We start from the raw sequence: 93,669 nt of genomic DNA, 5'->3' as shown, positions 1-93,669 counted from the left end.
GGTTCCGATTTCCTCGGTGCTTTCCAGGTTCCCGCTTTTGTTTCGCGGTTTCCTTTCCGGCGGTTCCGACTCTATCAGATCCTTTCGGCGCTGATTCCCCGTCAGAGGGGGTTTGCCTTCCCGGCCGTAGGGCCGTTCCGACGTCTCAAACCCTAGCCGATCCGCCCCGGCGAGCGCTAATCGAGCCGCCGAGCCCCAATCGAATTGAATTCGGGCGCGCCGAAATACAACCCCGCTGGGAGATCATGCTGTGGTTTGTGTGCCGCTACTGCGGCGGAGGTGGAGTCGAAGAACCGTTACGGCTCCCCGGCAACCCGAAGAACCTTACGGATGCTGGAGGGGGCTGTCAAGTAGCCCCTGTCAAGATCTTTTAGTCCAGGTCCGTGAGTCGTCCGCCGGCGTCCGGCTGAGCGTGCTCGACCCTGCGGAGCAGCCTGGTGAGGACGTCGCCGAGGGCCGTGCGGTCGTCGGCGGAGAGGTCCTGGAGCAGCTCCTCCTCGAAGACCGTCGCCAGGCGCATCGCCTCGAGCCACTTCTCCCTGCCCTCGGTCGTCAGCTCCACGATCACCCGGACCCGGTTGCTCTCGTCCCGCTTCCGGGTCGCCAGACCTTCCGCCACCATGCGGTCGATCCGGTGGGTCATCGCGGCCGGCGTCAGACCCAGGCGCTTGGCCAGGTCGCTGGGGCCCATGCGGTAGGGGGCGCCGGAGAGGACGAGGGCCTTGAGGACCTCCCAGTCGGCGTTGCTGATGCCGAGCGCCGCTGTCTGGCGGCCGTAGGCGACGTTCATGCGGCGGTTCAGGCGGGAGAGCGCCGAGACGATCTGCTCGACCTGAGGGTCGAGGTCCTGGAACTCGCGCTGGTAGGCGGCGATCTGCTCTTCGAGGGTCGGCTCGCCGCCGATGCCCGTACTGCCGGGGGTGTCACCCATGGGCGTCAGTATCGCACGCGGCTCGTTGGTGTTGAAGTCCTTCGGGGTGTACTGTTTAGCTTCGAAATTTACCTTCGAAGTCTTTGGTTGTAAGACCTGAGACTCATCAGCTTTCTGAGAGAGGTGAACGTGACCAGGGCCATGGGCGCAGCGATGCGCCGGATCCACGTGGGCAACGCACTCAGCGCGTTCGGGCTCGGCTTCACCGTCCCCTACCTGTACGTCTATGTGGCGCAGGTGCGGGGGCTCGGTGCCATGACGGCGGGGCTCGTCCTCGCCGTGTTCGCCGTCGCCGCGCTGATCGTGCTGCCGTTCGCCGGTCGGGCGATCGTGCGGCGCGGCCCGTTGCCGGTGCTGATCGCCGCCCTGATCACCGCCGCGCTCGGCGCGCTGAGCCTGGGGCTCGCCGGCGATGCCGGCGCCGTACTGGCCGCGGCCGCCGCGCTGGGGGCCGGGCAGGCCGTGATGCAGCCGGCGCTCGCCACGATGATCGTGGACTGCTCCACCTCGGAGACGCGGTCACGGGCCTTCGCGACGCAGTTCTTCCTCCAGAATCTGGGGCTCGGGGTCGGCGGGCTCATCGGCGGGCACCTCGTCGACACCACACGCGTGTCGTCGTTCACGCTGCTGTTCGCGATCGAGGCGGCGATGTTCCTGCTGCTGGTCGCGGTCCTGGCGGGCGTGCGGATGCCGCACTCACCGCGGGTGGAGGACGCTCCGCGAGGGGCGGCCAAGGGCGGCTGGAGGCAGTTGCTCGGCAACCGGGCCATGGTCCAGCTGTCCGTGCTGGGTTTCGTGCTGTTCTTCGCCTGCTACGGACAGTTCGAGTCGGGGCTCAGTGCGTACGGCGTGGAGGCCGCGGGCATCTCGACGTCCGCCCTCGGGACCGCTCTCGCCGCCAACACCGCCGTGATCGTCGTCGCGCAGTTCGCGGTGCTGAGGTTCGTCGAGCGGCAGAAGCGGTCGCGGGTGATCGCGGCCGTGGGGTTGATCTGGGCCGTGGCGTGGGCGGTGGCCGGATACGCGGGGCTCGGGAACGGCAGCCAGGAGATGGCGACGGCGGCCTTCGTGTCGACGTACGCCCTGTTCGGGCTGGGCGAGGCGATGCTGTCGCCGACGGTCGCGCCGCTGGTGGCCGATCTTGCGCCGGCCGGGCTCGCCGGGCAGTACAACTCGGCGTTCGCACTGGTCAAGCAGCTGGCGTTGGCGGTCGGGCCGGCCGTCGGCGGACCGATGGGGGCTTCGCTGCACGCGCCGTACGTCGTGACGTTCCTGGTGTTCTCGTTGGGGATCACGGTGCTCGCGCTGCGGCTGGGACGGCAGCTCACCGTCGTGCAGGATCAGCCGTGGGTGGCGCGCAAGCGGGTGGTGGCCCGGGGCGGGGCCGCTGTGGAGCCGGTGGCCGCGGAGGCGTGAGGTCGTGAGGTTCGGCTGGAGGCGGCCGTCGTCGGGAGGCGACGGCCGCCTCTTTCGTGCCGTCGGCGGGTGGGGCGTCAGCGGTGGGCCGTCACCAGGGTCGCGGTGAAGGGGAAGGCCGTGGTGTCGGCGGGGAGGGCGGCGCGGACGGTGTCGGCGGCTCGGGTGAGGGCCTCCTCGCCCCCGGTCTCGGTGAGCGTCCGCCCCCAGGGGATCGCGGAGAGGTGGCCGGGGACGTAGTCCTGGAGTGGGGGCAGGGTGATGGTGAAGGTGAGGTCGTGCCGGGTCGGCCGGCGGAGGCCCGCGCCGTCCATGGCCGTGGCGAGGCGGTCGGCGGCGTGGAAGGCTTCCTGGAAGTCCGCTGCCGTGTCCGGGCCGCAGTAGCGCCGCACCGCCCGGTGCTGGGCGGCGAAGTAGGGGGACGCTTCGAGGTCCGACCAGACGGTGGCGGCGAAGCGGCCGCCGGGGCGCAGGACGCGGGCCGCCTCCCGCAGGGCCGCGTCGAGGTCGGGGAAGAACTGGGCGCCCTGCTGGCAGAGGACGACGTCGAAGGTCGCGTCCGGGTAGGGGAGGTCGTCGGCGGGGGCGGCGGTGAACTCGATGTCCGGATAGAGGCGCGGGTGTCGGTCCACGGCGACCTCGAGCCTGGCCTCGTCGATGTCGGTGCCGGCGACACGGCCGGTGGGGCCGACCTGTGCCGCGGCGGCGCGGGCCGCGAAGCCGGTGCCGCACGCGAGGTCGAGGACGGTGGCGCCGGGGTAGAGGTCCCCGGCGTCCACGAGTGCGGTCACGAAGGGCGCCATGAGGGGCGCGACGTAGTGTTCGTAGCGCTCGGGGGCGCTTCCCTTGAGGTGAAAGCCCGTTGCGTCTGCCATGGGGAGCTACTAGCACCGGGCGGCGTGTTCGCCTAGGTGGCGCGCGTCAGGGAATGGGTGTTCGGGCTGCTTTCAGTCGGCGGACCTGGGCAGGAGGAACTCGCACCAGACAGCCTTTCCGCCGCCCGGGGTGCGTCTGCTGCCCCAGCTGGAGGCGATCGTGGCGACGATGGCGATGCCCCGGCCGGACTCGTCGGCGGGCTCCGCGCGGCGGCGCCGCGGCAGATGGTCGTCGCCGTCGGTGACCTCGATGATCAGGCGGCGGTCGGTGCGCCGCAGGCGCAGGCGCATGGGCGGGATGCCGTGCTGGAGGGAGTTGGCGACGAGTTCGCTGGCGGCGAGGACACCCAGGTCGTGCAGCTCGGTGGGGAAGCGCCAGCTGGTGAGGACGCCGGAGGCGAAGGCACGCGCGCGTGGGGCCGCCTCGACGCCGCCGAGCAGTTCGAGCGCGGCGTTGCGGAACAGCTCGCCGTCGGGACCGGTGCGGGCGGGGTGCTGGAGGACCAGGACGGCCACGTCGTCGTCGTGGTCGGCGGTGACGCCCGCCGAACGGACCAGGCGGTCGCAGACCACCTGGGGGGTGCCGGTGGCTCCGGCCAGGGCGCGCTCCAGGGCGGCGATGCCCTCGTCGAGGTCCTCGTTGCGCCGTTCGACCAGGCCGTCGGTGTAGAGGACGGCGGTGGCGCCGGGGCCGAGGGGGATCGAGCCGGAGGCGTGCATCCAGCCGCCGGTGCCGAGCGGGGGACCGGTGGGTTCGTCGGCGCGCAGGACGGTGCCGCTCTCGTCGCGGACCAGGATCGGCAGGTGGCCGGCGGAGGCGTACACCAGCCGTCCCTCGTTGGGGTCGTGGATGGCGTACACGCAGGTGGCGATCTGGTTGGCGTCGATCTCCATGGCGAGACCGTCGAGGAGCTGGAGGATCTCGTGCGGCGGGAGGTCGAGGCGGGCGTAGGCGCGGACCGCGGTGCGGAGCTGGCCCATGACGGCCGCCGCGCGGACGCCGCGGCCCATGACGTCGCCGATGACGAGGGCGGTGCGGCCACCGCCGAGGGTGATGACGTCGTACCAGTCGCCGCCGACGGCCGCCTCGGTGCCGCCGGGGTGGTAGGTGGCGGCGATGCGCAGGTCGTCGGGTTCCTCAAGCTCCTGGGGGAGCAGGGAGCGCTGGAGGGTGACGGCGGTCTCCCGCTGGCGGCGCTCGCTGGCTCTCAGGCGTTCGGCGGCTTCCGCGTGGTCGGTGACGTCGGTGGCGAACACCAGGACCGCGCCCTCGCCGTGGTTCTCCGGGACCGGGGTGCAGGTGAACGTGTAGGAGTGGCCGTCGGGTGCCTTGCGGGACTTCAGGGTGCGGGGCTTGCCGCTGCGCTGGGCCTGTTCGAGGAGCGGCATCAGGCCCAGTTCGCGCAGCTCGGGGAGGGCCTCGGCGGCCGGTAGGCCGATGGGCCGTGCGCCGAAGGCGGCCTTGTAGGCGTCGTTGACGTAGGCGAGGCGGTGGTCGGGGCCGTGCACGAGGGCCACGAGGGCCGGGACGCGGTCGAGGACCTCACGGGCCGGGAGTTCGTCGACCGCGGGCATCGGGGGCGGGTCGTCGTCGGTGGGTCGCTCGGCGCGCGCGGCGGGTACGGAGCCCTCGCTCCGCCGGTCCGTGGCGGTGACCGGGTGGTCGGCTCGCGCGGCGGCGCGGCGCTGCGTTCCGGGGAGCCGGGCGCTCCAGCGCGTGAAGTTCACGAATCCTTGCCTCGTGTAGTCGTCGACGGCCGGCTCCGGGCCCGGCCTGGTCTCCGGGGGCCGCGCGGCGGTGGCCGCACATTGTTGCAGCACCCGGGGGGTGGAGCACGGGGGAACAGCCTCGTGGGTTCGGCGGGGGCGGGTGGGGGCCCGCCGGGGGCTCGGGAGGGGCGATGAGCAGGGAGCAGTCTGGCAGTGCGGCCGCCGTCAAGGCCGGCATTCGTCAGACGTGGGGGCGGTCGGTGGAGTTCCTGACTCGCGTCAGGACGACCCCTTCGGGTCGCCGGAGGACTCGTCAGAAGGCTTTCCACCGGCAGCGAGTTCGAACTCCGCGCGGGGATGTTCGAGGGATCCCAGCGAGACGATCTCCCGTTTGAAGAGGCCCGACAGCGTCCATTCCGCGAGGACGCGCGCCTTGCGGTTGAAGGTGGGGACGCGGCTGAGGTGGTAGGCGCGGTGCATGAACCAGGCCGGATAGCCCTTCAGCTTGCGCCCGTAGACGTGCGCCACGCCCTTGTGCAGCCCGAGGGAGGCGACCGAGCCGACGTACTTGTGCTCGTACGCCTTCAGGGGCTCGCCGCGCAGGGAGCGCACGATGTTGTCGCCGAGGAGTTTGGCCTGCCGTACGGCGTGCTGGGCGTTCGGGGCGGTGTCCGTGCCGGGCCGGTCGGCGGTGACGTCGGGGACCGCGGCGGCGTCTCCGGCCGCCCACGCGTGCGTGACGCCCTCGATGGTCAGCTCGGGGGTGCACCTGAGGCGGCCGCGCTCGGTGAGGGGCAGGTCGCTGGCGGCGAGTACGGGGTGGGGTTTGACGCCTGCGGTCCACACGACCGTACGGGTCGGGAAGCGGGCGCCGTCGCTGAGTACGGCGACCCGGTCCGCGCACGACTCCAGGCGGGTGCCGAGGCGGACGTCGATGTTGCGGCGGCGCAGCTCGCTGACGGTGTAGCGGCCCATGTCCTCGCCGACCTCCGGGAGGATCCGGTCGGAGGCCTCGACGAGGATCCACTTGAGGTCCTCGGGGGTGACGTTGTGGTAGTAGCGCGTGGTGTAGCGGGCCATGTCCTCCAGCTCGCCGAGCGCCTCCACGCCGGCGAAGCCGCCGCCGACGAAGACGAAGGTGAGGGCCGCGTCGCGGATCGCGGGGTCGCGGGTGGAGGAGGCGATGTCCATCTGTTCGATGACGTGGTTGCGCAGGCCGATGGCCTCTTCCACGGTCTTGAAGCCGATGGCGTAGTCGGCGAGGCCCGGGATGGGCAGGGTGCGGGAGACCGAGCCGGGCGCGAGGACCAGTTCGTCGTAGGTCAGCCGCCGTGGGCCGGTGCCCTCCTCGTCGGTGGCGAGGGTGGTCAGGGTGGCGGTGCGCCGGGCGTGGTCGATGGCGGTGACCTCGCCGACGACGACCCGGCAGTGCGGCAGGACGCGGCGCAGCGGGACGACGACGTGCCGGGGGGAGACGGCGCCCGCGGCCGCCTCGGGCAGGAACGGCTGGTACGTCATGTACGGGTCGGGAGTGACGACCGTGATCTCGGCCTCGCCCCGGCCGAGTTCCTGTTTCAGCTGCCGCTGCAACCGCAGGGCCGTGTACATCCCGACGTAGCCACCACCGACAACGAGAATGCGCGCACGTTCCTTCACCATCCCATGACGCACCCGGCGCCGGAGTTTGTCCACAGCCCCGACAATTTGTGTGACCGCGGACCGGGCGGGAGGCGGGACGGCCCGAACGCCGTCGCGGACGGCAAATACGCAGGTCAGCGAGGGTGCGACGGGATACGGCACGGGGCATTATCGGGACGTATGCTGCCCGTACGCCGATCGGGGGGCGCCCCGTGCGGAACCTGCCCCTTCTGAATTGACTCCCACTCAACTATGTTCGTGTGTCGACGGGGTGCAGGGGGAAGCACTCGTCGGATCCGCGAGGTGCCGCTGTCCCAGGGCCTCACCGCGGGTCCGGTTCTGTTGTCCCCTGTTCCATGCGTCCCGCGCTTTCTACGGCGGGGAGAGTCTCCGGGGGGAGACGTCATTACCGGGGGAACATTCATGCATATTCAGGACATGCATTGGTCGTCCGCGTCCACACTCGGACCGGGCGGCATCGTAGGCGCGGCGGCGGGCAACGGACGCGGGAACACCTCGCGGACCACGCCGCTGCGCGTGGACGCACAGCGCAATCTGGAGCACGTACTGCGTGCGGCGCGCGAGGTCTTCGGCGAGCTGGGGTACGGCGCGCCGATGGAGGACGTGGCGCGGCGCGCCCGGGTAGGTGTCGGTACGGTCTACCGGCGCTTCCCTAGCAAGGACGTCCTGGTGCGGCGGATAGCCGAGGAGGAGACCTCCCGGCTGACCGACCAGGCACGGACGGCGCTGGGCCAGGAGGACGAGCCGTGGTCGGCGCTGTCGCGCTTCCTGCGCACGTCGGTGGCCTCCGGCGCCGGGCGGCTGCTGCCGCCGCAGGTGCTGCGGGTCGGCGTCGCCGAGGACGGTACGGAAGGTCCCGCCGTCGAGCAGGCACGTGTTCCGCAGCAGCGGAGCCAGTCCGGCGGCAACGAACTGCGACTGCTCGCCGACGAGGACGTGCAGGCCGTCGTGGACGACACCGGGGCGGCGGCCCTGCTCGAAGTCGTGGGTCAGCTCGTGGACCGGGCTCGGGCGGCGGGCGAGTTGCGGCCGGACGTCTCGGTCTCGGACGTCCTGCTGGTCATCGCCACCGCGGCGCCCTCCCTGCCGGACCCGGCCCATCAGGCGGCGGCTTCGTCCCGCCTGCTGGACATCCTGCTGGAGGGCTTGCGGTCCCGGCCGGCTTCTTAGCCGGGGCGGTAGGTGCCGGGGCGGGTTCGTGGCCTCGGGCGGGAGCGTGATCAGGCGGGGCGGGATCGTGGCCCCAAGCGGGAGCGTGATCAGGCGGGGCGGGATCGTGGCCCCACGTGTGTGTTCGGGCCGGGCCGGGTCCGGTCCGGTGGACCGGGTTCGGCCGGGCCGGGCCGGGCCGCATCGAGGTCGGGTCCGGGTCCGGTGCAGCCGGACTGCACGGGGTCCGGTCCGGACGCGTCGGCCTCGATCCGGACGCGTCGGCTCCGGTCGGGCTGGACCTGGCGGACTGGACTGACCGGGTCGGGCGGTTCCGCGGGTCGGCCGGTGCCGGTTCGCGAGGGCGGTCGTCGGCCGGTTCCGTGCTGAGGGCTCGCTCGGTTCGCCGGGCGGGCCCCAGCCATGTGAGGACGGGCGGACACCGAGGCGATGGTCGGACTGGCCGCGCAGTTCGGTGCTGAGCACTTCGGTGCTGAGCACTTCGGTCCGGCGGCAGGCCGCGTCGGGCCGAACCGAACCCGGTCGGGCGGGCCGGGCCGGGAGGCCGTCAGCAGGCTGGGGGTGGTTACTCGAAATGGTGAGGTGGGCGTTCCTTGGGCGGGCCGGAGCTTCCCCGCCGTCAACGGTGGGGACTTTCCGTGCATTTCGGCGTCAGACGTCAACCAGGGCCCGTGGCCGGACAGGTGAATCTTCCCCGTCCGAGTGAATATCAGTGCCGGGCGGGAGCAGGCCCCCTCGGATGAGGGGACGGCACCTCCGACGGGGTTCTGAACAAAAGCCGATATGGCACTCTGACCCGGTGGGCGGGACTGGTTCGGCAGGCGGCGGGGGCTTTCCGCGATGAGCGTTGACGGCAGGGGCGAGTCACCGGGCGACGGTGACGCGGAGGCCGGTGGCCGCGTCTCACCGCAGGTGCCCAGCCAGGGCGGTCGCGCGGGCCTCCCCCGCGGCGGCGAGTCCGCCCCGTTCGAGGGCGGCGTCCCCGTCCAGGGCAACGTCCCCGCGCAGCGCGAGTGGCGCGGCGACAGCGTCCTGCCGCCGCTGCGGGAGATGCCCCCTGCCGATACCGACCTGATCGGCCGGATGCGCTCCGGGGACGACACGGCGTACGAGGAGCTGTACCGGCGCCACGCCGACGCCGTCCGCCGGTACGCGCGCACCTGTTGCCGGGACGCCCACACCGCCGACGACCTCACGGCAGAGGTCTTCGCCCGCATGCTCCAGGCGGTACGCCACGGCTCCGGCCCCGAGCACGCCGTACGGGCCTATCTGCTCACCTCCGTACGCCGGGTCGCCGCGGGCTGGACGCGGTCCGCGAAGCGGGAGCAACTGGTCGACGACTTCGCGGTGTTCGCCGCGCACACGTACCGCTCCTCCGAGGTGTCCGACGGCGACACCCTCGACCTCGGCGCCGACGTACGTGCCCTGCACGAGGCAGAGCAGTCCATGGCCATGCGGGCCTTCCGCTCGCTGCCGGAGCGCTGGCAGGCCGTGCTGTGGCACACCGAGGTCGAGGACGAGTCGCCGAGCGAGGTCGCCACGCTGTTCGGCCTCGACGCCAACGGCACCCGCGTGCTCGCCAGCCGCGCCCGCGAGGGCCTCAAGCAGGCCTACCTCCAGGCACACGTCAGCGCGACCCTGACCAGCGACGAGGAGTGCTCCCGCTACGCCGACCAGCTCGGCACCTACGCCCGCCGCCGGCTGCGCACCCGCGCCGAGCGGGGCCTGCGCAAGCATCTGGAGGAGTGCGCCAAGTGTCGGCTGGCCGCCCTCCAGATCGAGGAGGTCGCCGGCGGCATTCCCGCCGTCGTGCCGATCGCGGTCATCGGCTGGTTCGGTGCCGCCGGGTACGCCAAGGCCGCCGCGCTCATCGCCGGTGGGGCCGGAACCGGGGCGGCGGGCGCCGCGGGCGCGGCCGCGGCGGCCGGTGGCGGTACGGGTGGGTCGAGCACCGGTGGCGCGGCCGCCTCGGAGGGCCTGGGCGCGCCGGTGAAGGCCGGTGTCGCGGCCGGTGTCGTCGCGGTGGCGGCCGCCGTGGTGGCCCTTGCCCTGGTCGGCGACGACAGCCCTGCCGGCCAGCCCGTGGCCAAGCCCTCGGCCTCCGCGCGGGTCGACCTGCCGGAGGAGCCGGCCCCCGCGCCCACTCCCACGCCGCAGGACCCCGATCCGCTGCCCCCGGCGGTCGTCCCGGTGGCGGCGTCCACCCCTGAGCCGCTGCTCCCCACCACCGCGAAGCCGGCCCCCACACCGATGCCCACCCCGATTCCCACGCTCACGCCGACGCCCACGCCCAGGCCGATCCCGCCTCCGACGCCCCCTCCCGCGCCCACTCCCCCGCCCGCCCCGGCGGTCTACGAGCTGAGTGAGCTGTCCTTCGACATCAACGGCGACGGCACCGGGCCGGAGATCCGCCTCGGCGAGAGCAGTTGGGTGTGGCAGCGGTACGGCCTGTCCGTCGCCGACCGGGAGTACGCGCGCGGAGCGACCGTGCACGGCGACTCCTCCGTCACCATCGACCTCAACCGGACCTGCACGGCCTACGACGCCGTGGCGGGCGTCGACGACCTGACGTCGAAACTCGGCAAGGTCGTCTTCTCCGTCCACGCCGACGGGGTCCGGCTCTGGTCGTCCGGGACGGTCAGGGGCGGCGAGCCGGCCGTGCCCGTCCATGTGAACCTCGCCGGCCGGGACACCGTCACGCTGGTGGTGGAGCCCCACAACCACCTCGACACGGTGGCGTTGGCGGACTGGGCCGAGTCGAGGTTCACCTGTTCGTAGCGGTCGAGGAGCGCGAAGTGCTCGACACCGGGGCCGGGGCCGGTGCTGGGGCCGGGGCCGGGTGGGCGTGCACGGCCTCGGTGAGTTCGCGCAGGGCACCGGTCACCGTCAGGGCGGCGCCCCGGGCGCGCTCGGCCTCCTGGCGTGCGGCGCCCAGGGCCTCGCGGGCGGCCGCCTCGGCCCGCTCGGCCCGTGCGCGCTGCGGGGAGGGCCGCGGATGGGAGCCGTACAGGGTGTCTGCGGCCGCCAGCAGTCGCGTCACGCGCGGGAAGTCCCCCAACCGGGCCAGCAGGACCGCCGCGCCGTCGACGATCGCCGAGGTGACGGCCTCGGCGCAGTGGTCGGCCAGGGCTCGGCGCAGGGTGTCGGCGAGCAGCGCCAGGGCGGGTTCCGGACCTGACTCACTGGCGGTGACCTCCGCCTCGAGCATGCCCACCGCCGCGACGAACTGGGGTGGCGGTGTGCCCTCGGCCGTGGCCACCTGGGCCGCGTCGCACAGCTCCCGCGCGCGGGCGGTGTCGCCCTCGTCCACGGCGACCTGGGCCCGCAGCAGGAGCACGAACGCCCGAGCGTCGGCCACGCCGTACCGCTCGGCCGCGGTGTTCGCCTCGTCGAGCGCTGCCAGGGCGGCGGCCCGGTCGCCCGAACGGTAGGCGATCTCCGCCAGGCGGGCGATCAGGAACGGCGACTCCGCGTAGGCGCCGACCTCGTAGGCGAGCCGCAGCGCCTCGCGGTACTCCCGCTCGGCATCCGCGAACCGGCCGCGGGCCATCGCCGCCTCACCGGCCGCGCTGCACACCTGGGCCCGCATCCACCGGTCGCCGACGCGTCGGCTGAGCACCCGCAGCTCGGCCAGGTCGTCGTCCACGCCCAGCAGCCCGCCTGGGGAGTCGACGACCGCGTGCGTACGGAACATCAGGACGCAGCCCAGTTCCCATTCCCCGCCGTAGGCGCGGCAGTTGGCCACGGCCGCTTCCAGAATCTCGCGCAGGTCCTCCGCGTCCCGCAGTTGGAACGCCGTCAGCGGCCAGATCAGACCGGGCATCCGGGCCGCCTCCGGCCCACCCGGTCCGTATCTGCCGCGCAGCCGTCGCAGGTACGCGTCCTGGCGGGGGTCCACCGCCACGCCCCTGGGCTCGGACTCGGACAGCAGGAACAGGTGCAGCATCCGGAGGTTCATCCGCTGGGCGTGCCGGGGGTGGGTCTTCTCGCCGTCGGGATCGTCGAGGAAGGCGTCCAGGGGGTCGACGGCGGCCATACGGGCCGCGAGGTCGGCGGGATCGGTGGGCAGGGCGGACGCGGCAGGGCCTGCGGGCGCGGCCACGCCGGCGGGCGCGAGTGGATCGACGGCGGGCGCGAGTGGATCGGCGGACGCGGTCGGACTGACAGGGGCGGTGGGGTCGATACAGGAGGTGGCGCCTACAGGGGTGGGGGACGTGCTGAGGCCTGACGTCGCGGGTACGCCCGGGAAGGGGGTGCCGCAGGCTCCGGGGATGGTGGTGCCGCAGGTGTTCGGGGTGCCGGGCCCTGTCGCACGGTCCGGGCGTGGGACGGGGTGTCCGTCCAGGACCGCGCCCAGCCGCAGTGCGCGGTCGGTCCAGGCGGCGCCTTCGTGGCGGTAGTTGCGCAGCCACCAGAACCAGCCCACGGCGAGGCAGAGGGAGGCGGCCTCCTCCTCGTCGCCCGCGCTGATGGCGCGCTGGATCCCCACTCGGATGTTGTCCAGTTCGGTCTCCAGGCGGGAGATCCAGGGGAGTTGCTCGGCGGAGCGCAGCAAGGGGTCCGCCCGCTCGACGAGGGCGCGCACCCAGGCACGGTGCCGTCGCTCGGCCGCCGCGCGTATCTCGGGGGTCGCCGCGGCGCGCTCGGTGGCGTACTCGTGGATGGTCTCCAGCATGCGGTAGCGCATGCCGTCGCCGCCGTCCCGCGCTCCCGGGGTCGCGACGACCAGGGATTTGTCGACGAGCGCTCCGACGAGGTCGGCGACGGGGCCGGTGCACACGGTCTCCGCCGCCTCCAGGTCCCAGCCACCCGCGAAGACGGACAGCTCGCGCAGCACCGTGCGCTCCGGCTCGTCGAGCAGGTCCCAGGACCAGTCGACGACGGCCCGCAGGGTCTGCTGACGGGGCAGAGCCGTGCGGCTGCCGGAGGTGAGGAGACGGAAGCGGTCGTCGAGGCGGTCCGCGATCTGGCGGGGGGTGAGCAGCCGGAGCCGGGCGGCGGCCAGCTCGATGGCGAGAGGCAGGCCGTCCAGCCGTCGGCAGATCTCCGCCACCGCTTCCTGGTCCCGCGGAGCGACGGCCGCGTCGGGGCGGACGGTGGCCGCGCGCTCGGTGAAGAGGCGGTGCGCCTGGTCGGGGAGGAGGGGCTCGACGGGGCGGACCGACTCGCCGGGGACGCCCAGGGGTTCACGGCTGGTGGCGAGGATCGTGAGCCCTGGGCAGCGGGTGAGCAGGGTCTCGGCGAGGTCGGCGGCGGCACCGATGACATGTTCGCAGTTGTCAAGGATCAGGAGCTGGCTGCGCGGAGCGCAGTACTCCACGAGCAGGGCGACCGGGTCGTCCTGCGGGGTCGCCAGGTCGGTGGTCATCAGCACGGTCTCGCGCAGACCGAGGGCACTGACCACCGCGCCGGGCACCGCCTCCGGCCGGTCGAGCGGCGCCAGCTCGACCAGCCACGCCTGCGGGAGCCCGGCGGCGGCTTCCTCGGCGAGACGGGTCTTTCCTGAGCCGCCCGGTCCGGTGAGGGTGACGAGGCGGGCCCTGTGCAATTCGGAACGGATGGCGGCGATCTCCGGTTCCCGGCCCACGAAAGAGGTAAGCCGCGGACGGAGGTTGCCGGTGCGTTCGGGGAGTCGGAGGGGGGCGAGGGACGCGTCCGCCTCGGCCGGTGGCACCGAGCCGTCGAGCAGTTCACCGTGCAGGGCGCGCAGGGCCGGGCCGGGGTCGGTGCCGAGGTTGTCGGCGAGGGTGCGGCGGGCTGTCTCGTACGCGGCGAGGGCGTCGGCCTGGCGGCCCGTGTCGCGCAGGGCGCGGATGAGGAGCGCGTGCAGCGGTTCGTCGTAGGGGTGCGCCGTGGTCAGTTCCGTCAGGCGGGGTACGGCCTCGTCCGCGCGGCCGAGCAGCAGGTCCGCCTCCGCGCGCGTGCGGGACGCCTCCAGGCGCAGGGCCTCCGGGCGGGCGGCCGCGGGGTGGTCGGGGAGGTCGGCGAGGGCCGGGCCGCGCCACAGGGCGAGTGCCTCGTCCAGGGTGCGGACGGCCGTGGCGGGAGCGCCCTTGCGCAGGGCCTCGGTTCCTTGCCGTACGAGGCGTTCGAAGACGAACAGGTCGACGTCGTCCTCCGTCGCCGCGAGGCGGTAGCCGCCCGGGACGGACGTGACGGCGCCCCTGCCCACGGTCCGGCGGAGGCGGCCGACGAGGGCCTGGAGGGCGGCGGGAGCGTCCTGGGGCGGCGCGTCCGCCCAGACCTCGTCGATGAGGGTTTCCGGGGTGGTGGGGCGGCCCGGGCGCAGGGCGAGGGCGGTGAGGAGGGCCCGGAGGCGGGGGCCGAGGGGTACGGCGGTGCCGTGGTCGTCCGCTGTCTGGGTGACGCCCAGGATTCTGTACCGCACCGGACCATTGTCGCCGGGGTTGTGGGACGGGGCACGGGGTTTCCGGCCGGGGGCGTGGCGGACCGTCGGCCGGACGTGCCGGAGGTCGGGCTGGGGAGCTGGGCTGACGGGCCGTGCAAGTGACGACGGGGTGGGTTCCCGGGCGGGCTGAACGGACCGTGGGCGAAGTGACGCGCGTCAGCACCGGGGACCGAACAGCCGGCCGCGCAACGTGACCCACGTCCGGCCGGGGATCGAACGGCCGTTCGCGCAAGGCGGCCCGCGTCAGGCCGGGGACCGAACGGCCAACCGCACAAGGAGAACCACGTCAGCATGCGTGCACGAACGGCCGCCCGCACAAGGTGACTCACGTCAGCACGCCTGCACCGAAAGGCCGTCCGCGCAGGGAGAACCGTGTCAGCACGCGTGCACCGAACCGCCGCCCGTGTGAAGCGGGGTCGGTGCCGAGTGGGTGTGACTCGCGGGGTCCGGCACCGGCGGGAGAACCTCCCTCGCTCTCGCCTCGCTCGCGCGCGGACCCCTGTCGCCCACCAGTACCGCCCCAGACGGCACGCATGCCCGCGACCCGCGACTTCTGGCCGCAGCCAGACCCCGAGTCGGGGCAGGCGGGCGGCTGGCAGCTCGGCAGCCCCGTGAAGCCGTTCACGAGCCGCAGGATCCAACCACCGGCACCCACACCCGCACCCGATCCGCCCCCGATCCGCCCCCGATCCGCCCCCACCCGCCATCACGTGACCGCAGACGAAACGGTCGAGGACACACGCCCGCCCACCCGCACACCAGCCCGGCACGGCGCGCATCCCCGCCCGCCCACCCGCACACCAGCCCGGCACGGCGGACAGCCCCGCCCGGCACGGCGCGCATCCCCGCCCGGCAAGGTGGACAGCCCCGCCCGGCACGGCGCGCATCCCCGCCCGGCACGGCGGACAGCCCCGCCCGGCACGGCGCGCGTCCCCGCCCGGCACCGGTCGCCGCCGCGGCCCAACGGCTGAGGTCACGCGCACGCCGCGCGTCCGCCGAGCGCCCTGGCGCAGGGTCGTGCTGGTCAGCGCGCGGCCAGGTCCGCGCCCTCGCCGCCGGAGGAGACCGCCCGTCTCTGGGGGGCGATTCCCGCCGGGACGGCTCGGGCGCGCGCCGGGGTGCCTGTCCAGCAGGTTCCTCTGCGGGAGAGGAGGCGGCGGAGCCAGAGTTCGAGGGAGACGAGGTCGGCGAGGCCGTCGAGCGGGAGGGGTTCGCCGGCGGCGGCCGCGCGGAGGGCCTTGCGGACGACGCGGGCTTCGATCAGGCCGGCGTCGGCGAGCAGCGGCGCGTCGAAGAGGGCGATGAGGGGATCCGCGGCCATGCGCAGGCCCGCGCGTGCCGCGGCGGTGGTGGTCGCCTGGGTGGGGGCGCCCCACCCGGCCGGGAGGTCGGCCACGCCGGAACTCTTGAGGACGGTCCGCAGGATGGCGGCGCGCGCCCCCGGTTGCACGCGCAGCGTCTCGGGGAGGGCGCGGCAGGCGCGTACGACCTGGTTGTCGAGGAAGGGAGCGTGCAGGCGTTGGGAGCGGATCTCGGCAGCCTGTTCCAGGACGCGCAGGTCGGATGCGTGGCGGGCGAGGGCTGCACGCGCGCGATAGTCGCCGGGCCGTTGGCCGGGGCCTCCTCCGGCGCGGTGCGCCGTGCTCTGGAGGCGAACCGATACTTCAGCCAGTGCCTCGCCGGTCAGCCACCGTGCCGCCGGGCCCGGCCCGCCCCACGCGAGGGCGGCCAGGGAGGCGCCCACCGCGCCTCCGGGGTCGTCGAAGCGGCGGTGCATCAGCCGTTCCGCGAGGCCCTCCACTCCCGCCCGGTACGGCGTACGGGCCAGCCGGCGGGCGGCGCCGTACACGCGCGCGGGGACGAGGACGGAGCCGTCCGCCCTGGTGAGGGCGGCGACGGGGCGCACCAGGTGGCGCCGTTTGCGGTCCATCAGCAGGTCCGCGAGGCGGGCCGGGTGGGCGTCGAGGACCTGACGGGCGCCGTAGCCCGTGAAGTGGTCGGCGCTGCCCGCGGCCAGGCGGGCGCGGTGGCGGGCGGCGGTCACCAGGCTGGGGCCGGGTTCGTCGGTGAGCGGGCCGTCCAGGTCGGCGTACGGCAGGGTCTCCTCGGCGCCGGTCACGACGACGTGGTGCAGGCGGGGGTTGGCGGCGAGGGTCCCGGCCCGTTCCAGTTCCGCCTCGCGTCCGCCCACGGCCAGGTCGTTGAAGGTGACGGCCAGGAGGCGCTCGCCCGCGCCCGTGCCGTGGCCCAGGAGCGTGCCCGGCATGCCGGGCAGGCCGGCGGCGAGGAGGGCGAGGGTGCCGGAGGCGGGGCCGCCGGACAGGTCGGCTCCGATGCCCGGCGCCGGCATCCCGCGCGCGGCGCGCCGCGCCGCGGGTCCCATGCCGGGTACGGGTCCGGGGTCGATGTCGGGGACGTGCCGCGGTGCGGACAGGCGGGTGCGCACCGCCTCGACGAGGGCGTCGCGGACGGCGTCGATCGCGCTGTCCGGGTCGGCCGGGACGGCCGCCACGGCGAGCGAGGAGACCTGCTCGTATCCGGCGATCTCGCGCGCCCCGGCGCGCAGGATGAGTGCGTGCCCGGGTGGAATGCGCCGTACGCCGTCGTACGGGGTGGAGTCGTGCACCGCGGCCGGTACGTCGGGGGCGGCGAGGAGGGCCGCGAGGTGGCCGAAGTCGAGGTTGGCCTCGACGAGGTCGGCCAGCGGCAGGGCGGCCGTCGCGTACGCCGTGCCGCCCGCCCAGGGGGTGTGGAACACCGGGCGCGCGCCCGCGAGGTCCCCGCAGACGGTGATGCGCCGGTCGACCTGGACGATCGCGGTGTAGCTGCCGGGCCAGGCCGTCAGATGCCGAAGTGCGCCTCCGCGCGCGGCGAACAGGCCCACGCGCAGTTGCTCGTCGGTCGCTCCGCAGGTGCCGAGGACGGCGATCCGGGTCCGGGCGTCGGCCCGCACCACCCGCACCTCGTCGGGCCGCCAGTCGCCGACCGCCCACAGCGGATCGGGGTCGCCCCACAGGAGTTGGGACCCCACCGGGTGCAGTGTCTCGCCGTCATGGCCGATCCGGCCGGCGTCCTCGCCGGCGTACGTGCCGGGGCCGCCGTGGGCCCTCGCTCCGGAGGTACCGGGGCCCGTGGCCGCGGCGGCGCTGCTCCATCCCACCAACCACCGCATCGACGCCTCCACCAGGCTGTGGACAACAGCTGCACCGTACGAACGGTTCACATGCTGCCACGAAGAACGCGCCGCAGAGGGAGGTGACGTCGCTCGGGATCCGGGAAGTGCGCCCGCGCGAGCGCCCCCGTGCCGATCAGGAGGGCTGGGTGAACTCCCGCGCGTGGGGCGGCGATCACCGCGTACACCCCCGCGTACGCGACGCGAATGCGCCCCCGATACGCTCCCCCAGAACGCCCTGAGTGCCCTGGATTTCCATGGTGGGAGGCGTATTCGCCGACGGAACGCAGGGGCGATTTTCAGCCAAATCCGGCGCGCCGCATTGTCCTTGGGACGCGCCCGCACACGCTCCGTCACAGTCGGCGCCCTCGGCCCTGCGCGTCGGTCCGGGAGGCGCGGAACGCCTCCCGGACCGCTCCGCCGCCCGCGGGGATTGTGGCGGCGGTGTCCCCCAGCCCACTGGATCCAGTACAGCGGGCCGACCCACGCACCGCCCATGGAAGCGCTCCCCCGGTGGCCGGAGTAGAGCGCACGGACGGGCGCACGGCCACACGTCGGGAGCACGCCGCAACCGTGCGTATGGGGACCCGTACTTCCGTACGGACCACAATCCCGCCAACCGGAAGAATGCCCCTTAACGCTTGGGATGCGGCGAACTACGCTGGGTTTACGAATGCCGCATGGTTATGCCAGCGCGGCAGCCGTCTGTGTCGAGGGGTGGCGCAATGTCCAGGGAGCAACGCGGGCCGAACGAGAAACTCGGCGCCGTTCTCGCCCTCGCGGGAATCAGCAACGCGGGACTCGCGCGTCGCGTCAACGATCTTGGCGCACAACGCGGGTTGACGCTTCGCTACGACAAGACGTCGGTGGCGCGCTGGGTGTCGAAGGGCATGGTGCCGCAGGGCGCCGCGCCGCACCTCATCGCGGCCGCCATCGGCCAGAAGCTCGGCCGGCCCGTGCCGTTGCACGAGATCGGACTGGCGGACGCGGACCCCGCGCCCGAAGTGGGCCTGGCCTTCCCCAGGGACGTCGGTCAGGCCGTGCGCTCGGCGACCGACCTGTACCGGCTCGACCTGGCGGGGCGCCGGGCCGGCTCGGGGGGCATCTGGCAGTCGCTGGCCGGTTCGTTCGCGGTGAGCGCGTACGCGACGCCCGCCTCACGGTGGCTCATAACCCCGGCCGACAGCTCGGTGGCGCGCGAGGTGAACTCCGCCGAGGCCTCCGGCGCCCCGCTCAAGGTCGGCCACAGCGACGTGCGCAAACTGCGGGAGGCCGCCGAGGACGCCAGGCGCTGGGACTCCAAGTACGGCGGGGGCGACTGGCGTTCGTCCATGGTGCCGGAGTGCCTGCGGGTGGAGGCGGCACCGCTGCTGCTCGGCGCGTACTCCGACGAGGTCGGCCGCGCCCTGTTCGGCGCTTCCGCCGAACTGACCCGCCTCGCGGGCTGGATGGCCTTCGACACCGGCCAGCAGGAGGCCGCCCAGCGCTACTACATCCAGGCGCTGCGCCTCGCGCGCGCGGCCGCCGACGTGCCCCTCGGGGGATACGTCCTGGCATCGATGTCCCTCCAGGCGACCTACCGCGGCTTCGGCGACGAGGGCGTGGACCTCGCCCAGGCCGCCCTGGAGCGCAACCGGGGCCTGGCCACGGCGCGCACGCTGAGCTTCTTCCGCCTCGTCGAGGCACGCGCCCATGCGCGCGCGGGGGACGCCCAGGCCGCCGGCGCGGCGCTGAAGGCCGCCGAGAGCTGGCTGGAGCGGGCCCGCGACGGCGACCACGACCCGTCCTGGCTCGGTTTCTACTCCTACGACCGTTTCGCCGCCGACGCCGCCGAGTGCTACCGCGACCTGAAGGCGCCACGCCAGGTGCGGCGTTTCACGGAGCAGGCGCTCTCGCAGCCGACGGAGGAGTTCGTACGCTCGCACGGCCTGCGGCTCGTCGTCTCGGCGGTCGCCGAGCTGGAGTCGGGCAATCTGGACGCGGCCTGCGCGCAGGGCGTGCGGGCGGTCGAGGTGGCCGGCCGTATCTCGTCCGCCCGCACCACCGAGTACGTCAAGGACCTCCTGCACCGCCTGGAGCCGTACGGCGACGAGCCGCGCGTGGTCGAGCTGCGCGAACGGGCCCGGCCGCTGCTGATGACGCCGGCCTGAGCCGGCCGCTCCGGTGGCGCCCCCCGGGTTTGAAGGCATTGTCAGTGGCGCAGTGCACTATCGAAGCCGGGAGGTGGTGACAGTGCGGGCGATCGGCTACGACTGCGACGTGCTGGTGATCGGAGGCGGGATCGTCGGCCTGTCGACGGCGCACGCGATCAGCCGTGCCGCGCCGGGCACGAGCGTGACGGTGCTGGAGAAGGAACCGGGCCCGGCCCGTCACCAGACGGGCCGCAACAGCGGCGTCATCCACAGCGGCGTCTACTACCGCCCCGGCTCCCTCAAGGCGCGCTACGCGGTCCGGGGCTCCGCCGAGATGATCAAGTTCTGCGCGGAGTACGGCATCCCGCACGCCGTCACCGGCAAGCTGATCGTCGCGACGGACCGGGCGGAGCTGCCCCGCCTGCACGCCCTCGCCCAGCGCGGCCGGGAGAACGGGATCGCGGTCCGCGAGCTGGGTCCCGCCCAGATCGCGGAGTACGAGCCGGAGGTGACCGGCCTGGCGGCGATCCACGTCGGCACCACCGGCACCTGCGACTTCACCGCGGTCGCCCGGCAGCTCGGTGAGGCCTCCGGCGCGGACATCCGCTACGGCACACGGGTCGTCCGGATCGACCGCCGCGCCGACCGCGGTGTGGCCGTCCGCACCGCGCGCGGGGACGTCGTCCGCGGCCGCGTCCTGGTGAACTGCGCCGGGCTACAGTGCGACGAGATCGCCCGCCTGACCGGCGACGAGCCCGACGTCCGCATCGTCCCCTTCCGCGGCGAGTACTACGAGCTGGCCCGCCAGGATCTGGTGCGAGGCCTGGTCTACCCGGTCCCCGACCCGGCCTTCCCCTTCCTCGGCGTGCACCTCACCCGCGGCCTGGACGGCAGCGTCCACGTCGGACCCAACGCGGTCCCGGCCCTCGCCCGGGAGGGGTACGGCTGGGGAGTCGTACGCCCGCGGGAGGCCGCGGCGACGGCGGCCTGGCCGGGCGCCTGGCGCCTGGCCCGCCGGCACTGGCGCCACGGCCTGGGGGAACTGCACCGGTCCGTGTCCAAGCGCGCCTTCGTGGAGGAGGTGCGCCGTCTGCTGCCCGCGGTCAACGCGCAGGACCTGGTCCGCGCGACCCCCGGCGTCCGCGCGCAGGCCGTCCGGCGGGACGGCTCCCTGGTGGACGACTTCCTCATACGACGGTCCCCGCGCGCGATCCACGTACTGAACGCCCCCTCCCCCGCGGCGACGGCGTCCCTGCCGATCGGCCGGGAGGTGGCCCGCAGGGCACTGGAGGCGCTGGAGCCGCTGTAGGCGGGCACCGGGGCCCGGCGCGCGTGGCGGGCCGATGCCCGTGGCGGGCCGTAGGCGGCCCGAGCAGGCGCATACCCGCGGCCCAGCGCAGGGGCGCCGCAGGCGGGCACCGGCGGCCCGAGCAGGCGCATAGCCGCGGCCCAGCGCAGGCGGCACGCGCGGCCGACGTGGACGGATGCCCGTCCGCGGCCCCGCAGCACGACGCGGGCGGGCGCCTGCGGACCGGCTCAGGCCGGCGTGCGCACTGCGACAGCCCGGCACGGACGGGTGTCCGCGGCCCGACCTAGACGGACGTCCGTCCGCCCGTCCGCGAACCGCAGCACGACGCGGGGCCGCCTGTTGACCGGCTCAGGCCGACGTCCACACTCCGACAACCCGGCGCAGACGGGTGTCCGCAACCCGATGGGTGTCCGGCCCGCCCCGGTCACCAGGTCACCTACGCACCCCGGTCACCCGCCCACCGCCGCCCGCGAGCAGGTCCGCCCCCGGCGTGCCCCGCCACCCGCAGGGTTTCGGCGTGCAGACCTTCCGACACTCACCGGACAGCGGCACATCGAAACAGCCGGACAGCCAGACAGCCGGACACCGGCACAACCGCGCAGCCGGACACCGGCACAACCGCGCACCGATGGGGCGGGACGCCGCGCGAGGTGGCCGTGGGTCCGGTGCGACGGGGGGCGGACGCGCCCTCACCCCCGTCGGCCCGACCCACCCCCCTCGTCGCCCGTAAAATCGATCCCACTGTGTCTGATTCGTTGAGCGCCCCAGAACCTCCCAGGCCCGCCCTCGGTGATCATCACCCCGGCGAGTCCGTCCGCCGTACCCGTGCCAAGGGGGAGCCGCGCTTCCCCGACGGTCCGAGCGCCGATCCCGCCGGGTCGCACTTCGAGCGGCGGATCAGGAGCTTCCAGCCGCGGCGCAGCCGGGTCACCGCGGGGCAGGCCGACGCCCTCCAGCGGCTGTGGGCGAAGTGGGGCCTGGACATCGACGGGCACAGCGTCGACCTCGCCGAACTCTTCGGCAACGACAACCCGGTCGTCCTGGAGATCGGCTTCGGCATGGGTGAGGCGACCGCGCAGATGGCGGCCGCCGACCCGGAGACGAACATCCTCGCCGTCGACGTCCACACCCCCGGCCAGGGCAACCTCCTCAACCTCGCGGACCGGGGCGGCCTGACGAACGTCCGCGTCGCCAACGGGGACGCGATCATCCTGCTCCGCGAGATGCTTCCGCCCGACTCCCTCGACGGCGTGCGCGTCTACTTCCCCGACCCCTGGCCCAAGAAGCGCCACCACAAGCGGCGTCTCCTCCAGCCGGAGTTCCTCGACCTCGCCGCGACGCGGCTGAGAACGGGCGCGATCGTGCACTGCGCGACCGACTGGGAGCCGTACGCGGAACAGATGCTCGAGGTGCTCACCGCGCACCCCGACTTCGTCAACACCCAGGCGGACGGCGGGTTCTCGCCGCGCCCCGGCTTCCGGCCGCTGACCCGTTTCGAGGGGCAGGGACTGGACAAGGGTCATGTCGTGAACGACCTGCTCTTCCGCCGCGTACGGCACGAGGGTCGCCGGGATCACTGACCAGCCGAAATCCCCACCACAGCCGTCCTCTCCGTCGTTAGGGTCGATGCCGTGGCCACCAGCTCCCCGTTCCCACCGCTTCCCCCTCACCCGCCGCACCCGGGCGGCCCGGCCGAGGGCGGTGTGCTGCGGCACGCGCACTGGTGGCAGCACAAGTGGGTCCGTTACGGCGCGCTGATCACGCTGCTCGCCCTGTCGGGGCTGGTGATCCTCGCCCTCGTCCGTGAGGAGACGGGCACCGAGGGGTTCCTGGTCGGACTGGGGCTCGCGATCCTTCCCGTGCCCCTGCTCATAGCCGCCTTCCGCTGGCTGGACCGGGTGGAACCGGGCCCCTGGCGGAACCTGGTCTTCTCCTTCTCGTGGGGCGCGTGCGCGGCGGCGCTGATAGCGATCGTCGCCAACAGCTTCGCGGTGCGCTGGATAGCGACGGCGACGGCCGACCCGGTCCACGCCGACACCCTGGGCGCGACGGTGATCGCGCCCGTCGTCGAGGAGTCCGCCAAGGCGGCGGCCGTCCTCCTCGTGTTCCTGTTCCGCAGGCGGGACTTCACCGGGATCGTCGACGGGGTGGTGATAGCCGGGATCACCGCCACCGGCTTCGCCTTCACCGAGAACATCCTCTACCTCGGCAACGCCTTCGGCACCGACCAGCTCGCCGGGGACGGCGGTATCGCCTCCGTCACCGTGGCGACGTTCTTCGTGCGCGTCGTCATGTCGCCCTTCGCGCACCCCCTGTTCACGGTCCTCACCGGCCTGGGCTTCGGCATCGCCGCGCTGTCCGGGGAGCGCCAGCGCGTGCGGCGCGTGGTGCTCCCGCTGTGCGGCCTGCTGCTCGCGATGCTCATGCACGCCCTGTGGAACGGCTCGGCGACCTTCGGCGAATGGGGTTTCTTCGCCGTGTACGGAGCGTTCATGGTGCCCGCGTTCGGGGTGCTGACCTGGCTGGTGGTGTGGACACGCCAGCGCGAACTGGGCACGGTGCGCGATGAGTTGCCCGCCTACACGGCCGCCGGCTGGCTCGGCCCCGCAGAGCCGTACGCCCTCGGCTCGATGCGGGCGCGCAGGCTGGCCCGGCAGTACGCCCGACGGCACCTGGGCAGGCCCGCGGGACGGCAGGTGGCGCAGTACGAGGCCTACGCCACGTCTCTCGCGTTCCTGCGGCACCGCGGGCGCGAGGGGCGGGGCGGCGCCGACTTCGTCGTACGGGAACGGGAGTTGCTGAACGAGCTGTGGCGGCGCCGGGAGGTGGCCCGGCCGGCCCTGGAGCACGCGTCCCGGCTGGCCGCGCCCGCCCCCCTGCCGGTCTACGGGGCGTACGGCCTGCAAGGGGCGTACGGGTATCCGATGGGGGCGGCGCACCCGGCGCAGGGGTACCACGGGTACTACGGGTACGCCGGATCCACCCCGCCGCACCCGTACTCGCCGTACACGCCGTACGCGCCACACACCCCGCACCAGTCCTGAGCGGGGTGCGGCCCGTCCGGCTCCCCGTCTCCTACGCGGAGGCCTCCGTGAGGCGGGCGATCTCCGCCTCCGTCAGTTCCAGGTCGGCCACCGCCAGCAGTGCCGGGAGTTGCTCCACCGTGCGGGCGGAGGCGATCGGCGCGGCGACGGTCGGCTGCGCGGCGAGCCACGCCAGGGCCACCGTGGCGACCTCGGCGTCATGGGCGCGGGCGACCTCGTCCAGGGCGGTGAGCACCTTCTGCCCCCGCTCGGTGCCCAGGTGCTTGGCGGCGCCCTGGGCGCGGGCGCTGTCCACCGTCGCACCGGGGCGGTACTTGCCGGTGAGGAAGCCGGACGCCAGCGCGTAGTACGGCACGGCGGCGAGGCCGGACGCGGCGACGAGGTCCTGGAGCGCGCCCTCGTAGGTGTCGCGGGAGACCAGGTTGTAGTGGGGCTGGAGTGCCACGTACCGGGCCAGGCCCTCGCGGTCGGAGAACTCGAGTGAGGCCCGCAGGCGTTCGGGGGAGATGTTGGAGGCGGCGATGTGCCGCACCTTGCCCGCCTTCACCAGTTCGTCGAGCGCGCCGACGATCTCCTCGACGGGCACCTCGGGCTTGTCGAAGTGGGTGTAGTAGAGGTCGATGCGGTCGGTGTCCAGGCGCCGCAGGGAGGCGTCGGCGGCGGCCTTGATGTTGGCGGCGCTCAGCCCTGGGTGGTCGGGGTGCTGGCTGACCTTGGTGGCGATCACGATGTCGTCGCGGTTGCCGCGGGCCTTCACCCAGTTGCCGATGATGGTCTCGGATTCACCGCCACTGTTGCCCTCGGCCCACGCCGAGTACGAGTCGGCGCTGTCCAGGAAGTTGCCGCCGCCTGCCGCGTAGGCGTCGAGGACGGCGAAGGAGGCCGCCTCGTCCGCGGTCCAGCCGAAGACGTTGCCGCCGAGGGCGAGCGGGAAGACCTCCAGGTCGGAGGAGCCGAGCTTGCGCAGAGAAGTCATGCCTTATGACAACACCCTGGCCGGAGGCGCGCATTCCGCGCCTCCGGTCAGGGTTCACGAACATCCGGGAAACATCCGGGCGTAGACCTCACCGACCCCCGTGACACTCCCCGGAAGACCTCAGGGGGTGAGCCCCTTGGACCGCAGCCAGGCGGCCGGGTCGATGCCGCTGCTGCTGCCGCCCGGGTGGACCTCCAGGTGGAGGTGGGCACCGGTGACGTTGCCGGTGGCGCCGACGCGGCCGATGATGTCGCCGGTGGCGACCTTCTGGCCGACGCTGACGCTGATGGAGGACTGGTGGGCGAACCACAGCTCGGTGCCGTCGTCCAGGGTGAGCACGGTCTTGTACCCGTACGACCCGTCGTAGCCGGCGGAGGTGATGGTGCCGTTGTGCACGGCCTTGATGAGCGTGCCGGTGGGGGCGGCGAAGTCAAGGCCGGTGTGGTACCCGGAGGACCAGTAGGCGCCGGCCTGGCCGAAGGTCGAGGTGATCGTGTACGAGGAGGTCGGCAGCGTGAACTGCTTGGCCAGCTCGGCGAGGCGCTCGGCCTCCGCCTTCTTGGCGGCTTCCTCGGCGGCCTTCTTCCTGGCGGCCTCGGCCTTGGCCGCGGCGGCCTTCTCGGCCTTGGCGGCGGCGTCGGCGGCGGCCTTGGCCGCGGCGGCCTCGGCGGCTTCCTGCGCCTTGGTCTCGACCTGTGTCTGCTGCGACTCGGCCTGCGCCATGATCCGGTTGCGGAGCGCCTCACCGGCGTCGGCACCGCTGTCCGCGCGGTCGTCGGCGACGGTCTCGGCGCCGAAGGTGCTGAGCGCGGGCGCCGTCTCCTCGGGGGTGTCGTCGTCCGAGATGAGGGAACCCACCGAGGGAAGGTCCGGCATGGAGATGGAGACCGGCGACTTGCCGGTGTTGGCGCTGGCCATGCCCGCGCCGCCGACGGCAGCGATGACACCGACGCCGAGAACGGTGGAGCTGCGGGCGAGTCCGCCGCGCTGCTTGGCGACGCGGTGCTTACCGCGCACCGGGCGAACGGAGTCCGCGGTGGGGTTCCATTCCTCCCAGGGGCCCTCGTCGGTGCGGTAGGTGCCGTAGCCGAAGGTCTGCTGGGCGGGCACGGTGGGGGCTTCTGGGGCAGGCCGGTTGGACGCCACGCGGGCGTGCTCCTTTCCTTCCGTCGCCTACCGGGTTAGCTGACGGGTTCGGAGCGGGAAGGTCTCCTACGCGCGTATACCGGCCGTGACTGTACGGCGGCTTACGCGAGATTCACCCCAAGTTGGTGGTTCCCCGGTTCCCTTGCGGGATTCGACGCGTGCGCGCGGAGCCGACTCTTGTGCCGGCTGGGACGACCGCGCTGCGTTATCGAACGTTAATAGACCTGGGCGCATGATTCCAAGCCGTTCTGCTTGATCAACAACATTTCTGGCCTGGACTTTCGGCCCAGGACCGCTGAAAAACGGGCGAGTTGACCGACCGCCGGAACACCTCAGGAGTCACCCGGGTTTTTGATGGTGACTCAGATGTGATCACAGGGCTCCCGAGCGATCACCCTGCGTGACGGCTCCTGCGGCGACGCCGCCCGCCGAACGCACCGAAGGCCGGAATCCCATGATCAGGATTCCGGCCTTCGGCCTTGAGTAGCGGGGACAGGATTTGAACCTGCGACCTCTGGGTTATGAGCCCAGCGAGCTACCGAGCTGCTCCACCCCGCGTCGGTGTGACACCAGTCTACGCCATGCGGGGGATGCCCAGAACCACGGTCGGACGCGGGGGCTCGATCAGGGGGTCCGTCGGAGCAGATGCCCGTTCGGCGCCTTCGCCTGGTCCCCGTACTCCGGAAGGACGACGACGTCCGCTCCGGCGGCGGTGAGCAGGCCGCTGCCGTCGGCATCGGTGACGAAGGTGTCCGGCTCCCGCCAGGCCGTCACGACCCGGCGCACGCCCGCGTCGAGGATGAGGCGGGCGCACGGGGCGGGCCGGGAGGAGCGCCGGGCGCAGGGCTCCAGGCTGCTGTAGACGGTGGCGCCGGCCAGCCGGGGGTCGGCGGCGTCGATCTTGGCGAGGGCCGCCTCCTCGGCGTGGACGACGGGATCGCCCGCCTCGCGGGAGTGGCCGCGCGCCAGCTCCGTGCCGTCGGCCGCCACCACGACCGCGCCGACACTGAAGGCGGTCCGCGACGGCGGACAGGCGGCGGCCAGCTCACAGGCGAGGGCCAGCCAGTGCCGGTCGGCGGCGGCGGGGAGCGGGCCGGTACCGGGTGCGGTGGGCTCGTACGACATCAGGACGACGTCCTCGATGCGCCGGGTCCCGACCAGCCGCAGGCGCCCGCCCTGATAACCGCCGGGGCCGAAGAGCCGGGGCGCGTCCGGGTCGCCCACGAACAACGGTGCCAGGACGAGCTGGAGTTCGTCGGCGAGGCCCTCCTGGAGGAGCTGGGTGTGGACGGTCCCGCCGCCCTCGACCATCAGGCGCCGTACGCCCCGTACGTCGTGGAGGTGTTCCAGGAGCCGGCGCCAGTCGAGGTGGGCGCCCAGCGGCACGACGTCGGTCGCGCGCCCGAGACCGAGGGCACGGGCGCGGTCCGCGCCCGTCCGCGTCGTGTAGAGGACCTTGTGGCCACCGGTGTGCCAGAACCGGGCCTCCGGGTCCAGCTCTCCGGAACCGCTGACCGTCACCTTGAGGGGGTACTCCGGCTTGCCCGCGGCGACCCGTGCGGCACGGCGGCCGGGCGAGTTGACCAACAGGCGCGGGTTGTCGGCGCGGATCGTGCCGGCCCCGACCAGGATGGCGTCGACGGAGGCCCGCACCTCGTCGACCCGGTCGAAGTCGGCCGGGCCGGACAGCAGCAGCCGGTCGGGACCGGTGTCGTCGAGGTAGCCGTCGAGGGAGACGGCGGCGGACAGCAGGACGTACGGGTACGGCATCGGCGCGGGTCTCTCCGGGATCGGGCGTCGCAAGGGTGGCGTGGACGTCGGACGGAACAGTGGACGACGGGCTTGGTTCAAGTTTGAAACAAAACTACACTGGGCGCATGACGACCCGCTGGCTCACCCCCGAGGAGCAGCGCGCCTGGCGCGCGTACATCGCCGGATACCTCCTCCTGGAGGACGCGATCGACCGGCAGCTCCAGCAGGACGCCGGCATGCCCCACGCCTACTACTCCATCCTCGCCAACCTCTCGGAGGCGCCGGAGCGGCGGCTGCGCATGACCGACCTCGCGGAGCGGCTGAAGGTCACCCGCAGCAGGCTGACGTACGCCGTGACGCGGCTGGAGAAGGACGGACTGGTACGGCGCGAGGAGTGCCAGTGGGACAAGCGCGGGAGCGTCGCGGTCCTGACGGACGAGGGCATGGCGGTCCTGGAGAGCGCGGCGCCCGGCCATGTCGACACCGTACGCGGCCTGCTGTTCGACCGCCTCACGCCCGAGCAGGTGGGACAGCTGGAGCAGATCTTCACGCAGGTCGCGCAGGGCCTCCAGGGAGAGGGCGGCGAGACGGCCCCCGAGGATCTGCCCTGGCGGCGACGCTCCTCGCCCTGCTCCGGGACGTCGTAGCCACGCCACCGTGAGCCACGGCACAACAATCCTATTGCTTCAAATTTAAAGCATGAGATAGGGTCACGATCAAGGATCTGCTTCAAATCTGAATCAGTGAGTACAGAAGCGAAGCACAGAAGCAGAAGCAGAAGCAGAAGCAGAAGCAGAAAAGCTCAGCAGAAGCCGCACATGTGCGCACCGACCACCGGACACGGAGACCCCGCATGCCCGACTCCCCCGCCGCCACCCAGCGTGCCCGCGTCCGGGTACCGCTGCGCTTCCACGACGGCTACACGGCGGACGCCGAACTCGTCACCTTCCACGGACTCGCCGACTGCCAGGAGCACGTCGCCGTCGTCCTCGGCGACCCCGGCCCCGTGCCCCTCGTCCGGCTGCACTCCGAGTGCCTGACCGGCGACGTCTTCGGCTCCGCCCGCTGCGACTGCGGTCCGCAGCTGCGCGAGGCGGTCGAACGCATCGCCGACCGGGGCGGGATCCTGCTCTACCTGCGCCAGGAGGGGCGCGGCATCGGCCTCTACAACAAGCTCGACGCGTACGCCCTCCAGGACCAGGGGCTCGACACCTACGAGGCGAACGCCGCCCTGGGACTCCCCGAGGACGCCCGGGACTACACCGCCGCGGCCCAGATGCTGCGCGCGCTGGGCGTCACGGAGCTGGACCTGCTGTCCAACAATCCCGACAAGGCGGAGCAGCTCCGGGGACTGGGCATCGACGTCCACGACCGCGTGCCCACCGGCGTCTTCACCACCCCGCACAACGTGCGCTACCTGCGGGCCAAGGTCCTCACGACCCAGCACACGCTGCCGCTGGCCGACCTCACGGAGCTGGCCGACCTGACGGCCGCCGCCGAACTCACCGAACTCGGCGTGAGCTGAGGCCCGCCGGCACCCCGCCCACCGGTCAGCGCTGCCCGAACGGGCCGTCCAGCGCCGCCCACTGGAGCAGCATGATGGTCTTCGCGTCGGCGATCCCGCCGCTGCGGACGAGCGCGAGCGCCTCGGTGAACGCCACCTCCACGACCGTGATGTCCTCCCCCTCGGCCGCGACGCCCGCCCTTTCCACGCCGGGCGCCGAGCCGTCGTAGGGAGCGGCGAAGAAGCTCAGGCGTTCGGTGACCGAGCCGGGACTCATGAAGGCGTCGAAGACGTGCTCGACCTCGTGCACGGTGCGGCCGGTCTCCTCCACGGCCTCGCGGCGGATCGCCTCCCGCGGGTCGTCGCCGTCCAGCAGCCCGGCCGCGGTCTCCAGCAGCATGCCGTCGGGGTGGCCGTTGACGTAGGCGGGCAGCCGGAACTGGCGGGTCAGCAGGACCGTACGCCGGTCGGGGTCGTAGAGCAGGATGGTCGCGCCGTCGCCGCGGTCGTAGGTCTCGCGCCGCTCGCGGCTCCAGTGGCCGTCGCCGTGCCGGTAGTCGAAGGTGGTGCGGCGCAGCACGGACCAGTCGCAGGCGAGCACCTCGACGTCGACCACGCGCACGCGCGCGTTGCCCGTCAGGTCGCGTCCCTGCCGGTCGAGTCCGGTACGGCCGCGGGGGTCGGGGACGTCGATGCCGGGACGGCCGGCCGCGGCCGTCACCGGGCACCGGCGGCGGTCGGTACGTCGGCGAGGTCCGTGTAGACGTCCTTGCCGCGCGCGTGGGCCCGGTCGACCATGCGATCCGCCCCCTGCGAGGGGCCGCCGACCCGCAGGACGGCGTCGCAGCGGTCGAGGAGGCGTTCGGCGACGGGGTGGAAGAGTTCCTCGAACAGCGGGTCGTCGGGTCCGGTGGCGCCCGCCGTCTCCAGCAGGGGCAGCGCCAGGGCCTCACCGGTGACCGGCAGATGCCCGGCGCGGAACAGGGCGAGGGCGGTCTCGTTCATGGCCCGTACGTTCGCGGCGAGCTTGGCGGGGTCGTCGCCGGTGCCCGAACGGTACGGTCCGGCGACAAGGATCATCAGGGGCGGGTGGTGCACGGGCCAACTCCTCGGCTCGGTGGGCGGACTGGCGTGGCGGGACCGGCGGTGGACCGGCGTCTCAGACCAGCAGCGTCTCGACGCCGGCCTCGCGCAGGGCCCGGAGGGTCTCCGGGCCCGCGGGGTGGGTGCCGGGGTCGGCCGCGGCGGTGTCGGTGACGAACGTGCGGACGGCGTCGAGCGGGGCGACCTGGTCGAAGGCGCGGACGCCCAGCTTCGTCGCGTCGGCCACCGCGACCGTGCGGTCCGCCTGGCCGAGTCCCGCCCGTTTCACGGCGGCGTCGTCGAGGGAGAACTCCGACCAGCCGTGCCCGGCGTGCACTCCGCCGATGGACATCACGAACAGGTCGAAGGCGAGGGACTCCAGGGTGCGCAGCGCCAGCGGCCCCACCAGGGAGCGTTCACCGGGCCGCGAGCGTCCACCGACGACCATCAGCTCGATGCCGGGCCGGTCGGCCAGCCGTACCGCCGCCTGGAGACTGAGCACCGCGACGGTCAACGGGCCGCGTGCGGCGAGGTGTTCGGCCACGTGCGCGGTGGTGGTGCCGGCGTCCAGCAGCACCCGGGAGCCCGGCTCCACGAGACCGGCGACGGCCGCGCCCAGCCGGTCCTTGGTCGCCCCCTGCCACGCCTCCCGCGCGTCGAAGCCGGCACCCTCCTCGCGGGCCCGCGCCGGTACGGCCCCACCGTGCACCCGGCGCACCAGGCCCTGCTTCTCCAGCGTGTCGAGGTCCCGGCGCACGGTCATCTCGGACACCCCGAGCCGCTGCGCGAGTTCGGCGACGGAGACCTGCCCCGCGGCTCCCTGGACGAGCCGCAGGGTCAGATCGAGACGGTTGGCGATGCCCATGAGGACAGTTCTATCACTTCGATGTGAGAACGCACATCGTTCTGTGCGCCTGGCCGCGATCTGCCGCAGCTCTCCCTCCCCTCTTCCCTCGGCCGTCCCGGCCGTCCCGCTGTCCCCCGGCTGCCCCAGGGAGGGCCCGACCGACGCCGCCACCCGGCGCCGTACAACCCCTGACCCCCGGAAAGAGTCAGCCTGGGCATGACACGCTCGCAACCGACGACGACCCGCCGCACCCGGCGCGCGCTCGTCCCCGTACTCGCCGCAGCCACCCTGCTGACCCTCGGCACGGCGGGCCCCGCGGCCGCCGACAGCGACCAGCTCTGGACGTACTCCGATCCGTACGAGCTGGTCCTGCCCGGCGCCCAAGAGGACGGGTCCGCACCCGAGCGGACCGTCACGCTCAAGGTCTCCCACGACAACATCGCGAACCCGGTCGGCGCCGGCCGCCTGACCGTGGACGCCGCCGAGCTGGCCGCCTTCGCCAAGATCACCTGGCCCGCCAACTGCGCGCCCGACAGCGCCGTCACGGCCGTCTGCGACGTCCCCCCGCTCACCGGCACCGACGTGGTGACGGCCGCCGAACTCCGGGTCAGCGCGCTGCCGGACGTCCCGGAAGGCGCCGTGGGCACCCTGCGCCACACCGCCGTCGCCGGCGACCTCACGTCCTACCCGGGCGAGACGCGGGTGACCGTCGGCAACGGCCCCGACCTGGCCCTCAGCCAGTCCCCCCGGCAGAACGGCGTCACGCCGGGCACCCGGATCACCGTCCCCGCCACCCTCTCCAACAACGGCAACCGCACCGCGGACGGCGTCCTGCTCCGCCTGTTCGCCTCGCGCGGCCTCACCTACGCCCAGCGGCCCGCGAACTGCGAGTTCCGCGACACGGAGGTCGGCACCGAGGCGCTGTGCGTCCTCGACGAGAAGCTCGCCCCCGGTGAGTCGGTCACCCTCACCAACGCCCTGAAGGCCCGCCGGAACGCCCTGTACGAGCGCTACGACTACTCCGTCGAGCCCTACTCCGCGGAGGCCCTGGAAGCGGCCCGCGCCGGCCGGACGTACACCCCGGGCACGGGCGCCGATCTGGCCCCGACGCCCACGAGGTCCCTCGGCACGGCCAACGGCACGGCCAACGGCACGGCCAACGCCACGGCGGCCGTCCCCGACCTGGACCCCCAGGACAACACCCGTTCGGTCATCATCCACGCCACCAACACCGCCGACCTCAGGCTGATCGGCAGCCGGATCGAGGGCACGGTCGGCGAGACCGTACAGGCCGACATCAAGGTCAGGAACCGCGGCCCCGCCTGGGTCGCCTCACTGGGCGCGGGCGAGCCCGTCGCGACGGTCGACGTCCGCGTCCCCTCCGGAACGACCGTCACCGCCCGCCCGGACGCCTGCTACGCCCTGACCGCGGACGGTGACTGGCGCGAGGAACAAGTCGGCGCCCCCCGCTACCGCTGCACCACCCCGATCTACCTGAACGAACACGCCACCCACACGTTCCCCTTCACCCTCCGCATCGACAGCGCGGCCCGCTCCACCGCGCCGGTCGCCATCGACAACGACCAGCACGAGCCCCCGATCCGCGCCTACGACCCCGACCTGACCAACAACACGGCCAGGATCGTCGTCAACGGCTGACCGGGCAGATCCCGGGCCCCCGGGAACGCCCGAGCCCCCGCACCGGAAGACTCCGGTGCGGGGGCTCTCTGGTAGGCCCTGCGGGACTCGGAACCCACGACCAACGGCTTCTTGCCCCTGCGAGTAGAGAAGAATAGGAGTATCTTTTGGTACCAGAGAGGGTGTGAGCATGAAGATCACAGAGGAATCCCGGAGTCGGACGACCCGGACGACAGCACCGTTGAAAGTCGATGCGGCCATAGACGAGCTGATCGCAGACGGTGCCCATTTTCTGGGGATGACGAAGAAGGACCTGGTCGCCGAGGCCGTCCGAACCTACTTGGAGCTCCGCCGTGAGGAGGTCCGGGCCAACATGCTGGAGAAGATGCGCAAGCTTGACGGATCCGTCGAATCGAGCGTCTCGCTGCTCACCGGACTGTCGCCGGAGCGGATCAAGGAACTCGGCGGAGTAGGCAAGGACGACTGATCGGTGCGACCCGCTCGACCCACCTTGCGCACCCTCCGCGACGACCTGAAGTTACCGCTTCCGTCAGCCCGGGAACCGCTTGATGAACTGGATCATCCGCTCCTGGCCAAGGCCCGGGAACGCTTCACCGACGGTGAGGCCGGACAGGAGCGGATCCGTTCGATCGATGATGAGGTGCTCTTCAAAGTCAAGGTCCAACGCTGGCGCGGAGCGGTCTGGGCAGACGAGGACCTGCCCTGGCTCATCGCCGCCGGGCAACGCGAGGACGGGTCACCGGACGACTTCTACTCAGCCCTGGAGACGACTGCGAGGGCTGCACGGGCCCGCTACAACGCCGAAGAACGTCAGCCCCTGAGTACGAAGACGTACGTCGGGCATCTCCTCCCGGACCAGAACGACCACGACCGCTACCAACTCGAAGCCGGTACCCGGCTCGTCCGCCATCTCACTGCGGCTGTCCGGGAGCTGGCTCGTGGATCACTGCACGACGGGCATGAACACGCCGCCGACTTTCCCACTTTTCGCCTCGGCATCCTCGTACGCGCCGACGACGGCCATGAGACCTACGTCGCCGTGCGCATCACCGGTTCCATCCCCGACGATCTCATCGCCGTCATCCTGCACCAGGTCCCCGGCTGCGATCCCACCGTCTGGTACCCCGAGTACGCCCTCCCCAGCCGCCCCCTTCTTCCCGCCGAGCAAGCCTGGTCGACCCTCATGGATCCAAAGGCCGCTGCCGAACTCCTGAACGAGGACTGAGCCGGGATCCCCACCCCACGCCGGCACATAGCCAATGACGACCAGGACAAGGAACCCGCTCGTGCCGGATCACGACAACGCGTTCCGAACAGTGACTGTCCCGACGTGCGACCACGGGCCTGTCACCACCTGGGAACCCGACTGGTGCACGGGAGGCGAGGAAGAGCACCAGCCCGGCGGCTACCGCGTCGACATCACGCACGCGAGCCCTGACTACGAATTCACGACCTCAACGAGCCGTGGCACAGCGGTGATCCTGCGTGCGTGCTTCGAACAGCGCCCCTTCACCGAACTCCCGCCCGGTCACATCCCCTTCGTGAACGTCGAAATGGACGGCGACTGGCATCCGCATGGTTCCGACGACTTGCGCCGCCTCTCGGACACCCTTACGGCACATGCGGATGGACTCCGGGAACTTGCCGACCGCCTCGACGGTCTCACCAACGCTTTCGACGCCACACCTGCGATGGCACCCCTGAGAGAGGACGCGGTGGCTGAACAAGCCACGCTGTCTGTCGGCGCACCCGCTCACGCAGGCGACCTCCACAATGACGTGGCCCCGACCGGAAGGACTGGTCGGAGCCACGAAATCGCTGGTCAGGACCATAGGGTGCCCCTGACCTCTGTAGGCCCTGTGGGACTCGAACCCACAACCAATGGATTAAAAGTCCACTGCTCTGCCAATTGAGCTAAGGGCCCAGGCGATGTTGCTTCCCCGAGCATAGCCGGACGCGGCCGTGGAGCCGATCGGGTATCGGGACACGGCCGTGCCGGGTGGCGGAGATCGGTCACGGATCGACCGGTTCGGCCGTCGGCCCCGCCTCCGGGAGGGCACCCGGGGACGCCGGGCCGGGGACGGTCTCGGTGGCCGTGGGCCTGAGGAACCAGTGCCGGGCCGAGGCGAACCACCAGACGGCCGCGAAGCCGAGGACGGCCAGGACGGCGACCGGGGCGTAGTTGAAGGTCTCCGAGGTCACCGGGGAGACCTGGGGGAGCATGAACAGGACGGTGATGACGCCCACCCAGATGACGGAGACCACGCCGATCGCGCGGGACCAGCGGCCCAGGTGCCAGGGACCGCGGGCGAAGTCGTCGCCCTTGCGCAGCCGCAGCAGGGTCGGGATGACGTAGGCGATGTAGAGGCCGATGACCGCGATCGAGGTGACGGCCGCGTACGCCGTCACGTTGATCAGGTAGGGCAGGCCCAGCAGCAGGGCGCCGCCGGCCGCCAGCCAGACGGCCGCGACGGGTGTACGCGTGCGCGGGCTGACGGTGCGCCAGAGCCGCGAGAAGGGCAGGGCCCCGTCGCGGGAGAAGGCGTAGATCATGCGGCTGTTGGCGGTGACGGACGCCATCCCGCAGAACAGCTGCGCGCCGATCACGACGAGCAGCAGCAGCTTGCCGGAGGTGGCGCCGAGCGCGTCGAGGAGGATCTGGGCGGGCGGTGCGCCGGTCGGGGAGCCGAGGGCGCCGTCGTAGGACTGGATGGCGAAGGTGAACCCGAGGAGCAGGACGAAGCCCGCGATCCACGAGGTCCAGATGGACCGCACGATGCCTCGGGGGCCGGCGGCCGACGCGTCGTGCGTCTCCTCGGTCATGTGTGCGGAGGCGTCGTAGCCGGTGAAGGTGTACTGCGCCATGAGCAGGCCGAGGGCGACCACGTAGACGCCGCTGCCCCAGCCGGTGTTGTTCACGAACTCGCCGAAGACGAAGGACGCCGACCGGTGGTCGTCCGGTACGAAGGTCAGCGCGCCGACGATCACGGCCACGCCGAGGACGTGCCACCACACGCTCACGCTGTTGAGGAGCGCGACGATCCGCACACCGAAGGTGTTGAGCAGGCCGTGCAGCACGAGGATCGCCGCGAAGAGCAGGATCGTGCGGCCGGGCGTGACCTCGAAGTCGAACTGGAGATTGAGGTAGGCGCCGAGGAACGACGCGGCACCGAAGTCGATGCCGGCCGTCACGGCGACCTGGCCGAGCACGTTGAACCAGCCCGTGAACCAGGCCCAGGCCGCCGCGCTGCGGGGCGGTGCCAGCCGGTGGGCCCAGAAGTACAGGCCGGCCGAGGTGGGGTAGGCCGAGCAGATCTCGGCCATCGACAGCCCGACGAACAGGGTCATCAGGCCGACCGCGACCCAGCCCCAGGTGATCACGGCGGGGCCGCCCGTGTTCATGCCGAACAGGTAGAGCGTCAGGCAGCCCGACAGCACCGAGATGATCGTGAAGGAGACCGCGTAGTTGGAGAACGCCGACATCCGGCGCGCGAGAACCTGCGTGTATCCGAGCTGGGCCAGCCGTTCCTCGTCCGAGAGCCCAGTCGCCTTGCCGTCATCTGTCATGCCCCCAGCAATTCCCCCACCGAGGGCGTGACACACCTCACAAGTTGGCCGGAAAGAACCCCTGCGGCGCCGAGAGCGGGAACAGGCCCGTGCGGCCCTGCCGGCCGGCGATCCGTTGCAGCCCCCCTGCGGTGTCCCGTGCGCGTCGCAGACGGCACCCCGGTCGATGTCCCCAACAACCGCCTCACAAGCGGCGGTACACGACCAGACCCTCGGGAACACGGGGACACGGGGACACGACACGGGAAGGGCCCGTACGACCGGAGTCGTACGGGCCCTTCCCGTGCGGGCGAGCCGCAGTGTCGTCCGGCCGGCGTTCAGCCGGCCGAGGCGATGTCAGCCGTTGCGCTTCCAGCGCGGCTTGTCGTCACGGCGCCCGAAGGAGCCGGTGCCGGTACCGGTGCCGGTGCCACGGTGGTCGTCGCGGCGGGCGGCCGGACGGTCGTGGCCACCGGCGCGGAAGCCGGTGCCCGGACGGTCGTCACGGCGGTCACGGTTGAACGGGCGGTCGCTGCCCCGGTGCCCACCGCGCTCGTCGCGGCGGAAGCCGCCACGGTCGTCACGGCGCTCGAAGGAACGGCCACCGCGGTCGTCGCGGTCACGGTTGAAGCCACCGCGGTCGCCGCCGCGGTCACCGCGGTCGTCACGGTTGAACGCGGGACGGCCACCACGGTCGTCACGACGCTCGAACGGACGCCCACCGCGGTCGTCACGGTTGAACGGGGCACGGCCACCGCGGTCGTCACGGTCACGGTTGAAGCCACCGCGGTCGTCGCGACGCTCGAAGGAGCGACCGCCACGGTCGTCACGGTTGAACGCGGGACGGCCACCACGGTCGTCGCGACGCTCGAAGGAACGGCCACCACGGTCGTCACGGTTGAACGCGGGACGGCCACCACGGTCGTCACGACGCTCGAAGGAACGCCCACCGCGGTCGTCACGGTCGCGGTTGAAGGAACGGCCACCACGGTCGTCACGGTCCCGGTTGAAGCCACCCCGGTCACCGCCACGGTCCCCGCGGTCGTCCCGACGCTCACGACGCTCGTACGACGACGAGCCGGCCGGACGCTCCTCGCGGACCGGACGGTCGGCGTCGCGCGCGGCGGCCTGCGCCGGCACGGACGCCTCGGTCAGGGTCTCCGCCATGGCGGAACCGGCGGACTCGACGGTCCCGGCCACCGCGGCCTGCGCCTCGGCGATCGCCGTCTCCGGGTCCTCGCCACGCTCGCGGGCGACCCGCGCGACCAGGCGGTCGGCCTCCTCGCGCAGCTCGCTCGCACGCCGCTGCGCGCGCTCCAGCTCCTTGGTCAGCTCGGCGACCTCGCGCTCGGCCTGCTGCGCGGCGTTGCCCGCCGACTCGGCCTGGACCTCGGTCATCGACCGGGCGCCGGTGATCTCGGCGACCTCCGGCTCGAAGGCCGTACCGCCCTGGATGATGTGACGCCCGGCGTCGACGCCCGCGTCCTCCATCAGGCGGAAGATCTGCCGGCGCTGGTGCGGCAGCGAGAGCGAGACCACGGTGCCGGTGCGGCCGGCACGGGCCGTACGGCCGGCGCGGTGCAGGTAGTCCTTGTGGTCGCCGGCCGGGTCCACGTTCAGGACCAGGTCGATGCCGTCGACGTGGATGCCGCGGGCGGCGACGTCGGTCGCGACGAGCGCGTTGACGTAGCCCTTCTTGAAGTCCTCCAGCACGCGGGTACGCGCGCCCTGCGTCATGCCACCGTGCAGCGCGTCGGCCTTCACACCGGAGTCGCAGAGCTGCTCGGCGATACGGTCGGCGCCCAGCTGGGTGCGGACGAAGATGATCGTGCGGCCCTTGCGGGAGGCGATCGCGGCGGTGACCGGCGCCTTGTCCTTGGGCTTCACGATCAGGATGTGGTGCGACATGGTCGTGACGTTGCCCTGCGCGCTGTCGACCTCGTGCGTGACGGGGTTGTGCAGGTAGCGCTTGACCAGCGTGGAGATCTCGTTCTCCATCGTGGCCGAGAACAGCATCCGCTGACCGCCCTGCGGGACCTGGTCGAGCAGCTCGGTGACCTCGGGCAGGAAGCCCAGGTCCGACATCTGGTCGGCCTCGTCGAGGACGGTGACCTTGACGTTCTCGAGGGAGCAGGCGCCGCGGTTGATGATGTCGCGCAGTCGGCCCGGCGTGGCGACGAGGATGTCGACGCCGCGCTCGAGGGCGTAGATCTGGTTGCTCATCGACGTGCCGCCGCAGACGACCTTCATCTTCAGGCCGAGGACGTCGCCGTACGGCTGGAGCGCGTCGGCGACCTGCATCGCCAGCTCGCGGGTCGGGGTGAGGATGACGGCGCGCGGCTTGCGCTTCTCGGTGTGGCCGCCGGCCAGCGTGGTCAGCGTCGGCAGACCGAAGGAGAGGGTCTTGCCGGAGCCGGTGCGGCCGCGGCCGAGGATGTCCTTGCCGGCCATGGCGTCCGGGATGGTCGCCACCTGGATCGGGAAGGGGGCGGTCACGCCGTTCTGGTTGAGCTTGCGCACCACGGCCTCGGGCAGGCCGAGGTCCGAGAAGGTCAGCTCGGGCGTCTTGTCGGCCTCGACGGCCTCGACGGTCTCCACGGCGTCGACGGTCGCGGTGACCTCGACGGCCTCGACCGCCTCGCTGTTCTCGGACACGACGGCGTGATCAGTACGGGAAATGGACATGCGAATGCGAAACCTTCCGGAGTCTCGTCGGCACGCGCCCGTCAACTCCGTGTTCGCATTCGACCGCCTCAATGCGGTCCGTCACGGTAAGGGAGAGTACGCGCCACACGGCGCGCTCTGTGGTGGCGCCGGGCAAATGGGATCAAACGATCTACCACCATACGCACCCTGTACCCCTTGAGGCAAACCGGTCTGCGTAGACGTGGGTCGCGACCAACTGTACTACACCGGAGCCCCCGCCTCGGGCGCCGGTTCGCGCTCGACCAGCTGCGGCACCGGCTCCGCGTCCGCCGACGCGGACGGCTCCGCCACCGTCGGTTCCGGCGACACGGACGCGGGGGGTTCCGGCGAGGACGGCGGCTCCGGGTCCGCGGAACGCGTCGGCGACGGCTCGTCCCCGGGCGGCTGCGGCATCCCCGGCCGCTCGCTCCGGCCCGGCCTCGGGCCCTTCGAGGCCGCCGCACTCCGCCCCGCGGACGGCGAGGCCGCAGGCGATCCGGAGCCGTCCGGGCCGCCCTTCTTCCCGCCCTTGCCGTCCCCGCGCCCGCCACCGCCCACGCCCGACCCGCCCCCGCCGGCCTGACCGCCCGACCCGCCGTCCGGCGCGCCGGCGCCGTGCTCCCCCGCCGAGTGGGAGGGCCGGGCGCGGCCCTCCTCCCCGTCGCCCACGCTCATGCAACCGGCGGCCGCGGCGACGGCCAGGACCGTGACGGCCAGGCGAACGGGTACGTACAAGGGGCGCACGGGCCACCTCCGGGGGCAGACGCAGGAGTCAACCTCCCCAACTCCCGCCACCCGCGGGAAGACACGCGCCCCGCGGCGCCGGCTCAGCCGTACCCGAGCGCGTGCAGCCGGGCGTCGTCGATCCCGAAATGGTGAGCGATCTCATGCACCACGGTGACCTCGGTCTCCTCGACGACCTCCTCCCGCGTCCCGCACATCCGCAGGGTGGGCCCCCGGTAGACGGTGATCCGGTCCGGCAGCACGCCCGCGTACCACTCGCCGCGGTCCGTCAGCGGGGTCCCCTCGTACAGCCCGAGCAGCTCGGGATCGTCCGCCGGCGGTTCGTCCTCGACGAACACCGCGACGTTGTCCATCAGCCGCGTCAGCTCCGGCGGGATCCGGTCCAGCGCCTCGGCCACCAGTTCCTCGAAGTCCTCGCGCGTCATCTCCAGCACAGGGCCATTCTCCGGTACGACAGCGCCGTACGGCGGGTACCTCCGCATGTCCGGGCGCACACGTGGGCATACGCGACCAATGGCCCGCGCCCGCGTCCCCGCCGCAGCCCTGAACACCATGAACCGTTTCCGCACCGCCCGCCGCCACGGCACCGTCCCCGAACTCGCCGCCCGGCCCCGTCCCTGGGTCCGCGCCCTCGGCCTCACCGCGGTCGTCCTGCTGGGCGCCTGGCTCGGGCTGCTGATCGTCGGGGACGTCCGCGTGCCCGTCGGCCCCATGAACACCACCATGACCCTGCGTCCCGCCCTCGACGGCGGCACGAAGATCAACATCTCGCCGCTGGGCGCCCTCCACCTCGACAGCCACATCGCCCCCGTCCGCCTGGACGTGAACGTCGACCAGCTCGACCCCGACCGCTCCCAGGCCCTCGTCGACCACCCCGAACGCCTCTCCGGACTCCAGGACGAGGTCACCGAGGACATCGAGCACGGCACCCTCGACCTCGCCGTACGCTCCTGTGCCGCCGTCGTCACCGGGGCCACCGCGCTCGGCCTCGCCGTCTACCGCCGCCCCCGCCGCGCCCTCGCCGCCGGCGGCCTGGCCCTGGCCCTGCTCGCCGCTTCCGGCGCCACCGCCTACGCCACCTGGAACCCCAAGTCGGTCCTCGAACCCCGCTTCTCGGGCCTGCTCTCGTCCGCGCCCTCGGTCGTCGGCAACGCCCGCAGCATCGTCACCGAGTTCGACGTCTACCAGCAGGAACTGGCCCGCCTGGTCACCAACGTGACCAAGCTCTACGACGTCACCTCCACGCTCCCGGCCTACCAGCCCGACCCCACCACCGTGCGCGTCCTGCACGTCTCCGACATCCACCTCAACCCCGCGAGCTGGAAGATCATCGCCTCGCTGGTGGCGCAGTACAAGGTCGACGTGATCGTGGACTCCGGCGACACCATGGACCACGGCACCGCCGCCGAGAACGGCTTCCTCGACCCCATCGCCGACCTCGGCGCCCCCTACGTCTGGGTCCGCGGCAACCACGACTCCACGACCACCCAGGGCTACCTGGCGAACATGAAGAACGTCCACGTCCTGGACGGCGGCCGGGCCGTGACCCTCGCGGGACTGCGTTTCGCCGGCCTCGGCGACCCCCAGTTCACCCCCGACCGCTCGACCGTCCCGGACGCCGAGGGGACCCAGGAGGCGGCCGGCGACCGCCTCGCCGACGCGCTCCGCGCCCAGCGGGCCGCCGGCACCCCCGTGGACGTCGCCGTCGCCCACGAGCCGTCCGCCGCCCGCCGTACCGACGGCGAGGTCCCGATGGTCCTGGCCGGCCACCTGCACCACGCCGAGATGGAGATCCTCGAGAAGGGCACCCGGCTGCGCGTCGAGGGCTCAACTGGCGGCAGCGGACTGCGCGCCGTCGAGGGCAGGTACCCGGACCCCATCGAGGCGTCGATCCTCTACTTCGACCGCTCCACCCGACGCCTTCAGGCCTGGGACGAGATCAAGCTGGGCGGCCTGGGCCTGACGTCGGCCGAGGTCAGCCGCCACCTCCCGAAGGAGAACCAGCCGGGCGCCTCCCCGACGCCCACACCGTCCGCCTCCCCGACGCCCACACCCTCCTCGCCGTCCTCCTCGCCGTCCTCCTCGCCGTCCTCCTCCCCGGCCCCGACCGCGGCCCCGGCGTCCCCCACGCCCTCCGGCTCGCGGCCCCGTCCCTGAAACCGTTTTGGCGATACCTCCTGCCATCCCATATGCTTCTCACGTCCCCGACGCGCTGAGAAGCGCCCAGGCGGGCCGATAGCCCTCATCGTCTAGCGGCCTAGGACGCCGCCCTTTCAAGGCGGTAGCACGGGTTCGAATCCCGTTGGGGGCACGTAACACCGTGTGCGACACTGTCGTGCACACAGCTTGGTCCTGTGGAGCAGTTTGGAGTGCTCGCCACCCTGTCAAGGTGGAGGCCGCGGGTTCAAATCCCGTCAGGACCGCTGGAGTTCCTCGTGGACTCCGTGGCTGGGTAGCTCAGTTGGTACGAGCGATCGCCTGAAAAGCGATAGGTCGCCGGTTCGACCCCGGCCCCAGCCACCACATCGAACAGGGCCCCGATCCTCGGATCGGGGCCCTGTTCGTGTCGCCCCGGGACAGCGCCGCACGGGCTGTCGGAGCCGACGCCGGCAAAAGCACTCGCCACGTTTTTCTCCGGGATGAGATCCTGGACCCCGTATGTCTACGCACCCTGTCCCCGCCCTCGGCGCCCTCGCCCCCCGTCTGGCCGAGCTGTCCCTGCGCGATGCGCACCGGCTCGGGCGCAGGCTCGAAGGTGCGCGCAAGATCCGTAAGCCGGAGGCCCGGGCCGCCGTCCTCGCAGAGATCGAGGCGGAGGTCTCGACCGCCGAGGAACGGATGGGCGCGCGCCGCTCCCGCCTGCCCGCCGTCACCTACCCCGAGCAGCTGCCGGTCAGCCAGAAGAAGGACGTGATCGCGGAGGCGATCCGCGATCACCAGGTCGTGATCGTCGCCGGTGAGACCGGGTCCGGCAAGACCACGCAGATCCCGAAGATCTGTCTGGAGCTGGGCCGGGGCGTCCGCGGCATGATCGGACACACCCAGCCCCGCCGTATCGCCGCCCGGACGGTGGCCGAGCGGGTCGCCGAGGAGCTGCGGTCGCCGCTCGGGGAGGCCGTGGGCTGGAAGGTGCGGTTCACCGACCAGGTCAACCCGGACGCCACCTTCGTGAAGCTGATGACGGACGGCATCCTGCTCGCCGAGATCCAGACCGACCGCGAGCTGCGCGCCTACGACACGATCATCATCGACGAGGCCCACGAGCGGTCCCTCAACATCGACTTCCTGCTGGGCTACCTCGCCCAGCTGCTGCCGAAGCGCCCCGACCTCAAGGTCGTCATCACCTCCGCCACCATCGACCCCGAGCGGTTCTCCCGGCACTTCGGTGACGCGCCGATCATCGAGGTCAGCGGGCGGACGTACCCCGTGGAGGTGCGCTACCGGCCGCTCCTGGAGGAGGAGTCCGAGGACGCCGACCGCGACCAGATCACCGCGATCACCGACGCCGTCGAGGAGCTGATGGCGGAGGGCAAGGGCGACATCCTGGTCTTCCTCTCCGGTGAGCGGGAGATCCGCGACACCGCGGACGCGCTGGAGAAGAAGCAGTACCGGTTCACGGAAGTGCTGCCGCTGTACGCCCGCCTGTCGCATGCCGAGCAGCACCGCGTGTTCCAGCAGCACACCGGGCGCAGGATCGTTCTGGCGACCAACGTCGCCGAGACCTCCCTCACCGTCCCGGGCATCAAGTACGTCATCGACCCGGGTTTCGCCCGCATCAGCCGGTACAGCCATCGCACCAAGGTGCAGCGGCTGCCGATCGAGGCGATCTCGCAGGCCAGCGCCAACCAGCGCAAGGGCCGCTGCGGCCGTACCTCCGACGGCATCTGCATCCGGCTCTACAGCGAGGACGACTTCCTCGCCCGGCCCGAGTTCACCGACGCGGAGATCCTGCGGACCAACCTGGCGAGCGTCATCCTCCAGATGACCGCGGCAGGCCTCGGCGACATCGAGAAGTTCCCGTTCATCGACCCGCCGGACCACCGCAACATCCGCGACGGCGTGCAGCTCCTCCAGGAGCTGGGGGCGCTCGACGCGCCCACCCGTCACCCGACCACCACCCCTCAGGGAGCCGCCGCGCGGCCCTCCGCCCATGCGAAGGACCCGCGCGGCCGGCTCACGGAGATGGGCCGCAAGCTGGCCCAGCTGCCCGTCGACCCGCGGCTGGCCCGGATGGTCCTGGAGGCCGACAAGAACGGCTGTGCCCGCGAGGTCATGGTGATAGCCGCCGCGCTGTCCATCCAGGACCCGCGCGAGCGCCCGGCCGACAAGCAGACCCAGGCGGACCAGCAGCACGCCCGCTTCAAGGACGAGACCAGCGACTTCCTGGCCTACCTGAACCTGTGGCGGTACATCCGCGAGCAGCAGAAGGAGCGCGGCTCCTCGTCCTTCCGCCGGATGTGCAAGCAGGAGTACCTGAACTTCCTTCGCATCCGCGAATGGCAGGACATCTACTCGCAGCTGCGCACCGTCGCCAAGCAGATGGGCATCCACCTCGACGAGCGGGACGCCGCCGGCGACAGCATCCATGTGTCGCTCCTCGCCGGCCTGCTGTCCCACATCGGGATGAAGGACGTCAAGGACGGCAACAAGAACGAGTACCTCGGCGCCCGGAGCGCCAAGTTCGCGCTCTTCCCCGGCTCCGCCCTGTTCAAGAAGCAGCCCCGGTTCGTCATGTCGGCGGAGCTGGTGGAGACGAGCCGTCTCTGGGCGCGCGTCAACGCCAAGATCGAGCCCGAGTGGGTCGAGCCGCTCGCCGAGCACCTCCTGAAGCGGACGTACAGCGAGCCGCACTGGGAGAAGGACCAGGCCGCGGTGATGGCACTGGAGAAGGTCACGCTGTACGGCGTGCCGATCATCGCCCAGCGGAAGGTGAACTACGGGCGGATCGACCCGGAGGCCTCCCGCGAACTGTTCATCCGCAACGCGCTCGTCGAGGGCGACTGGCGCACCCACCACAAGTTCTTCGCCGACAACCGCAGACTCCTCAGCGAGGTCGAGGAGTTGGAGCACCGGGCCCGGCGCCGGGACATCGTCGTCGACGACGAGACGCTGTACGACTTCTACGACCAGCGGGTGCCCGACCACGTCGTGTCCGGCGCCCACTTCGACTCCTGGTGGAAGCACAAGCGGCACGAACAGCCCGACCTCCTGGACTTCGAGCGGGAGATGCTCATCCGGGAGTCGGCCGGGGCGGTCACCAAGGACGACTATCCGGACACCTGGCGGCAGGGCCCGCTGAAGTTCCGGGTCACCTACCAGTTCGAGCCGGGCGCGGACGCGGACGGCGTGACCGTCCACGTCCCTCTCCAGGTCCTCAACCAGGTCACGGACGAGGGCTTCGACTGGCAGATCCCGGGTCTGCGCGAGGAGGTCGTCACCGAGCTGATCCGTTCCCTGCCGAAGCCGATCCGCCGTAACTACGTGCCGGCCCCGAACTTCGCACGGCGGTTCCTGGACCAGGCGGCGCCCTTGCGGGAGCCGCTGACGGTGGCGATGGCCCGCGACCTCAAGCGGATGGTCGGCGTCCCCTTCGAGGCCGAGGACTTCGACTGGTCCCGTCTCCCCGACCACCTGAAGATCACCTTCCGGATCGTCGACGAACGGCGCCGCAACCTGGCCGAGGACAAGGACCTGGAGGCGTTGAAGCTGCGGCTGAAGCCCAAGGCCCGCCAGGCCCTCTCCCAGGCCGCCGCGGCCACCGCCGAGCGCGAGGGCGGGCAGGCCCTGGAACGCTCGGGTCTGACCGACTGGACGATCGGCACCCTCACCCGCGTCTTCGAGACCCGCCGGGCCGGCCAGCCGGTGAAGGCGTACCCGGCGCTGGTGGACGACGGCGACACGGTCTCCGTACGCCTCTTCGACACGGAGGAGGAGCAGGCGGAGGCGATGTGGAAGGGCACCCGCCGGCTGATCCTGCGGAACATCCCGGTCAACCCGGCGAAGTTCGCCTCCGAGAAGCTGACCAACCCTCAGAAGCTCGCCCTGTCCGCGAATCCGCACGGCTCCGTCCAGGCCCTGTTCGACGACTGCGCGACGGCCGCGGCGGACAAGCTGATCGGCGACTTCGGCGGACCGGCGTGGGACGAGGAGTCGTACCGCAAGCTGTACGAGAGGGTGCGGGCGGAGATCGTCGACACGACCGTGCGGACGGTCGGGCAGGTCCAGCAGGTCCTGGCGGCCTGGCAGGCCTGTGAACGCCGCCTCAAGGGCGTACGCAGCCCCTCGCTGCTGGCCAACCTGACCGACGTGCGCAAGCAGCTGGACGCGCTCGTGGGACCCGGTTTCGTGACGCGGGCGGGGGTGCGCCGGATGCCGGACCTGATGCGCTACCTCGTGGCCGCGGACCGGCGCCTCCAGCAGATGCCGACCAACGTCCAGCGGGACACCACCCGCATGGAGAAGGTCCACGAGATGCAGGACGAGTACGCCTGGCTGCTGGAGCAGTTGCCCCCGGGCCGGCCCGTCCCGTCGTCGGTGCTGGACATCCGATGGATGATCGAGGAGCTGCGGGTCAGCTATTTCGCCCACGCGCTGGGCACGGCGTACCCCGTCTCCGACAAGCGCATCGTGAAGGCGATCGACGCGGCCGCACCGTGACGGACCTCGCACGGAGGGTGAGTTCGACCAGGCGGGCCACCCTCCTGTAGAGTCTCGTCTCGCAGCACAGCGCAACAAAGTGCCGCAAAACCTGGTCCTGTGGAGCAGTTTGGAGTGCTCGCCACCCTGTCAAGGTGGAGGCCGCGGGTTCAAATCCCGTCAGGACCGCAGAGTTAGTCATCGAAGGCCCGCGCCCACAGGGTGCGGGCCTTCCGCGTCCCCGCCCCGCCTCCCCGAGACCGAGACCGCGCCCGCGGCGCAGCCGCCATCGGACACAGCAAATCCCGTCAGGACCGCAGAGTTAGTCGTCGAAGGCCCGCGCCCACAGGGTGCGGGCCTTCCTCGTCCCCGCCCCGCCTTCCCGAGACCGAGACCGAGACCGAGGCCGCGCCCGCGGCGCAGCCGCCATCGGACACAACACATCCCGTCAGGACCGCACAGTCAGCCGTCTACAGCCCGCGCCCACAGGGTGCGGGCCTTCCTCGTCCCTGCCCCGCCCGCTCGCCACCCCTCCCACTTGCCAGGGCCGGAGATGGCGCCCGTGGCGCGGTCGCGGGCCGGGTCCGTCGGGAAGCGGGGGAGGGCGGGGCGGGGCCTTCCGTCCGCAGTGCCCGGTTCGCGGTGCCGGCTTTCCTGTGCGGCCTTGACGGCGTCACCTCCGGCCGGTACCCCAGAAGTTCAGGGCCGCGCTTCCCGCGGGTTCCACCGGAGGTGACGTATGGCGGCATCGACTGGGCACGAGACGCGGGCGTTGCTCCGCGCGCATCTGGCGGCCGCGTCGTCCTACCGGCACCTGACCCGCCACTGCCCCATCTGTCACCGTCTTCAGCGGCTGGCGATGGACGGCGCCCCACCGAACGCCGAGAGACCCTCGGAGGCACCGCGGGAGGCCGACGAGGACGAACAGCCCTACCGAGCCTGATGCTTGGCACTTGATGCTTCCAATAGCGCACGCGCGTCGGCGGCAACAAGGCCAGTGGCATGTGACGGGTGTCACCGCATGAGTTTCGGGAAGGCGGGTTCTTACCCACTCCATACAACTGGTCAATTTAATATGTGCAATTGCACCACTCCGGCGGACACCCCCACGGATCCCCCCGAGGGTCCCCACAGCGGATCCGACAGCCCTCCACAGCACGCCCCAAGGTTCGACAAGGTCGCTCACAGGACCCTCCGGCAGGCGGGCCGCGGGCACAAAAAAATCGCGCCGGACTCGGCGGAGTCCGGCGCGATCGACGACGCACCGTGTGGGCTACGGGCCTGTTGGGGCAGGACCCGCGTCGCTTGGAGCTAGGGTTCGGACATCTCGGCAGATTGGGGGACCTGCGGTGTTGTTGTCCGGTTCTTCAGTTGCTCAGGCCTCACTGCGCTGCTGCGGAATACCCGCGAGCAGTGCGCGAACCTCAGCCTCGCGGTAACGGCGGTGTCCGCCGAGCGTGCGGATCGACGTGAGCTTGCCGGCCTTAGCCCACCGCGTGACCGTCTTCGGGTCCACACGGAACATCGTGGCAACCTCAGCCGGGGTCAGCAGCGGCTCAGCATCAGGGGTGCGAGCGGTCATGAGCGGCCTCCTCGGGAGAACCGAACCTTCTCGGTTCTTTCCTCTAAATTCTGCACCTTGACCCGCGTTGCCCGAAATGGCGGACGCGAGTCGAGTCGGTTATAGGACGAACGGCTTGTCCTCGGCACTACAACTACACCATCCGTCCAGCCGCGTCGGCCAAACCGATGGAATTGCCCCCCAGGTGTTCATCGGCGACGGAAGCCGATGGACCGTGTCATAGCGGACAGTCACGCCGGTGTGACGATCAGTCACACGACGATCAGGAGTCACCAGAACCCCCAAAGAGCGCAATGCTGAGATTCCCCCCACGGTGGAGCACAAGTGGACGGACGGAGACCTCCCCGGACTCCTTGTCCTATTTTGGCACGAGGAGGGGCAAGCGGCGCAAGGGCGGTGTACGTGCGGTCCGTCACCCTTGCGACAAAAGCCCGGATCGGGACCTACATCCCGTCAGTTCCGTGAAGTGCGCTGACCGTACGCTGTTCGAGGGCATATGACCGTGACGCAGGTCACTGTCGCCGTGGAACGTCCTTCACCCGTTGTCGCACCGTCAGTTCGCCGAGCGCCGGTTGCGTACCGCCCGCCAGCGTTCCGCGAGCCGGGCGTACGCCTCGCCCGCCGCGGGACCGTCGCCGCGCCGCAGGGCGTCGATGCCGGCGGCCACGTCGGCCGCCGAGTGGTCGCCCTCCAGATCACCGGCCGGCAGGACGTGCACGAGACCGCCGTAGTCCAGTTCCACCAGCGAACGCGGGTGGAACTCCTCCAGCCAGCGCCCCACGTCCACCAGGCCGTCGATGAGCGGCCCCTCCTCCATGGCGTCCCTGAGCGCGCGCAGCCCCCGCGCCACCCGGCGGCGGGCCTGCACCATCGGCGTGCGGTAGCGCAGCACGGGGGCCTGTTCAGCGGTCCCCTTGTGGTACTCGCGCTCCTCGTCGGAGAGGAGCACGAACCAGTGCAGCGGCACCTGCCAGGTCGCCGTGCGGATCCAGGGCCGGGCGTCGGGATGGCGGACCAGCCAGCGCTCGTAGTCCTGGGCCGCCTGGAGACGGACCAGGGGAGGCACGGCGGCGTCCAGGACCGGTCCGGGCAGTTCGTCCCCCAGCTCCCCCAGGGCCTGCCAGCCCCGCAGCCGGGTCCGCCACGGGCACACGCACACGACCCCGTCCACCTCGGCCACGAACGCGTCGCCGCTCTCGTGCACCGGCACGGCCACCGGCGGGGTGGGCAGCAGGTCGGCCAGCGAGCGGCGCAGCTCGTCCTGGTGGGTGGGGCGGTCGGGGCGGCGGGCGTAGCCGGCCCAGTGGCCGCGCTCCGGCTCCGGGAAGGCGGCCAGCGGCTCGTACACGCGCAGACAGGCCGCGTACGGGACGATCACCGAGGACACCTGGGGCACGCCTGCTCCCTCCCCGTTGGGCCGACCGGGAAACCTTCCGGGACCCCTGGCGAAGAGGCCGGAAAACATACGAATCGTCGCACGGCCGTACTCCTCGGGGAGGTGATCCGCAACACGCCGCGTGCGGCGGGCGGCGCAGGCTCTACCCTCATCCCACAGGCCCCGCCACCCGTACGGGAGCCCCCGTCCCGACCGCCGCTAGTTACCCAGGAGTCACCACCGTGACCGACGTATCCGGCGCCCCCGACCATGTGCTGCACACCCTGTTCCACTCGGACCAGGGTGGCCATGAGCAAGTCGTGCTCTGCCAGGACCGTGCCAGCGGTCTCAAGGCCGTCATCGCCCTCCACTCCACCGCCCTGGGCCCCGCCCTCGGCGGTACGCGCTTCTACCCGTACGCGTCCGAGGAAGCGGCCGTCGCCGACGCGCTGAACCTCGCGCGCGGGATGTCGTACAAGAACGCCATGGCCGGGCTGGACCACGGCGGCGGCAAGGCTGTGATCATCGGCGATCCCGACACGATCAAGTCCGAACAGCTGCTGCTCGCGTACGGCCGTTTCGTGGCCTCTCTCGGTGGGCGGTACGTGACCGCCTGCGACGTCGGCACCTATGTGGCCGACATGGACGTCGTGGCGCGCGAATGCCGCTGGACGACCGGGCGCTCGCCGGAGAACGGCGGCGCGGGCGACTCGTCGGTGCTGACCGCCTTCGGCGTCTACCAGGGCATGCGGGCCAGCGCCCAGCACCTGTGGGGCGACCCGTCGCTGCGCGGCCGCAAGGTCGGCATCGCGGGCGTCGGCAAGGTCGGCCACCACCTGGTGGACCACCTGCGGGCGGAGGGCGCCGAGGTCGTGATCACGGACGTCCGCGAGGACGCCGTACGCCGGATCCTCGACCGGCACGCCGAGGGCGTGACGGCGGTGGCGGACACCGAGGCGCTGATCCGGGTCGACGGGCTCGACGTCTACGCCCCCTGCGCGCTGGGCGGGGCGCTGAGCGACGACTCCGTGCCGGTGCTGACCGCGCGGATCGTGTGCGGCGCGGCCAACAACCAGCTCGCCCACCCGGGCGTGGAGAAGGACCTCGCCGACCGCGGGATCCTCTACGCGCCGGACTACGTGGTGAACGCCGGCGGGGTCATCCAGGTCGCCGACGAACTGCACGGGTTCGACTTCGCACGGTGCAAGGCGAAGGCCGCCCAGATCTTCGACACCACGCTCGCCATATTCGCACGTGCGAAGACGGACGGGATTCCGCCGGCTGCGGCGGCCGACCGGATCGCCGAACAGCGCATGCACGAGGCGGCTCAGGCACGCGGCTGGTGAGCCTCTTCGGTACCCGCCGGAGGAAAGTTCGAGAGAACTCTCACTCCTCCCGGCGGGTCGCCCGCCAATAAGTGGTTAAAATCGCCACTGACCAGCGAGGACAGGGCGCCTCGAGGGTTTCGTGCACACGCGCGTGCTACGGGCGACGTACCGTATGGGTTCGGGCTCAGGTACCGTGGAAGCCCTACGGACCGGCCTCTCCGCGGAGAGTCCGTTCCGGACCATGAACGCGTGTCAAGACTCTGGGGCCGTCGAGCCCCGTCGTTGAGGGGGTCGAGCCATGGGGCGCGGCCGGGCCAAGGCCAAGCAAGCGAAGGTCGCCCGCCAGCTGAAGTACAACAGCGGCGGGACGGATCTCTCACGCCTGGCCGAAGAGCTGGGCGCATCGCCATCGAACATTCCGCCTAATGGCGAACCGTTCGAGGACGATGAGCAAGACGACGACCCGTACGCTCGGTACGCCGAGCTGTACGGGGACGACGACGAGGACGAGGACGAGGACTCCTCGCACCAACACCGTCGCGGCGCTTGACCCTGCTTTCTGCCTTCACCCGGTCGGTGACTTCGGTCACCGACCGGGTGTTGTGCTGCGTGTGGGGTCCGCCCGCGTACCGCTGTCAGACGGCGTAGTCGCCGACCAGGGCGGCGCCGCTCCGGTGCTCCCCGCGGTCGGTGATCTCGCCCGCGACCCACGCCTCGACCCCGCGGTCGGCCAGCGTGGTCAGCGCCACGTCCGCCGACTCCTCGGGGACGACGGCGATCATGCCCACGCCCATGTTCAGGGTCTTCTCCAGCTCCAGCCGCTCCACCCGGCCGGTCCGGCCGACGAGGTCGAAGATCGGGCCCGGGGTCCACGTGGAGCGGTCCACGACGGCGTGCAGTCCGTCGGGGACGACGCGGGCCAGGTTGGCCGCGAGTCCGCCGCCGGTCACGTGCGAGAAGGCGTGCACGTCCGTCGTGCGGGTGAGGGCCAGGCAGTCCAGCGAGTAGATCTTCGTCGGCTCCAGCAGCTCCTCGCCGAGGGTGCGGCCCAGCTCCTCGACGCGCGCCTCCAGGGAGAGGCCGGCCTGGTCCAGGAGGACGTGGCGGACCAGCGAGTACCCGTTGGAGTGAAGGCCGGAGGCCGCCATGGCGATCACCGCGTCCCCCGAGCGGATGCGGTCGGGGCCCAGCAGCCGGTCGGCCTCCACGACGCCCGTACCGGCGCCGGCCACGTCGAAGTCGTCCGGACCCAGCAGCCCCGGGTGTTCGGCCGTCTCGCCGCCGATCAGGGCGCAGCCGGCCAGGACACAGCCTTCGGCGATGCCCTTCACGATGGCGGCGACACGCTCGGGGTGCACCTTGCCGACACAGATGTAGTCGGTCATGAACAGCGGTTCGGCGCCGCACACCACGATGTCGTCCATGACCATGGCGACCAGGTCGTGGCCGATGGTGTCGTAGACGCCCATCCGGCGGGCGACGTCGACCTTGGTGCCGACGCCGTCGGTGGCGGAGGCGAGCAGGGGGCGCTCGTAGCTCTTGAGGGCGGAGGCGTCGAAGAGGCCGGCGAAACCGCCGAGGCCGCCGAGGACCTCGGGGCGCTGGGTCTTCTTCACCCACTCCTTCATGAGTTCCACGGCGCGGTCGCCCGCTTCGATGTCGACACCCGCTGTTTTGTAGGACGCCGCAGCGGAGCCGGCACCAGTTGTCTCAGACATGGGAGGTGAGCACTTTCGTGTCGTACGGCCGGTATGACGGGACCGTCTACGGGCGGCGGATCGCGTCGGCGGCGGCCGTCGCGGCCGGGCCGGCGGCCAGCTCCGTCTCCAGGAGCTGCTTGCCGAGCAGCTCGGGGTCGGGCAGATCCATCGGGTACTCGCCGTCGAAGCAGGCACGGCAGAGGTTCGGCTTGGCGATGGTGGTCGCCTCGATCATGCCGTCGAGGGAGATGTACGCCAGGGAGTCGGCGCCCAGGGAGGTGCCGATCTCGTCGATCGACATGCCGTTGGCGATCAGCTCGGCGCGGGTGGCGAAGTCGATGCCGAAGAAGCAGGGCCACTTCACGGGCGGCGAGGAGATCCGGATGTGGACCTCGGCGGCACCGGCCTCGCGAAGCATGCGGACCAGGGCCCGCTGGGTGTTGCCGCGCACGATCGAGTCGTCGACGACGACCAGGCGCTTGCCCTTGATGACTTCCTTCAGCGGGTTCAGCTTGAGGCGGATGCCGAGCTGGCGGATGGTCTGCGAGGGCTGGATGAAGGTCCGGCCCACATAGGCGTTCTTGACCAGGCCGGCGCCGAAGGGGATGCCGGAGGCCTCCGCGTAACCGATGGCGGCCGGGGTGCCGGACTCCGGGGTCGCTATGACGAGGTCGGCGTCGGCCGGAGCCTCCTTGGCGAGTTTCCGGCCCATCTCCACGCGGGAGAGGTACACGTTCCGGCCGGCGATGTCGGTGTCCGGGCGAGCCAGGTAGACGTACTCGAAGATGCAGCCCTTGGGCTTCGCTTCCGCGAATCGGGAGGTGCGCAGGCCGTTCTCGTCGATGGCGACGAACTCGCCCGGCTCGATCTCGCGGACGTACGCGGCGCCGCAGATGTCGAGGGCGGCGGACTCCGAGGCGACGACCCAGCCGCGCTCCAGGCGGCCGAGGACCAGCGGGCGGATGCCCTGCGGGTCACGGGCGGCGTAGAGGGTGTGCTCGTCCATGAAGACGAGCGAGAAGGCGCCGCGGACCTGCGGGAGGACCGAGTGGGCGGCCTCCTCGATGGTCAGGGGCTTGCCGTCCTCGTCGACCTGGGCCGCGAGGAGCGCGGTGAGCAGGTCGGTGTCGTTGGTCGCCGCTACGCGCGGCGTGCGGCCGCCCTCCTGCTTGGGCAGGTCGGCGACCATCTCGGCGAGCTGGGCGGTGTTGACGAGGTTTCCGTTGTGCCCGAGCGCGATGGAACCGTGCGCGGTGGCGCGGAACGTCGGCTGGGCGTTCTCCCAGACGGAGGCACCGGTGGTCGAGTAGCGGGCGTGTCCGACCGCGATGTGACCCTGGAGCGAACCGAGTGAGGTTTCGTCGAAGACCTGGGAGACCAGACCCATGTCCTTGAAGACGAGGATCTGGGAGCCGTTGCTGACCGCGATTCCCGCGGATTCCTGGCCTCGATGCTGGAGGGCGTAGAGCCCGAAGTAAGTGAGCTTGGCGACCTCTTCACCGGGGGCCCAGACCCCGAAGACGCCGCAAGCGTCCTGGGGGCCCTTCTCGCCGGGGAGCAGATCATGACTGAGTCGACCGTCACCACGTGGCACATCATCGAGTGTAGGCGAGGTCGTCCACTGGTCCGAATTGGGGATACCGGCGAGTAACTCGATCTTGGGCCGTCGGGGACGGCCACGATCGACCCATCCCACCAGGTCAGGGCCCGTTTTCTGTGATCCACCGACCGGGCGGCGGCGTCGCGACGGCCTCCGTCCGGCGTCCCGCTCCGCGGGCACGAGTGAGGTGTCGCACACGATCGGGCGTCTGCCGCGTCAGGACATGAGCGGCAGCAGCCGCGCGAGGTCCGCCCGCCCCCCGCTCGCGCCGACCTTGCCCTCCTCGACGGCCGCCTGCCAGGTCAGCCGCCCGCAGGCCAGCCGTACCCAGGTCAGCGGGTCGGTCTCGACGACGTTGGGCGGGGTGCCACGGGTGTGCCGGGGCCCCTCGACGCACTGCACGACGGCGTACGGCGGGACCCGCACCTCGGTCGCCCCGCCGGGTGCCCGGACGGCGAGGGCGTCGGCGAGCAGCCGGGTGGCGGCGGCGAGGGCCTGCCGGTCCTGGGGAATGTCCAGGCCCGGGACGGCCGCGTTCAGGTCGTCGGTGTGGACGACGAGTTCGACGGCGCGGGTGACCAGGTAGTCGGAGAGGGGCAGCGCGCCGGCGTTGGTCTCCAGCAGCCGGGAGCCCGGATGGGCGTCGAGCTGTTCGACGAGGCCCTGCTCCACCGCCGTGAGGTAGGCGTCCAGGTCCGGGTGGTCCGCGGACAGCCGCCGGGTGAAGGCGTCGATGGCCGAGGCGCTCGCGGACGTCGCGAACGGCCAGTCGAGGAGCGTGGCGTCCGCCTTCGCCGGCTCCGGCAGATCGAGCGACCGCCCGACCGCCGTGACGGCCATCCCGACGTGCGCGACCAGCTCCCGCACGGTCCACTCCCCCAGCCGCGTCGGCAGCGCGAACTGCTCCGGGGCGAGCGTGCGAACGGCTTCCCGCACGTTGCCGAGCTGGGCGAGCACGGCGGTACGGGTCTTGGCGGGGTCGTAGGCGCGGGGGCGCTTCTTGGCCGGTGGCATGCGAAGCAGCCTAGGTCGTGTCGTCATCTCCCCGTCGCCCGGCCGGAGGACGGGCCGGGCGGCTCCCCGTCGTCCGACCGGAGAACGGGCCGGACGGCCTCCGGTGCGGGCTGCCGGTGCGCCGGGTGGAAGGCCCCGCACCGGACCCACCTGGGCTTTCACCCGGTGCGGCGGGAGTGCGGGTACCCGGTGCCGCCCGGCAGGCGGGAAGGCGACGGCAGGGTCCCGGGCCGCTGACAGGGGCCGGGGATCCGCGTCAATTGCCCGTCGTCCGCCCGGAGAACGGGCCGGGCGGCTCCCCGTCGTCCGACCGAAGGACGGGCCGGGCGGACTCCGGTGCGGGCTGCCGGTGTGCCGGGTGGAAGGCCCCGTACTGGACCCACCTGGGCTTTCACCCGGTGGGGCGGGAGTGCGCATATCCGGTGCCGCCCGGCAGGCGGGAAGGCGACGGCAAGGTCCCGGCGGCTGACGGCGGCCGGGGATCCGCGTTCCGCCTGGGCGGGCCGGCCTGCTCGGCGGGTTCCGGCAGCTCCGCCGCGACCGGGGGGCGGGAGCGCGCCGCCGCTTCCAGAAAGGCCGGGGGTGACGCCCTTCGGTCGGTCCGCACGCCTGTCGTTCTCCCGGCGGGTGCGTGGGCCTGCCGCCGTGCACCCCTGAGACCCGTCCGAGCCTCCCGGCCATGGTCCGGGGTGTCTGCGTCTCGGCCCCGCCCGGCCGGCGCGGGATCGCGCCCAGCGGGGTGCGGCCGGAGCAGCACAGAGCCCCCGTCCTGGCACGCGTCGGGCGCGCGTCAGGGCGGGGGCTTCGGCGTCGCGCCGGCCGGGTGAGGCGGCCGGTCGCGCGGGGAGCGGTTACGCGAGGAGCGCCGGGATCGTCTCCTCGTGCGCGGTGCGCAGTTCGGTCAGCGGCAGGGCGAACTCGCCCTGGACGTCGACCGTGGAGCCGTCGACGACACCGACGCGGGTGGCCGGCAGGCCGCGGGCGCCGCACATGTCGGTGAAGCGGAGTTCCTCCGAGCGCGGGACGGCGACGACCGCGCGGCCCGCCGACTCGGAGAAGAGGAAGGTGAACGCGGACAGGCCGTCCGGGACGACCAGGCGGGCGCCCTTGTCGCCGAGCAGGGCCGACTCGACGACCGCCTGGATCAGACCGCCGTCGGACAGGTCGTGCGCGGAGTCGATCATGCCGTCGCGGGAGGCGGAGATCAGGATCTCGGCGAGCAGACGCTCGCGCTCCAGGTCGACCTTCGGGGGCAGGCCGCCGAGGTGGTCGTGGATCACCTGGGACCAGGCGGAGCCGCCGAACTCCTCGCGGGTGTCGCCGAGGAGGTAGAGCAGCTGGCCCTCCTCCTGGAAGGCGACCGGGGTGCGCCGGGCCACGTCGTCGATGACGCCCAGGACCGCGACGACCGGGGTGGGGTGGATGGCCGCCTCGCCCGTCTGGTTGTAGAGGGAGACGTTGCCGCCGGTCACCGGGGTGCCGAGCTGCCGGCAGGCGTCGGCCAGACCGCGGACGGCCTCCGCGAACTGCCACATGACGGCCGGGTCCTCGGGCGAACCGAAGTTCAGGCAGTCGGAGACGGCGAGCGGCTTGGCGCCGGTCGTCGCCACGTTGCGGTACGCCTCCGCGAGCGCGAGCTGGGCGCCGTGGTACGGGTCCAGCTTCGTGTAACGGCCGTTGCCGTCGGTGGAGATGGCGACGCCGAGGCCGGTCTCCTCGTCGATGCGGATCATGCCCGAGTCCTCGGGCTGGGCCAGCACCGTGTTGCCCTGCACGAAGTGGTCGTACTGGGAGGTGATCCACTTCTTGGAGGCCTGGTTCGGGGAGGAGACCAGCTTCAGGACCTGGTCCTTCAGCTCCTCGCCCGTGGTGGGCCGGGGCAGCTTGTCGGCGTCGTCGGCCTGGAGGGCGTCCTGCCAGTCCGGGCGGGCGTACGGGCGCTCGTAGACCGGTCCGTCGTGGGCGACCGTGCGCGGGTCGACGTCGACGATCTTGCCGCCGTGCCAGTAGATCTCCAGACGGTCGCCGTCGGTCACCTCACCGATGACGGTGGCGATGACGTCCCACTTGTCGCAGATCTCCAGGAAGCGGTCGACCTTCTCCGGCTCGACGACCGCGCACATGCGTTCCTGCGACTCGCTCATGAGGATCTCCTCGGGCGAGAGCGTGGAGTCGCGCAGCGGTACGTCGTCCAGCGTCACGCGCATGCCGCCGGATCCGTTGGAGGCCAGCTCGCTCGTCGCGCAGGACAGGCCCGCCGCGCCGAGGTCCTGGATGCCGACGACCAGCTTCTCCTTGAACGCCTCCAGGGTGCACTCGATGAGGAGCTTCTCCTGGAACGGGTCGCCGACCTGGACGGCCGGGCGCTTCGACGGCTTGGCGTCGTCGAAGGTCTCCGAGGCCAGGATGGAGGCGCCGCCGATGCCGTCGCCGCCGGTCCGGGCCCCGTAGAGGATGACCTTGTTGCCGGCGCCGGAGGCCTTCGCGAGGTGGATGTCCTCGTGCCGCATCACACCGATGGCACCGGCGTTGACCAGCGGGTTGCCCTGGTAGCACGCGTCGAAGACGACCTCGCCGCCGATGTTCGGCAGGCCCAGGCAGTTGCCGTAGCCGCCGATGCCGGCGACGACGCCGGGCAGGACGCGCTTGGTGTCGGGGTGGTCGGCCGCGCCGAAGCGCAGCGGGTCGACCACGGCCACCGGGCGCGCGCCCATCGCGATGATGTCGCGGACGATGCCGCCGACACCGGTCGCCGCGCCCTGGTAGGGCTCGACGTACGACGGGTGGTTGTGCGACTCCACCTTGAAGGTGACGGCGTAGCCCTGGCCGACGTCGACGACGCCCGCGTTCTCGCCGATGCCCACGAGCAGGGCGTCGGACTGGGGGGCCTTCTCGCCGAACTGGCGGAGGTGGACCTTGGAGGACTTGTACGAGCAGTGCTCGGACCACATGACCGAGTACATGGCGAGTTCGGCGCCGGTCGGGCGGCGGCCGAGGATCTCCACCACCCGCTCGTACTCGTCCTTCTTCAGGCCGAGTTCGGCCCAGGGCAGCTCGACGTCGGGGGTCTCGGCCGCGTGCTCGACCGTGTCCAGAGGCGTCCGGCTCATACGTTGACCAGCTTCTTGAGGATCGAGGTGAAGAAGGGGAGGCCGTCGGTGCGGCCGGAGCCGATGAGCGGCTCGACGGCGTGCTCCGGGTGCGGCATGAGGCCGACGACGTTCCCGGCCTCGTTGCTGATGCCGGCGATGTCGCGGAGCGAACCGTTGGGGTTCAGGTCCAGGTAGCGGAAGGCGACCCGGCCCTCGGCCTCGAGCTTGTCGAGGGTGTAGTCGTCGGCGACGTACCGGCCGTCCATGTTCTTCAGCGGGATGTGGATCTCCTGGCCGGCCGTGTAGTCGGTCGTCCAGGCGGTGTCCGCGTTCTCCACCCGCAGTCGCTGGTCGCGGCAGATGAAGTGGAGGTGGTCGTTGCCGAGCATCGCGCCGGGGAGGAGGTGCGCCTCGGTGAGGATCTGGAAGCCGTTGCAGATACCGAGGACCGGCAGTCCGGCCCTCGCCTGCTCGATGAGGGGCTCCATCACCGGCGAGAAACGGGCGATGGCGCCGGCGCGCAGATAGTCGCCGTAGGAGAAACCACCGCACAGCACCACGGCGTCGACCTGGTGGAGGTCCTTGTCCTTGTGCCAGAGGGCGACCGGCTCGGCGCCCGCGAGGCGGATCGCGCGCTGCGTGTCCCGGTCGTCCAGACTGCCCGGGAAAGTGACGACGCCAATACGAGCGGTCACTTCGCGGCCTCCGCGACTTCCTCCACCTTGACGGTGAAGTCCTCGATCACGGTGTTGGCGAGGAAGGATTCCGCAAGATCGTGGATGCGGGCGAGCGCGGCCTCGTCGACCGGTCCGTCAACTTCCAGTTCGAATCGCTTTCCCTGACGTACGTCGGAGATGCCTTCGAAACCCAGCCGCGGCAGTGCGCGCTGCACCGCCTGGCCCTGGGGGTCGAGGATCTCCGGCTTGAGCATGACGTCGACTACGACGCGTGCCACTGGCACTCCCGGTGTTGTGGTGCTGAGCAGGTTCCTGCGTGTGTCTTCAGACTACCCGCACAAAATTTCTACGCGGGTAGAGTTGGAGGAAACTACGTGACCGCGATCACGGTCCGGTGTCGGAACAGGCGGCGGAGCGGGTCCTTCGCGAAAAATTACGGGAAAGATCCGCGATGCGCGCGGGCTGCCTATTGCGCTGGGACACGCAGGGAGATTTAGTCGAGCTTCACATTCGATTGCCGGGCACTGTACAAATGAAATGGCAATAGCCGATACTTTGCCCCGTAACAGGCGGACAGTCGACATCTCCGTGGCGTCTTGGCACGTCATCGCAGAGCTGTCGCACGAAGGGACCGATATTCGTGGCGCAGAAGGTCGTGGTCACTCTCTTTGACGACATCGACGGCTCGGAAGCGGCGGAGACGATCGCCTTCGGACTCGACGGCAGGTCGTACGAGATCGACCTGAATCAAGCCAATGCCAGGAAACTGCGCAAGGCGCTCGCGCCCTACGTGGAGGCCGGCCGCAAGCGGTCCAGGTCCGGCAAGGCGTACCAGCAGACCGAGGTCGCCCCCGACCCGGCGGCGGTCCGCGCCTGGGCCCAGGCCAACAAGCTGGACGTGCCCGCGCGCGGGCGCATCCCGAAGAAGGTCTACGAGGCGTTCGCCGAGGCGCGGTGAGCCGGTCGGGCCGGTCGTGAGCACCGGGGCGGCGCGGTCCGCGCGCACCGCCCCGGGGTCCGCCGGCGGGCCCCGGGGGCAACCGACTTGCGCTACCCCCCACATGGTCGGCTAATGTCTGGAGCACGCCAGCGGGGCGGGGCCGAAAAGCCCAGCTCACAAAGGTCGTGCGGGTGTAGTTCAGTAGTAGAACATCCCCCTTCCAGGGGGAAGGCGCAGTGTGCAATTCCTGTCACCCGCTCTGCATCGCCATCCCGATCCCACGTGTGGATCAGGTAGGCTGGTGCCCGCGCCGACCGGTGAAAGCCCGTCGGATGCAATGCGGACGTAGCTCAGTTGGTAGAGCGCAACCTTGCCAAGGTTGAGGTCGCGAGTTCGAGCCTCGTCGTCCGCTCCACTTCGAAGGCCCCGGTCACCGACCGGGGCCTTCGGCGTCTCTCCCCTACGATGCCTCTCCCTCTTCGAGGGATCTCCCGTCGAGGATCTCCCCTCCGCGTTTCCCGTTCTCCCCGTCCTTCCCGTTGCCGCCGCTCCTGACATTTGTCATGCGGAGCGATGACAAGGCGCACTGCCGTCGGCGGCCCGCCGACGGGACGCTGGAGTCATGGAAGCCAGGAACACGAATGAACACGTGATAGAGGTCACCGACCTCCGGCGTGTGTACGGGGGCGGGTTCGAGGCGGTCCGCGGGATCTCCTTCCACGTCGGCCGCGGTGAGGTCTTCGCGCTGCTCGGCACCAACGGGGCTGGCAAGACCTCCACGGTCGAACTGCTCGAAGGGCTCGAACGGCCCGACGGAGGGCGGGTCCGGATCCTCGGCCACGACCCCTTCACCGAGCGGGCCGCCGTACGGCCGCGGACCGGCGTGATGCTCCAGGAGGGCGGCTTCCCGTCCGAGCTGAGCGTCGCCGAGACCGCGCGGATGTGGGCGGGCTGTGTCAGCGGGGCCCGTCCGCCCGCGGAGGCGCTGGCGCTGGTCGGGCTCGCCGGGAAGGCCGGCGTACGGGTGAAGCAGTTGTCCGGGGGCGAGCGGCGGCGGCTCGATCTGGCGCTCGCACTGCTCGGGGAGCCCGAGGTGCTGTTCCTCGACGAGCCGACCACCGGGCTGGACGCCGAGGGCCGGCGCGACACGTGGGACCTGGTGCGCGCGTTGCGGGACGCCGGCACGACGGTGCTGCTGACCACGCACTACCTGGAGGAGGCCGAGGACCTCGCCGACCGGCTGGCCATCCTGCACCAGGGGCGGATCGCGGCCTCCGGGACACCCGCCGAGGTGACCGCCGAGCAGCCGTCCCGGATCTCCTTCCGGCTGCCCGAGGGCTACTTCGTGGGCGATCTGCCACCGCTGGACGCGCTGGGCGTCTGCGACCACGAGATCGACGGGCGGCTGGTGCGGCTGCGCACCCGGGAGTTGCAGCGGGCGGCCACCGGACTGCTGGTGTGGGCCGAGCGGGCCGGTGTCGAACTGCACGGGCTCGACCTGCGGTCGGCCTCCCTGGAGGAGGCGTTCCTGGGCATCGCCCGGACGGCGTCGGAGAAGAACGAGGGGGTCGCGGCATGAGCGGCGGTGCGGTCAGCGGTCCCACGGGGGACTCGGTCGAGGGTGCTGCCGCGGTCGAGGGTGTTGCCTCGGTCGGGGGAGGGGCCCCGGTCAGGGGTGGAGCCCCGGTCGTGGGTGGGGCCTCGGTCGTGGGTGGGGCCTCGGTCGTGGGTGGAGCCTCGGTCGTGGGTGGAGCCCCGGTCGAGGGTGGGGCCTCGGTCGTGGGTGGGGCCTCGGTCGTGGGTGGGGCCTCGGTCAGGGGTGGGGCCTCGGTCAGGGGTGGGGTGACCACTCCCCTGAGCCGGATGGCCGCCCTCGCCCGTGCCGAACTCACGCTGCTGGGGCGCAGCAGGGCCACGATCGTCGCGGCCGTGCTCGTGCCGCTCGGGCTGCCGTTCAGTCTGCGGCCGGTGGTGGACGACATGAACGTCGAGGAGTCCGGGCTCAGCGTCGGGCTGGTGCTGCTGCCCGCCGCGATCGGGTTCTCCCTGCTGTTCGGTGTGTACTCGGCGCTCACCGGCATCTACACCGCCCGGCGCGAGGAACTCGTGCTGAAGCGGCTGCGCGCCGGCGAGCTGCGGGACACGGAGGTCGTTGCCGGTTCCGCGCTGCCGGTGTTCGCCATGGGGCTGGTGCAGTGCCTGGTGCTGGCGGTGGGCTGTACGGCCTTCCTCGGCGTGCCCGCCCCCGAGGCGCCCCATCTCGCCGTGTTGGGCGTGCTGTTGGGCCTCGTGCTGTGTGCGGCCCTGGGAGCGGTCACCGCGAGCGTGACGCGGACCGTGGAGAGCGCTCAGGTGACCACGCTGCCGTTCGTGCTCGTGTCGATGGTCGCCTCCGGGGTGGCCGTCCCGCTGGAACTGCTGCCCGACCGGCTCGCCTCCGGCTTCGAGCTGCTGCCGCTGAGCCCGGTCATCACCCTGGTCCGCGGCGGCTGGAGCGGCGACCTCTCGGCGTACGAGGCCCTGGGGGCGCTGGCGACCGCGCTGGCCTGGACCGTGCTCTCGGTGTTTGCTGTACGGCGGTGGTTCCGGTGGGAGCCGCGGCGCTGACGGACCGGGGCGACGGGGGAGGGACGCGGATGCGCGGGATGGAAGCGGACGAGGCGGATCTGCGCGGGCGGGACGACACCGCCCCGGGCCGGGCCGACCCGCGCGGGGCGGAACCGTCCGAGACGGAACCCTACGAGGCCGGCCCGCACGAGACGGAACCGTACGAGGCGGGCCCGCACGGGACCGGTCCTCGAGAGCAGGGGCACACCGGCCCTCGGCGGACCGACCCGCGCGGGGCGGGTGGCTGGTGGCGGCGGAAGAGTTCGCCGGCGAAGGTCGAGACGTACACGCGGTGGTCGTTCCACTTCTTCGCGCTGGCCGAGTTCACGGCGGTGGGCGTGCCGTTGGGCAGCGGGGTGTGGCGGGGGTCCCTGCTGTGGCTGCCGTTGATCATGGCCGTGCACTGCGTGCTGTCCGCGATCACGGCCTCGCGGGCGCTGGACTGGACGCGGGGGCGGCGGCCCCGGCCGGTGCGGTTGATGGCGACGTTCGCCGTCCTCACCGCGATCGTCGCGGCGGTCGCGCTGGCGACCTCGGAACACGGTCCGGGAGGTGAGGCGGCGGGCACCGCGGCGGGCGGGGTCTTCGGCGTCGCCCTGGTCTTCGCCGCCTGCGTCACCACCCTCGGGGTCCGCGGCTGGCGCCAGGCGCTCGCGGTCGTCGCCGGTCACTCCGTGGGCGCGGGAGCCCTGGCGCTGCTGCTCGGCGCGCCCGGCCCGGCCGTCCTGGCCTCGATCGCGGCCGTGCTGGTCGGCGGCGGCTTCATGGCCACCACCTCCGTCTTCTCGGTCTGGCTCCTCGACACCGTCTACCGGCTCGACGAGGCCCGCGAGACCCGAGCCCGGCTCGCCGTCGCCGAGGAACGGCTGCGGTTCGGACGCGACCTGCACGACGTGATGGGCCGCAACCTCGCGGTGATCGCCCTCAAGAGCGAGTTGGCCGTGCAACTGGCCCGCCGGGGCCGCCCGGAGGCGGTGGAGCAGATGATCGAGGTCCAGCGGATCGCACGGGAGTCCCAGCGGGAGGTACGGGATGTCGTACGCGGTTACCGGGAGGCCGACCTGGGCGTGGAACTCGTGGGCGCGCAAGGAGTGTTGACGGCGGCCGGGATCGACTGCGAGGTGCGCGGGGAGGTGGGCGGGCTGCCGGCCGACGTGCAGTCCGCGCTCGGCTGGGTGGTGCGGGAGACGACCACCAACGTGCTGCGGCACGGAGACGCGGGGCGGTGCGCGGTGGAGGTCCGGGTGACGGGTGGGAAGGTGGTGCTGACGGTGGAGAACGACGGGGCGGACGGTGGCGGCTCGGCGGGCGACGGGACGGCCGCCGGTGGACCGACGGGCGGCGGATCGGGGCTGGCCGGGCTGGCGGAGCGGTTGCGGAAGGTGGGCGGGACGCTGGAGGCGGGGAGTGCCGGGGCCGGGGTCTTCCGGGTGGTGGCCGAGGTGCCGCTGGTCGTGGACGGCGCTGTGGTGAGCGAGGTCGCCTCATGAGCGCCGTGGTGCGGGTGCTGCTCGCCGACGACGAGCATCTGATCCGGGGCGCGCTGACCGCGCTGCTCTCCCTGGAGGACGATCTGATGATCGTCGCCGAGGCGGCCACCGGGCCCGAGGCCCTGGCGATGGCGCGGGCGCACCGGCCGGACGTGGCCGTACTCGACCTCCAGATGCCGGGCGCCGACGGTGTGAAGGTCGCCACATCCCTGCGGGCCGAACTGCCCGACTGCCAGGCGCTGATCGTCACCAGCCACGGTCGCCCCGGCCATCTGAAGCGGGCGCTTGCGGCGGGTGTGCGCGGGTTCGTCCCGAAGACGGTGAGCGCACAGCGGCTCGCGGAGATCATCCGCACCGTGCATGCCGGAAACCGTTACGTCGACCCCGAGTTGGCCGCCGACGCGATCGCCGCCGGGGACTCCCCGCTGACCTCGCGCGAGGCGGAGGTGCTCGAACTCGCCGCCGACGGGGCGCCCGTCACGGAGATCGCCGAGCGGGCCGCGCTGTCGCCGGGCACGGTGCGCAACTACCTGTCGTCGGCCGTCTCCAAGCTGGGGGCGGAGAACCGTCACGCGGCGGTACGTCTCGCACGTGAGCGGGGTTGGGTATAGTTGCTCTCGCGCCACGGCGCACTGCGGACGTAGCTCAGTTGGTAGAGCGCAACCTTGCCAAGGTTGAGGTCGCGAGTTCGAACCTCGTCGTCCGCTCCGGATCAAGCCCCCCGGTTCCGACCGGGGGGCTTCGTCATGTCCGAAGGTGCTAGGACCAGCTCGTGCCCGTCAGCCGCTCGTACGCCTCGACGTACTTGGCGCGGGTCGCGTCCACGACCTCCCGCGGCAGCTCCGGCGGCGGCTGCTCGCTCGCGCGGTCCCAGCCGGACGCCTCCGAGGTCAGCCAGTCCCGCACGAACTGCTTGTCGTACGACGGCTGCGCGCGGCCCGGCTGCCAGGTGTCGGCCGGCCAGAAGCGGGAGGAGTCCGGGGTGAGGACCTCGTCGGCGATGACGAGCGTCTCGCCCTCGAAGCCGAACTCGAACTTGGTGTCCGCGAGGATGATGCCCCGGTCGCGGGCGATGTCCCGCGCCCGTCCGTAGACGGCGAGGGTGGTCTGGCGCAGCCGGGCGGCGGTTTCGGCGCCGACCTGGCGGGCGACCTCCTCGTAGGAGACGTTCTCGTCGTGGTCGCCGACCGCGGCCTTGGTGGCCGGGGTGAAGATCGGGGCGGGCAGTTCCGAGCCGTCGACCAGGCCTTCGGGGAGGGCGAGTCCGCAGACCGTGCGGGACACCTTGTACTCGGCCAGGCCCGAGCCGGTGAGGTAGCCGCGGGCCACGCACTCGACGGGGACCATCTGGAGCGACTTGCAGACCAGGGTGCGGCCGGCCCAGTCGGCGGGGGCCCCGGCGGGCAGATCGGTGCTCAGCACGTGATGCGGGACCAGGTCGGCGAGCTGGTCGAACCACCACAGGGAGAGCTGCGTCAGGACACGGCCCTTGTCGGGGATCTCGGTGGGCAGGACCCAGTCGAAGGCGGAGATGCGGTCACTGGCGACCATGACGAGGTCGCCGGCCTCGTTCTGGTACAGCTCGCGCACCTTGCCGGTGTGCAGATGCACCAGGCCCGGCACCTCCAGGGGCTCGGGCTTCTCTACGAATCCGGACACGGTTCCTCCCCGTGGTGTGAATCAGAAGGGGGCCCGCAGGGCTCGTGAGGGGTGGTGGCGGGAGACGGGCGGGCCCAGTGGCTCGATTGTCCCGTACATCGGGATCGGCGGCGGACAGCGGGGGTCGGGGCGGGGCGGGGCATGGCCGGGCGGAGCGCGGCCGGCCGGAGCGCGGAGCGGGTGGAGCGCGGAGCGGGTGGAGCGCGGCGGGGCATGGCCGGGCGGAGCGCGGAGCGGCCGGAGCGCGGAGCGGCCGGAGCGCGGAGCGGCCGGAGCGCGGAGCGGCCGGAGCGCGGAGCGGCCGGAGCGCGGAGCGGCCGGAGCGCGGCCGGGCGGAGCGCGGAGCGGGTGGAGCGCGGCCGGGCGGAGCGCGGAGCGGGTGGAGCGCGGCCGGCCCGGAGCATGGTCGGCCCGGAGCACGGAGTGGCCGGAGCACGGCCGGCCCGGGACCGAGCACCGCAGGGCAGGGACCGAGCACCGCAAGGCAGGGACCGAGCATCGCAAGGCAGGGACCGAGCACCGCAAGGCAGGGGCCGAGCACCGCCGGACAAGAGCCGGAGCGCCGCCCGGCAGTAGGGACAGGGGCTCAGTCGCGCTTGCAGATGCGGTCGAGGAGGTTCGCCGTGGCGCGCTGGACGCGCGGGTCCACGTGGCCGGGGCGGTCCAGGGCCGGGGACCAGGCGAAGGTGCCGGAGGCGAAGACCAGGGCGCCGGAGGGGGCCCGGTAGAGGGAGGTCTCCTGGTGGCGTCGGGCGCCCCGGCTGTCCGTGTACGGGGAGTGGGCGAGGAGGGTGCGTTCCTCGTGGGCCGGCAGGGGGGTGCGCGGGAAGTAGCGGTCGGCCTCCCCCGCGACCAGGCCCTCGATGCCGTCGCCCTCGTGCGCGCCGGTCGCCTCCCACAGCCAGTGGTCGGCGTTGCGGACGATCAGGGGAGCGGGGTCGGGGACCCGGCCCGCGTACTGGATGCCGAGCAGCTGCTGTTCGGCACGGTCGATCTCCCGCCACAGCACGGGCTTGCCGGGACCCCTGCGTTTACGGCAGGTCAGCAGTCGGTGGGGGACGCCGGACGGGGAGGGGCCCAGTTCCACCTGCCAGTAGAGGGTGTTGGCGGAGAGGAACACGAGCGAGGTGCCGCTGTCGCGGGCGAGTTCCACGGTGCGGCGCATGGTCGTCGACCAGTACTCGTCGTGGCCCGGGAAGACCAGGCCGCGGTAGCGGGTGGGCTGGACGTGGCCGGCGTGCAGGTCGCGGGCGTCGGCGTAGGCGAGGTCGTAGCCGTAGCGCTCGGCCCAGCGGATGAAGTCGTAGGCGTGGCCGACGTGCAGGGGCAGGCCGGCGCCCGCGTAGGGCCGGTCGAAGGAGACGGTCGTCGCGGCGTCGGCCTCGCCGAGGAGGCGGCCGTCCTCGTCCCAGGCGTGGTAGAGGCTCGCGCCGGTGCGGCCGTCCTCCGGATACAGGTTGTAGGCCTGCCAGGTGATGTCGGGGAGCAGCAGGAGGAAGTCGGCCGGGCGGTTGTCGCGGACGGTGAACGGGATGTGGGAGCGGTAGCCGTCGACGGTGGTGAGGACGGCGACATACGCCCCGACGTTCCAGTAGGAGGGGACCTGGAGGCGCCAGGAGAGCCACCAGTGGTGGCAGGAGACCGTGCGGTCGGCGGTCAGGGGTGGGGGCTGGACGATGCCGGGGAGGCGGGGACTGGTGGTGATCTTGGCAGCGCCGTCGCCGTCGTAGTGGCCGATGCGGTAGATGTCGACGCTGAATTCCTGGGGCGGGTCGACCGTGATGTGGAAGTCGACGGCTTCGCCCGGGGCGACCGCGCCGGTGGAGGTGAAGCCCTTGATCTGGCGGCGGACGTCGTCGGCGGAGCGGGGGCCTCCGGCGGAGCGGGGGGCCGGGATCCGGGGTGCCGCGTCGGGGGTGGCGGCGGGGGCCGGGTCGACGTACCAGGGGACGACCTGGCCGGTGTCGTCGAAGTAGGTCTCGCTGCCGCGCAGCCACGGGAGGGGGCCCTGGCCGAAGGGATCCGTCACGGCGTGCGCCAGCGCACCCGATTCCCATCGGCGGATGTGTTTGTGTCCCATGGTGCTTCCCTCCCTCTGACCCCCGTCTTGCTGGTGCGTGCGCGGCTGCGCGTGCTCTGCCTGTTCCCCTGTGGTGCGGCTACGGCTGTGCGGGTGCGGGGCGCGGGCCTGTGGTCGGCAGGGGTGCGCCGGGGGCGTGCGGGTTACTGCGTGTTCGGATGTGCCTGGTCGTTCGTGTCCTGCCCGTGGTCCGGCGTTCGTGTCCTGTCCGTGGTCCGGCCGGGGCCTGGCCCTGCCCGATGCGACGGTTCGTGTGGTTGTCCTATGTCGCATGCGCTTGCCATGGGCGGGATCGGTCCCAGCACACCACATGATGCACGCAGTCGGTCACTATTCGTTGCGAATTGGCTGAAAGTGGAACTAAGCACTCCGCTGCGGGCGGGCGGATCGGCCCTGGCCTTCCCGCCTTGCCCCAGGAGGCCTCCCTGCCTTCTGCTCCGGTCCGCCTCCCCGCCTTCCGGGCCCCTGCCTCACGCCTTCCAAGGCTGTCTTACGGCCTGTCTTTCCCTGCCCCCTGCGCGTCTTTCCCCCGGCCTGTCTCTCTCCCGTCCCGGTGTTCCGCCCTCCGGCCGGCCGGCTCGCCTCAGCCGAGGCGTACCGGCTTCTCCGGGCGTATGCCCACTTCCACCAGCCAGGTGCGCAGGGGGATCGCGTCGCCGTCCTCGACCAGGCTCAGTACGCGGGGCGTCAGGTCGGTCACGCGCTCGCCGTCGACCAGGAGGGCCGGGCCGTCGAGCCAGTCGAGGCCCGGCGTGGCGCCCACGGTGTCCATCGCGGCGCAGCAGACCATGGCCGTGACGTGGTCGGTGAGGAGTTCGCGGTCGGTGCGCGGGGGCTGGAGCGGGAAGAGGGGGAGTGCCCGGTCGTCCCAGAGCGCGGCCTCCGGCCCCTGTCCGACCGGCTGCCCTCCCGCCGCCCCACCGGAGGCGCCGCCGACCTCCTCGCGGGCGACCTCGGACCCGAGCCGGGTGGCCAGGGCGGCGCTGCGGGGGTTGTGGGGCAGGTCGTCGTCCTCGTCGCCGAAGGGGGTGCGGGGGGTGGAGCCGGGGCCCTGACCTCCGTCCCAGGCGGGGCTGCCGGAGCCCTGACCTCCGTCCCAGGCGGTGCTGCCGGGACTCTGATCTCCGTCCCAGGCGGGGCCCTCGCCGGTGAGGTGGTTCAGTACGCGGGCCAGCGTGGGGCCGTCCGTGTGGGTGGTGGTGCGGCGGACGCCCAGGGCGTCCAGGACGCGATGGAGACGGGCCGCGTCGGTGCGCCACTTGCGGTCGACGACCTCCTCCGGATACTCCTGCCAGGCGACCGGGGACCAGTCGGGGCCGGTCTCCGCGGGGCCGCCGTGGAAGAGGCGGGCGGCGAGGAGGGAGGTGGCCTCGTCGATCGCGCCGGGCTCCTCCAGCAGATCGCAGGCGGGGCGCTCGCCCAGCCGGGAGGTGAAGCCGTCCGCCAGCCGGTCGCGCCGGGACAGCTCGGTGAGCGCGGCGACGACACCCGCGTCCAGCCGGGAGGGCCAGCGGCCCATCCGCCAGGCGGGCAGCGCCACGCGGGTGAGGAGCCGGTCCCAGCCGGCGTACGCCAGCCCGACCTGTTCCTGGGCGACGATCCGCAGCCCGTAGTCCACGGCCTGGGCCCGCTCGGCCGCCGCCGCGGCCACCCCGCGCTCCATCTCCGCCGCGTGCACCTGGCAGCTCCGCAGCAGCAGGCGGGCGACCCGGCCGATGCCCGCGCGGAGCAGACGCAGGCCGGGACTCCGGCCGCGGTCGGCCGCCACGGCCACCGCGGCGTCCAGCCCGCGCACGAAGCGCCGGGCCGCCGCTATGTCCGGGTGCGCCGAGGGGCCCGTGCCCGCGACCACCGGCGCGAGGACGGCGCGCAGCTCGCCCACCCGCATCCACCACAGGAACGGGGAGCCGATGACGAGGACCGGCGCCGTCGTCGTACGGCCGTGGGGGTGGTGGCCGGGGCCGGCTATCTCGTCACGGGCGCGGGGCGGGGGCGGGCCGTGGGACGGGTGGCTGCGGTCCTCCAGCCAGCTGTCGCAGTCCGGGGTGAGCGCTATCGCGGAGGGCGCGGGAACGTCGAGACGGTCGGCGAGGTCGCGCACCAGCCGGTACAGGTCGGGGGCCGCGCTCTCGGCGATCGCGACCGTGGGAGTGACGGCGGGCCGGGCCCGCGCGACGACCAGGGCGATCACCCCGGCGGCCAGCAGCACCAGGGCCGCCAGCGCGGACGTCACCCAGCGGGCGATGTCCCAGCCGTGACCCACGAACTGGCCGCTGGGACCGCCCGCGAGCAGGATCACCGCCGCCGCCGCGGGCAGCAGCGCGACGGCCAGCGCCCGGCTGCGGACCCGCAGCACGGCCAGCGCCCTCGCCCGCGCCCCCTGGGCGCGCGCCTCCACTCCGATACCGGTCACGCCGGACCCCACCCCCTCCCCTCAGTGCAGGCCGTCCTGGCTCTCCTGGTCTTGCTCACTCCCCCACTGTGGCAGCCGCCACCGACATCGCAATGCCGGTGGGCCAAGTGCCGGAACGCTTGCGCGGCACCCTAGTTGGCACGTCGGCGTCCGTCAGCCGGATGGAAGAGCGCTCACCCGATGGAATGGCTTTGGGGAAAGGTGAATGACTGTGGGCAACGAACAGGCCCCGGGTTCGACGGGTGTTCCCCTCCCGAACCCGGGGCCTGGAAATGCCTGCTGGGGCGGTGTCTCCCCCGAGGCCTACGCCTGCGACGCGGCCTCCGCGGCAGCCTTCGCCGCAATGTCCGTACGGTGCTGGGAACCGTCCAGCCCGATGCGCGCGACCGCCCGGTACGCCCGTTCCCGCGCCTGCGTGAGGTCCGCGCCGGTCGCCGTGACGGACAGGACCCGGCCGCCCGCGCTGACCACCGCGTCGCCGTCGTGCCGGGTGCCGGCGTGCAGCACGTACGCGTGCGGGGCGTCCTCGGCGGCCACCTCGTCGAGGCCGGTGATCGGGTCGCCGGTGCGCGGGGTGCCGGGGTAGTTGTGCGAGGCCACGACCACGGTGACGGCCGCCTCGTCGCTCCAGCGCAGGGGTGGCAGGTCGGCGAGGTTGCCGGTGGCGGCGGCCATCAGGACGCCGGCCAGCGGGGTCTTCAGCCGGGCCAGGACCACCTGCGTCTCGGGGTCGCCGAAGCGGGCGTTGAACTCGATGACCCGCACGCCCCGGCCGGTGATCGCGAGTCCGGCGTAGAGCAGGCCCGAGAACGGGGTGCCGCGGCGGCGCATCTCGTCGACGGTCGGCTGGAGGACGGTCTCCATGACCTCGTCGACCAGCTTGGGGTCGGCCCACGGCAGCGGGGAGTACGCGCCCATGCCGCCGGTGTTCGGGCCCTCGTCGCCGTCGAGGGCCCGCTTGAAGTCCTGGGCGGGCCGGAGCGGGACGACCGTCTCGCCGTCGGTGACGGCGAAGAGGGAGACCTCGGGGCCGTCGAGGAACTCCTCGATGACCACTCGCTCGCAGGCGTTCGCGTGCGCCTTCGCGGCCTCCGGGTCGCCGGTCACGACGACGCCCTTGCCCGCGGCCAGACCGTCGTCCTTGACGACGTACGGCGCGCCGAACGCGTCCAGGGCCGTGGCGACCTCGTCGGGTGTGGTGCAGACGTAGGAGCGGGCGGTCGGCACGCCGGCCGCGGCCATCACGTCCTTCGCGAACGCCTTGGAGCCCTCCAGCCGCGCGGCCTCCTTGGAGGGGCCGAACACCGGAATGCCCGCCTCGCGCACGGCGTCGGCGACCCCGGCGACCAGCGGCGCCTCCGGGCCCACGATCACGAGCCGGGCGTCCAGCCGGGTGGCCAGCTCGGCCACGGCCCTGCCGTCCAGGGCGTCGACCGGGTGCAGCTCGGCGACCTCGCCGATGCCGGCGTTGCCGGGGGCGCAGTGCAGGGCGGTGACCGCGGGGTCGAGGGACAGTGAGCGGCACAGGGCGTGTTCGCGGGCGCCGCTGCCGATGACGAGGACGTTCACGGGGGTCAGCCTAACGGGCCCGGCCACGGGCACTTGTGCGGGCTTCCGAAGGACGACGGCCTCCGCGTTCGTACGTTCCTCCGAGGGAACGCCCGTGGGCTGGGGCGATCCCCCGTATGCGGCACCCCCTGTGAGCGCGGGGCGCGCCGTCCGCCCCGCTACTCGTTGGTGAACTCCTCGACCACGGTCGCTCCCAGCTCGCGCACGATCAGTTCGTGTCCGGAGAGGGCCGACTCGTTGAGGTCGGGGTCGTCGTCCTCGGGGATGTCGTCCTCGATGGACACGTGCTCGGGGACGGAGGCCTGGGGTCTCGGGGCCGCGTGGGCGGAGGCCGGAGGCGGGGCGGACCGGGCCTGTGACGGGCCGGGCGGAGAGGGCGCGTTCGGGGTGTGGGAGGCCGGCATGCCGCCGCCCGCACCGGCTCCGGGGGCGGGGGCTCCGTAGCCACCGCCGTATCCGCCCGGCGCGTGGGCGCCGCCAGGGCCGGACGGGGCCGGGGGACCGCCGAAGCCGCCGGTCGACGCGGGCGCGGAACCGCCACCGGACGGGTCGACGAGGGCGTCGATCTTCCACTGGACGCTGAACTGCTCGGCCAGCGCCTGCCGCAGGACCTCCTCGCTGCCGCTGCTGACGAAGTTGTCGCGGGCTCCGGAGTTGACGAAGGCGAGCTGGAGGGTGGTGCCGTCGAAGCCCGCGATCTGGGCGTTCTGGCTAAGCAGGATCCAGGTGAAACGGCGGCGGTTCTTGACCGCCTCCAGGATGTTGGGCCAGAGCGTGCGGGGGTCGAGACCTCCGGCGGGCGGGGCGTAGGCGGCCGCCGGAGCGGGGCCGGCCGACGCCGGGCCGGCAGCGGCGGGGGCGGCCGGGGACGGGCCCGCCGGGGGGCGTCCGCCGCCGCCCGCGGGCGTGGGGGTGGGCCAGCCGCCGGGCCTGCGTCCACTGCCGGCGGCGGTGGGGGTGGGCCAGGCGCCGGGGGTGGCGGCGGGAGCGGGAGCGGCGGGGCTCGCTTCGGCCGGCGCGGGAGGGGTGGGGGCGGCCGGGGCCTGGGCGGGGGGCGCCTGCTGGGGGGTACGGGGCGTCTGGGGCTGGGGCTGGGGCGGCTGGGCGGCAGCCGCGGGCGCCGGGGCGTTGGGGGCGTGCGGGGCGTTGGGGACCGCCGCCGGGCCCGCCGGACCGCGTACGGCCGCTCGTACGGCCGCCGCGCCGCCGCCGGGCGCGAGGGGGGCGCCGGTCGGCGGGAGGGGAGTGCCGGTCGGGGACGGGACCGCCGCCGCGTGGGCCTCCGGGCCGGGGACGTACCCCATGGCGGGCAGTCCGGCGGGGGCCGCGCTCGCGGAGAAGTTCACGCCGCGCTCGATCCGGTCGAGGCGGGCCATCACGGACCGCTCGTCGCCGTAGGCGGCCGGGAGCAGGACACGGGCGCAGATCAGCTCGAGCTGGAGGCGGGGCGAGTGGGCGCCGCGCATCTCGGTGAGGCCCTGGTTGACGAGGTCGGCGGCGCGGCTCAGCTCGGCGGCGCCGAAGACGCCCGCCTGTGCCTGCATCCGCTCGATGACGTCGACGGGGGCGTCGATGAGCCCCTTCTCGGCGGCGTCCGGGACGGCGGCGAGGATGACGAGGTCCCGCAGCCGCTCCAGCAGGTCGGCGACGAACCGGCGCGGGTCGTTGCCCCCCTCGATGATGCGGTCCACGACCTCGAAGGCGGCGGCCCCGTCACCGGTGGCGAACGACTCGACGACCGAGTCGAGCAGCGAGCCGTCCGTGTACCCGAGGAGCGAGGTGGCCATGGCGTATGTCACACCGGCCTCGCCCGCGCCCGCGAGGAGCTGGTCCATGACCGACATGGAGTCACGCACCGAGCCGGCGCCGGAGCGCACGACGAGCGGCAGCACCCCGTCCTCGACCGGGATGGCCTCCTTCTGGCACACCTCGCCGAGGTACTCCCGCAGCGTCCCCGGCGGCACGAGGCGGAAGGGGTAGTGGTGCGTCCGGGACCGGATGGTGCCGATGACCTTCTCGGGCTCGGTGGTGGCGAAGATGAACTTCAGGTGCTCCGGCGGCTCCTCGACGACCTTGAGCAGCGCGTTGAAACCGGCCGACGTGACCATGTGGGCCTCGTCGATGATGTAGATCTTGTAACGGCTGCCGGCGGGCCCGAAGAAGGCCTTTTCCCGCAGGTCACGCGCGTCGTCCACACCGCCGTGCGAAGCGGCGTCGATCTCGATGACGTCGATGGAGCCCGGGCCGGTCCGCGCCAGGTCCCGACACGACTGGCACTCACCGCACGGCGTGGGCGTGGGGCCCGTCTCGCAGTTCAGACAGCGGGCCAGGATGCGGGCGCTGGTCGTCTTGCCGCATCCGCGCGGACCGCTGAACAGGTACGCGTGATTGACCCGGTTGTTCCGCAGCGCCTGCTGCAACGGGTCGGTGACATGCTCCTGCCCGATGACCTCGGCGAACGACTCCGGGCGATAGCGGCGGTACAGCGCGAGAGACGACACGCTTACGAGGTTATAGGCGCCCACCGACAACCGGCCCCGCCCCGGAACGCGAGCGCCCCCCACGCACCTGCCAGAGCCGACCTACCCTTGCTGCCTTCCGGCCCTGGGGGAGTTCAGTCAGATAGCACCGCGTGAGGGGCTGCGCCCACAGTACCCGATGGCGGCCAGGGGGAACGAGTTCGCGAGCACTCCTCAACGTCTTGTATTGTTTGCCGCGGAGGATTCGCCTAGTGGCCTAGGGCGCACGCTTGGAAAGCGTGTTGGGGGCAACCCCTCACGAGTTCGAATCTCGTATCCTCCGCCAGTGCCTCACCGGGCACGATGTCGAAGGGCCCCACCGTTCGCGGTGGGGCCCTTCGTCGTGCGTGTTGCAGTTTTGGTTGCACTTGTGTCGGGCATTACGGTCATTTCAATCGGTCCGTTAGCTGCCGACCGGGCCGCCGGCGGTCTGGGGCTGTTCGATCGCGTTACGAGTGGTCGGCGCTGACCCGGTTCATCGGCGATGAGCAGCCCGGTGCCACGCTCGGAGTGGTCTCCGGTCGTCGCCGCCAGGGCAAGACCTTCCTGCTCGACGCGGCCTGCCGTGCCGAGGGGGGCTTCTATTTCGGTGCGACCGAGGCCGCGGACGCCGAGTCTCTGCGCCGGATCAGCACAGCGCTCACCGCTCATGTCCGGCCGGCCAGCCCTTACCACTTCGCGCATTGGGCCGAAGCCGTCGACGCACTCCTCGCCCTCGGCTCCGAGCGCCCCGTACCCGTGGTGATCGACGAGTTCCCGTACCTCGTCAGGGCCAATCCCGAGCTGCCCTCCATCGTTCAGGAAGCGTTCCGTCCTCTGCGCGAGCAGCGCACGGCCTCTCGTGCCCGGCTGCTGCTGTGCGGCTCGGCCCTGTCCTTCATGGGCAAGCTGTTGTCCGGCAACGCACCGCTGAGGGGCCGGGCGGGACTGGAGCTTGTCGTGCGCCCCCTCGACCACCGCCTCGCCGCCGAGTTCTGGAACATCACCGACCCCCGGCTGGCCCTGCAGGTCAACGCGATCGTCGGCGGTACGCCCGCCTACCGGCGCGAGTTCGCGCGAGGAGACAGCCCCAACGGGCCCGACGACTTCGACGCGTGGGTTGTACGTACGGTCCTCAACCCCGAGACGCCGCTCTTCCGCGAAGCCCGTTACCTGCTGGCCGAGGAGCCTGATCTGCGTGACACCGCCCTGTACCTGTCCGTCCTGGCGGCCGTCGCCGACGGCAACGCCACCCGCGGAGGTATGGCCGGCTACCTGGAACGCAAGGCCACCGACATCGCGCACCCCATCAACGTCCTCGAAGACGCCGGGCTGCTGCACCGCGACGCCGACGCCTTCCGCGACAACCGCCCGACCTACCGCATCGCCGAACCGCTGATCGGCTTCTACCACGCCATCATGCGCCCGGTCTGGGACCAGTTGGAACGGCCCGGCAGCGCCGCCCGGGTCTGGCAGGCCAGCCGTCGCCGCTTCACCAGCAACGTGCTGGGCCCCCACTTCGCACAGGTCTGCCGCGACTGGACCCTCCACCACGCCGACCCCGACCTGCTCGGCGGCCTCCCGGCCCGCGTCGGACACGGCGTCGTCCATGACCCCAAAGCCCGCACCGGACACGAGATCGATGTGGCGGTCGTCGGCATCGCGGACGGCGGTAAGCCGCCGCTGCTGGCCATCGGAGAAGCCAAGTGGAACGACACCATGGGCATCGCGCACATCGATCGCCTCCGGCACATCCGCGACCTCATCACCCAGGCCGGACGCTACGACACCACCCATACTCAGCTCATCTGCTTCAGCGGGGCGGGCTTCAACGACAAGGCCCGTATCGCCGCCGACACCACCCCTGGCATCCAGCTGATCGATCTGGCAGCCCTGTACGGCCAGACGTAACGCCAGCGCTGAGCATGCTGCTGCCTTGATGCCGATCGGCCTCGGCGAGAATGTCATGATCCGGACCTGAAAGAACTGGAATCAGTCGAATACGCGCGCAGGTACAGCGGTTCGCACCGCTGGCCGGTGACGATGGGCCTGGCATGGCACACCTCCTACCGAACAGAGGGGGACGAATGGGCAAACAGGTCAAGTGCGGGTCGACCCATACCAAGACCGGCAAGCGATGCCAGAAGCCGGCGATGATCGGTTACCCCCGCTGTCAGTTACACCGAGGCGAGTGGAACCCGCCACAGAAGAAAAAGACCAAGAAGCGCTAGCCGGAGGCTGCATTGCGGTTCTGTGACGGGGAGTCCGGAGCCTGGTCAGGCTCTCAGGCCAGTGCTGGTGATGGCGTGGCGCTTGCACTGGGTGATCATTGTGCGGCCGTACGGGAGGCGGCCGGTGACGTCAGTCCTTGTCTCCGGAACCGCCGACGCTGCGGACGTCGGCGCAGCCGTCACGCCGGCAGAGAGCCGCGACCGCCTCTTCGAATTCGGTGCCGGACACCTTGTCGACAGCCGCGCGGTGGCGAAGGTAGGCCGCCTCTTGGCCAATAGCTCGAATCCGGTCGCTGACCTGGGTGAAACGGGGGCAGCCCTGGTTGAAACCAAGCGAGCCGGTGAGCACGGGCGACGGCCACTGCGCACCTTCGTACTCGACTGCGAAGCCCTGTCCCTGGCTGTCCGGGGCGACCGGAAGATGATCGCCTGGCTGGATCTCGCAGCAAGGGGCGAAGCCGAAGTTGTCACGTCGCCCATGACGCTGGTGGAGGCGTACGACGGCAGAACCACCGAACAGCGCTGGGACTGGGTGCTCTCCCGGCTCGAAGTCGCCGACATCGGGAAGGACGAGGCCCGCCAGGCCCGCCGGCTCCTGTCCGACGCCAAGCTTCACGGCCACAAGTACGCGATCGACGCGGTGCTCGCCATCATCGCCCGACGGCAGAAGGGACAGGTCACCGTCTTCACATCGGACGTGGACGACCTGGAGAAGCTGGTTCCGCAATCGATCGTCGTCAAGCGAGTATGACCGGCGCCCTGGTCCCGGTTCTGGTCTCGTTCGTCGCCGTCCGGCGTCGTCCACCATCCGTCCGATGGCCTACTCCTCCCTCAGGTTGGAACGCCGCCGTCCCGCCCCGAACCCCCAGACGAACATGTGGACGGCGTTGTGTGGGGGGGACCCCTCACGAGTTCAATCTCGTCCGGGTCCGGGTGAGGGGCTTCACACATCACCGGCGGCGCCGAGGGGTCGACCCAGGCCGACGAGTGGCCGTGCACCGTACGTTCACCGTACGTTCAGTTCTTCTCGCTCGGCGACGCCGAGGGAATCGGGGTCGCCGATGACCAGAAGTCCGATCGGACGTCAGGGTCCGGGATCGGTCCCCCCGCGTAATTGGGGCCGACCGTCTCGGCTGTCGGCGGCGTCACCGAGGACTTGGCGACACACGGTGTAGCCACCTCGAAGAAGGCTTGACCATTGCCGCCGATGAGGAGGCGTACACGGAAATGGTCGGGCGTCTCGAAGTATGTCGCAGGGCTGTTGGTGCTTCGGTTAGCACCAAGCTGTCGATATCCCTCGGCCTTCCAATGGCGTTCCACCACCCCGAGGAAGCTACCCCTGCGTTCCGTGGAGATGATGGTCATCACCGCGCGGCGGCGCGACACATCGCAGCTGCCCGCGGTGGTTTCCCCGTGAGTCCAGTGGACGGCGGGCTTGATAGCAGCCAAAGTCGCGTCCAGCATTTTATCGGCATGCTCCGCCGCTTCCTGCATGTTCATCTTCGGCTCCCCTTCAGCCGGCTGCTCCGAATTCCCGCATCCCGTCACCAGCAGCATTCCGACCAGGAGCACGACGCGGACGCCCCTCATCGCGGCTGCTCCAGGACGATCTCGTCGGACTTGCCTACCACGATTTTGGCGATATTGTCGGCTGACATCTGATCCTTTGTGGGCGTGAAGTAGTGCGAGTGTGCGTCAAACCCACCTTCGGTCACAGGAGGGCCATCATCGACCAGGAAGCGTGTGGCTCCGAACGTCTTGTTCGCCGGATCGGTTCCGAACCAGATCTGACTGGGATCCGTCTGCTGATCCTGAGCCATGTAGCCGGCGACGCCGCCCACGACGGTACCGGCCGTACCACCGACGACTCCGCCCAAGGGGCCGCCCATCCCCAATCCCAGTACAAGACCAGCCGACCCGCCCCCGGCAGCCCCGGCTCCCATGCCACTGGCCTCATGGTGATTGGGGAGCTTGGTGACGATGTCGTTGTCCGCCGCGCCGACGAATACATGGTGCTTGCCGACGTTCAGATCATCGGCGGTTTTCGCGCCAGTACCGGGGCTTCCGACCAGGACGATGTCGTCGACTCCTGGGACGCCACCCTTTTCCTGCGCCGCCAAACCGACGGTGAGGGAACCGTACGAGTGCCCAATGGCCGTGATGTGCGGATCCTTGTTCTCGTTCGTCGCTGAGATTCCTGCCATGAAGCTGTTGTATGCCGGTGCTCCGGCTTCCGCGTTCTCCCTGAACATGACGTCCGTGTTGGCGGCAAGGTCGCTGGGAGATACCTGGGGCGCATCATAACCGAGCCAGACGATCGACGCGGTCGAGCTGTGAGGGTCGGCTTCTCTGGCGCCAAGAGCAGTGTCCTGGGCTCGTTTCATCGTGCCGCCAGCAAACTCGCCGTCAAGCCTCGTCGAGAGCCCCGGGACATACGCCGAGACGTTCTTCGCCGTGTCCGGATTTCCGTAGGAAACGATCGCGCGGCCGTTCCCCTCGTCTCCGATGCCAAGGAGATACATCGGGGGCTCGCTCGGTTCCTGAAGTTTCTCCTGAATCCCTTTCAGCCCGTCCAGCAGTGTCTTCGACTCCTCGTCGTCCTGCCCCGAGAGCTTGCCGATGAGGAGCTGGATGTTCTCCCGATTGGCCTCGTCGCGCACGGTCGCGGGAATGCCGTCCAGGTTTCCCATCACGTCCGGGTAGACCGCCAGGTACTCCTCCCGCTGCTCCTGCGTGAGGTGGTCCCACCAGTCCTTGCGGGCGGCGGGGGACTTGTCGAGAGGAATGCCGCCCTTCAGGTATGCAGTTGCGGCGTCGCCCACGGCTTTGACGTCGGCGGCAGCGTCGGCCCAGGTCTTCGCATCGACCTTCAGCCCGGGGCCAGCCTTGAGCTTGCCCAGCGCCTGCCCATAGCGTTCGTCGATCTCCCGGGCCTCGCGCAGGGCGTGGGCGATGCGGTCGGCGATGTCCTGTGCCTTGGCCCGGTGAGGGTTGGGGTTGATCAGGCCGGGTGTTCCGGGACCCGTGCCGGGTGTGTACAGCCCCTCGTCGCTCGGTGGGTGAAGCCCGTTGTTGTCCGGCGTGAGCATGCCGTTGTTGCCCACTGCCGAGCCACCGGGGATCCTTTCCCCCGTCATCTCGTCCTTGCCACCGGCGGGGTACCCGATACTGCCGTCCTCGTTCACCGTGTACGACAGGGTGGTGGCGTCGTCCAGCGCTTCCTTCAGCCGTTTCTGAGGGGGACCGAGTTCGCAGGCAAGACCGTTCAGCGAGGAGCGGATCAGTCCGCACTCGGCGTGGATGTAGTGATAGTTGCGGCTCAGTCGCCGCAGTCGCCGGACGGCCGCCTTCGCCGACTCGCTCTCCTGTGTCTTCGACAACTTGCCGGCCATCTCGGCATCCACGCGTTCGGCCGAGGCATCCGCGTGGTGCGAGACCTTGGCCCAGCCATCGGCCGCCTCGTCCAGCTCCGAGAGCTTCAGGTCCCGTAATTGCTGCCAGGTCAACGCCGAGGTCACCAACCCTTGCCCCCATCCGAGACGTGCACGGCGCGCGCCTTGGCAGCAACAGCACTGTCGTACTCGCCCATGTCCTTGGCTACAGCGCGCAGCTTGGGCTCCAGTGACTCGCACTCGTCCCGTACCGCCTCCAGCCGCTTCTCCCAGGAGGTGAGTACCGTCTTCAACGCGCCAAGGCTCAACAGGCCCTCAGCCCCGGTCGACACGCCCGTATGGCCGGAGTGCAGGCTCTTCGTCGTGGACTCGGTACTTGTTCTCAGGTCGTCCGCTGTGCCGGCCGCGTGGGTCCAAGGCCCGTTCGAGTGCCGCAGGGTGCCCGAGCCGCCATGCGATCCGGGTTTCGACTGGCCCGCGGGAATGCTGCCGCCCTGATCAGCCGGCAACTGATTCAGCCGCATCCTGGTGGAGTGGCCCTCGACCGCCGCAGCCTTGAGCTGTTCCCACTCGTCCCAAGCCACCAGCCATTCCTCCCCGTCGTACGCTTCCACGGCGCTGCCCGAGCCTGCTCCCGCGGACGTTGTCCCGCGCTCGCCACGCACAGTATCCGCGCGACCCGCCAGAGCGACTGAGTACTCCTACTCATTCCACGCACATGAACTGCCGTCGCGGTGACCCCACACGGCGTAGCTCGCCACAGCATCCTCGGGTGGACAGACCGATCCGCCGTCACGTCCTCCACTGCGGCGCCGTCGCCGCGCCGGCGTTCCGGTCGTGGGCGTCGGCGTCGCGGATGCGCGTCCTCGGGCGAGCTGGGCGGGGAACTCGAGTGGCCCCGGGTCGCGGCGCTCGACCGCTGACCGGGGCAGCATGCTCTGCGGGCGTCGGCGTCCCGCTCAGCGGGTGATGCGTACCGTCTTGGTCTCGGTGACCTGGTCGATGTCGGAGGCTCGTACGGTCACGTGCATCTGCCAGGTGCCGGGGAGGGGCAGGTGGAGGGCGTCGGCGGACCAGTAGCCGCCCCGGTCGGTGATCTTGGCGTCGAGCGGGCCGATGTCCTGGCCGGGGAGGGTGAAGGAGATGCGGAGTTCGGGCACGGTGGCGAAGCCGCCGTCGGCGCCGTAGACCACGGCCTGCACCGCGTTCTCGCCGACCCGGCCCGGGTCGAGCGTGATCTGCACGCTGCCGCGGGCGCCGGGGGCGTCGGGGGCGCTCATGTCGAAGGGGACCGTGGTCACGGAGGCGACGGGCAGTCCGATCGCCTGCTGGGGCGTCGCCGCCTCCGCCTCCGCCCGGCCGGGCAGGGTGCCCGTCAGCACGGTGGTGAGGCCGAGCACGAGGACGGAGACGGCGACCTCCGCGAGGACGGACCTGCGCAGGGCACGGCGGTGCGCGTGCTCGGCCGGGGTGAGGGGCGTGCCCTCGTCGGGCCTGGGTCCGCCGGGCAGGGCCGGGCGGTCCGGGAGGGGCTGCCGCGCGGGCACCCCGTCCTTCCCCGAAGCCCCGACCACCGCCGCCACCTTCGGCTCCGCCCCGTTCGGCTCGCCCTTCGGCTCGTCCTCATCCGCGTTCGGCAGCATCGCCGCCTCCTTCACGTTCGTGTGCTGGTCCGCTTCCGTTCCCACCAACCGCCCGGTCCACCGCCGCGACCAGGCGCCCGCCAGGAGCAGCAGGCCCACCGCCGCCAGCTTGGCCAGGAGGGTCCGGCCGTACGTCGTGTCCGTCAGGGCGTTCATGGTGCCGAGGCCGCGCCAGGCCTGGTAGACGCCGGTGACCGCCAGGACGGTGACCGACGCGGTGGCGAGCCGGGAGAAGCGGGCGGCCACGGCGGCCGGGAGGGTGCCGTGGCGGAGCAGGGTGAGCAGGGCGGTGAGGCCGCCGAGCCACACCGCCATGGCCAGCAGGTGCAGTACCGAGGAGGCCATCGCGGCCGGTACCTGGATGCCGACGGACGCGTGTTCGGCGGCGGCCCAGGTCAGGGCCAGGCCCACGGACAGGGCGAGGCCGGTGGCCAGCGATGCCCGGCTGGGCCGTGCGCGGCCGCGCTGCCGGAGCAGGACGACGGCGGCCACGGCCAGCAGGAGCAGTCGGGCCGCCAGGGCGATGCCCGGGCGGCCGGAGAGGGTGCGGGTGAGTCCGGTGGGGTCGAGTGCCTGGTCGGGGCCGGCGCCGGTCTCGTAGGGGGCGCGCAGCAGGAGCAGCAGGACCGTCGACGCGGTGAACGTCCACCAGCCGGCCACCAGGAGCCGGCGCAGCGGCCGGGCGTCCGGGGGGCGGCACAGGGCGGCGAAGGCGGCCGTACCGATGAGCAGGGCGGCGGCGCCGTACGCCAGATAGCGGCCGAGTTTGTGCAGGCCGGCGGTGGCCGGGTCCTCGACGGGGCCGCCGGGGACAGTGGCCGGCGTCGGGGAGGGCGCGCCGATGGAGAAGGTGAAGGCGCCGGCGATGGGGTGGCTGTCGGCCGAGACGACCCGCCAGGCCACGGTGTAGGTGCCGGTGCCGAGCTGGGCGGGGAGGGTGACGAGGGCGCTGTCGGACCGGCCGTCGGCGTGCTGCGCCTCGCCGGTCTCGACACGGCCGTTGTCGGGGCCGAAGACGCGGAAGGTGTCGTCGATCAACCCCACGGACTCGGTGAAGGTCAGGGTGATGCCTCGGGGCGCGGTCCTGAGGACGGACCCGTCGGCGGGGTCGGCGTCGCGGAGGGCGGCGTGGGCCGACGCCTGGCCCGCGCTCCCGAGGAGCAGCAGGACCAGCGTGGCGCCCAGCAGCACCAGCCCCCGCAACCGCGGGCCGCTCCGGCTCCGGCCTCCGTCTGGGCCTCGGAATCGGCCTCCGTCCCGGCTACGGAATCGGTCCGGGCTGTGCCCCGTACCGCGCCGTCGTCCGCCGTCGCGTCCTTCGTTCACGTCACCGCTCCGTACTCCGGACTCCCGACTCCCCGTGCTCGGGGATACGTACGGACCGCGGGCCGCTCCTGCTCATCACGGCGGGCGTCGTCGGCGTCCCCCGGTCGGCCGACGGCGGCGGCGGCCTCGCGCGGGCGCCGTACGCCGTCCGGGCAGAACGAACGCGAAACGCGAACAGGCCGAGCGGGCTCGTCAGCCGCCCGCGCCCGCGGCCAGGGTTGTCCGGCCCGTCGGCACGGTCATGGACGGCACAGTTCCGCGATGTGGGCGGCCCGGTCCGGGTAGCGCGCTGTCAGGGCGGCGGCCTCCCCGTGTTCGTAGCCCTCGTAGGTGAAGCCGGGGGCCATGGTGCAGCCGAAGAAGGCCCAGGCGCCGCCGGACGTCACCCGCGCGCCCATCCAGGTGCGCGCGGGGACGGTGAGCTGCGGGTGCTGGCCGCCGAGGACGTCCGGGCCGAGCACGGCCGTGCGGGAGGTGCCGTCGGGGGCGAGGAGCAGCAGCTCCAGCGGGTCACCGAGGTAGAAGTGCCAGATCTCGTCGCCGGGGAGGCGGTGCAGGGCGGAGAAGTCGTCCGCGGTGAGCAGGGCGACTATGGCGGATCCGGCGTGGCTGCCGTCGGGCAGTCCGGGGCCGGTCCAGGTACGGCGGAACAGGCCGCCCTCGCGGGGGATCGGCTCCAGGCCGTAGTGCGCGACGAGATCCTCGGGGGTCACCCGGGGAAGGCTACCTCCCGCCTCAGGAACGCCAGTTGGGCCGTCTTCCGCGGCAGGTACACGTCCGGCAGGTCGATCTCCGGCAGGGTGACGACCGGTCCGGTCTCGAAGCCCTGGCGGACGAACCGGGCGAGGGCCTTGTCGTTGCGCACGTCCGGGTCGACCACGACCCGCCGCCGGTCCATTCCCACCAGCACGTACGACGCGAACACACCCATCAGTGCCGACGACCAGCCCGGCCGCGCGCCCCGCTCCCCGGCGGGCGCGAGCAGCACATGGACGCCGATGTCCCCCGGCAGCACCTCGTAGCACTCGCCGACCCGGTCCTCGGACGGCTCGTACGTCTGGAGTACGGCGACGGGCTCGCCGTCCAGTTCGACGAGGAAGGCGTGGTGGGTGTCGAGACCCGCCATGTGGGCGTACACCTCGGCGACCTGGTCCTCGGTGAGGCCGTTCATGCCCCAGAACGCGGCCCGCTCCTCGCTGACCCAGCCGTGCACGACCGCCGCGTCGGCCTCGGCGTCCAGGGACCGGATACGGACGGTGCCGAAGCCCGCCGCGCTCTCCTCGTGGACGTACCGGCCGTCGAGAGCCTGGTCGATGTCCCGGCCGTCGAGAGCCTGGTCGATGTCCCGGCCGTCGAGGGCCTCGTCGATGTCCCGGCCGTCGAGGGCCTCGTCGGTGCATCGGCCGTCGAGGGCCTCGTGGACGTGCGCGTCAGTCATCGCTCTCCTTCGTCAGGTGCGCCCAGTCGGTGACGACCGGGGCCAGCCCGCCCGTGAGCCACAGGGGGAGCTGGTCGTGGTGGTGGGGGCTGTCGGGGTGGCCGGAGGCGCCGTGGGGCACGATCCAGCGGCTGTCCTCGCGGCGGGCCAGGTCCCAGACGTAACGGGCGGCCGGGCCGCGGGCGGCGAGGTCGGTCCAGCCGGGCACGGTGGAGGTGCACAGCACGCAGTCGTGGTCGCCGGAGAGGGCGGGGCCTTCCTGGGAGGGGTCGGGCAGGGCGCGCCAGGGCGCGAGGCGGTGGGTGTCGCCCCAGCGGACGGCCGGCTGTCCGGCGACCTCCTCAAGGGCTTCCTTCACGAGCTTCGGCCGGTCGATGCCGTACAGGTCCTCGGCGCGCAGGAGGTGTTCGAGGGCGAAGCCGATGCGCGGGAGCAGGGCGAGCCAGGGGAGGAGGACCTCGGGGTAGGCGGGCGGGGCGGTGAGGGCGGCGAAGGCCGGTTCGGCGGCCAGGCGGCGTACGAGCGCGCCGCGCACGGCCGCGAACCGCGCCGCCTCCTGGCTGTCCGCGTCCATCCGGCGGTCCCAGCCCAGGAGTCGGTCGCGCAGGTCGGCCGCCGCCGCGGTGAGGCCGTCGAGGGCGGCCAGGTGGTCCAGGAGGGGTGCGGCGGAGGCGAGGTGGGTGTCGGTGTGGATGGCCGCCATGTCGGACGCCGACCACTGCCGGCGTCCGTCGAGCAGCGCGCGGATGCGGTCGGCGCGGTGCGGCGGGGCGAACTCCACGCCCAGCTCGGCGGCGGGTCCGCGCTGGTTGGCCATGACGGCGACGCCGTCGGTGAGCCCGGCGCGGGGTGTCTCGTGCCAGCCGGTCCACTCGTGGCCGGGCTCCCAGGCGGGCACCAGCCGGATGCGGTTGGCCCGCGCGCGTACGGGCACGCGGCCGGCGACCCGGTGCAGCAGGCCGCCCTCGGTGTCGGCGGCCTGGACCACGTTGACCGGCTCGGCCCACAGGTCGAGGGCGCGGTCGACGTCGGCGACCCGGCGGGCCCGCAGCAGCGGGAGCAGGGCGGAGAAGCCGAGGTCGCCGGTGACGCGGGGCGGGTGGCGCAGGGCGAGCGCGAGCGGGGTGCCGTCGCCGGTGCCGTCCGGGTTGCCGTCGTCCAGGCCCTCGGGGCCGCCCGCGATCACCGGGCCCCGCTCGGTCTCCAGCACCTCGACCTCCACGGTCTCCTCCCCCGCCACCCGGACGAGTTCGGTGTGCCGGGCGACCCGCCGCCAGCCGCCGTCCGGGCCGAGGGCCTCGACGCCGACGCCGGTGCGGCGCAGACGTTCGCGGTAGAGGTCCTGGTAGTCGGCCATGGCGTTGGTGATGGCCCAGGCGACCGTGCCGGTGTGGCCGAAGTGGGCGATGCCGGGGACACCGGGCACGGCCAGTCCGACGACGTCGAACTCGTCGCAGGCCAGCCGGATCTGCTGGTAGACGCCGGGGTCCTCGATGAAGCGGTGCGGGTCGCCGGCGATGACGGCCTGCCCGGTGACCGTGCGGTCGCCGCTGACCAGCCAGCCGTTGCTGCCGGAGGTGCCGGGCCCGTCGGTGGCGAACAGGCCGACGGCGTCCTCCCCGAGGTGGCGGGCGGCCTCCTCGCGCCACAGCTTGGCGGGGAAGCCGGCGAAGAGGATGTGGGTGGAGAGCCAGACGGCCAGCGGGGTCCAGGGCTCCCAGCGGCCGGGGGCGAGGCCGACGCGCTCGAACTCGGGGGTCACGCGCAGGCCTTGGTTGACCCCGTCGACGTACGCCCCCACCCAGTCGGCGGTCTCGGGGTCGCGCCGTTGCAGGGTGGTGAAGCAGCGGCGGGCGGTGTCGTCGAGGCGGGCGCGGCGGACGAAGCTGTCCCAGGGGAGGGCCTCGGGGCCGAGGAACGACGCGGAGGTGCCACGCGCGCGGTGCCGCTCGACCTCCAGCTGCCAGGCGCGGTCCCGGGCGGTGACGCGGCCCTGGAGGCGGGCGAGGGCGAGAGCGTTGCCGGCCCGCAGGTGCGGAATGCCCCAGGCGTCCCGGTAGATCTCCTCGGCCTCAGGTGTCCCGTGGGTGGTCCCAGTGGTAGTCCCACCGGTCCCAGCGGTCCCACCGGTCCCAGCGATCGGTGTGGTCTCACCGGTCCCAGCGATCGGTGTGGTCTCACCGGCCCCATCGATCCCACGGGTCGCAGTGGTTCCGGTCTGGCCGGTCCCACCGGCCTCGCCCCCGGATTCGCCCCCGCTCTCCGCGTCCACCTGGCGGGCGGCTCCGTCCCTTGCGCTCGTCACTCTGTGACCCTTCTCAGGTTTAGGTTAGGCTCACCTAATTATTTGGTGCGGGAATCGTACGCGAGAGGTGAAGAGGCATGGCGCAGGGGAGGGGCTGGGAGGGCGCGGTCCTCAAGTTGATGCGGGCGAAGGACTTCACCCTCACCGTCACAGGGGCCGAGGACGTCACCCCGGAGTACCGGAGGCTGCGTCTCACCGACGGCGGGTTGCTGGCCGCGAACGGCGTCCACCCCACCATGTGGGTACGCCTGTGGTTCACCAACGCGGGCAAGCCGCACCAGCGGGCCTACACGCTGGTCGACCCCGACCCGGCGACCGGCACCTTCTCCCTGGAGTTCGCCCTGCACGAGGGCGCCGCCAGCGACTGGGCGCGGGCCGCCCGGCCCGGTCACACCATCGAGGCCACCGTCCAGGGCACGGGCTTCACCGCGCCCGTCCCGGCCCCCTCCCACGTCCTCGTGATCGGAGATCCGGCCTCGCTCCCCGCGATCAACTCCCTCCTGGACGCCCTCGGCCCGGCACCGGCCACGATCTGGTTCGAGGGCGGCGAGGACGGCCTCCCGTTCCGCACCGACCCCGCCCGGCACGACCTCCGCCGCATCCCCCGCACGGAACTGGTCGACCGTGTGAAGACCGAGCTGCCCGCCCTGCTGGCCGCCACCCCGGACCCGTACGTCTGGATCGCCTGCGACACCCGGACCACCCGCACCCTGTCGGCGTACGTCCGCAAGGACCTGGCGGTCCCGAAGGAACGGACGCACGCGCTGGGGTACTGGCGGGCCGAATGACGGGCGGGACCGGACGGTCGCGAACGGGCGTCCCCCTCCCCCACGCGGCATGATCGAAGGCATGGACGTCACCCTTCACCTCGCCCAGGATCCCGAGGCCGACGAGCTTCTGGGCCGGTCCCCGCTCGCCGCGCTGGTCGGGATGCTGCTGGATCAGCAGGTTCCGATGGAGTGGGCGTTCAAGGGGCCCCGGACGATCGCCGACCGGTTCGGCGCGGACGATCTGGACGCGCACGACATCGCCGCCCGCGACCCGGAGGCCTTCACGGCCCTGCTGTCGGAGAAGCCGGCCGTGCACCGCTATCCGGGTTCGATGGCCAAGCGGATCCAGCAGCTCTGCCAGTACCTCGTCGAGCACTACGACGGTGACGCGAGCGCGGTCTGGGACGGCGTGTCCACCGGCGCGGAGCTGCTGGGGCGGCTGGAGGCACTGCCCGGCTTCGGGAAGCAGAAGGCGCAGATCTTCCTGGCCCTGCTGGGCAAGCAGCTCGGCGTGCGCCCACGGGGCTGGCGGGAGGCGGCGGGCGCCTACGGCGAGGAGAAGTCCTTCCGGTCCGTCGCCGACATCACAGGACCCGAGTCGCTGGTAAAGGTGCGGGCGCACAAACAGGAGATGAAGGCGGCGGCCAAGGCGGCGAAGACCGCCAAGGGGTAGGCCGAACATGGAGGGCCCGCCGAGGGGTGGGCCGCGCCGCAAGGGTGGAGCGCCCAAGGAACAGGTGCACGCCGAGGACCAGGTGCATGCCAAGGTGCACGCGCGAGACCCCGGCCCCTCCCTGAGCCCACGCCGGACGGAGCAGGTCCGCGGACCTCCGCGCCCCTGCCGGGCCGGGACGTGGCCTCGCACCCGGTGAGCCCGTGCCAGGCGCGGCGGGTTTCCGCTGTCGGCGAGTCCCTGGCGGACAGGGCAGGACCCCGGCGCCGCTGAGCCCGTGCGAGGCGGAGCAGTTCCCCGCGCCCCGTGATCCTGCGGGCCGGATCCGGTCAGGCCGTGGCACCCCTGAGCCCACACCGGGCGGAGCAGATCACCATGCCCCACCCCGGCCCACACCGGGCGGAGCAGATCACCGTGCCCGCACCCCGGCCGAGCCGACCGGCCCTCGCCTCCTGAGCCCCTGCCAGGCCCGGCAGACCCGCCCTGCCTCTCCCCGCCCCGCCCCGCCCCGCCCCGCGCGCCCCGCCCCCAACGTCGTCCTGCCGACAGGGCGAACTCCCCGACGCTCCCGTGCCCCGTCAGCCCCCGCCGGACGGGACAGGTCCCCGCATCCCGGCCGAGCCCACCGGCCCTCGCCTCCTGAGCCCCTGCCAGGCCTGGCAGACCCGCCCTGCCTCTCCCCGCGCCGCTCCGCCCCGCCCCGCGCGACCCGCCCCCAGCGTCGTCCTGCCGACAGGGCGAACTCCCCGGCGCTCCCGTGCCCCGTGAGCCCCCGCCGGACGGGACAGGTCCCCGCGCCCCGCACCGCACCCTTGCCGGGTCCGGCAGGGACTCCCCCTCCGCGGAGTCCATGACGTGCTCCGAACGAGCGGTTCTCGTGTCCGCTGTGCTGAACGGCGGGCGTGTCGCGGGCAGGGGACCTGCCATGAGCAGCCCCGCAAGGAACGTCCCGCGCCACCGCTCCTGGCTGCGGGTCCTCGTGCTGCTGCTCGCCGTCCTGGTGCCGGGCGCCCCCGCCGCGGTCCACGCGCCCGCGCCGGTGGCCGCCGCGGAGATCGCCGAGTACGACGCCCTCGACGCCCTGCGTCCGGCGGGGGCCGCCGCTCGCCGGGCTGTGGCGCCCCGCCCGGCGCCGGCCCCCGCCCCTGCCGTCACGTCCGGCCGCGTACTCCGCGCGCCGTCCCGGCCGCCGTACCCCCCGGCCGCCCTGAACTCCCTGCGCGCGGTGGTCCTGCGTTGCTGACGTCCTCGTTCGCCATGACGACGACAGGTCAGTTCCACGCTCGAGAAACACAGGACTCACGCCATGCCGACAGACCCGTACGCGATCCTGCGCGCCCTGCTGCGCGCGGAGGCCGCACGCAGTACGCCGAAACCGCGAACCGACGTCACCGACCGGCAGAAGGCGCGACCGATCCCGGAGAACGACCGGGGTCGCTGACGCGCGGGGCGGAGGCGGGCCACCGCCTCCGCCGTGTCATGCCGTGCCGTGCTGTGTCATGCCCTGCCGTGTCATGCCCTGCCGTGCCGAGGAGGGAGCGCGTAAGCGCCTGAGCGCGTGATCTCCCGCCCGATCCGCCCGATCCGCCCGATCCGCCCGATCCGCCTGCCCGCGAACCGCGCCGGCGACCTGGACATGCCGGGCTCCGGTCTGTCGGCGTCGCCGGGCTCCGGGAGGCCGTTGAAGGGGGTGGCCGGCAGCCACAGCGGGGAGGTGGAGACCGGCTGCGGCCTGTCCGGACGACGGACAGGTCGAGGACGGGGGCGGTCCCGCGGCCGTCGTCCGCGCTGCGCGGTCGCGGGAACTCGGCCGTGTCGAACTCGGGCTCACCGCAAAACGTCGGGCGGCCACCGGCTTCCCGGCCCAGTGACCGTGGCGGTGGCGCATGGGCAGGAGGGCGTGGACCCGCGCCCCGGGCCGGCGGGTCCCACCCCGGGCAGAGCGCCGAGATCGAGGTCGGGGCAGGCGCGAACCGCGAGGGCATCCGAAACCCGGCCGCCGCACCTCGCGCCGCCGCTCGCGGCCGTGAGGGCGTGCCCGGCGGCCTTCGCCGGCAGACTCATCGACAGCCCATCGTTCCGGTTTGCACATGTTCGTCACGCCTTTTCCGGCCGCGCACTCCACCACCATGGCTGCGCCCGGAACGTCAGGACCGGTAGGCTTTCCGTGTGATCTTCAAGCGCATCGGAAACGGCCGGCCGTACCCCGACCACGGCCGGGAAAGCACCCGGCAGTGGGCGGACGTCGCGCCGCGCCCGGTCCGCCTCGATCAGCTGGTGACCACCAAGCAGCAGCTCGACCTGGAAACCCTGCTCGCCGAGGACTCCACGTTCTACGGCGACCTCTTCGCGCACGTCGTGAAGTGGCAGGGCGACCTGTATCTGGAGGACGGCCTCCACCGCGCGGTCCGGGCCGCGCTCCAGCAGCGCCAGGTCCTCCACGCGCGCGTGCTCGAACTGGACTGAGCCGCCTCCGATCCACCCCCGAGCCGCCCGGCCCGCCCCACTCACCCCCTGGCCGGTTGGCCCTTTCGGGTGCTCTGCGCCCTGTCGAATGATCATCTAGTAGGCACGGCCGCCCCGGCGCACTACGCTGCGCTCATGAGCATGCTGACTCCCCCCGGCATGGGCGGCCAATACCGGATCAGGGGGGACAAGTACCCCCGGATGCGCCCGTCCCGACGACGCGGCAGGCTGGTCGGCGCGGTCGTCGCCTGCGGAGCCGTGCTCGGTGTGGCCGGCTGGGGAACCCTCCAGCTCATCGACGTCTTCACCGGCGGCGGAGGCACCGCCTCGGCGCTCGGCACGAAGGCCGGCTGCACGACGAAGACCGGCCCCGCGGCCGTCGCGTCCCCGGCAGCCCTGCCCAGGCCCGCGCAGATCACGGTGAACGTCTTCAACGCCACCACCCGCAGCGGCCTCGCCAAGACCACCGCCGACGAACTCAAGAAGCGCGGGTTCCGCATCGGCGACGTGGGCAACGCCGGCCCGCAGTACGACAAGAAGGTCACCGGCACCGGCGTACTGCTCGGCCCGGCGTCCTCGCTGAACACCTCGCTGCCGGTCCTGGCCACCCAGCTCACCACCGCCGAGCGCCGCACCGACGCCGCCCACAAGGGCACCACGGTCGACCTGATCATCGGCAACGGCTTCAAGACGCTGACGAGTCAGCCGGAGGCGACCAGGGCCCTGACGGCGCTGGCCGCACCGAAGCCGGCGGCGACCACGAAGAAGGACTGCTGACCGCCGTACCCCTCGGGTACGGCGGGTGTCACTCGGCCGCGCCGTACAGGCGGTCGCCCGCGTCGCCCAGGCCCGGGACGATGTAGCCATGCTCGTTGAGGTGGTCGTCGACGGCCGCCGTGACGACGGTGACCGGGGCGCCCGCCAGCTCCCGTTCCATGATCGCCACGCCCTCGGGCGCGGCCAGCAGCACCACCGCGGTGACGTCGTCCGCGCCCCGCCTGATCAGCTCACGGATCGCGGCGACCAGCGTGCCGCCGGTGGCCAGCATCGGGTCCAGGACGTACACCTGACGGCCGGACAGGTCCTCCGGCATGCGCGTGGCGTACGTGGAGGCCTCGAGGGTCTGCTCGTCGCGGATCATGCCCATGAAGCCGACCTCGGCGGTCGGCAGCAGCCGGACCATGCCGTCCAGCATGCCGAGGCCGGCCCGCAGGATCGGCACCACCAGCGGACGCGGACGGGCGAGCTTGACGCCGGTGGTCCCGGCGACCGGCGTCACGATGTCGACCAGCTCGGTACGCACGTCCCGCGTGGCCTCGTAGGCGAGCAGGGTGACCAGCTCGTCGGCGAGGCGACGGAAGGTCGCGGAGTCCGTGCGGCGGTCGCGCAGCGTGGTGAGCTTGTGGGCGACCAGGGGGTGGTCGACGACGTGGAGACGCATGTCCACAACAGTAACCGGGCCCGACCGGCCCGGCGTCCCCGCACACGGTGCGCCCGTTTTCCCCGGTCGGGCCGTTCGCCGGCATCAAACGGCCCGGTGGGGGAAGGTGGTGGGGACGGACCAGGGTGGTGGACCAATGCCTGACCTGCCAGAGCGTGCGGCGTCGCGAGCGAAGCAGTCGTCGCAGAACGCGTCGCAGAACCCGTCGGAGGAGCCGTCGGAGACCGAGGCCGAGCGCCGCCGGCGCCGCGCCCGGTTCCTGCGCGAGCTGGCCGAGGCCCGCGAGCTGCGCGACCGCGTCCAGCCGCGCCGCGCCAAGACCGCCCGGCTCCGACACGCGATGCGCATGCGCACGTTCCGCTGGTAGCCGCCCGCCCGGCGCCCGTTGGGAAGGCCCCCGACGTCAGGCGCGTTACGGGGGTGGGCGTGCGTGGCCGAACGGCAAAGCCGCGTACGATCCGCGGTGGTGGCAACGAGTGCGCTGGTGAGTTGGTTGCGGACCTCCGCGTGGACCCGCGATCAAAACCTCCGGACACAGGGAGCCGAAGACGTCCCCTGGACGCTTTGTTTCTGCCACGATTCCGAGTGGGTGGGGCTCGGAGCCTCAGCTCTCTCCGCCCGCAACCTCCGCCGGGGGGACCCCCAACCGGCACGCCTAGGACCAGTGGGAGAGTCACGGTGTACTTCGCCGCACTGCTCGCGCGCACCGAAGACGGGTGGGAAGCGAGCGACACGGAGCTGGACGATGTGGAAACCCTGTCGGATCTGACCGACCTGGCACGGGAAGCCGCTCCCGACGAGGACACCGTCCTCGTGCTGATCGAGCAGGAGGACTCCTGGTTCGGGGTCGTCCGCATCGACGGCGAGGAGGATCCGCGCATCTTCGTCTCCGACGCCAGCGCCGCCGCCCGCAGTTCGTACGGCGAGATCCTGCTCACCGACGAACTGCTCGGCCGAGATCCGGGTGACGCCGACGACCTGGACGTCCTCGACCTCGACGGCACCGAGGACGGCGACGACGACAACGACGAGGAAGCGGACGACGCCGGGGACGGCGTGCCGAGCGCCGGTGCGGCCGAAGCGGTGCCGCACGGCCCGGTCGGCGACGCCGGCATCCTCGACGACCTCGGTGTCGGCGAGAAGGAACTGCGGGCGCTGTCCTCGGACGCGCTCACCGAGATCGCCGAGTCCCTCGGGGCCTCGGAGGTCCTGGAGACCGTCCGCTGACCGCACCGACCGAGGGGGGCCGGCCCGCCGACCCCGTACGCGACCACTGGCGGGCCGCCATGCGGCTCGCCCTGGACGAGGCCGCGCTGGCCGCCCGCGGTGGCGACGTCCCCGTCGGCGCCGTCGTGCTGGCCGCCGACGGCACCACCGTCCTCGCGACCGGCCACAACGAACGCGAGGCGGGCGGTGACCCCACCGCCCACGCGGAGGTGCTCGCCCTGCGGCGGGCCGCGGCCCGGACCGGGGAGTGGCGGCTGACCGGCTGCACGCTCGTCGTCACGCTGGAGCCGTGCACGATGTGCGCCGGGGCCCTCGTCCAGTCCCGCGTGGACCGCGTCGTCTACGGCGCCCGCGACGACAAGGCGGGGGCGGCCGGCTCCCTCTGGGACGTGGTCCGCGACCGGCGGCTCAACCACCGGCCCGAGGTGGTCGAGGGCGTCCTCGCCGAGGACTGCGCCAGGCTGCTCACCGAGTTCTTCCGCTCCCGCTGAAACCTCCCGCCGAATCCGATTTCAAAGCGGGGCTCACCTTGTTGTAAGGTCTCTCTCGGTAGCGTGTCCGAGCGGCCGAAGGAGCTCGCCTCGAAAGCGAGTGTGGCGCAAGTCACCGAGGGTTCAAATCCCTCCGCTACCGCTGATGACACCCCCTGAACCGTGGCGACACGGGTCAGGGGGTGTTCTGCTGTACGTCGGTGACCTCACGCGGACTCCCCGAAAGCGCCCTGCCCG

70 protein-coding genes, 11 tRNA genes, 1 other RNA gene, 1 pseudogene and 1 riboswitch are annotated in these 93,669 nt (G+C 72.2%); of the genes and pseudogenes, 44 read left to right on the top strand and 39 right to left on the bottom strand.

Annotated features, from left to right (window positions below; genetic code table 11):
* Positions 1-370: 370 nt before the first annotated feature.
* On the bottom strand, positions 371-931 hold the full coding sequence (locus tag ACFYO5_RS27730; protein WP_388713644.1) for a MarR family winged helix-turn-helix transcriptional regulator: 561 nt from the start codon (positions 929-931) through the stop codon (positions 371-373).
* A 123-nt stretch (positions 932-1,054) separates the two neighbouring features.
* Here ACFYO5_RS27730 and ACFYO5_RS27725 point away from each other — a divergent pair, with 123 nt between their 5' ends.
* Positions 1,055-2,347, top strand: a complete 1,293-nt coding sequence (locus ACFYO5_RS27725; RefSeq protein WP_388713641.1) for an MFS transporter — start codon at positions 1,055-1,057, stop codon at positions 2,345-2,347.
* 77 nt (positions 2,348-2,424) lie between these two features.
* Here the strand turns inward: ACFYO5_RS27725 and ACFYO5_RS27720 are convergent, their stop codons facing one another.
* From ACFYO5_RS27720 to ACFYO5_RS27710, 3 genes are all read right to left on the bottom strand, one after another.
* Positions 2,425-3,222 (bottom strand): class I SAM-dependent methyltransferase, encoded by a 798-nt coding sequence (locus tag ACFYO5_RS27720; protein WP_388713638.1) that lies wholly within the window; start codon positions 3,220-3,222, stop codon positions 2,425-2,427.
* A 72-nt stretch (positions 3,223-3,294) separates the two neighbouring features.
* On the bottom strand, positions 3,295-4,950 hold the full coding sequence (locus ACFYO5_RS27715) for a SpoIIE family protein phosphatase (protein WP_388713634.1): 1,656 nt from the start codon (positions 4,948-4,950) through the stop codon (positions 3,295-3,297).
* A 261-nt stretch (positions 4,951-5,211) separates the two neighbouring features.
* A complete protein-coding gene (locus tag ACFYO5_RS27710) occupies positions 5,212-6,591 on the bottom strand; it encodes an NAD(P)/FAD-dependent oxidoreductase (RefSeq protein ID WP_356570097.1) in 1,380 nt (459 codons plus the stop codon).
* A 402-nt stretch (positions 6,592-6,993) separates the two neighbouring features.
* Here ACFYO5_RS27710 and ACFYO5_RS27705 point away from each other — a divergent pair, with 402 nt between their 5' ends.
* The gene (locus ACFYO5_RS27705) at positions 6,994-7,761 is read left to right on the top strand and encodes a helix-turn-helix domain-containing protein (protein ID WP_356570098.1); all 768 of its coding nucleotides are present in this window, start codon (positions 6,994-6,996) and stop codon (positions 7,759-7,761) included.
* A gap of 840 nt (positions 7,762-8,601) precedes the next feature.
* A complete protein-coding gene (locus ACFYO5_RS27700) occupies positions 8,602-10,539 on the top strand; it encodes a sigma-70 family RNA polymerase sigma factor (protein ID WP_388713630.1) in 1,938 nt (645 codons plus the stop codon).
* On the opposite strand, the gene ACFYO5_RS27695 is transcribed toward ACFYO5_RS27700, so the two are convergent.
* Complete coding sequence (locus ACFYO5_RS27695) at positions 10,526-14,149, bottom strand: BTAD domain-containing putative transcriptional regulator (protein ID WP_388713627.1); 3,624 nt, start codon at positions 14,147-14,149, stop codon at positions 10,526-10,528. The two genes, ACFYO5_RS27700 and ACFYO5_RS27695, sit on opposite strands and share 14 nt — an antisense overlap.
* 1,045 nt (positions 14,150-15,194) lie before the next feature.
* Complete coding sequence (locus ACFYO5_RS27690) at positions 15,195-17,342, bottom strand: asparagine synthase-related protein (RefSeq protein ID WP_388713624.1); 2,148 nt, start codon at positions 17,340-17,342, stop codon at positions 15,195-15,197.
* A 725-nt stretch (positions 17,343-18,067) separates the two neighbouring features.
* Between ACFYO5_RS27690 and ACFYO5_RS27685 the strand changes: the two genes are divergently transcribed.
* From ACFYO5_RS27685 to ACFYO5_RS27670, 4 genes are all read left to right on the top strand, one after another.
* Complete coding sequence (locus ACFYO5_RS27685; protein ID WP_388713621.1) at positions 18,068-19,492, top strand: MFS transporter; 1,425 nt, start codon at positions 18,068-18,070, stop codon at positions 19,490-19,492.
* A 52-nt stretch (positions 19,493-19,544) separates the two neighbouring features.
* A complete protein-coding gene (gene lhgO / locus ACFYO5_RS27680; protein WP_388713618.1) occupies positions 19,545-20,783 on the top strand; it encodes an L-2-hydroxyglutarate oxidase in 1,239 nt (412 codons plus the stop codon).
* Positions 20,784-21,526: 743 nt separating this feature from the next.
* On the top strand, positions 21,527-22,363 hold the full coding sequence (gene trmB / locus ACFYO5_RS27675) for a tRNA (guanosine(46)-N7)-methyltransferase TrmB (RefSeq protein WP_388713615.1): 837 nt from the start codon (positions 21,527-21,529) through the stop codon (positions 22,361-22,363).
* 51 nt (positions 22,364-22,414) lie between these two features.
* Entirely contained in the window at positions 22,415-23,827 is a 1,413-nt protein-coding gene (locus ACFYO5_RS27670) for a PrsW family intramembrane metalloprotease (protein WP_388713612.1), read from the top strand.
* A 31-nt stretch (positions 23,828-23,858) separates the two neighbouring features.
* Here ACFYO5_RS27670 and ACFYO5_RS27665 read toward each other — a convergent pair whose 3' ends face one another.
* From ACFYO5_RS27665 to ACFYO5_RS27650, 4 genes are all read right to left on the bottom strand, one after another.
* Positions 23,859-24,803: an aldo/keto reductase gene (locus tag ACFYO5_RS27665; RefSeq protein WP_388713609.1), complete on the bottom strand. Its 945-nt coding sequence runs from the start codon at positions 24,801-24,803 to the stop codon at positions 23,859-23,861.
* Positions 24,804-24,923: 120 nt separating this feature from the next.
* A complete protein-coding gene (locus tag ACFYO5_RS27660; protein WP_388713606.1) occupies positions 24,924-25,949 on the bottom strand; it encodes a M23 family metallopeptidase in 1,026 nt (341 codons plus the stop codon).
* Between the two features lie 7 nt (positions 25,950-25,956).
* Positions 25,957-26,116: riboswitch (cyclic di-AMP (ydaO/yuaA leader) on the bottom strand.
* Positions 26,117-26,433: 317 nt separating this feature from the next.
* Positions 26,434-26,507, bottom strand: a tRNA-Met gene (locus ACFYO5_RS27655).
* Positions 26,508-26,573: 66 nt separating this feature from the next.
* A complete protein-coding gene (locus ACFYO5_RS27650) occupies positions 26,574-27,719 on the bottom strand; it encodes a dihydrofolate reductase family protein (protein WP_388713603.1) in 1,146 nt (381 codons plus the stop codon).
* 107 nt (positions 27,720-27,826) lie between these two features.
* Here ACFYO5_RS27650 and ACFYO5_RS27645 point away from each other — a divergent pair, with 107 nt between their 5' ends.
* Positions 27,827-28,348 carry a MarR family winged helix-turn-helix transcriptional regulator gene (locus ACFYO5_RS27645; protein ID WP_388713600.1) on the top strand — a complete coding sequence of 174 codons (522 nt, stop codon included), beginning with the start codon at positions 27,827-27,829 and terminating at the stop codon, positions 28,346-28,348.
* A 206-nt stretch (positions 28,349-28,554) separates the two neighbouring features.
* Complete coding sequence (gene ribA, locus ACFYO5_RS27640) at positions 28,555-29,226, top strand: GTP cyclohydrolase II (protein ID WP_388713597.1); 672 nt, start codon at positions 28,555-28,557, stop codon at positions 29,224-29,226.
* A gap of 25 nt (positions 29,227-29,251) precedes the next feature.
* Here ribA and ACFYO5_RS27635 read toward each other — a convergent pair whose 3' ends face one another.
* From ACFYO5_RS27635 to ACFYO5_RS27625, 3 genes are all read right to left on the bottom strand, one after another.
* Complete coding sequence (locus ACFYO5_RS27635; RefSeq protein ID WP_356568916.1) at positions 29,252-29,926, bottom strand: NUDIX domain-containing protein; 675 nt, start codon at positions 29,924-29,926, stop codon at positions 29,252-29,254.
* Positions 29,923-30,285 (bottom strand): DUF4406 domain-containing protein, encoded by a 363-nt coding sequence (locus tag ACFYO5_RS27630; protein WP_388713722.1) that lies wholly within the window; start codon positions 30,283-30,285, stop codon positions 29,923-29,925. The genes ACFYO5_RS27635 and ACFYO5_RS27630 overlap by 4 nt, the downstream gene beginning before the upstream one ends.
* A gap of 79 nt (positions 30,286-30,364) precedes the next feature.
* Entirely contained in the window at positions 30,365-31,153 is a 789-nt protein-coding gene (locus ACFYO5_RS27625; RefSeq protein WP_388713594.1) for a DeoR/GlpR family DNA-binding transcription regulator, read from the bottom strand.
* Positions 31,154-31,351: 198 nt separating this feature from the next.
* Here ACFYO5_RS27625 and ACFYO5_RS27620 point away from each other — a divergent pair, with 198 nt between their 5' ends.
* The 4 genes and pseudogenes from ACFYO5_RS27620 to ACFYO5_RS27605 form a co-directional block, all read left to right on the top strand.
* On the top strand, positions 31,352-32,794 hold the full coding sequence (locus tag ACFYO5_RS27620) for a hypothetical protein (RefSeq protein WP_388713592.1): 1,443 nt from the start codon (positions 31,352-31,354) through the stop codon (positions 32,792-32,794).
* A 169-nt stretch (positions 32,795-32,963) separates the two neighbouring features.
* A complete protein-coding gene (locus ACFYO5_RS27615; protein WP_388713719.1) occupies positions 32,964-33,260 on the top strand; it encodes a hypothetical protein in 297 nt (98 codons plus the stop codon).
* Positions 33,261-33,263: 3 nt separating this feature from the next.
* Entirely contained in the window at positions 33,264-34,019 is a 756-nt protein-coding gene (locus ACFYO5_RS27610) for a hypothetical protein (protein ID WP_388713589.1), read from the top strand.
* Positions 34,020-34,053: 34 nt separating this feature from the next.
* A pseudogene (locus ACFYO5_RS27605) lies at positions 34,054-34,440 on the top strand (DUF6907 domain-containing protein); the annotation flags it as partial.
* A 205-nt stretch (positions 34,441-34,645) separates the two neighbouring features.
* Here ACFYO5_RS27605 and ACFYO5_RS27600 read toward each other — a convergent pair.
* From ACFYO5_RS27600 to ACFYO5_RS27590, 3 genes are all read right to left on the bottom strand, one after another.
* Positions 34,646-34,718 (bottom strand) — tRNA-Lys (locus ACFYO5_RS27600).
* Between the two features lie 89 nt (positions 34,719-34,807).
* On the bottom strand, positions 34,808-36,361 hold the full coding sequence (locus ACFYO5_RS27595) for an amino acid permease (protein ID WP_388713586.1): 1,554 nt from the start codon (positions 36,359-36,361) through the stop codon (positions 34,808-34,810).
* Between the two features lie 336 nt (positions 36,362-36,697).
* Positions 36,698-39,025, bottom strand: coding sequence for a DEAD/DEAH box helicase (locus ACFYO5_RS27590; protein WP_388713584.1), 2,328 nt, complete (start codon positions 39,023-39,025; stop codon positions 36,698-36,700).
* A gap of 202 nt (positions 39,026-39,227) precedes the next feature.
* On the opposite strand from ACFYO5_RS27590, the gene ACFYO5_RS27585 reads away from it, so the two are divergent.
* Positions 39,228-39,608, top strand: coding sequence for a hypothetical protein (locus tag ACFYO5_RS27585; protein ID WP_388713581.1), 381 nt, complete (start codon positions 39,228-39,230; stop codon positions 39,606-39,608).
* A 244-nt stretch (positions 39,609-39,852) separates the two neighbouring features.
* Here ACFYO5_RS27585 and ACFYO5_RS27580 read toward each other — a convergent pair whose 3' ends face one another.
* A complete protein-coding gene (locus ACFYO5_RS27580) occupies positions 39,853-40,203 on the bottom strand; it encodes a metallopeptidase family protein (protein WP_388713578.1) in 351 nt (116 codons plus the stop codon).
* 79 nt (positions 40,204-40,282) lie between these two features.
* Between ACFYO5_RS27580 and ACFYO5_RS27575 the strand changes: the two genes are divergently transcribed.
* From ACFYO5_RS27575 to ACFYO5_RS27545, 7 genes are all read left to right on the top strand, one after another.
* A complete protein-coding gene (locus ACFYO5_RS27575) occupies positions 40,283-41,926 on the top strand; it encodes a metallophosphoesterase (RefSeq protein ID WP_388713575.1) in 1,644 nt (547 codons plus the stop codon).
* Positions 41,927-42,007: 81 nt separating this feature from the next.
* Positions 42,008-42,080: transfer RNA gene (locus ACFYO5_RS27570), tRNA-Glu, on the top strand.
* Positions 42,081-42,117: 37 nt separating this feature from the next.
* A tRNA-Asp gene (locus ACFYO5_RS27565) sits at positions 42,118-42,192 on the top strand.
* Between the two features lie 23 nt (positions 42,193-42,215).
* Positions 42,216-42,292: transfer RNA gene (locus ACFYO5_RS27560), tRNA-Phe, on the top strand.
* 135 nt (positions 42,293-42,427) lie between these two features.
* Entirely contained in the window at positions 42,428-46,426 is a 3,999-nt protein-coding gene (gene hrpA, locus ACFYO5_RS27555) for an ATP-dependent RNA helicase HrpA (protein ID WP_388713572.1), read from the top strand.
* A gap of 93 nt (positions 46,427-46,519) precedes the next feature.
* A tRNA-Asp gene (locus ACFYO5_RS27550) sits at positions 46,520-46,594 on the top strand.
* 550 nt (positions 46,595-47,144) lie between these two features.
* Complete coding sequence (locus ACFYO5_RS27545; RefSeq protein ID WP_388713569.1) at positions 47,145-47,348, top strand: DUF6274 family protein; 204 nt, start codon at positions 47,145-47,147, stop codon at positions 47,346-47,348.
* A 432-nt stretch (positions 47,349-47,780) separates the two neighbouring features.
* Here ACFYO5_RS27545 and bldC read toward each other — a convergent pair whose 3' ends face one another.
* Positions 47,781-47,987 carry a developmental transcriptional regulator BldC gene (gene bldC, locus ACFYO5_RS27540; RefSeq protein ID WP_003949541.1) on the bottom strand — a complete coding sequence of 69 codons (207 nt, stop codon included), beginning with the start codon at positions 47,985-47,987 and terminating at the stop codon, positions 47,781-47,783.
* Positions 47,988-48,540: 553 nt separating this feature from the next.
* Positions 48,541-49,383 carry a hypothetical protein gene (locus tag ACFYO5_RS27535; protein ID WP_388713566.1) on the bottom strand — a complete coding sequence of 281 codons (843 nt, stop codon included), beginning with the start codon at positions 49,381-49,383 and terminating at the stop codon, positions 48,541-48,543.
* A gap of 221 nt (positions 49,384-49,604) precedes the next feature.
* Here ACFYO5_RS27535 and ACFYO5_RS27530 point away from each other — a divergent pair, with 221 nt between their 5' ends.
* Both ACFYO5_RS27530 and ACFYO5_RS27525 read left to right on the top strand, forming a co-directional pair.
* A complete protein-coding gene (locus ACFYO5_RS27530) occupies positions 49,605-50,708 on the top strand; it encodes a Leu/Phe/Val dehydrogenase (protein WP_388713563.1) in 1,104 nt (367 codons plus the stop codon).
* A gap of 280 nt (positions 50,709-50,988) precedes the next feature.
* Positions 50,989-51,240 (top strand): DUF3073 domain-containing protein, encoded by a 252-nt coding sequence (locus ACFYO5_RS27525; RefSeq protein WP_356568888.1) that lies wholly within the window; start codon positions 50,989-50,991, stop codon positions 51,238-51,240.
* Between the two features lie 85 nt (positions 51,241-51,325).
* Here the strand turns inward: ACFYO5_RS27525 and purM are convergent, their stop codons facing one another.
* The 6 genes from purM to purS form a co-directional block, all read right to left on the bottom strand.
* Positions 51,326-52,408: a phosphoribosylformylglycinamidine cyclo-ligase gene (gene purM, locus ACFYO5_RS27520; RefSeq protein ID WP_388713560.1), complete on the bottom strand. Its 1,083-nt coding sequence runs from the start codon at positions 52,406-52,408 to the stop codon at positions 51,326-51,328.
* A gap of 46 nt (positions 52,409-52,454) precedes the next feature.
* On the bottom strand, positions 52,455-53,984 hold the full coding sequence (gene purF, locus ACFYO5_RS27515) for an amidophosphoribosyltransferase (protein WP_356568884.1): 1,530 nt from the start codon (positions 53,982-53,984) through the stop codon (positions 52,455-52,457).
* A 222-nt stretch (positions 53,985-54,206) separates the two neighbouring features.
* Positions 54,207-55,004, bottom strand: a complete 798-nt coding sequence (locus tag ACFYO5_RS27510; protein WP_388713557.1) for a sterol carrier family protein — start codon at positions 55,002-55,004, stop codon at positions 54,207-54,209.
* An 851-nt stretch (positions 55,005-55,855) separates the two neighbouring features.
* On the bottom strand, positions 55,856-58,114 hold the full coding sequence (purL, locus tag ACFYO5_RS27505; protein WP_388713555.1) for a phosphoribosylformylglycinamidine synthase subunit PurL: 2,259 nt from the start codon (positions 58,112-58,114) through the stop codon (positions 55,856-55,858).
* Positions 58,111-58,791: a phosphoribosylformylglycinamidine synthase subunit PurQ gene (gene purQ, locus ACFYO5_RS27500; RefSeq protein ID WP_356568878.1), complete on the bottom strand. Its 681-nt coding sequence runs from the start codon at positions 58,789-58,791 to the stop codon at positions 58,111-58,113. The genes purL and purQ overlap by 4 nt, the downstream gene beginning before the upstream one ends.
* A complete protein-coding gene (gene purS / locus ACFYO5_RS27495; RefSeq protein ID WP_015659417.1) occupies positions 58,788-59,051 on the bottom strand; it encodes a phosphoribosylformylglycinamidine synthase subunit PurS in 264 nt (87 codons plus the stop codon). The genes purQ and purS overlap by 4 nt, the downstream gene beginning before the upstream one ends.
* 362 nt (positions 59,052-59,413) lie before the next feature.
* Between purS and ACFYO5_RS27490 the strand changes: the two genes are divergently transcribed.
* The 8 genes from ACFYO5_RS27490 (at position 59,414) to ACFYO5_RS27455 (ending at position 64,517) form a co-directional block, all read left to right on the top strand.
* On the top strand, positions 59,414-59,731 hold the full coding sequence (locus ACFYO5_RS27490) for an Lsr2 family protein (protein ID WP_356568874.1): 318 nt from the start codon (positions 59,414-59,416) through the stop codon (positions 59,729-59,731).
* Positions 59,732-59,900: 169 nt separating this feature from the next.
* A tRNA-Gly gene (locus ACFYO5_RS27485) sits at positions 59,901-59,972 on the top strand.
* Positions 59,973-60,052: 80 nt separating this feature from the next.
* A tRNA-Gly gene (locus ACFYO5_RS27480) sits at positions 60,053-60,128 on the top strand.
* A 207-nt stretch (positions 60,129-60,335) separates the two neighbouring features.
* Positions 60,336-61,292 (top strand): ABC transporter ATP-binding protein, encoded by a 957-nt coding sequence (locus ACFYO5_RS27475; protein WP_356568872.1) that lies wholly within the window; start codon positions 60,336-60,338, stop codon positions 61,290-61,292.
* Positions 61,293-61,576: 284 nt separating this feature from the next.
* Positions 61,577-62,320, top strand: a complete 744-nt coding sequence (locus tag ACFYO5_RS27470; RefSeq protein ID WP_356568938.1) for an ABC transporter permease — start codon at positions 61,577-61,579, stop codon at positions 62,318-62,320.
* A 29-nt stretch (positions 62,321-62,349) separates the two neighbouring features.
* Positions 62,350-63,810: a histidine kinase gene (locus ACFYO5_RS27465; protein WP_388713550.1), complete on the top strand. Its 1,461-nt coding sequence runs from the start codon at positions 62,350-62,352 to the stop codon at positions 63,808-63,810.
* Entirely contained in the window at positions 63,807-64,421 is a 615-nt protein-coding gene (locus ACFYO5_RS27460) for a response regulator (RefSeq protein WP_388713547.1), read from the top strand. Before ACFYO5_RS27465 ends, ACFYO5_RS27460 begins: the two co-directional genes overlap by 4 nt.
* Before the next feature lie 23 nt (positions 64,422-64,444).
* Positions 64,445-64,517, top strand: a tRNA-Gly gene (locus ACFYO5_RS27455).
* Positions 64,518-64,569: 52 nt separating this feature from the next.
* Here the strand turns inward: ACFYO5_RS27455 and ACFYO5_RS27450 are convergent.
* From ACFYO5_RS27450 to ffs, 6 genes are all read right to left on the bottom strand, one after another.
* Positions 64,570-65,469 carry a phosphoribosylaminoimidazolesuccinocarboxamide synthase gene (locus tag ACFYO5_RS27450; RefSeq protein ID WP_388713544.1) on the bottom strand — a complete coding sequence of 300 codons (900 nt, stop codon included), beginning with the start codon at positions 65,467-65,469 and terminating at the stop codon, positions 64,570-64,572.
* A 586-nt stretch (positions 65,470-66,055) separates the two neighbouring features.
* Positions 66,056-67,549: a N,N-dimethylformamidase beta subunit family domain-containing protein gene (locus ACFYO5_RS27445; RefSeq protein WP_388713541.1), complete on the bottom strand. Its 1,494-nt coding sequence runs from the start codon at positions 67,547-67,549 to the stop codon at positions 66,056-66,058.
* Positions 67,550-68,132: 583 nt separating this feature from the next.
* A complete protein-coding gene (locus ACFYO5_RS27440; protein ID WP_388713538.1) occupies positions 68,133-69,962 on the bottom strand; it encodes a hypothetical protein in 1,830 nt (609 codons plus the stop codon).
* Between the two features lie 303 nt (positions 69,963-70,265).
* On the bottom strand, positions 70,266-71,531 hold the full coding sequence (gene purD / locus ACFYO5_RS27435; protein ID WP_388713535.1) for a phosphoribosylamine--glycine ligase: 1,266 nt from the start codon (positions 71,529-71,531) through the stop codon (positions 70,266-70,268).
* 158 nt (positions 71,532-71,689) lie between these two features.
* On the bottom strand, positions 71,690-74,032 hold the full coding sequence (locus ACFYO5_RS27430) for a DNA polymerase III subunit gamma and tau (protein WP_388713532.1): 2,343 nt from the start codon (positions 74,030-74,032) through the stop codon (positions 71,690-71,692).
* A 45-nt stretch (positions 74,033-74,077) separates the two neighbouring features.
* Positions 74,078-74,176, bottom strand: an RNA gene (gene ffs / locus ACFYO5_RS27425) — signal recognition particle sRNA small type.
* Between the two features lie 72 nt (positions 74,177-74,248).
* On the opposite strand from ffs, the gene ACFYO5_RS27420 reads away from it, so the two are divergent.
* From ACFYO5_RS27420 to ACFYO5_RS27410, 3 genes are all read left to right on the top strand, one after another.
* A tRNA-Ser gene (locus tag ACFYO5_RS27420) sits at positions 74,249-74,336 on the top strand.
* 224 nt (positions 74,337-74,560) lie between these two features.
* Positions 74,561-75,940, top strand: coding sequence for an ATP-binding protein (locus ACFYO5_RS27415; RefSeq protein ID WP_388713529.1), 1,380 nt, complete (start codon positions 74,561-74,563; stop codon positions 75,938-75,940).
* A gap of 639 nt (positions 75,941-76,579) precedes the next feature.
* Complete coding sequence (locus ACFYO5_RS27410) at positions 76,580-77,011, top strand: hypothetical protein (protein ID WP_388713715.1); 432 nt, start codon at positions 76,580-76,582, stop codon at positions 77,009-77,011.
* A gap of 266 nt (positions 77,012-77,277) precedes the next feature.
* Here ACFYO5_RS27410 and ACFYO5_RS27405 read toward each other — a convergent pair whose 3' ends face one another.
* The 7 genes from ACFYO5_RS27405 to ACFYO5_RS27375 all read right to left on the bottom strand — a co-directional run bounded on the left by ACFYO5_RS27405 (position 77,278) and on the right by ACFYO5_RS27375 (position 86,121).
* Positions 77,278-77,760, bottom strand: a complete 483-nt coding sequence (locus tag ACFYO5_RS27405; RefSeq protein ID WP_388713526.1) for a hypothetical protein — start codon at positions 77,758-77,760, stop codon at positions 77,278-77,280.
* Between the two features lie 86 nt (positions 77,761-77,846).
* On the bottom strand, positions 77,847-79,778 hold the full coding sequence (locus tag ACFYO5_RS27400; RefSeq protein ID WP_388713523.1) for an alpha/beta hydrolase: 1,932 nt from the start codon (positions 79,776-79,778) through the stop codon (positions 77,847-77,849).
* The gene (locus ACFYO5_RS27395) at positions 79,775-80,266 is read right to left on the bottom strand and encodes an amino acid ABC transporter permease (RefSeq protein WP_388713520.1); all 492 of its coding nucleotides are present in this window, start codon (positions 80,264-80,266) and stop codon (positions 79,775-79,777) included. The genes ACFYO5_RS27400 and ACFYO5_RS27395 overlap by 4 nt, the downstream gene beginning before the upstream one ends.
* Positions 80,267-80,611: 345 nt before the next feature.
* The gene (locus ACFYO5_RS27390; RefSeq protein WP_388713713.1) at positions 80,612-82,486 is read right to left on the bottom strand and encodes a copper resistance CopC/CopD family protein; all 1,875 of its coding nucleotides are present in this window, start codon (positions 82,484-82,486) and stop codon (positions 80,612-80,614) included.
* A 374-nt stretch (positions 82,487-82,860) separates the two neighbouring features.
* On the bottom strand, positions 82,861-83,334 hold the full coding sequence (locus ACFYO5_RS27385) for a cupin domain-containing protein (protein WP_388713517.1): 474 nt from the start codon (positions 83,332-83,334) through the stop codon (positions 82,861-82,863).
* Positions 83,331-84,059 carry a GNAT family N-acetyltransferase gene (locus tag ACFYO5_RS27380; RefSeq protein WP_388713514.1) on the bottom strand — a complete coding sequence of 243 codons (729 nt, stop codon included), beginning with the start codon at positions 84,057-84,059 and terminating at the stop codon, positions 83,331-83,333. Before ACFYO5_RS27380 ends, ACFYO5_RS27385 begins: the two co-directional genes overlap by 4 nt.
* Positions 84,052-86,121, bottom strand: coding sequence for a penicillin acylase family protein (locus tag ACFYO5_RS27375; protein ID WP_388713710.1), 2,070 nt, complete (start codon positions 86,119-86,121; stop codon positions 84,052-84,054). Before ACFYO5_RS27375 ends, ACFYO5_RS27380 begins: the two co-directional genes overlap by 8 nt.
* 320 nt (positions 86,122-86,441) lie before the next feature.
* On the opposite strand from ACFYO5_RS27375, the gene ACFYO5_RS27370 reads away from it, so the two are divergent.
* From ACFYO5_RS27370 to ACFYO5_RS27345, 6 genes are all read left to right on the top strand, one after another.
* The gene (locus ACFYO5_RS27370; protein ID WP_388713511.1) at positions 86,442-87,152 is read left to right on the top strand and encodes a siderophore-interacting protein; all 711 of its coding nucleotides are present in this window, start codon (positions 86,442-86,444) and stop codon (positions 87,150-87,152) included.
* Positions 87,153-87,213: 61 nt separating this feature from the next.
* A complete protein-coding gene (locus ACFYO5_RS27365) occupies positions 87,214-87,807 on the top strand; it encodes an HhH-GPD-type base excision DNA repair protein (RefSeq protein WP_388713508.1) in 594 nt (197 codons plus the stop codon).
* Positions 87,808-88,732: 925 nt separating this feature from the next.
* Positions 88,733-89,050 carry a hypothetical protein gene (locus ACFYO5_RS27360; protein WP_388713505.1) on the top strand — a complete coding sequence of 106 codons (318 nt, stop codon included), beginning with the start codon at positions 88,733-88,735 and terminating at the stop codon, positions 89,048-89,050.
* 63 nt (positions 89,051-89,113) lie between these two features.
* Positions 89,114-89,248, top strand: a complete 135-nt coding sequence (locus ACFYO5_RS27355) for a hypothetical protein (protein WP_356568829.1) — start codon at positions 89,114-89,116, stop codon at positions 89,246-89,248.
* Positions 89,249-89,976: 728 nt separating this feature from the next.
* Positions 89,977-90,273: a type II toxin-antitoxin system VapB family antitoxin gene (locus tag ACFYO5_RS27350; protein WP_004943146.1), complete on the top strand. Its 297-nt coding sequence runs from the start codon at positions 89,977-89,979 to the stop codon at positions 90,271-90,273.
* Positions 90,274-90,432: 159 nt separating this feature from the next.
* A complete protein-coding gene (locus tag ACFYO5_RS27345; protein ID WP_388713708.1) occupies positions 90,433-91,050 on the top strand; it encodes a LytR C-terminal domain-containing protein in 618 nt (205 codons plus the stop codon).
* A gap of 28 nt (positions 91,051-91,078) precedes the next feature.
* On the opposite strand, the gene upp is transcribed toward ACFYO5_RS27345, so the two are convergent.
* Positions 91,079-91,714 (bottom strand): uracil phosphoribosyltransferase, encoded by a 636-nt coding sequence (upp, locus tag ACFYO5_RS27340; protein ID WP_388713502.1) that lies wholly within the window; start codon positions 91,712-91,714, stop codon positions 91,079-91,081.
* A 136-nt stretch (positions 91,715-91,850) separates the two neighbouring features.
* On the opposite strand from upp, the gene ACFYO5_RS27335 reads away from it, so the two are divergent.
* The 4 genes from ACFYO5_RS27335 (at position 91,851) to ACFYO5_RS27320 (ending at position 93,574) form a co-directional block, all read left to right on the top strand.
* Positions 91,851-92,081 (top strand): hypothetical protein, encoded by a 231-nt coding sequence (locus ACFYO5_RS27335; RefSeq protein ID WP_388713499.1) that lies wholly within the window; start codon positions 91,851-91,853, stop codon positions 92,079-92,081.
* Between the two features lie 311 nt (positions 92,082-92,392).
* The gene (locus ACFYO5_RS27330; protein WP_356568823.1) at positions 92,393-92,941 is read left to right on the top strand and encodes a hypothetical protein; all 549 of its coding nucleotides are present in this window, start codon (positions 92,393-92,395) and stop codon (positions 92,939-92,941) included.
* Positions 92,942-93,000: 59 nt separating this feature from the next.
* Positions 93,001-93,432 carry a tRNA adenosine(34) deaminase TadA gene (gene tadA / locus ACFYO5_RS27325; protein WP_356568821.1) on the top strand — a complete coding sequence of 144 codons (432 nt, stop codon included), beginning with the start codon at positions 93,001-93,003 and terminating at the stop codon, positions 93,430-93,432.
* Positions 93,433-93,489: 57 nt separating this feature from the next.
* A tRNA-Ser gene (locus tag ACFYO5_RS27320) sits at positions 93,490-93,574 on the top strand.
* The last annotated feature ends 95 nt before the right edge of the window (positions 93,575-93,669 follow it).

Origin of the sequence: Streptomyces sp. NPDC006259 (assembly GCF_042870975.1) — a bacterium.
Classification (GTDB): domain Bacteria; phylum Actinomycetota; class Actinomycetes; order Streptomycetales; family Streptomycetaceae; genus Streptomyces.
This window is presented reverse-complemented; position numbering and strand designations above follow the sequence as displayed.

Coding starts and splice junctions, on each gene's coding strand:
- ACFYO5_RS27730 (WP_388713644.1), bottom strand. CDS start 931: ATGGGTGACACCCCCGGCAGTACGGGCATCGGCGGCGAGCCGACCCTC.
- ACFYO5_RS27720 (WP_388713638.1), bottom strand. CDS start 3,222: ATGGCAGACGCAACGGGCTTTCACCTCAAGGGAAGCGCCCCCGAGCGC.
- ACFYO5_RS27710 (WP_356570097.1), bottom strand. CDS start 6,591: ATGGTGAAGGAACGTGCGCGCATTCTCGTTGTCGGTGGTGGCTACGTC.
- ACFYO5_RS27705 (WP_356570098.1), top strand. CDS start 6,994: ATGCATATTCAGGACATGCATTGGTCGTCCGCGTCCACACTCGGACCG.
- ACFYO5_RS27700 (WP_388713630.1), top strand. CDS start 8,602: ATGAGCGTTGACGGCAGGGGCGAGTCACCGGGCGACGGTGACGCGGAG.
- ACFYO5_RS27690 (WP_388713624.1), bottom strand. CDS start 17,342: ATGCGGTGGTTGGTGGGATGGAGCAGCGCCGCCGCGGCCACGGGCCCC.
- ACFYO5_RS27685 (WP_388713621.1), top strand. CDS start 18,068: ATGTCCAGGGAGCAACGCGGGCCGAACGAGAAACTCGGCGCCGTTCTC.
- ACFYO5_RS27665 (WP_388713609.1), bottom strand. CDS start 24,803: ATGACTTCTCTGCGCAAGCTCGGCTCCTCCGACCTGGAGGTCTTCCCG.
- ACFYO5_RS27650 (WP_388713603.1), bottom strand. CDS start 27,719: ATGCCGTACCCGTACGTCCTGCTGTCCGCCGCCGTCTCCCTCGACGGC.
- ACFYO5_RS27645 (WP_388713600.1), top strand. CDS start 27,827: ATGACGACCCGCTGGCTCACCCCCGAGGAGCAGCGCGCCTGGCGCGCG.
- ribA (WP_388713597.1), top strand. CDS start 28,555: ATGCCCGACTCCCCCGCCGCCACCCAGCGTGCCCGCGTCCGGGTACCG.
- ACFYO5_RS27630 (WP_388713722.1), bottom strand. CDS start 30,285: ATGATCCTTGTCGCCGGACCGTACCGTTCGGGCACCGGCGACGACCCC.
- ACFYO5_RS27625 (WP_388713594.1), bottom strand. CDS start 31,153: ATGGGCATCGCCAACCGTCTCGATCTGACCCTGCGGCTCGTCCAGGGA.
- ACFYO5_RS27620 (WP_388713592.1), top strand. CDS start 31,352: ATGACACGCTCGCAACCGACGACGACCCGCCGCACCCGGCGCGCGCTC.
- ACFYO5_RS27615 (WP_388713719.1), top strand. CDS start 32,964: ATGAAGATCACAGAGGAATCCCGGAGTCGGACGACCCGGACGACAGCA.
- ACFYO5_RS27595 (WP_388713586.1), bottom strand. CDS start 36,361: ATGACAGATGACGGCAAGGCGACTGGGCTCTCGGACGAGGAACGGCTG.
- ACFYO5_RS27590 (WP_388713584.1), bottom strand. CDS start 39,025: ATGTCCATTTCCCGTACTGATCACGCCGTCGTGTCCGAGAACAGCGAG.
- ACFYO5_RS27575 (WP_388713575.1), top strand. CDS start 40,283: ATGGCCCGCGCCCGCGTCCCCGCCGCAGCCCTGAACACCATGAACCGT.
- hrpA (WP_388713572.1), top strand. CDS start 42,428: ATGTCTACGCACCCTGTCCCCGCCCTCGGCGCCCTCGCCCCCCGTCTG.
- ACFYO5_RS27545 (WP_388713569.1), top strand. CDS start 47,145: ATGGCGGCATCGACTGGGCACGAGACGCGGGCGTTGCTCCGCGCGCAT.
- bldC (WP_003949541.1), bottom strand. CDS start 47,987: ATGACCGCTCGCACCCCTGATGCTGAGCCGCTGCTGACCCCGGCTGAG.
- ACFYO5_RS27525 (WP_356568888.1), top strand. CDS start 50,989: ATGGGGCGCGGCCGGGCCAAGGCCAAGCAAGCGAAGGTCGCCCGCCAG.
- purM (WP_388713560.1), bottom strand. CDS start 52,408: ATGTCTGAGACAACTGGTGCCGGCTCCGCTGCGGCGTCCTACAAAACA.
- ACFYO5_RS27510 (WP_388713557.1), bottom strand. CDS start 55,004: ATGCCACCGGCCAAGAAGCGCCCCCGCGCCTACGACCCCGCCAAGACC.
- purL (WP_388713555.1), bottom strand. CDS start 58,114: ATGAGCCGGACGCCTCTGGACACGGTCGAGCACGCGGCCGAGACCCCC.
- ACFYO5_RS27475 (WP_356568872.1), top strand. CDS start 60,336: ATGGAAGCCAGGAACACGAATGAACACGTGATAGAGGTCACCGACCTC.
- ACFYO5_RS27470 (WP_356568938.1), top strand. CDS start 61,577: ATGGCCGCCCTCGCCCGTGCCGAACTCACGCTGCTGGGGCGCAGCAGG.
- ACFYO5_RS27465 (WP_388713550.1), top strand. CDS start 62,350: ATGCGCGGGATGGAAGCGGACGAGGCGGATCTGCGCGGGCGGGACGAC.
- ACFYO5_RS27460 (WP_388713547.1), top strand. CDS start 63,807: ATGAGCGCCGTGGTGCGGGTGCTGCTCGCCGACGACGAGCATCTGATC.
- ACFYO5_RS27445 (WP_388713541.1), bottom strand. CDS start 67,549: ATGGGACACAAACACATCCGCCGATGGGAATCGGGTGCGCTGGCGCAC.
- ACFYO5_RS27405 (WP_388713526.1), bottom strand. CDS start 77,760: ATGAACATGCAGGAAGCGGCGGAGCATGCCGATAAAATGCTGGACGCG.
- ACFYO5_RS27380 (WP_388713514.1), bottom strand. CDS start 84,059: ATGACTGACGCGCACGTCCACGAGGCCCTCGACGGCCGATGCACCGAC.
- ACFYO5_RS27370 (WP_388713511.1), top strand. CDS start 86,442: ATGGCGCAGGGGAGGGGCTGGGAGGGCGCGGTCCTCAAGTTGATGCGG.
- ACFYO5_RS27365 (WP_388713508.1), top strand. CDS start 87,214: ATGGACGTCACCCTTCACCTCGCCCAGGATCCCGAGGCCGACGAGCTT.
- ACFYO5_RS27360 (WP_388713505.1), top strand. CDS start 88,733: ATGAGCAGCCCCGCAAGGAACGTCCCGCGCCACCGCTCCTGGCTGCGG.
- ACFYO5_RS27355 (WP_356568829.1), top strand. CDS start 89,114: ATGCCGACAGACCCGTACGCGATCCTGCGCGCCCTGCTGCGCGCGGAG.
- ACFYO5_RS27345 (WP_388713708.1), top strand. CDS start 90,433: ATGGGCGGCCAATACCGGATCAGGGGGGACAAGTACCCCCGGATGCGC.
- upp (WP_388713502.1), bottom strand. CDS start 91,714: ATGCGTCTCCACGTCGTCGACCACCCCCTGGTCGCCCACAAGCTCACC.
- ACFYO5_RS27335 (WP_388713499.1), top strand. CDS start 91,851: ATGCCTGACCTGCCAGAGCGTGCGGCGTCGCGAGCGAAGCAGTCGTCG.
- tadA (WP_356568821.1), top strand. CDS start 93,001: ATGCGGCTCGCCCTGGACGAGGCCGCGCTGGCCGCCCGCGGTGGCGAC.